Here is a 115343-nt window from a genome sequence, read left to right as displayed (position 1 = left end):
TTATACGAGGCATATACCCTATATCACTTACTTTAAGTATTCCTGTCTTTGAACCTGAGTATTTTTCATTAGAAAGTTTTGATTGTAAAGCCTTTATTTGAGCCTGAATCGCCTTTGCTTCCCTTTCTTCCTCTGATAGAAGTCTTTCAAGCTCTTTCTGATTTTTTTCAAGCTCCTCATAATAGTTTTTCTTATCCTCATTAGCCTTATTAAGCTCTTTCTTTTTTTCTATTGAATCATTTTGAAGGCTTATAAGGCTTGTTTTAACATTTTCAAGGGCTATCTTTTTAGATTCAATGTTATCCTGCTGCTGCTTCATTTTTGATAAAAGCTTTGTATCAAATTCTATTATTTTTTTCACATTGTTTAACCTTGAAATAAAATCTGAAAAATCTTCTGATGCCAAAAGCACTCCAATATAACCCGAACTGCCATTCATATAAAGTACTCTCAGTCTCTCATAATATAAATCCTTTTCATTGTTATAATCTTCGATTGCCCTTTCAAGTTCACTTTCTGCTCTTTTTATATCTTCCTTTGTCAAGCTTATTTTGTTATCTATAGCGTATATTTCGTTTTCTTTTTTATTTATTTCATCTTCAATTTTTTTTATCTGGTTTTTAACATCTTTTTTTTCGTCTTTAACATCTTCAATTTTATTCTTTATATTATTAATATTACCATTTACCTTATTTAACTGATTTTTCTTGTTTGTAAGTTCATCCGCAGTTACATTTAGAGTAAATGCAAATATCAAAATTATAATTGCAGCTAATATTTTCTTTTTCATCTCGACCCCCCCATTAGAAAATTATAAAACAAGAAATTTTCTTATTGAAATAAGGCTTCCAAAACCTCCTATAAACATACCTACAAGCAAAAACTGCCATAAAATACTCTGAAAAATAGTTTTAAGAGGTACAAAAGAAAAGAATAATATATTTGGTGAGACCATTTTCATCCCATAAGAATAACCAGCTGATAGGAATCCTATTGCAATAAGAGCTCCTAAAAGTCCAAGCATTATTCCTTCGAGTAAAAAAGGCCATTTTACAAACCAGTCTGTTGCACCTATATATTTCATAATGCTTATTTCTCTCTTCCTTGCATATACTGTAAGCTTTATAGTATTAGAGATTAAAGAAATTCCGATAACACTTAAAATAATCATTAAAATCAAACTAAATAATTTAATAAAGTTTGTGATTTTAATAATCTGATTTACTATCTCCTGTGCATCGTTTATCTTTTCAAAATCCTGTATTTTTGAAAGTTCCTTAGAAACATAGGATACATCCGATGGTTTATTAACTTTAATTATAAAAGATGCTGGGAAAGGGTTGTCCTCTTCAAGTCCTTCAGTTAAATCCTTATTTTCTCCAAGCTGCTCTGAAACCTTTTTCAAAGCTTCATCTTTTGATTCATAAGTAACGTTCTTTACCCCTGATATAGCCTTTATTTCTTTTTCAATATCTCTAACCTTTAAACTTGAAATATCATCCTTTAAAAAAGCTTTAATTTCAACTTTGTTTTCAACAGTATCAACCAAACTGTTTACATTTGATATTATTATCATAAACACACCAAAAATAAAGAGTGCTGCTGCAACAGTAGTAACTGATGCAAAGCTCATTACCCTGTTTCTTTTTATGCTTTTAAAGCTTTCCTTAAAAAAATAATTAAAAGTTCTAATCTTCATATCCGTAAACACCTCTTTGCTGATCTCTAACTATTACTCCCTTTTCAATAGCAACTACCCTCTTTTTCATCCTATCTACAATATCCTTAGCATGGGTTGCCATTAAAATGGTTGTACCTGATTTGTTAATGTCATTTAAAAGATCCATTATTCCCCATGCTGTTTCTGGGTCAAGATTTCCTGTCGGTTCGTCGCATATAAGTATCCCTGGATTGTTTGAAAGTGCTCTTGCAAGTACAACCCTTTGCTGCTCTCCTCCAGAGAGCTGATGAGGATACATATTAGCTTTACTTGACAAGCCCACAAGAGAGAGCATCTGAGGAACCTTCCTTTTAATATCTTTATGGCCTGCTTCAACCACCTGCATCGCAAAGGCAACATTTTCAAATACAGTCATTTCCTGAAGAAGCCTGAAATCCTGAAATACTATACCTATATTTCTTCTATAATAGGGTACTTCTTTTCTTTTGAGCTTTTTAATATTAACTCCATTTACTGTTATATCACCGCTTGTCGGCTCAATTTCCTTAAGTAAAAGCTTGATAAATGTTGATTTGCCTGCACCGCTTGGCCCAACTAAGAACACAAATTCACCTTTGTTAATTGATAATGAAATATTTGATAAAGCAATATGATTATTTTTATAAACCTTTGAAATATTTTTAAATTCTATCATTATGAACAACTCCTTAAAAGATGACTTTTGACAAGATTTAAAGAAATAAACTTTTAAGTTTTTATAATCGACTTACTATTCTATATAATAACATAAAATTTAACTTATAGGCAATTTTTTTAAAAAATAAAAAGCCTGAAACTTATTCCATTTCAGACCTTTAACGTTTCTTTTTTATTATATTAAAATTCATCTATTCCCTTAAACCCTTCTCCTAAAACTTCATGAACATTATTTACAGAAATAAAAGCTCTATTATCAACATCTTTTATGTATTCCCTAAGCCTTATAAATTCTCTTCTGCTTATTATTGTCATTAATACTTCCTTTTTCTCCATTGTATAAGCCCCTTTGGCTTCATACAAAGTTACTCCTCTTTTTAGTTCATGCATAATATAGTCTTTTATCTCTTCTCCCTTTTCGCTTATTATTGTAACCTGTTTGCATATAGTTACGCCCTGTATAACTTCATCAATTACAAAGCCATTTATGATAACTCCAAGGAGAGCATACATACCAACCTTAAAACCAAATGTAAATCCTGCCGCCAACGTAATTAAAAAATCTGATAATAAAAGGGATTTACCTATATCTATGTGAAAGAACTTATTTATAATCTTAGCTATTATATCTGTTCCTCCTGTGGAAGCATTTTGGTTAAACACAATCCCCATTCCTATTCCGCCAATAAGTATACCGAATATAAGGTTTAGGAGCATATCATCGGTAACAGGGCTTTTTACAGGATAAAATCTTTCGAAAAACCAAATAACACCTGAAAGCCCTAAGCTCGAATAAATAGTTTTAGCACCAAAATTAGAACCTATTACAATAAATGCAATTATAAAAAGTATTATGTTCATAAAGAGCATTAAAAGTCCAACTGGAATTGATGGTATAAATTTATTTATTACTATTGCAAGTCCACTCACTCCACCAGCTGCAAGATTATTAGGCACAAGAAAATAATATACTCCTGCTCCTACAAGAATTATTCCTATTGTTATCAGCATATACTCTTTAACTTTTTTTTTCATGATATCACCTGCTAAATTCAAACTTTTATGCATAATGGCTGCATATATACATATATCATAAAAAACACTTTATTACAAGGGATACGGAGTTAAACACAAATAAAAAGACGGTTAAAACTTTAAATTATACTTAACAGCTCACGACTAAGCAATAGCCGCAACGCCGGAATGAAAAAAAATGCTGCTTTAATCTTTTTTCTATTTAAAGCAGCATTAAATTAATTTTTAATTTTATACTCTTTTTTTCTTTTCAAATACAGCTTTTGCAGCCTCAGCTACATTTTCAGCTGTAAGTCCATACTCTTCTAAAAGTTCAGCGGGTTTTCCGGATTCTCCGAACATATCCATAACGCCTACTCTTTTTACAGGTACAGGATAATATTCTGAAAGAACTTCGCAAACAGCGCTTCCAAGACCGCCTATTACATTATGCTCTTCACAAGTAACTACCGCTCCTGTTTTTTGAGCAGCATTTATAACTGCCTCTTCATCTATTGGTTTTATTGTATGTATGTTGATAACCTGTGCGCTTATTCCCTGTTCCTTAAGCATTTCAGAAGCTTTTAGTGCTTCATTAACCATTATTCCTGTTGCAAATATTGTAACATCTTCTCCGTCCTTTAAAGTAACAGCCTTTCCGATTTCAAATTTATAGTCAGTTTCGCTGTTTAAAGTAGGAACTGCTGAACGTCCAAGCCTTATGTATACCGGCCCTTTCATAGCAGCTGCTTCTTTTATTGCAGCCATCGTTTCAACATCATCGCAGGGACAGATAACTGTCATATTAGGAATAGCTCTCATTATTGCCAAGTCTTCTATAGATTGATGGGATGCTCCATCTTCTCCAACTGTCAGTCCAGCATGAGTTGCTGCAATTTTTACATTAAGCTCAGGGTAGCAGATAGAATTTCTAATCTGCTCAAAAGCTCTTCCCGATGCAAATACAGCAAAGGTGCTGGCAAAAGGAATTTTTCCACAGGTTGAAAGACCTGCTGCTGTTGCCATAAGGTCACCTTCTGCAATACCTATATTGAAAAATCTATCTGGAAAAGCCTTTGCAAAATCAGCTGTTTTTGTTGATTTTGAAAGATCTGCATCTAAAACAACTATATCTTTGTTTTCTTTTCCAAGTTCAACTAAAGCCTTACCATATGCCTCTCTGGTTGCAAGATTAGCCATTAATAGCACCTCCCAATTCTTCTAAAGCTTTTTGTGCCTGCTCTTTGCTTGGTGCATTTCCATGCCAAGAAGCTAAATTTTCCATAAAACTAACGCCCTTACCCTTTACTGTCTTTGCTACAACTACGGTTGGCTTGCCCTTAGTATTTTTAGCTTCATCTATAGCACTAAAAATCTGTTCAAAGTCATGTCCATCAATTTCAATTACATGCCATCCGAAGGCTTTAAATTTTTCTCCAATTGGAGTTGGATTCATAACTTCACTTACAGGACCATCTATTTGAAGTCCATTATTATCAACAAAAGCCATTAAATTATCAAGCTTATAGTGGGCTGAAGTCATAGCTGCCTCCCAAACCTGCCCCTCTTCTAATTCACCATCTCCAAGAAGCACATAAACCCTGTAATCTTTTTTATCAAGCTTTCCAGCAAGTGCCATACCGTTTGCAACGGAAAGTCCCTGTCCTAATGAACCAGTTGACATATCAACTCCTGGAGTATCATTCATATTTGGGTGGCCTTGAAGTATGGAACCTATTTTTCTTAAAGTTAAAAGATGTTTCTTTTCAAAATAACCTCTTTCTGCAAGAGCTGCATAAAGCACAGGCGCTCCATGTCCCTTTGAAAGCACAAATCTATCCCTGTCATCCCATCTTGGGTTTTTGGGATCAATATTCATCTCTTCAAAATAAAGCGCTGTTAATATTTCAACAGCAGAAAGTGAACCCCCTGGATGTCCTGATGCTGATTCAGCAAGCATTTTGATAATATCCTGCCTTATTATATTAGCAGTCTTTTTCAGATTTTGTATATCCCTTGCCATATTGAACCTCCTTTGTATACAATATTTTTTCCAAAACCATTTATATTATAGCAGTAAAATCATTATTATTAAAGTTTTACCATCTTAATATTTTAAATTTTTATAAAAAGTTTATTATAAACACAAATTAAGTCTTGAAAACCTTGGAAGGCCATTTTCAGTTGGAATGTTCACTTCTCCAGCTATTAATGGCTTTAAATATTCTATTCCTTCTTCAGTTATATTATTTCCGTCTTTTGTTATCCAGCTTATTGGAAACTTTTTTTCCTTATTAGCAACCTCAGATACGTCGATAAGCCCATTCTCGCTTATATAAGGGCTGCTGTTTATTCTATTTATGCAGACCATTTTTCCGCTTTCTCCCATTAAAGCATAATTTACTGCATCCCTTCCGCATCTGTATGCTTCTTCAACATCGGTTTTTGAGGCAAAATGCATTGCACATCTTTGAAGTACATTGAATTCAATTACCTTTACTCTTTTGCATATTTTATCCTTAACAACCTTACCAAGAATTCTTCCTACTCCGCCCATTTGAGAATGTCCGAATTTATCATGGGCTTTATTATTTTTATCTTCAAAAACAAAGCTCCCATCGCTGTATCTTATCCCTTCTGATACTGCAACTATAATTTTTTTGTGTTTTTCATAGGCTGAGCTAACATCCTGAAGAAATTTATCCATATCAAAGGCAATTTCCGGCAAATATATTAGCTGCTTGCAAACACCATCATATCCTGCAAGGGCACTGGAAGCTGCTAAAAATCCTGCATTTCTGCCCATAATCTCAACTATATTAATTATTCCTTTATCATATACAGCAGCATCTCTTGAGAGTTCCATAATGCTTGTTGCTACATATTTTGCAGCAGAACCAAAACCAGGAGTATGATCAGTTCCAAAAAGGTCGTTGTCTATAGTTTTAGGAACTCCAATTATTTTTATATCATATCCTTTTATTTTGGCATATCTGCTAAGCTTATCAACTGTATCCATAGAATCGTTGCCGCCAATATAGAAGAAATATCTTATATTATATTTCTCAAAGTTTAAAAATATATTCCTATAATCACTCTCATCCTCATTAAAGTCCTTCAGTTTGTATCTGCATGAACCAAGGGCAGATGATGGTGTATACTTTAATAGTTCAATTTCCTTTATATCCTCTTTATTAAAATCAAATATTTTTTCCTTTAAAAATCCTTCAATACCATATATTGAACCGTATACCCTATCAATTTTTTCTGACTCTAAAGCAGTTTTTACAACGCCTAAAAGCGTAGAATTAATAACAGCAGTTGGTCCTCCTGATTGAGCTACAAGACAGTTTTTCATATATATTCCCCCATATATCATTATTTGTGCATAACATATAGCACATTTAATACCCTACCCTACAAATAATATCACATATTTACAATTTCTCAATACCTTTTATCGATATTTTTATTATATATATGATTATTTTATATTAAATTTGAGTTTTTATATTAATATTTTATATACTATATAGCAAAATATATAATAATAAAAACTTTAAAAGTCCTGCAAAAGGGTTTAACCTTTGCAGGACTTTCTATCAACTTCTATAGGAGCCGTTTATTTTTACATAATCATAAGTAAGGTCACATCCCCACGCTGTTGAAGAGCAGTTTCCATCGTTTAAATCAATTAATATTTTAACATAATCCTCATCTAATATTTTCTTTGCTAAATTTTCGTCAAAAATCGTTCCCATGCCGTACTTTACTATTTCAACTTCATCTATACTTCCTTTAAATCCTATAGAAACATTTTCAGGATTAAATTCTGCACCTGAATACCCAAGGGCGCAAAGTATTCTACCCCAGTTAGCGTCACTTCCGAATACAGCCGTTTTTACAAGATTAGAATTTATAACTGACTTTGATAGAATTTTAGCATCTTCTATAGTTTTTGCCCCTTTTACATTTACTTCAATAAGTTTTGTAGCACCTTCTCCATCCTTTGCAATCTGTTTAGCAAGCTCACAGTTTAAATAGTGAAGAGCTTCTTTAAATTTGCAGTAATTTTCATCTTCTATTATTATTTCATTATTTTCAGCCCTGCCATTAGCAAGAATTAAAACCATGTCGTTGGTACTTGTGTCCCCATCTACAGAAATCATATTATAAGAATCCACGACGCTTTCTTTAAGGGCTTTTGACAGCATATCTTTGCTTATGTTTGCATTTGTAACTATGAAGGAGAGCATAGTTGCCATATTAGGGTGTATCATCCCAGAACCCTTTGCAATACCGCTGAGCATTATCTTTTTACTATCAAGTTCTATTTCTACGCTGCATTTTTTTATAAAAGTATCAGTAGTCATAATAGCCTGAGCCGCCTCTATTCCTCCATCTTTTGAAAGATTTTTACAGGCATTTTCAATTCCTAAAGATATTTTATCCATAGGAAGGGGAACTCCAATAACCCCAGTTGATGCAACTAATACTTCACTGCTTTGAATTTTAAGATTGTCAGCAGCTATTTTAGTCATTTTATATGCATCTTTAATCCCTCCATCTCCAGTACAGGCATTAGCAATACCGCTGTTTACAACAATTGCTCTTATATTCTCTGATTTAATATGCTGCATATTTACAATAACAGGAGCTGCCTTTACCTTATTTGTTGTAAATGCTGCAGCTGCCCTGCATGGATATTTGCTGTATATTACGCACAAATCCTTTTTTGTACTTTTTTTAATTCCACAATGAACTCCTGCTGCTAAAAAGCCTTCTACATCTGTTATTATAGAATCCTTTAATATTTTCATATAAATCATCCTTTCACAAAATTATGGTATCATCGATGGAAATTTTAATCCTGAAGCTTCATCAATTCCAAACATCAGATTCATATTCTGAACTGCCTGACCAGCAGCTCCCTTTATAAGATTATCAATTGCAGAAATTATAATTAAACTCCCTGTTCTTTTATCAACCCTTAAAGAAATATCACAGATATTAGAACCCTTAACATATCTTGTTTCAGGAAGATAAGGAACAACTCTTACGAAGGGTTCATTACTATAATAGCTTTTATATATCTTATATATCATCTCCTCATCAATATCCTTTTTTAGTCTTAAGTAGCAGACCGAAAGTATTCCTCTTATCATAGGAACAAGGTGAGGAGTAAATATAATATTAATTTCCTCTCCTGAAATATTCGAAAGTTCCTGCTCTATCTCTGGTATGTGCCTGTGCTCACAAACACCATAGGCTTTAATCGACTCACTGCATTCACAAAAAAGAGTTCCTATATTAGCTGCACGTCCTGCTCCGGAAACGCCGGATTTTGAATCAATTATTATTGAAGTTTTATCTATTAAATCTTCTTTTAGAGCAGGCATTAGTGCTAATAAACATGAAGTCGGGTAGCATCCAGGGTTAGCAACTATTCGTGAAGATTTGATTTTTTCTCTATTAATCTCAGGAAGACCATAAATCGCTTCATTTAAGTACTTTTGTGCTTCATGTTTAACCTTATACCATTTTTCGTAAGTTAAAACATCTTTAATTCTAAAATCCGAACCTATATCAATTACCTTAACATTCTTTTCAAGGGCAAATTTTACTATATCAAAACTTTTTCCATGGGGAAGAGCAGTAAAAATTACATCTACAGAATTAATCTTATATTTAACATCATCCTCCTTTATGCATACATCACTTATAAATCCTTTGTAATTTTTATACACATCCGAATAGTCCATGTCCGCATAATTATGTGAAGTTATGAATTCTATACAAGCCTTGGAATGTATATGCAAAAGATAGAACAAACTTTGACCAGCATAGCCCGTAGCTCCTATTATACCAACCTTAATCATTTCATCACCTCTATTATAAATATAAATGAATTATATATAATTATTCATAAAATTTCAAGATTTTTATTGAATATTTTTTCATATTATTTTATAATTATAACATCAAAATTTAAGGAGTGATGAATATGATCTGTGAAAATGAAAAAAGTTCAATTGATGAAATCTTGCCTCTTAAAAAATACAAAAACAAATTGTTTGTAATAAAATACGGTGGAAGTATAATGCAAAATCCTGAAACAATAGAAACCTTTCTTCAGGATATTGCATTTTTAAAAAATATAGGAATTGATATTATAATTGTTCACGGCGGTGGGCCTGAGATATCAAATATGCTGAAAAAGTTAAATATTGAAAGCAAATTTATAAATGGTCTCAGATACACAACCAAAGAGGTTTTAGATGTTGCAGAGATGGTTCTTTCAGGAATAATAAACAAAAGAATTACCATGAATCTATGCAAAAAAGGAGTAAAAGCCGTAGGAATCAGCGGAAAAGATGCAAGATTAATTAAAGCAAAGAAAAAGTATTTAAAAATTGATGATGAAAAAATAGACATAGGATATGTTGGAGAAATAACTAAAATAAACAAAGGTTTCTTATTAGATTTAATAAGTAAAGACTATATACCTGTCATTTCTCCTATTGGATGTGATGAAGAAGGAAACACCTACAATATAAACGCTGACTACGCAGCATCTTTTATAAGTTCATGCCTATGTGCTGAAAAATTGATTCTACTTACTGATGTTGATGGAATATATTCTGATTTTGAAGATAAAAGCACCCTAATATCGAAAATTTCAAAAAATCATATTATGGATTTAATAAACGACGGAAAGATAAATGGAGGAATGATTCCTAAGGTTGAATGCGGAATATATTCTATTGAAGGCGGAACCAAAAGTGTCCATATTTTAAACGGCAAATATGAACATTCTGTAATAAAAGGAATTATAAACAATTATGGTACAAATATAGTTAAGGAGGAGTATATATGCCAGAATGCAATATAATGAATACCTACAACAGATTTGCTGTTATATTTACAAAGGGATACGGCTCAAGAGTTTTTGATATTAATGGAAAAGAATATATAGACTTCGTTTCAGGGGTTGCAGTAAACTGCCTTGGGCATTGCCACCCTGCAATTACTAGTGCACTTAACTATCAAAGTCAAAATTTGATTCACGTCTCAAACCTTTATTATACAGACAAACAAATAGAGCTATCAGAAAAATTAATAAATCTGAGCCATCATAAAAGCGTTTTTTTCTGTAACAGCGGAACAGAAGCAAATGAAGCTGCATTAAAACTCTCAAGAAAATACGGTAAATTAAAGAAAGAAACAAAAAGTAAAATTATATACATGAAAAACTCCTTTCACGGAAGAACAATGGGCGCTCTTTCTGTTACAGGACAAATAAAATATCAAACTGATTTTTCACCGCTTATACCTAACGTTGAAGCTGTAACCTTTAACGACATAGATGAAATTAAAAAAGCTATTGATGATAATACATGCGGCGTTATATTAGAGCCTATACAAGGAGAAGGAGGAATAATCTGCGCAGAAAAAGATTATCTTTTAGAAGTCAGGAGACTTTGCGATACTTTCGACTGTCTATTAATATTCGATGAGGTTCAGTGCGGAATAGGAAGAACAGGAAAATTTTTTGCCTATGAAAATTTTGGAGTAATACCTGATGTTGTATGCCTTGCAAAGGGTCTTGGGGGAGGATTCCCAATAGGAGCAATACTTGCAAATGAAAAAGCTGATGCGGCTTTTACAAAGGGAGATCACGGAAGCACCTTCGGAGGCAACCCCCTTGCCTGTGCCGTAGCATCATCAGTTTTAGATGAAATAATAAACAAAAATATTTTAAATAATGTAATTGATATCAGCCTATATATAAAAGATAAGCTTAATCATTTTAAAGAAAAGTATAATGTTATAGATGAAATAAAAGGATTAGGCCTTCTTCTTGGCATAAACTTAAAAATAGATTCTAAGGGATTTATAAAAAAATGTTTTGATAAGGGGCTCTTATTAGTTGGTGCAGGTTCAAACACCGTAAGGCTTCTTCCACCCCTTAATTTAAATTACAAAGATGCCGATGCTGCACTAAGTATTATTGAGGAAGTTATAAAAGAATATTAAACAACGATATCAACACTCCTTTAAGCAGAAATAAGATAATTTTAAAGCTCCTATTAGTTATTTTTTCCTTTAAAACCATCTCTTTATAGGCTAAAATATAATTAATCATAAGACATTTATTTTTAAAGGGGGCTTATAATTATGTTCGCCGCAGCAGTTATTGATTTTAACAAAATAAAAGTAGTACTGCCAAAAGGTACAAAGATAAATAAGAAGGATTTAATAATAAAAAATCGAGAAAGAATTTTAAATATAGAAGAAATAATAATTGATGCTGATAGTATTTATGTTTTACTTAAAGATGAAATAAATATAAAGCATTATTGTTTTATATCATATAAAAACACAACTGTTAAAGCCGTTTATACAGAAATATTTAATTCTAAAAATTTCAATGAAAGGTATTATACCGAATTACCCTTAGGCTGTATTTTTAATAAGAGCAGCTGTCTTTTTAGGGTTTGGTCTCCTGCCGCCACTTCAGTTAATCTTCTCTTATATAAAAATGGTGATTCGCAAATCAACGAAGTACCAAGAAGACTTAAGATGTATGAAGAAAAGGGCCTTTGGAGCTTAAATATTGAAGAAAATTTGGAAGGCCTTTTCTATACCTATGAAGTGGAAGTCTACGGTATTATAAACGAAGCCGTAGATCCCTATGCTAAAGCTGTTTCTATAAATGGACTTAGAGGAGCAATAATAGATTTAAGCAAAACTAATCCCGATGGTTTTTTAAAAGAAGAATTTTTACAGCTAAAAAACTTTACAGAGGCAATAATTTATGAAATATCAATCAGAGATATATCCATGCATCCTGACAGTGGTATAAAAAATAAGGGTAAGTTTTTAGGCCTCACAGAGGAAAATACTAAATCTTCTAAAGGAATATCAACAGGCTTAAGTCATATATTAGAACTCGGTGTAACTCATGTGCAGCTGATGCCAATATATGATTTCAGCTATACAATAACTGATGAAAAAAATCCTGTAAACTATAACTGGGGATATGATCCTCAAAACTACAACGTTCCTGAAGGAAGTTATTCAATCGATGCTTATAATCCAGAAGTTAGAATATTTGAGCTTAAAACTCTTATTCATTCTTTACATAAGAATGGATTAGGAGTAAATATGGATGTTGTTTTTAATCATGTATATGATTTAAAAACTGATAACTTAGAAAAAATATTCCCAGGCTATTATTTTAGATTTTCAGAAGATGGCACTCCTTCAAACGGCAGTGCCTGCTCAAATGACACAGCATCAGAAAGAATGATGATGAGGCGTTTTATAATAGATTCAGTATATTATTTTGCAAAGGAATATCATATAGATGGTTTCCGATTTGATTTGATGGGTCTTCATGATGTTACAACGATGAATGCAGTTAGAGAAAAATTAAATACTTTAGGTAGGCCTATTATGCTTTATGGAGAGGGATGGGTTTTAAACACTCTGCTGTCAGAAGATATAAAGGCAAATCAATTAAACTCATGCAAAATGCCTCATATAGGACATTTTAATGATGTTATAAGGGATGCAGTAAGAGGAAGCGTATTTATAAAAGAAGACAAAGGATTTGTCAGCGGCAAAGAAAATATGGAAGATAAAATAAGATACTGTGTTACAGGCTGCGCGGATTATTTTAATACTAAGAAATCCTTATTTCAAACTCCAGACCAATCTATAAATTATGTTTCTGCCCATGACAACAATACTTTATGGGACAAACTAAATCTTTCTAATCCTGAGGATGATATAGAAACATTAAAATCTATGCAGAAACTTTCTAATGCAATAGTCTTAACTTCTCAGGGCATACCTTTCCTTCATTCAGGAGTTGAATTCTGTAGAACAAAATACAACGTAGAAGACAGCGTACATTCAGAGGATTATATTAACTGGATGGATTGGGAAAGAAAGTTTGAATTCTTAGATGTATTCAACTATTATAAAGGTCTTATAAAACTTAGAAAAGAACATAATGCCTTTAAAATGAATTCAGTAGAGCAAATTAAAAATCATTTAGAATTTTTAGATTCTCCCAAAAATACCGTAGCTTTTATACTAAAAGATTATGCAAACAATGATATTTGGAAGGATATAATCGTAATATATAATTCAAATAGAAAAAATGTAACTATTACTATTCCTCAAGGAAATTGGAATATAGTTACCGACAAGAATACTGCAGGTACTGATATTATAAGGACAATAAGCGGAAATTCAATGAAAGCTGAAGAAATTAGCATAATGGTCTTATATAGGTAAAATTTTATAAATGAGTTACACAAAATTCTGGAAAAAATTATCCACCAGATAGGCTGGTGGATAATTTTTTTATATTTTAGCATTAGAAGCTTCACATATTTAAAATTAAAACTGAGGATAAATATCTATAGTTTGACCTCCTGTTCCTACGAAGTTACTTCCTGTTGACCACTGTGAATCATTAATTAATGGTTTAAATTCAAATGTTTGTGCAACAGGAATTCTTTCTATTTCAAATTCCCAAATATCTGAAGCTACATTTCTCATCTTTCTTCCTTGATCCCACCAAAGTGGGTATGAGTTCCCTCTAATGTACATTGTATTCCCATATCCAACATCATAGTGTACTCTTATCTTCGTTACTGTTTTTTCTGGAGGTGTATAACTTGATGGATTTCCGGCTACAAGTATCATTCCTGTTTTCCCTGCTACATTTACAGTTATCTGCTTACCCGTTATTCCACCAGATTGAACCGTTACTTTTTGTGAAGTATCTAAAAGATTAGTTAAAACCGTTCCAACTGTAATTGAACTCTCTGCTCGCATAGGTATTGTTCTTAATGCACTATCCCATGCATTATTAAGAAGAGTAATAACTTCTTGTCCTGTAGAGTCATTTCTTCTTGAATAACCATAAAATGTATCGTCAATCCACATTTCTCTCTGTTTACCATTTCTTAAAGCTTCATAACTTTTTCTTATCTCTGATAATCTTTTAATACATTTGAATAAATTAGTATTTTCATTAAATGAAGGCATTACTTCTCTATTTTCCTTATTAGCAATTCCTGCCCACTCAGTAGGCTTTCCACCACCATATAATGCTTGTTCAGTACCATAATATACGTCTGGTACCCCTCTTGCTGTAAAAAGAAATGTCATCCCCAGTCGTAATTTGCTGTAATTATCATCTGCCAAACATAAAAATCTGTCTCTATCATGATTATCTAAGAATGTAATCAACATATTTGGATTTTTATACTTGTAATCTTGATCTATAATTTCTTTTATATTGTAAAAGCTTGCATCATGCGCAAATACTTCCCTTACTTTAAAGAATAAAGGGAAATCCAATACCCCAGATTCATAATTTTGATAATCACTAACATAGTTTACATCACCATAAAATATTTCTCCAAATGTTGGAACACCAACAGCAGATTCAAATTCCTTTAAAACTGATTTTGGTATTGATCTTGCTGCATCTACTCTAATTCCATCAAATCCACAATCTTCAACCCAAGTTTTATATACATTAATTATTTCATTTTTAGCCGCAGGGTTTTCATGATTAATATCATCTAAACCTCCAAGATCATAGTTTTCAACTTGATATTGATTATTCCAATCCAATATATCCCCATTATGATGATACCAATCTGGATTATTAAATGGATATTCTGGTTGATATGTTGATGAACTGTAGTTTGTTGCTTTTGGCTCTAAATAATCTGCTGAGTGATTGGGGACTGCATCAAGTATTACCTTTATACCCAGCTCATGAGCCTTATCAACTAATTCTTTTAGTTTTGCTTTTGTACCAAAATGAGGATCTGCACTATAAAAATCTTTAGTAAAGTATCCATGATAGCCTGATTCTTGTCCATCTTTACTAAGCAATTCATTTTTTGAAACAGGCGAAATCCAAATTGCAGTAACGCCCAAATCTTTAATATACTGAAGTTTATTAATTAATCCCTGTCAATCTCCACCTTGTGTATATTTTAACTCTCCTGGCCTGTATTCATTTCCTAAAGTCCCATTGTTACTATAATCTCCATCATAAAATCTATCTGTCAAAACCATATAAACAATATCATTATTGTCAAATGGGGATGTTGTTGCATTAACTTTGCTATAAGTTCCTAATACAACAAAATTACAAGTTATTATACATACAACAAGCAATAAACTTATTAATAGTTTCTTTTTATTAACTTTTTTCATATATACACATCTCCCTATTTAATATTTTTCAATTTCATAACTTAATGGCTCTAAAATTTTCCCTTCAATACAATCCTTCTGAAATCCAAAATTCACAAAAACCTTTATTATAGAATTTTCATAGCATCTTTCAAAGCAAATCATCCTATCCTTTGAAGATACAAATTTTAATTTCCCTCTCCTCAATTCTATGTGTTCTTTTCTAAGCTTTATAAGCTTTTTTATATTATTAAGAATTTCATAATTCCATTTTTCTTTGTCCCATTCCATGCCTCCTCTACAATAAGGATCATTAGAACCCTCCATTCCTATTTCATCGCCATAATATATTAAAGGAATTCCAGGAAGCAAAAAAAGTAATGCAAAAAATAAGTTTATCTTTTTAGTATTCTTACCACATAACGTACTTATTCTTTCCGTATCATGACTTCCTGCAAGATTTATTTGATTATAAATATGCTTTCCATATTGATTTTCAATTATGTTCCATTCGTCAATAAACATAGCTCCATCTAAACACTGATTTGCAACTGCCTTCCTTATCAATTCTCTAAAATAATAATTTGTAACACTATCAAAATATTTTGGAACATATCTACCACCAAGGCCCCATATTTCTCCGATTATAAACAAATCAGTACATTCCCTAATTCTTTTAAGCATTGAAATATGCATCTCAAAAGGAACATCCAACCTCAAACCATCAATGCCATATGATTCCCAATACTTAATAACTTTTATTATATAGTCTTGAACTTCTTTATTTTCTGTATTAAGTTTTGGAAGAAAGGCTGCTCCACCACAAGCTCTATAACTGACTTCTCCCTGCTCATTCACTGGAAAGCTAAATACATCATACCAATTTTTATAACATGAAAACTGCTGTTTTTCCAATAAATCCTTAAAAGCAAAGAATTTAGTTCCCGTATGGTTAAATACCCCATCAATTATAACTTTTATATTTCTCTTATGACATTCTTTAACAAAATTTTTGAACATTTCATTGTCCCCAAAATTTTCATCAATCTTAAAGTAATTTTCAGTATCATATTTATGGTTTGATGGAGATTGAAATATTGGATTTAAATATATAACCGTTGTTCCAAGTTCTTCTAAATAGGACAACTTATCTAATATTCCTTTTAAATCACCGCCGAGGAAAGAATCTCTATCTACATTGTTGTTCCAAGGTTGTACACCTTTGGGATCATTATTTCGGTCACCATTATAAAACCTATCAGGAAAAATTTGATATATAATTTCATCTGTCATTCTTTAATTCCTCCTACTGTCAATCCTTCAATGAATTGCTTCTGTCCAAGTAAGAATATAATAATTACCGGAACTATAGATGTTACTGTTCCCGCCATTAAATAAGGCCAAAGTGTACCATATTTCCCTGAAAAATTAGATATACCAACCTGTACAGTTGTATATTCTGGTCTTGTAGTTACTAACAGAGGCCATAGAAAATCATTCCACCCGAATATAAATGAAAATATGGTAAGCGATGCTAAAGCCGGTTTTGATAAAGGCAATATAATTTTCCAAAATGTATAAAATTTACTTGCACCATCAATTTCCGCTGCCTCATCCAGTTCCTTTGGGATTGTAAGAAAGTACTGTCGTAAAAGAAATATTCCAAAGGGACTGAATAATCTTGGAATTATAAGTGCTCTACGAGTATCCAGCCAACCTATCTTTTCTATGATTTTATATAATGGAATTACTTCAACATAAAATGGTATCATCATTGTCCCAAGAAAAGCGTAAAACCAAAAGTTTTTTCCAGTAAAATTTAGTCTTGCAAAGGGATAGGCTGCCATTGCAGATAATACAACTGTACCAAGAGTAATACATATTGACACGAAAATACTATTTTTATAAAAAGATAAAAAGTCGGCTGACTTCCATGCAGTAATATAATTACTAAATTCAAAACTTTTAGGAAATATATAGGGAGAGTCATAAGTTAATTTTAGTGGTTTTAGCGATGTAGTTATCATCCATAAAAAAGGAAGAACCATAATAAAAGCACCTAAAGCAAGAATTAAATGCATTATTATTTTTTTATATATCTTCAATATACTTCCTCTCCCTTCCTATTTATTTTCAATTGTATTAATGTAGCTGCAAATATAAATGCAAATATTACCCATCCTATGGCTGAGCCATAACCAAGATGCCCCACCTTAAAGCCCTCTCTATACAAATAAAGTCCCAAAACATCACTGGCACCCATAGGTCCACCATTAGTCATTACATAGACCTGATCGAATATCTGAAAAGAATCTATAAAACTCATTATTACAAGGAGCAAAGTTGTAGGCTTTAGCAAAGGAACTGTTATATATCTAAATTTCTGTCCCTTAGTAGCTCCATCTATTTCACAAGCTTCATAATATAAAGGAGAAATACTCTGTAATGCTGAAATATAAATTACCATATTAAAGCCGATTCTTTTCCATACACCAACAAGAGATATAGAGATTATTACCCAAATTGGATGAGAAAGCCAAGGAACTGCTGGCAAATGAATAAAGTTTAAAAATTTATTTATTATACCTTGAGATGAATCAAACATATATTTCCATATAACTCCTGCTGCTGCGGTAGCTGTAATTACTGGTATAAAATACATAGTTCTATATAAACTTCTAAATCTTATATTTTTATTTAACAAATAAGCAAGAATCATTCCTATGATAATACTTAAAGTTGTTACTAAAACTGTATATACTATAGTTATAATAAATGAATGATAAAACTCATTATTCGAAAAAAGAAGCACATAATTATTAAAACCTACAAATTTTTTATTTATACTAAACCCGTTCCACATTATAAAACTAAGATATAAAGAATAAATTATCGGAATTACACTAAAAATTAAAAATAAAACTGTAACCGGCATTAAAAAGAGATAGGCTGTAATATTATCTTTCTTTTTCATAAGCTCTACTCCTTACGTCAAAATAATGTAACCTTTATTAAACGGGAGATTAATATATCTCCCGTTTTGAAATTTTAATCTACTTTCCCAATTCTGCATTAACTGCCTTTTCTGCATTAGCTAATGCCTGTTTTACAGTAACTTTTCCATAATAAGCCTTCTCAATCTCCTTTGCAAAAGCCAATGATGCTGCCGGATATGCTTCAATGCTAGGTCTTGCATGTGCAAATTGCTGCTGCTCAACAAATGGTTGAAGTCTTGGTTCTGTATTTTTAACCCATTCCAAATAATCTTTGTCTTGTGCTACTGTATTGGATATAGGCATAAAAGTAGTTTTCTTATCCCATTCAATTTGTGTTTTCGTATCAACCATATAAGTTATAAATTTTACTGCTGCTTTATTTTCTTCATCACTCTTGGAAAATGCAAATATCTGTTCTCCACCCATATTAGTTGCATTCTTTCCTATTTCCGGTACTGGAATCATAGCTGTTCCAAAATCAAAATTTACTGAATCTTTCCATATTCCAACCATCCATGAACCATCAACTACCATTGCGCATTTACCCTTTGCAAAATCATCCCAAGAACCTACAGGAGCCAACTTTTTATTTATAAGTCCAGTTAAAAAAGTAAGTGCTTTTTCGCCTTCAGGGTTATTAAAAGCTGCTTTTCCATCTTTTATGAAATCTGCACCTGCCTGCCACAAATAAGGCTGTAATTGCCATGTTAACCCTTCTCCACTATCTCCAACCTGTGTATAAAATTCAAAGCCATAAGTTCCTGGAAGTTTCTTGGTTATTTTTTCGCAAAAGCTTTCGAGTTCTTTCCATGTTTTTGGTGGTGTATTAGGATCAAGACCTGCTTTCTTAAATATTTCTTTATTATAAAAAAGTGCAAGATTATTTGTGCTTACTGGTAGTGAATATAGTTTGCCATTTAACCTTCCATATTCAAGAAGAGACGGATAAAAATTTTCTACAGATACATTATTCTCTTTTAAGAGATTATCCAGCTCTAAAAGTTTCCCACTAGCCTTAAGATTTGCCATGCTTGATATATCTGCTGCTGCTACAGCAGGAGTTGTTCCTGATGAAATAGCCGCCTGAAGCTTTGTCATTAGCTCTGCCCCTGGAATAAAAATAGGTTTAACTTCTATGTCGTTATTTTCAGAGTTGAATTTTTTTACAAGTTCTTCAGCTGCTTTACCGTTATTTCCATCCCAATAATGCCAAAACTCAATTACTACCTTTTCACTCTTTTTTGTTTCTGTCTCTGTTGTGGTTGATGTTGGCACATTAGATTTCTTAGCCTCCGACTTTCCACATGCTGCTAAACTACCTAAAAGTACCACGAATACCATAATTGATACTAGTTTTTTAATACTTTTTTTCATTTTTTTCCCCCATTTCCTTTAAATTTTTATATATTAAGGCCTTTACCTTGTAGTTTCTCTAATATTTACAGACACAGGAATTCTTATCCTGTTTACCTCACAGTTTCTATTTCTAAGTTTATTCAACATTTCGCTGCCAGCACATAATCCAAGCTGGAATAGATCAATTTCAATATTGGTTACAGAAGGCTGAAGATATTCTGCTAATGGATAATTATCAAATGTTATTATTCCTATTTCTTCAGGAACTTTTTTATTAATTTTTTTACACCGCTGTAGTATTTTATAAGCATATATATTATCCAAGCATATTACCCCTTCTATATTTTGCAGTAATTCATTCGCTTCCATTACACTAAGCCCTTTACTTCCAATAAACTCTTTATAGCCTTCATACCTCTCTCTGGCAAAAATTTTTTCCAATTCGACTCCTTCGAAAGCAATTTTTTTATATCCTCTTGAATATAAGTATTCTGCTGCCATATAGCCTGCCATATGATTATCAATATCTATCCAACTAATATCATCTCTATTTTCTAACTTTCCAATGGAAACTATAGGAATATTATATTGTTCTATGTTTTTAAAATACTCTGAATCTATTATCTGTTCTTGAAGGATTAAACCATCCACCATTTTTCCTTGTAGTACTCTTTCAACTGCTAATTTCCCATTTTGATAGGTATTTTTCCCTAAGAGCAAAAGATTGTAACCTCCTTCATAAACAGACTTTTCAACCCCTCTAAATACCTCATATATAAATGGATTAGCATAAACTTTATCCATGGTGTTGTCCATTATTACCCCGATAGTATAAGAGTTTTGACTGGCAAGTCCTCTGGCAAAACTACTTGGATGATAATTAAGTTCTTCTATCGCTTTTAAAACCTTTTTTCTTGTTTCTTCTGAAACAAAAGGTTCATTGTTAATAACTCTTGAAACCGTACCTCTACCAACATTAGCTCTCTTTGCTACATCATTTATCGTTGCCATTATTTTCTCCTCTCTTTGTTATTATGTTAGAGTTGGAACCGCTCCCAATCATCTATAATAAATTATCACCATAGGCAAAACATTATTTATAAATTGGGAGCGGTCCCAATTTATTTAAAAAAAACAAAGGGTTATAATTAAATATAATAATACCTTTTTCAAGTATAATTCTAACATTACTGCTATATAATCGCAATATTTATTTTCAAAAATATTTTGACAAATTATGACTATACATTTTATTTTTCGTAATACAAATAATTTATATGCTTGTGATATAAATAGATTATAAGATTTTTTCATCTTTTACTTTTGGGAGTAAAATTAATTATGTCATATAAAAAAAGCCGCCTGAATTGGCGGCTTTTTTATATATCGAGACTTATCCTTAATGATTCATTTACCTTTTGCATAATTTCATCACTTATATGGCCTATTTTATCCTTAAGCCTTCTTTTATCTATAGTACGCAGCTGCTCTAAAAGTATAACCGAGTCTTTGCTAAGTCCATACTCTTCAGAGCTTATCTCAACATGGGTAGGCAGCTTGGCTTTGTTAATTTGAGAAGTGATTGCAGCAATAATAACAGTAGGACTGTACTTATTTCCTACATCGTTTTGTATTATCAGAACTGGTCTTATACCACCCTGTTCAGAACCTATGACTGGGCTTAAATCAGCATAAAATATATCTCCTCTTTTCACCGCCTGTGCCATCTATACTATCACTCTCCGCTAATCCTGCTTCATATTTAGCAAGTTCAACACAATCAGCTGCAATACCAAGTTCACTCAGTTCACAGTTGATTGCGGCCATCTCCTCATAGCCCTTTTTCATAAGTTCCTTCATATTCATTTGCTTGCGCTCTTTAATATATAATATTACAGCTTCCCTTATAAATTGACTCCTATTTTTACCGGATTTACAATTAACAAGCTCGTCAAATTCATCTACTAAATTTTTCGGGAGGCTAACAACTATTTTTTTGCTATCAGTCATTTTTTTACCCCCTAAATTCACCTATGTATTCCGCCTTAACTTGCAGATATATGCCTTACAAAATCGTATCATAATTATACATCAAACTAAAGAAAGGTGCAAATTATTATTACGCTTCATTAATTAAATGACTCCTCTTATAACATTATTTCCATTATACTCAAAAATATGTCTAAACATAATTTTTTACTTTAATTATTTCACCATTTTCAGTATAAACCCTCGGAACCCTCTTTGAAACCATGCATAAAACTTCGTAACTTATAGTTCCAAGCATCTTTGCAATGTCATCTGCGTTATTTCTAATTCCGTCCTTTTGGCCCATAACAATAACCTCATCGCCTACTTTAACATCGCCGCAGTCGGTTACGTCTACCATGCATTGATCCATGCATATTCTTCCAACAATCGGGGCAGCCTTTCCGTTTATAATCACAAAGGCTTTTCCAAAGAGCAGTCTCGTAAATCCATCAGCATAGCCAAAGGGAAGAGTTGCTATTTTGCTTTTCCTATTAGTATAAAACTTTCTTCCATAACTTATTGGAGTATCCTCTGAAACTTCTTTTATATTGACTATATTTGCCTTTAAAGTCATAACTGGTTTTAATATCAGTCTTTCTTTATTAACTTCATCGGAAGGATAATATCCATACAGCATTATTCCAGGTCTTACAGCATCATAATAAGCCTCAGGCAAATCTATTATTGCTGCACTGTTTGATACATGCTTTATTTCAAATTCTATTCCCTTTTCTTTTAACTTGTCTACTACATAAACATATTTTTCAATCTGCTTCTTAGTAAAACTCTTGTCCAACTCATCTGCGCTGGCAAAATGAGTAAATATGCCCTCAAGGTATATGTTATCAAGTTTTGCTATTCTTAATATTTCATTTACTGCATCATCATTAGCAATAAATCCTACTCTGCCCATTCCAGTATCAAGCTTTATATGTATCTTAGCTGTTTTTTCTTGTTTCTTCGCTTCAGCTGATATAGCTTCTGCAAGCTCATAAGAGAATACAGTCTGAGTTATATCGTATTCTACGATTTCCTTTGCAAAGGTAGGGGGTGTAAATCCAAGTATAAGTATTGGCTTTTTATAGCCGTTTTTTCTAAGCTCAATAGCCTCAGTTACAACAGCAACTGCAAAATAGTCTGCTCCTTCCTCATCAAGAACCCTTGCAAGCTCTACAGCTCCATGTCCATATCCATCAGCCTTTATAACGCCAAAGGTTTTCTTCCCCTTTGCAAGTCTCTTTACCTCTCTAAAATTATGTCTGAAATTGTCAAGATTAATTTCTGCATAATAAGGTCTAAAATCATAAAACATAGTTTATCCTCCTTTGTAAAATAATTAATTTAATTTAAATAAAGAATCATCAAAATCTTTATTATACTCAAAATCATTATAATTTACTCTTACCTTAACATTTTGAGAATTATCAATTATCTCCATCATAACAGGATTAAAATTATCTTTATTAAGATATAATACTGCAAATTTACCATATTCACTTTCTTTAGGTATTCTGCAGCTTATCATTATAAAATCTTTATCGTCTTTATTTTCAAATTTATATTTTGAATCACTGCTTACAAACAAATCCTTCTGAATAATTCCAAGATAAACTATTTGGTCTATATTCCTCAGGTTTTCAATCTCAAAGTACTTATCTATAAGAGGATGATATACCTTCCACTTTCCATCATTAAATACAGTTACTTTCCCTTTTAAAAATAAGGGCTCAATAGTTTCAACCCTGAATTTATCTGGAAAAACACAATACTGTTTAACTTCATATTCTCCAATGCCTTTATTTCCGTATACAGTAATATGTGCTGATGTGCTGTAGCTTTTCATATTATTAAGCCTATTCTTTACCTGCGAAAAGCTGTCATAACTTCTTTTATTGCAGCTGCTTAATAAAAGAATTGTAAAAAATATAAATATTAAAAATCTTTTCAAGCTATCACCTTTTGGGAATCTTTCAATAATATTTATTCTGCAAAACTATTATATATTACAGTTTTACATATTTACCAATGAATTTAATAATATCCTTTGAAGTAAGTCCATATCCATAGGTTTCATATGCATCATCCCCAGCACGGCCATGAATATAGGAGCCTAATATACAAGCCTCGTAGGGAGTATAACCCTGGCCTATGAAGGAAGCTATAATTCCTGTTAAAACATCTCCGCTTCCTCCTGTTGCCATTCCCGGATTGCCTGTAGTATTTATATAAATATTATCTTCAAAGGCAACCACTGTGCTTGAACCCTTAAGAAGGGTAATACAGTTATATTCTCTTGAAAAATCAATGGCAATCTTTACTCTGTTTTCATTGATATAGTTTGTTGAAAACCCTGTAAGTCTTGCCATTTCACCAGGGTGAGGAGTTATTACAATTCTTGATTTTGCATTTTTTAATATGTCGTTGTTCCTGCTTAAAATATTAAGTCCATCAGCATCTATAACGAGAGGCTTTGTAGAATTTTCTATTAAGTACTCAATCATATCTATAAGTTTCTCTGAATTTCCAAGACCTATTCCTAATGCTATAACATCAGCCCTTTGAATAATTTCATCAAGCTGCTCCTTTTTTATATCTATAAATCCATCCTTTTCTTCGCATAAAACATAGGTTGCCTCAGGCACTAAAGCTCCAACTCTATCTGCAATTCCCTTTGGTATAACACAGCTTACAAGGCCGCTTCCCGTTCTTAAAGCTGCTTTTGCGCAAAGGCAGACTGCCCCTGACATGTTAAAGCTTCCACCTATTATAAAAAGCCTTCCATAATCTGATTTATTAGTATCGATTCCTCTCTTTTTTAAAAGGCTAAGCGGATATTTATCATAATTTGTTACAGCTTTTATTTTCTCATCCTCAATGCAGCTTTTTGGAATCGATATATTTTCTACATATACCCTTTTGCTGCTGTTTCTTCCTTCATTTAAAATATGGCCATACTTTAAGCACCCAAAGGTAACAGTAATATCTGCCTTTATATGAACTTTTGAAGCCTTTCCCGTATCGCTTTCTATACCAGATGGAATATCAACTGAAATAACATACTTGCCGCTTCTATTTACATTTTCTATTGCATCTTTATATTTCCCTGAAATCTCACCTTTAAAACCAGTTCCCAAAATAGCATCAATTATTAAATCGCAGTTTTCTAATTCACTAATAAATCTTTCTATATCACTTTTAACATCTATATTTAGTTTATTCAATATATCAAAATTAACTTTTGCATCACCTGATATTTTATTATAATCTCCAAAACAGTACACGCTTACATAGTATCCATTTATATGTAAAAGCCTTGCTATTGCAAAACCATCTCCTCCATTGTTTCCGGTTCCGCATAAAACTATTATTCTACTTGCATTATATTTTTTTATATATTTTAAAACTGATGCAGCTGCATTTTCCATAAGAACAATAGAGGGTATTCCATATTCTTCTATAGCCCTTTTATCTATTTCCTTCATCTGTTTTGAACTTGCAACGTACATAATTATCCCTCCGCAACAGCACAGGATACTGCATATTCTTTGCAGTGTGAAATTGAAACATTAATATTTTTAATCCCCATTTTGTTTGCAATATCTAAAGCCTTTCCATGTAGCAAAACTTTAGGGGCAGAATTAACCTTGATTATTTCAATATCAGTAAATTTAATACCGCTAAAACCTGTTCCAAGAGCCTTAGAAATTGCTTCTTTTGCGCAAAAATATCCTGCAGCGCTCTCAGCTTTTTTAATCTTAAGGTATTCCCTCTCCCCTGAGGTGAAAAATTTTTCCATAAACCTCGTATTATTTATGAGTTTTTCTATGCGATTTATTTCTATTATATCTGTCCCAACACCTATTATCATATTTCATCTCCTCCTTTTAATTATACTTCAATCTGTATAAAAGTTCAAAAAAAATAAGAGGTAAAATACCCCTTATACAGCAGCACTAATTTCTCCTCTTTCAAGATATACCTCTATATCAAAATCCCCAACCCATTCATCAGCATATTCTCCAGCAATATCTATAAGATGCAATGGAGAAACCCCATTATCCTTAAGGTAATCGATTAATTTCAACACCTTGCCCAAAAAAGGAGTCAAATAGTTTATAGAATCCTCAAAGGAAGAACACAATTTCCCCTTTTCATACAATTCGCTGATAACATCAATTCCATAGCAGGAAACTGAAAGTTTTTTCCCATCAACATCCATTTCTTTATTCGTTTCAATAACATAATATTTATATATACATTCCTTATCATCATCAAGTCTTGTCTTATATGAAGCTATTTCATTTTTATTATACACTTAAACTCCCCCCAACTATTAAAACTAAAAATAACCTATTTCTTATTTTTAATTTATTCTATCACTACTTTAAAAATATTTTTGTTGTTTCATGACAACAAGCAACAATATTTTTATTCAAATTTTTGACATAATATGATTTAATTTTTATGATATTTGTTATATATTCCCATTAATATAAATTATAGTATTTATATGTGTTTGAATTATGTCTAAATTGGGAAAATATTAGTGTAAAAAGTTTTAAAAAAAGGTATTCATGATTTTTTCAATATTTCATGAATACCTTTAAATCTTACATAATTATTTTTCTATCATTATGCCCCTCCAAAGGCATGTTTTTAAATCCTTCATAACTTTCTGCACTGCTTATTTTTACATTTTTGTCTTCACTCTTGTTTAAATTCTTAAATGCAACGGAGAGCATAAGTTTAATTCTGTTTAGCTGATTAACCTCACTTGCACCAGGATCATAATCAACTGCAACAATATTAGCCATAGGATACCTTCTTCTCATCTCCTTTATCATTCCCTTTCCTGTTACATGGTTTGGCAGGCACGCAAAGGGCTGCATACAAATTATGTTAGGAGCACCGCTTTCAATAAGCTCAATCATCTCAGCAGTTAAAAGCCATCCTTCACCGCACATATTTCCAATCGATAGTATCTGTGAAGCCTTATCTGCAAGCTCCTTAATTTTTCTTGGAGGTTCAAACCTTTTGCTATTTTTTAGAGCCTCTTTCATAACTTTTCTATAATATTCAGCCCCTGAAATTAATGCGTTAAATAAAATCATCTCTTTTCTGCTTCCTGAAAGATATTTGTATTTAAAATTGAAATCATAGGCAGAATACAGAAGAAAATCAATAAGCCCTGGAACTACCGCCTCCGCTCCTTCATTTTCAACTATTTTTACAACTTCATTATTTGCAGTTGGATGGTATTTAACCAGTATTTCTCCAACGATTCCTACTCTTGGCTTTTTAATGTCTTCGATTTCAAGATTATCAAAATCCTTTACAATGGATTTAACATTCTTTGCAAAGGTTATGTGATTCCCTGATATTACATTTTCAATACATCTTTGTGACCACTTTTCAAACAAAAGGTTTGCAGAACCTTTTATTTTTTCATAGGGCCTGACTCTTAATAAAACATTAAGGAATAAATCTCCGTAAACTAATGCAATCATGCTCTTATTTATTAAAGACGGTGTAATTTTAAATCCAGGATTTGTTTCAAGTCCTCCAGGGTTTAATGATACTACAGGAATATGAGAAAAACCTGCATCCTTTAGGGCTTTTCTTAAAAATCCTATATAGTTTGTAGCTCTGCATCCTCCTCCTGTTTGGCTTATCATAACCGAAGTATTGTTTAAATCATATTTTCCAGATTTTAAAGCCTCAATAATTTGCCCAACAACTATAATAGAAGGATAGCATGCATCGTTATTAACATATTTTAACCCTTCTTCAACAGCGCTCTTATCAACTGATGGAAGAATTTCAAGATTGTAGCCGCTTGCTCTAAAGGCATGTACAAGAAAATCAAAATGTATAGGCGACATCTGAGGCGCAATAATTGTATGATTTTTCTTCATTTCCTTTGTAAATATAACTCTTTTAAATGGCTCTCCTATCCTTTCAGGCTTTATATTCTGCCTATCCCTCTCTTCCATCGCAGCCTTTAAAGAGCGCATCCTGATTCTTGCTGCAGCGAGGTTGTTCACCTCGTCTATTTTTAGCAGAGTATATATTTTATTATGCCCTTCAAGAATTTCCTGTACTTGGTCAGTAGTTATAGCATCAAGTCCGCATCCAAAGGAATTAAGCTGAACAAGTTCAAGGTTGTCCTGATTTGCCACAAAGCTCGCTGCTGCATAAAGCCTTGAATGATACATCCATTGATCTACAACCCTTAAAGGTCTTTCTACCTCTCCAAGATGACTAATAGAATCTTCACTTAAAACTGCCATTCCAAGGCTGTTTATCATATCGTGAATACCATGATTTATTTCAGGGTCAATATGATAGGGACGTCCTGCAAGAACTATACCCTTTATGTTGTTTTCCCTTATATATTTTAATGCTTCTTCTCCCTTTTTCCTTACATCTTCCTTTACACATTCCATCTCTTTTAAAGCTTCATCAACTGCAATATTTATATCATCCTTTGAAACTTTAAAATCTTTTAATTCCTCAAATAATCGCAGCTTTAGCTTATCATAATCATCAAGGGATACAAATGGACTTATAAAGTTAATACCCTTTTCCCTTAAAACATCCATGTTATTTCTTATAACTTCCGGATAAGTTGATACTATTGGGCAGTTGTAATGGTTATCGGCAATATGGATTTCTTTATTCTCATAGGGTATACAGGGATAAAATATATTCTTGATTCCCTTATTTATTAAACTCATAATATGCCCATGGCTGATTTTTGCAGGATAACATGTGGATTCAGATGGTATAGTTTCTATGCCAAGTTCATAGATTTTTCTTGTGGAAGCTGGTGAAAGTTCAACCCTGAATCCAAGTTTAGTTAAAAAAGTAAACCAAAAGGGATAATTCTCATAAATATTTAAAACCCTCGGTATTCCTATAACTCCTCTTTTAGCTTCACTTTCACTTAAGGGTTTGTATTTAAATGTTCTATAGTATTTATACCTGAATAGATTTGGAAGAGGGCTGCTTTTAACAGTTTCACCCTTCTCTCCCCTTTCACATCTGTTACCTGAAACGAATTCCCTTCCATCGCTGAATTTATTTATAGTCAGAAGGCAGTTGTTTGTGCAAAGTCCGCACCTTCTCATTGTTATCTCTGATTTAAAATTATCTAAGTCTTCTTTACTAATAAGGGTGCTATTGTATCCTTCCTCAAATCTTTCCCGGGCAATAAGTGCTGCACCAAAGGCTCCCATAAGACCTGCAATATCCGGCCTTATTGCCTGCCTTTCAGATATTAGTTCAAAGGCCCTTAAAACAGCATCGTTATAAAATGTTCCTCCTTGAACTATTATCTTATTTCCCATCATCTTAGGATCTCTTATTTTAATAACTTTCAAAAGAGCATTTTTGATAACTGAATAGGAAAGTCCTGCTGATATATCCCCAACAGTTGCTCCTTCCTTTTGAGCCTGTTTTACCCTCGAATTCATAAATACGGTACATCTTGAGCCAAGATCAACTGGGTTTTCTGCTGAAAGCGCTGCACTTGAAAACTCCTTCGCTGTCATATTTAGAGAATGCGCAAAAGTTTCAATAAAAGAACCGCACCCAGAGGAGCAGGCTTCATTTAGCATTATGCTGTCTATTACTCCATTTTTAACCTTAAGGCACTTCATATCCTGACCGCCTATATCGAGTATAAAATCAACTCCCGGAAGGAAAAACTGCGCTGCTTTATAATGAGCAACCGTTTCTATTTCACCTATATCAACTGATAATGCTGCTTTTATAAGCCCTTCACCATATCCTGTGACAGCTGAATTTGCAATTTTAACTTCCCTTGGTATGATTGTATAAAGCTCTTTTAATATTTTTACTGTTGAACCTAATGGGTTTCCCTCGTTGCTTCCATAGTGGGAGTATAAAAGCTCTCCTTTATCATTTATAAGTACAGCTTTTGTGGTAGTAGAGCCTGCATCTATTCCAAGATAGCAATTTCCCTTTGCACTTTTAAGGTCTGCTCTATTAGCTTTATTCTTTTCATGCCTGTTTCTAAATTCTTCAAGTTCTGCTTCATCCTTAAAAAGAGGTCTTAACCTTTGCACCTCATTCTCTGATACTGTTTGGAGCACATGGAGCCTGTCCTTTAATTCCCTAAAAGATATTGCACTGCTATCAAAGGACGACAGAGCTGCACCTATCGCTACAAATAGCTGGGAGTTTTCTACAAATATAACTTCATTTTCTTTTAAATTTAGTGTTTCTATAAATCTTTTCCTAAGTTCCGATAGAAAATGCAGCGGTCCTCCAAGAAAAGCCACGTTCCCTCTTATAGGTCTACCACAGGCAAGCCCGCTTATTGTCTGATTTACAACCGATTGAAAAATTGAAGCTGCAATATCCTCCTTTGCTGCACCTTCATTTAAAAGGGGCTGTATATCTGTTTTTGCAAATACACCGCACCTTGCAGCAATAGGATAAATTACCTTATATCCTTTAGCAAGTTCATTAAGGCCGCTGGCATCGGTTTGAAGAAGAGCTGCCATCTGATCTATAAATGCACCGGTCCCTCCAGCGCAGGTGCCATTCATCCTCTGTTCAATGTTTCCTCCAAAATATGTTATTTTGGCATCCTCTCCTCCAAGCTCTATTGCAACATCTGTTTTTGGTATGTACCTTTCAACACTTTTTGTTCCTGCAATTACCTCCTGAACAAAGGGAATGCTGAGCCACTTTGAAACAGAAAGGCCTGCAGAACCCGTTACATTAACCGTTATATTATAACCTTTAAAACTTTTATAGGCTTCATTTATAAGCCCGGATATTATATTCTTTATATCTGAAAAATGTCTTTGATATTTGCTGTATAAAATATTACCCCCATCGTCAAGTATTACAAGTTTAACTGTTGTCGACCCTACATCAAGACCTAAATGAATTACGTTTCCCATGATATAATAGCCCTTGGCTATTTCGCCTCCTTATTATGATTTTAATTTTTAGTGTTATATTTTCTATATATATTATATATATGATACTTTGAGTTTAAGTTAAATAATTAAATCTTCGATAAAAAAATGTTCCCTTATAAAAGGAAACAAAATTTTATATTTAGTAAAATTCCTAAGCATCTAATTTGCAAGTATTTTTTTGCATTAATAATATATTATTCCTTTTTATGCATTAATGCAATATATAAATTTAAGTGCTTTTATTAAATTATAGGAATACATTTAAGTTGTATTCTCCAATATAATATTATTGTACTGTTCCTTTAGTTTTCATCGCTCTTAGAGAATTAAAAATAGCAATAAGTGCAACACCTACGTCTCCAAAAACAGCCTCCCACATATTTGCCATACCAAAAGCTCCAAGAACTAATAATACAACTTTTACACCAAGAGCAAATATTATATTCTGCCATACTATGCTCTTTGTTTTCTCTGCTATCTTTAAAGCCGTCAAAATCTTTATTGGATTATCGTCCATTATAACAATATCTGAAGCTTCAATTGCCGCATCAGAGCCTAATGCTCCCATTGCAATTCCTATATCCGCCCTTGCAAGAACCGGAGCATCATTAACTCCATCCCCAACAAATACAACCTTTTTATCCTTATCGATTCTTTCTTTAATTAATTCGAGCTTTTCTATCTTTTCATTTGGAAGAAGCTCAAAATAGCACTCATCTATATCAAGATTTTTCTTTACACTTTCTGCAGCATTCCTGCCATCTCCAGTTAACATAACTGTTTTTATTCCCCTATTTTTTAGAGAAATAATTGTATTTTTAGAATCCTTTTTTTCTTCATCACGAATGATTATATTTCCTATATATCTTCCATCAACTGCAACATAAATAATTGTACCGCTTTTTTCTTCCTTTATATTATTATAATCATTATTATCACCAAAAACATTTTTTAGAAGCTTTATATTCCCAACAAGCACTTCTCTATCAAATATCTTAGATTTAATTCCATAGCCCTGTATTTCCTCAAATTCTTTAATTTGAGTTTTATCAATGTCATCAGCGTAATATTGTAAAATAGACTTAGCTATTGGATGATTTGAATAACTTTCAGCATAGGCTGCATATTTTAAAACCTCGTCTTTACTTGCTTGATTAAATGTATTTATTTTAGTAACCTTAAAGGTACCCTCAGTTAATGTTCCAGTCTTATCAAAAATAATAGTATCTACAAAATTTAAAGCTTCAAGATAGTTGCTTCCTTTTATAAGTACTCCATTTTTAGAGGCTGCACCTATTCCTGCGAAAAAGCTTAATGGAATAGATATTACAAGAGCACAGGGACATGATATTACAAGGAAAATAAGCGCTCTATAAAACCACACCTTAAAATCCATTGATGTTAATAGTGGAGGTAATACTGCCAAAAAAACAGCTGTTATAACTACAATTGGAGTGTAATATCTTGCAAATTTTGTTATAAACATTTCTGTTTTAGCTTTTTTAGAGGCTGCATTTTCTGCCATTTCTAAAATCTTTGAAACCGTCGAATTACTATATTCACTTTCAACTTCTATCATAAGCATCCCATTTTTATTTACAAAACCTGATAATACTCTATCCCCCTCATCAACATTCCTCAAAAGCGACTCTCCTGTAAGAGATGATGTATCAACAAAGGATTTTCCATATACTACTCTTCCATCGAGGGGTATTTTTTCTCCAGGCTTTACAATTATTATCTCTCCGATTTTAACATCATTAGGCGAAACCCTTTCAAGTTTATTATTTCTATTGACATTAGCATAATCTGGTCTAATATCCATAAGGGATGCAATAGACTTTCTTGAACGCTCTACTGCAAGTTCCTGAAAAAATTCTCCTATTTCATATAGAAGCATAACTGCCACACCCTCTGGATACTGTCCTATAGAAAAAGCTCCAATCGTCGCTATAGCCATTAGGAAATTTTCATCAAAAACCTGTCCTCTAAATATATTTTTCACAGCTTTAAGAAGTACTTTACTTCCAATTAATATATAAACGATTAAGTATACAACAAATTGTAAATTTTTATTCCCCTTTAAAGCAAAGGCAGATGCATATATTATAATTGAAAGAAATATTTTAATTAATTCATTTTTATTATCTTTAAACATACTTATTTTGCTTTTTGGGTTTTCAGCTGCTTTATCTAAAACCCTGACATCTGGTTCAATCTCATTTACTATATTTTTTATTTCTCCTATAACTCTATCTGAGCTGCTCTTTTCCTTTATTTTAAAATTGAGCTTTCTGCTGATAAAATCTAAGGAAACCTCTTCAATTCCAGATATTTTTTTAACTTTATCTTCTATCTTTGAAGCACAGTTTGCACAACAGAGCCCCTCAAGTATTAATTCTTTTTTAGTACTCATTTTATCACCCCTTAAATATTTATAAGAAACACTTTAATATATGAATATCTGTTCATATATTAAAGTATACTGCTTTTTATGTTTTTAGTCAATCTAAAAATTATTATTCAATTTGCAAAATATGATTTTCAAAGTAAATATACACTATTATTTCATTAAAAAATTATTTATATCATTATTTTATTGTTATGCAAACAATCTACTAAGTTGCTATAAACTTAAAATATAAGTTACACTTTTATAATTTTAAGGATTAACAATTTAAACAAAAAAGTTGTTTTCAAATAATATATAATTACTTGAAAACAACTTAAAAATTAATTATATCTTGCTATAGCAAACATTATTTTAAAACCCATTGATGAAAATTTAGTTTCATACTCGGTCATAATATTCTCTTTAAAGTCACTATTGTGCAAATCATAGGTTATATACTCTATTTTAAATCCTGCTTCTTCAAAATACTCAATTGAGTCATTAAAAAAATCTTCATCATCAGTTTTAAACCAAATCTCTGAACCTCTTTTTAAAAACGATTTATATTTTTCTAAGAATCTTGTATGTGTCAATCTTCTTTTATTATGCCTTTTTTTAGGCCAAGGAGTACTAAAATTTAAATATATTCTTGAGATTTCATCTTTATCAAACATATCATTTATATATGCAATATCTGCTACCACGAGTCTCACATTATTAACTTCCATATTTTCCTTCTTAAATTTTTCTTCCACCTTTCTTTTAGCGTAAACTATCACCTCATCCTTTATCTCAATACCTATAAAATTTTTGTTCAACTCCTTAAAAGCATGTTCAGATATAAACCTTCCTCTTCCGCATCCCAATTCTAAATATATATCATTGTTGTTTTTAAAAACATCCTTCCATCTGCCTTTAAAATTCTTTGGATTAGTTACTACAAATCTGCAGCTTTCAAGTTCAGGTCTTGCCCAAGGTTTATGTCTTAATCTCATATTTTTCCTCCTGTTTAAGTTAAGGTTTTATATATTAAACTGTTAAACTTACGTTATATGCATTTATTATAAAATATTAATTAATATTTGAAAACTTATTATTAACCTTAAGAATGAATTTATCATTATAAATATTAACTTTAATTAATTCTTAAAATAAAAGAACCTATATATGAACTCTCTTTAATGAGTGCCTATATATAGGTTTCATCTAAATACATTTTTAATTTATGATTGCAACACCTTCAAAAGCCATGGTGTATTTTATTTTAAGTATAGGAATTGCTCCTTTAAGCTGTTTTGTTCTATTCTTTACCCTCCACTTTTAAATACTTTTCCCACACTCTTTGCAAAATTTAGCATTTTCATCATTTAAAGTTCCACAATATTTACACTTAATTTTAATTACTTCCTTATTATTCTTTATTGCAACTTTTTCAATATCCTTTATAACATCTATATTCTCAAGGGTGTCGTTAATCATACCTCCCTTTGCTTTATTAAAGGGTTTTAAGTCTTCTCTTGCCTTCTCAGGATCAAGCAGAATTCCTGATCCTGCTGCTCCCCTTGCTCCAATGCTGGTGAGAACAGCTCCTATCATAATAAAAATCATCCCAATCACTGCATTTTTGAAAAAGGTTGGTGGGCCAAAGGAAAAGCTAGGTTCAAAGCCAATAAAAAATGAGGACATAAAAAGTATTACACCAATTATTATAAAACCTAACCCAATATAATAGGTGATTTTTCTTTCCTTTGATATCTTATCTGTCATTTTTTCACCCCTTAAAAATTATTTTAATCTATCCATTAAACTATCTTTATTAAGTATAAATATTAATCTAATAAATTATATTTTCTACCTCATTACCCTATGATTATAAATTATTTATTATAGGTCGACTAAAATTCCAAAGAATCTTTAAAATTTCTTTTATATATGTTCCTTCCCTCTATATATTATTGCTGTTTTATGTTATAATTGATGAGGCATTTTTTTCTTAGCAATAATAATGTACAAAAAAATAATGGAATGAATTTTGTCACTTGTCAACTATGTGGCACTATCAAGGAGGAAAACCATGTCCCAAGCAGAATATGAGATAAGCTCAAATAAAATTAATTTTTTAATAGATTTTTTAAAAAAGGATATAGTTTTTACTATATCTTTAATTCTTGCATTATCGAGCTGTTTTTTATCCCTTCCAAAGACAAGCTATATTGATTTTAAAGTTTTATCCTCTCTTTTTTGCCTAATGGTAGTTGTAAAAGCCTTTGAAGATTTAAATTTGCTAGACTATATTGCAGTTTATATTTTAAACAAATGCACAAACATTCGAAGGGTTTCTTTAGTTTTAATAATTCTGAGTTTTTTTATGTCTATGTTTGTTACAAACGATATTTCACTTATTACTTTAGTTCCTTTATCACTTATAATAAGTAAAAAATCAAGTATAGACTTAATGTATACAATAATACTTCAAACCATTGCTGCAAACATTGGAAGCAGCTTAACTCCAATGGGAAATCCTCAAAATCTCTATATATTTTCATACTATAATTTAACAGCAAAGGAATTTTTCTCAACAATACTGCTTATTGCAATCTCAGGGCTTTTATTGCTTTATGTTTTAAGCAAGAGAAATCGTGATGAAAAAATAGACATTTCACTTAAAGGTACAAAAATTAAAAGCAATAGTCTTGCATTACTATGGATATCTTTATTTATAATTGTAGTTTTATCGGTTTTTGGAATTTTAGACTACAAGATAACATTTTTTTTAATAATTATTGCAGCTTTGATTTTGAATTCTAAACTCCTTTTTTTAATAGACTATCCTTTGCTTATAACATTTGTATGCTTTTTTATATTTATTGGTAATGTTTCTAATATGCCATTAATAAATAGTTATATGAAAAATCATTTAAACAGCAGCACATCTGTCTACTTTACATCAATAGTTTTAAGCCAGTTTATAAGCAATGTTCCTGCTTGTATTTTTCTCTCTAAATTTACAGATTTCTATAGGCATCTTCTTCTTGGTGTGAATGTAGGAGGATTAGGAACTCTAATAGCATCATTAGCCAGCATCATATCTTATAAACTTTATTTAAGAGAATATCCGCAAAAAAGCAAAGATTATATTGTAAAATTTACATTAAACAATTTATTAGCATTAATTATTTTAACGGTAATTGGAGCTGTTTTTCTTATATAAGAAACTTCAGCAATAAGACAATTTACACCGAAATAAAAAAGCAGTTAAGAAATTAAATTTTCTTTAACTGCTTTTTTTATACTTATTAATTATAATTTAGTTATTTACATTCTTTTTAAGTATTGATATTAATAATGCTGTTACAACTGTACCTGCAGCAATTGCTATAACATATAACCCTAAATTAGTTATAGCATTTGGAATTGCAAGAACGAATATTCCTCCGTGTGGAACAGCAAGTGCAGATTTAAAAATCATACTTAATGCTCCTGTAACTGCTGAACCAACCATTATTGAAGGAATAACTCTTATTGGATCTGCTGCAGCAAATGGTATTGCACCTTCTGTTATAAAGGAAATTCCAAGAGCCCATGCTGTTTTACCAGCTTCTATTTCCTGAGCAGTAAATTTATTCTTTGCTATTATAGTAGCAAGTGCAAGACCAAGGGGAGGAGTCATTCCTGCAGCCATAACTGCTGCCATAACCATTGACGGCTGTCCGCTTGATAACGTTGCAACACCAAAGGTATATGCCGCTTTATTTACAGGGCCTCCCATATCAAATGCCATCATAAGTCCAAGTATAATTCCAAGAAGCACTGAGTTTGTCCCACTAAGATTCTTTAACCATGCAGCCATTCCATTATTGATTGCTGCAACTGGTTTACCAATAATATAAATCATAAAAAGTCCTATGATAAGAGTAGATAATAATGGCAATATTAAAACTGGCATTAAACCTTGAAGAGTTTTTGGAAGTTTAATTGTTTTCTTTAAGAAATCAACAAGATATCCTGCAGCAAAACCTGCAATAATCCCTCCAAGAAAACCCGATCCAGTTGATGATGCAAGCATACCGCCAACCATACCTGGAACAAGACCTGGTCTGTCAGCTATTGAATATGCAATATACCCTGCCAAAATTGGAACCATTAAAGAAAAGGCTGAGCCTCCTCCAATTTGCATCAAAGCCGCTGGAAGAGTTCCTGCTTCTTTAAATGCATTAATACCAAAAGCAAAAGATAGTGCTATTATAATTCCACCTGCTACAACAAACGGAATCATAAATGAAACGCCTGTCATAAGATGCTTATATGGGCCCTTACTTTCTGTCTTTCTTTGTTCTTTAATTTTATTAACTTCATCAACAAGATTTTTTGTATTAACCTTTGCAGTCTTTGCTCTTTCTATTAGAGCTTTAGGATCTTTGATAGCGTCCTGCACACCAACTTCGATTAGAGGTTTCCCAACAAATCTTCCCTTATCTACGTTGGTGTCAGCAGCAATAATTACAGCTGCAGCTTCTTCGATATCCTTATCAGTCAATTGATTTTCAGCTCCTACAGAGCCTTGGGTCTCAACTTTCATTTGAATACCCATTTCCTTTGCAGCCATTTCAAGAGCTTCTGCTGTCATGTAAGTGTGAGCTATACCAGTAGGACAAGAGGTAATAGCTACTAATTTCATAAAAAAATTCCCCCTTCATATTTTTTTACTTTATATTAAATTATTTAAGAGCATCAATAACTTCACTTGGTGTATTTGCTTTAAGAAGTTTTTCTCTAACTTCATTATGCATAAGTTTTCTTGATATCTGGCTTAAAAGCCTTAAATGCTCATCATTAGAATTTTCAGGTACTGCAATAATAAAGAAAAAATTTGAAGGCTTCCCATCCATCGCTCCATAATCTATTCCTTCCAAACTTCTTCCAAAGGCTAGAGCAGGTTCTTTTACTGCGCTGCTTTTTCCATGGGGTATAGCAATACCCATTCCAACACCTGTTGAAAATTCCTCTTCTCTTTTTAAAACTGCTTCAATATATTTTTCCTTGTCATAAAGCTTATCATTTTCATAAAGTAATTCTGCAAGTTCTCTTATAACTGATACCTTATCCTTAGATTCGAGCTGCAACTTTATCATTTTATCATTCATGATTTCTGTTATGTTCATTTTCTTCTCTCCTTTACATATTAATCTCTTCAATCTGAATTTCGTTAATCAGTTCATTTATAACTTCATATTCAGCTGTCTGTGTGCCCTCTGTCATAACGTTTGCTGTACTTGTAGCTGCTGCAAACCTTAAAGCATAATCTAAATCATAATTTCTCTCAATTGAAAGTGCTAAGGCTGCGACCATTGAATCGCCTGCTCCAACAGTACTTTTCACATTTACTTTCAATCCTCTTGCCTTTAAAACTCTATCTTTGCTGACCATTACAGATCCATTCTCGCCAAGAGAAACTACTACATACTTAACCCCCATAGATATTACTTTTCTGCAGGCATCTATTAGTACTAAATCATTTTCTATGCTTATGTTGAATGTCTTTTCAAGCTCATACTTATTGGGTTTTACAAGATAAGGAGATGCTTTAATTCCTTCTATAAAAAGCTCACCTTCTGCATCAAGAATAACTTTAACATTTTTTGATGAAACATATTCAATAATGTCCTTATATGTGCTGTTTCCTAAACCATTTGGTATACTTCCTGATAATACAAGTACAGAATTTTCATCGACAGAATCTAATATCTTTTTCTTGATTTTTTCTAAATCCTTTTGACTAACAATTGGACCTGATTCGTTTATATCTGTAAAAGTATTATTTAAAGTATCTACTATTTTAATATTTGTTCTTGTGTCTTTATTTATCCATAAAAAATCATTTTTAATTTCAACATCATCTAAATATTCTTTTATATATTCTCCACTCTTTCCGCCAATAAAACCAAAAGCTGTACTTTCACCTTTCAGTTCTTTTATTGTTTTAGAAACATTAATTCCTTTTCCTCCTGCATCAACCCTTAAAGATTCCACCCTATTTACATGTCCAATGCTGAAGTTGGAAATAGTAAGGGTTTTATCAACAGCAGGATTTAATGTAACAGTAAAAATCATTTATTTACCTCCAATTCTGATATAATGAATTCAACTCCTGCTTCTTCAAATTGCTTTTTAATTGATTCATCAATACCACTATCAGTAACAACGATATCTATTTCATCAGTATCAACTATTTTTGCAAAACATACTGAATTAAATTTTGAATGATCACAGACAGAAATAACCTGCTGCGAAATACTAATCAAAGTCCTCTTTGTATTTGCCTCAGTTATATTTGGTGTTGTAAGTCCTAACTTTAATGATATTCCATTTGTACCAATAAAAGCCTTGTCCACTCTTATGTTTTTAAGTGCCATATCAGTTAGCGGTCCTACAAAAGCTCTTGTTTCCCATCTAAGTGAGCCTCCTGTAACAATAACCTCAATATCTTTTTTGTTAGAAAGTTCATATGCAATATCAAGAGAATTAGTTACAACAGTTATATTTTTTGCAGTTATGTTTTTTGCAATTTGAAGAGTCGTTGTTCCTGCATCGAGAGCTATAATATCTCCATCTTTTATAAGCTTTGCTGAAGCTTTTCCTATGCTTTCCTTCTCTTGAATATATTTATCTGATTTTTCTGAAAACGTAGGCTCAAATTTTATGCTGCTATTGAGAACTGCACCTCCATGAACCCTTTTTGCAAGTCCTTCTTCTTCTAATTCCTGAAGATCCTTTCTTATAGTAACTTCAGATACATCATATATTTTTGCCAAATCAGCAACCTTAATATTGCCTTTCTCTTTTAGGAGGTTTACTATCTGCATTTTTCTCTCTTCACTAAACATACAAAGCCCCTCCTACTTAATAGTATTAAAAAACTTCCCACATTTTTATTCGTTTATATCGAAATATTAAATCAATTTCATTTATACTTTCGTTTATTTTCATTTAATTTCATTTTATTACGTTTAATTTCGATTGTCAATAATTATTTTACCTTTAAAAGTGCCACCCAATTGACAAGTGACAAACTTTTTCATACATTATTTGTAGCTATTACTTAGTCATGACCTGTTATTTATTATTATAAATTCCCTTAAACCTCATATTTACTTAACCTTAAAACTTCTTTATAATTATCTTTGTCGTTTTATTTTAAGTAAATAGGAGAGAAGCATAGGATGAGTATTTTAACGGTAAAGAATTTAAGCCATGGCTTTGGAGACAGGGCTATATTTGAAGATGTTTCCTTTAGACTTCTTAATGGGGAACACGTAGGACTTATTGGTGCAAATGGTGAAGGCAAATCAACCTTTATGAACATTATAACCGGCAAACTTGAGCCCGATGAAGGTACTATAGAATGGGCAAAAAGAGCCCGTGTAGGGTGCCTTGACCAGCATACAGTGCTGCAAAAGGGACAGAGTATTCGGGATGTTCTTAAATCAGCCTTTGACTATCTATTTAAGCTTGAAGAGGAATATAACCAGATATGTGAAAAACTATCTAATGTCAGCCCTGAAGAAATGGAATCCCTTCTTGAAGATATGGGAACTATTCAGGATATTTTAACTCACAACGACTTTTATATTATTGATGCAAAGGTTGAAGAAGTCGCAAGGGGGCTTGGGCTTTGCGATATTGGACTTGATACAGATGTTAATGATTTAAGCGGGGGGCAAAGGACAAAGGTTCTTCTTTGTAAGCTTCTTCTTGAAAAGCCAGATATACTTTTATTAGATGAGCCTACAAACTATCTTGATGAGCAGCATATTGAGTGGCTTAAAAAGTATCTTTTAGATTATGAAAATGCATTCATACTTATAAGCCATGATATACCTTTTTTAAACAGCGTAATTAATTTAATTTATCATATGGAAAATAAAAAGCTTACAAGATATGTAGGAAATTATGATGACTTTGTAAGAGTGTATGAAGCAAAGAAACAGCAGCTTGAAGCAGCCTATAAAAAGCAGCAGCAGGAAATTGCTGAGCTTAAAGACTTTATAGCAAGAAATAAAGCAAGGGTTGCAACAAGAAATATGGCTATGTCGAGGCAAAAAAAGCTTGAAAAGATGGACATTATTGAGCTTGAGAAGGAAAAACCAAAACCAGAGTTTAACTTTAAAGAAGCAGGTGCATCAGGCAAATTGATATTTGAAACAAGGGATTTAATCATAGGGTATGACTCTCCCCTCTCAAAGCCTTTAAATCTTAAAATGGAAAGAGGTCAAAAGATTGCAATTATAGGTGCAAACGGACTTGGAAAAACAACTCTTTTAAGAAGTATTTTAGGGGAGATTAAGGCTCTATCCGGCGAAGTAGAACTTGGAGATTATTTAAAAATAGGATATTTCGAACAGGAAACTAAAGAAAATAACTATAATACCTGCATAGAAGAGATATGGAGCGAATTCCCGTCCTTTAATCAGTTTGAAGTAAGGCTAAGCCTTGCAAAATGCGGCCTTACAACTAAACACATTGAAAGCAAAGTTATGGTATTAAGTGGAGGAGAGCAGGCGAAGGTAAGATTATGTAAGCTTATCAATAAAGAAACTAATCTTCTTGTCCTCGACGAACCAACAAACCATCTTGATGTGGATGCAAAAGAAGAGCTTAAAAGAGCACTTTTAGAATATAAAGGAAGCATACTTTTAATATGCCACGAGCCAGAATTCTACAGGGACATAGTTACTGATATATGGAATTTAGAAGCATGGACAACAAAAGTAATTTAAATATGTAGATTTAAAAATATATTTTAAAACAAATAAAGCGATTAAGAACTTTTCATAGTTTTCTTAACCGCTTTATTTTTATTATTTTAACTTTTCAACAAATTATTTAGCTGCCTTTGCAGCGTTAACAATTGCAGATATATAACCATAAGTATCTGCTAATGTTGCACCGCTTACTGCATCTGCCATCTTATCCTTTGGTGTTGATGAAAGTGCTGCCTCAAGTTCAGCTATTGTCTTACCTGTTACATATTTTCTTATTGCATCAAAGTTCTTGTCAATTGGAACTGTTGCATTTGCCTTTGTCTTCATGTTTTGTGAATAGTAGTCAGCATTTGTCATCTTTGAGCCTAACACATTTCCTTGTGGATAGTTCTTTCCAAAGTCAGCATCTGAGTTTGGAACTCCCTTTGCAGCATCTTTTGGCATGAACTGGTAATCATCGATGTATGAAGCAACTACCTTATCTCCAACTACTGCTGCAACTGCAACTGTGAAACATTTTGTTCCATGAGCTGCATAATCAACTTTTCCAATCTTAACATTGCTTAATTCTTTTGCATCAACTTGAATTGAAACATCGGATTTAGCAGCTTTAGCAGCTTCAACTATTGCTGAAACATAACCGTAAGTATCTGCTAATGTAGCACCGCTTACTGCATCTGCCATCTTATCCTTTGGAGTCGATGATAGAACAGCTTCTAATTCCTTAATCGTTTTGCCTTTTACATATTGTTCAATAGCTGCAAAATTCTTATCGATTGGAACCGTTGCTTGTGCCTTTGTTTTCATGTTTTGTGAATAGTATTCAGCATTTGTCATCTTTGAGCCTAACACATTTCCCTCTGGATAGTTCTTTCCAAAGTCAGCATCTGAGTTTGGAACTCCCTTTGCAGCATCTTTTGGCATATACTGATAATCATCAATGTATGCAGCAACAATTTTGTCTCCTGAAACGGCTGCTACTGCAACAGTGAAACATTTTGTTCCATGAGCTGCATAGTCAACTTTTCCAATCATAACAGTTGCTTTTTCTTCTTTCGCAATTGGAACTGTTGTCTGCGCTGGTGCTATATTGAATTTTGCAAAAGTTTTAGGTCCAACTACTCCATCAGCTTTAAGACCTTTTTTGATTTGGAAACTCTTTACTGCTGCTAAAGTCTTTGGTCCATATATACCATCAACTTTAAGCTTGTACCCTAATTGGTTTAATAAAGTTTGTAGAAGTTTTACATCTTCTCCATAAGAATGTAAAGCAAGTAAACGAGTAAGTTGTCCTGATGTTTTTGATACAGTTGATGTCTTTGATGTTGTTGGAACCTTTGTAGTTGTTGTTGGAGTCTTTGATGGAGAACTTTCTCCTGTAGTTGCCGCAGAAACAGTATCAGCACCAAAAAATTTAGTGCTTGGTCCAATTGTCCAGGTTGAAAGCACCAATGCTCCTACCAAACCAAAGGCTAATAATTTTACATTTTTCTTCAACTTTATCCCCCCTTAATAAATTTATTTAGGTTTTTGCAGAACATTAATTTTGTTCTTAATTGTTCTGCAATATTTATTGCAAGAATCCCAATAATTTATCAAATTGCTTATTGGGAATTCCTTTGCAATCAAAATATTCTTCACTTTTATTTTAGTTTGTTGTTAAATTTGTGTCAATGTTTGTGAATATTTTGGTCATTTTGGTCATTTATTTATTAAATAACATAATTAACTTTTTTGAATAAATATAAAACGCATGACTATAAGCTAAAGTATTTATAATCATGCGTTAAAATTTAAACCTTAAAGTATCTATTTCCACACGCAAAAGCGCTTTTCAAAAAAATCTATCATTAGAAATAATAAAAAGCCTAATATACCCATTATAATTATCCCTGAATACATTTCTACATAATTAACTCTCATCCAGGAATCCATTATAAAATATCCCATACCATATTCTGTTCCATAGGTTTCAATAAAAAACAATACTGAAACTGCTGTACCAGTACTAACTCTAATCGATGTTAATATATCAGGAAGTGCTGCCGGAAATAGAACGTTTTTTAAAATATCATATTTTGATGCACCAAGGGTATAAAGTGAATAATAGGTTTCCTTTGGAATATTTTTTACTGCATCCCTTGCTGCTACAATAACCTGAAAAACCACTATAAGTATTATCATAATAATCTTTGACAACTCCCCAAGTCCAAAAAAGAGCATTACAACCGGCAAAAGAGCAACTTTAGGAATTGGGTATATAAAATATATAATAGGTGATAGAATATCATCATAGCGATTATTATATCCCATTATTATGCCTAAAGTAATGCCTATAACTATTGATATAAATACACCAAACACAATCCTTCCAAAACTGAATAATAGATGAACAAAAATTATCGAAAAAAAAGATTTTATCATATACAGCAACACTATACTCGGCTGAGGTATTATAGGCTTATTCAATACTGAAGATATTATTTGCCAAAACAGTAAAATCACTAAGATTGCGTATATATTTTTTTTATATCTCTTTTCATTTTTCAATAGACCATCCCTCTTTTATAAATTTTCTTATCTCCAAAGATAAATTGTAAAAATCACTTGAGAGCCTTGGTTCTTTAAGTCCAAACAATGGATTATTAATAATTTTCAATATCCTTCCAGGACTTTTTGAAAGTATTACTATCTTTTTGCCTATACAGATAGCCTCTTCTATGCTATGAGTTACAAAAACAGTAGATACTTTATTATTCATCCATATATTTAAAAAAAGTTCCTGCATTTTTTCTCTTGTTATAGCATCTAATGCTGAAAAGGGTTCATCCATAAGAAGTATCTGAGGTTTTAAAATAAATGAGCGGGCAAGTGCTACTCTCTGCATCTGCCCACCGCTTAAACTATTTGGATATTTATATTTTAAATCCTCTAATCCAAGTTCCTTTATTATATACTCAGAATAAAGTTTGTCTGCTTTCTCTTTGTCTTTAATTTCAATACCAAGAAGAGCATTCTCATATACATTCTTCCATGGAAGAAGACCATAATTTTGCAGAACTGTCCCAATCCTTACATCGCTGTTTTTTATAGGCTTATCGTTTATTAGAACTCTACCTTCAAATTCTTTTATTATCATAGAAAGAGCATAAATAAGAGTTGTCTTTCCACACCCTGAAGGTCCTAATACTGCATATATTTCATCATCACCAATCTCTAAATTTATATTAGAAAGAGCTGTAAAACTTCCATATTTGACTGTAAGGCTTTCAATTTTAATCATATAACTACCTCACAAAATTACCATCAACTAATTCATTGAATTTGTATTCATTTTTAATCAGTTGCTTTTCCTTAAGCCATCTTATAACATCCTCAACATCCTTTTCTGATGGAAGTGAAGCTTTTGTATATTTAGGAAGGATAATTGAGCCCTTTACATCTTCAGGGAATCCAGCTTCCTTAATTAAAACATCTATATAGCTTTCAACAGGCTGTTTTTGAAAAAATTCTACTGCTTTATTATAAGCAGCATAGAAAGCCTTTATCTCCTTTTCTTTTGACTTTATTGAATTTGTATTAAATATGAGTACGCCAGGGTTAATATTTAGTTTATCAGTACTATTTAAAAGAACTGCCCCGTTCTTAACTGCAACAGTTGACAGAGGATCTGGAAGCACTGCTGAATCTATTTTACCGTTTTGGAGCATTTCAAGCCTTACTGGAATTTGAGGTACTACAATCTTTTTAACATCTTCTGAAGAAACATTAGCTTCCTTTAGCATCATATCGCAAGAATACTCAATTATAGTATTCTTTGAAATAGCAATACTCTTTCCTTTTAAATCTTCAATTTTAGAGATTCCTAAGTTTTTATTTATTAGGAGCTTATAACTTCCGTTTGTCATAGATGTTATCTTAACATCAAAGCCCCCCTCCTTTGCAAAGGCAGCTGCAAGTACATCGGATACAGCCCCATCGAGCTTTCCCGCTTGAAAAGCACTATCCCTGTCCTTTGCACTTTTAAAGTGCTGAACGTTAACCTTAATTCCTTCTTTTTCAAAATACCCCTGCTGCTGTGCTATTATAAGAGGTATTGAATCTACATCAGGCAGAACACCAATGGTCAACTCCTGCATTGTTTTCTTTCCAAAACTGCAGGATGAAAGTGAAACAGTTAGAATAAATGCTAATACTAAAGATAAAATTTTTTTCATATTAAGCCCCCCATTTTTTACATAAATTATTTTCAATATTTAAGCTATCAAGTATCCTCGATACAATAAAATTAATCATATCATCAACGCTTTGTGGTTTTATATAAAATCCAGGAGATGCAGGAAGTATTACAGCTCCGCTTTTACTTAACTTCAGCATATTTTCCAAATGAATATTGCTTAATGGTGCTTCCCTTGGAACAAGTATAAGTTTTCTTTTTTCTTTAATACATACATCAGCTGCTCTGTCAAGCAAATTTAAAGAGATTCCATTAGCCATTCTGCCTGCCGCTGACATAGAACATGGTGCAACAACCATCCCTTCAACTTTAAAAGAACCGCTTGCAATCGGCTCGAATAAATCGTTATTATTGCATAAATTAATTTTTCCTATATTCTTAAGTTTCTCTATAATATCACCAACTTCATATCCTGTTTCATAACTCATTACCTTTTTTCCGTTATCAGTTATCGTCAGATAAACCTCATTATTTTGTTTTAGTAATTCTTCAGCAGCACGTATTCCATAAATGCTGCCACTTGCACCAGTAATTCCAACTATGTATTTTTTCACACTATCACCTCAAAAGTAATATATCTGCAGCTGTAAATAAAAAAAGAACTACGCTCACAACTTCATTAATGCTGTACGAAGCAATCTTAACATTTGAAAGATTGTCTGGTGAAACTATTCGATGTTCTATGTATAAAAGTATTGCATCTATTACGACTCCTGATAGGTATAGAAAACCCATGTTCATTATAAAATACAAATATATAAGAAGTAATATTGCTATAATATGAAAAATAGTGGAAATTTGAAGAGCATTTTTAATTCCAAACCTAACAGGTATTGAATAGAGCCCTTCCTTTTTATCAAAATCATAATCCTGTGAACCATATATAATATCAAACCCCGCAACCCATAGCATTACAACAGCACCAAGTACAAGAGAAGGCCACCCTATTTCACCAGTTACTGCAATCCAAGCCCCAACTGGTGCACCTCCACACGCAATTCCAAGTATTATATGGCAAAGATATGTGAACCTTTTTGTATAGGAATAAACTATAAAAATAATTATAGCAAGAGGCAAAAGCTTTACACAAAGAGGATTTAATTTAAATGCTGCAAGAGCCATGAGTGAAAAACTTATAATTGAAAGTATTACAACTTCATAGTTTTTTACAATTCCTTTAGGCAGATGTCTTTTAGCAGTTCTTGGATTTTTTGCATCTATATCCTTATCTATTAAGCGATTTAATGCATTAGCACCTGTTCTTGCACCTACAAATGCAACTAATATCCAAAGTATTACCTTCATCGAAGGAAGTCCTTTAGCAGCCCACATCATAGATATAGCTGCAAAGGGAAGAGAAAATAAAGTATGAGAAAACATAACAAGTTCAGAATATGTTTTCAGCTTTTTAAAAACCATATTCCCTCCACCTCCTATCAACAAGGGACTTTATTTCCTTTGTCATCTCAATATCATCAGGCCATTCTCTTAAATGTCCTTCACTTGTCCATTTTTTTGTTGCATCTATTCCCATCTTATGGCCGTAATGTGGCATGGGCGATGCATGGTCGAGGGCATCGAGAGGCCCTTCTACGATAACCACATCCCTTGCAGCATCAATATTGTTAAAAACTTTCCATGCAACAGTAGATAAGTCATGAGGATTAATATTTTCATCCACTACAATAATCATCTTTGTATACATCATCTGTCCCATTCCCCAGAGAGAGTGCATTACTTTTTTTGCATGCCCTGGATATCTTTTTTTAATTGAAACAATAACGCAGTTATGAAATACTCCCTCAATTGGGAAATTAATATCTATGATTTCAGGACACATTATCTTAAGAAGCGGAAGAAATATTCTTTCAGTTGCTTTTCCGAGATAACAATCCTCCATTGGAGGTTTTCCAACTACTGTTGCAGGATATATAGGATTCTTTTTTCTTGTTATACATTCAACATGAAATACTGGATACATATCCTTTAACGAATAATAACCCGTATGATCTCCAAATGGACCCTCTTCGCGAAGCTCATCAACATCAACATATCCCTCAAGTATAAATTCTGCATTTGCTGGAACAAAAATATCATTTGTTTTACACTTTACTATTTCAAGAGGAGATTTCCTTAAGAATCCCGAAAAAATCATCTCATCTATTTCCTTTGGAAGAGGTGCTGTTGCTGAATAAATAGTTGCTGGATCACACCCTAATGCAACCGATACAGGCATCCTTCCTCCAATTTTTTTATACTTTTCGTATATTTCCCTACCATCCTTATGAAGATGCCAGTGCATTCCTGTAGTATTTTTGTCGTATACCTGAAGCCTGTACATACCCATGTTTTGAAGGCCAGTTTCAGGATCCTTTGTAATTACAAGGGGCAATGTAATAAATCTTCCTCCATCCAATGGCCAGCATTTTAAAATTGGAAGGGTTGAAAGGTCTGCTTCCTCAAAAATCTCCTGACACGGTGCCCTATCGACTTTTTTAGGAAATACCCTCACAAGCCTTGCAAGCTTTGGAATGGATTTTATCTTATCTATCAGCCCTATGTAGTTTGAAACATTCATTAAATCTACTATTACATCTGAAATATCATCTAATTTATTTACTTCAAGGGCAAGATTTAACCTTTCAAAACTTCCAAAAGCATTAATTAAAACTGGGTACTTTGAACCCCTTACTTTTTCAAACAAAAGAGCAGGACCATTTTTTTTTGAAACTCTGTCAGTTATTTCAGTTATTTCAAGTTCACTGTCTACTTCAATTTTAATTTTTTTAAGCAACCCATTACTATCAAGTACATTCATAAAATCCTGAATATCATTGTAAGCCATAAATATCAAAACCTTTCATTATCTAATTCATAAGCTTAAAATTAGGATTTGTTATTTTAAAGATACTTTTAAGTTTAGGTGTAATATACACTTCACGATTTTTAGTAATAAAAATAGCTTCAACTCCTTTTAAACTTTCTGCAATTTTAAGTCCATCTTCAACTCCAGCTGCAAAAATAGTCGTTGATAAGCCATCTCCATTTATGGATTTATCCGCAACAATAGTAGTTCCTGCAAGGTTATTATCAACAGGATAGCCGCTTTTAGTATCAAGAATATGGTGATATCTCTTTCCATCCTGTATAAAATATCTTTCATAAATTCCCGAGGATACAACAGTTTTATCTGATATACTTAAAATCCCTATATAATCTCCTCTTTCACTAAAAGGGTCTTGGACGCCTATATTCCAATTTCTATTTTCCTTTGGATTTACTCCCATTGCAAATACATTCCCACCAAGGTTTATAATTGCATGCTCAACATTGTTTTCTTTTAAAATTCTATAAACCTCATCAGCAGCATATCCTTTAGCTATGCCTCCAAGGTCTATTATCATTCCTTTCCTTTTAAGAAATACTGTCTTGTTTTTATCATCAAGGACTATATCTTCATAGTTTACTAATGGTAATTTTTCCTTTATTTCATCAGGAGAAGGAACCCTCGCATAATCAGTCCCAATATTCCAAAGCTTTACTATAGGACCTATAGTTATATCAAAACGTCCACCTGAAATCTTTCCAAATTCTTTACCAGTTTTTATAACATAATAAACATCATCTGTTACTTTGACAGGTTCAATTCCAGATTTTTCATTAATTTCATCAACTTCGCTTCCCTCTGCATTTATAGTCATTCTGTTTTCAATTTCTTTGAGCCTATCAAAAACCTTATCAAGTAAATTAGATGGCGCTTCATCATAAATCTTAACTGTGCAGACTGTTCCAAGAACAAAATCAGTTTTTTCAATTGGCTCATTTAGAACCTTAACTTTTTTGCCGCATCCTGAAAAAAATAAAGATAAAATAATAATTGAGATAATAAATTTAATAAAAAACTTTTTTTTATTGTATCTCATAATATCCTCCATAAAATATATTTTTTATTGCTAATACTATTATAAAGGCTTTAGAGATTTCTCTAAAGCCGTATTATAAACAATTAATTTGCAAATTATTCTTTATAGTTAACTCTTTATGTAAAATAAATAGCTTTAAAGGTAAATACTATGTCTAAAATACACATATTAAATGTTAAATCTTATTTTTGCTTTTTTGTTTATATTTTAACATTCAAACAAAATCATCGTCAATATATTATCAATTAGCATCGAATTATGTACATTTTGTTCATTTATTTCATTAAAATTCATGGAATTTCAAATGTCGAGCTATATAGACAATTATGAAATTATTATTTAAAATATAAATTGGATTTAATTTTAACAATAAAAGAGAGGCAATATATAATGAAAAAATTTGATATAATAATTATTCTATCATTTATTCTTATATCTATAGTATCTGCTGCATGGTTCTTTTTATCTTCAAACAAGAAATATGAAAATAGATATGCAGAGATATATGTTGAAGGTGTTTTATATAAAAAAATTCCTCTTACAGAAAATATGGAGGATATGACGATTCCAATTGAAACTAAACTTGGCAAAAATATAATCCATATATCAAAAGGGAAAATAAACATGGCAGATGCCGATTGTCACGATAAAGTTTGTGTTAGATCTGGAACTATTGATAAAGTAGGTCAAACCATTGTATGTCTTCCGCATAAAGTTGTTGTGGAGATAAAGGGAGAAGGAAAATCCGAAACAGATGATATTGCATATTAAGGAGGATTTAAATGAAAAAAACACAGAATATGATATTTATATCAATACTCGTTGCGCAAGCCTTAGTACTTTATATAGTTGAAACAATGATACCCGTTCCCTTTATAACCCCAGGTGCAAAGCTTGGTCTTGCAAATATTATTACTGTTGTTTCACTATATTCTTTAAGCCTTGCTGATACATTCCTTGTCGTTATACTAAGAATTATACTTTCAACGCTTTTAGTCGGCTCCCTTTCAAGCTTTTTTTTCAGTTTATCCGGAGGTATTTTAAGCCTTTTAGTAATGTTTATTTTAAAAAAGTTTGGAAAAGAAAATGTAAGTATTATAGGTGTAAGCGTTATGGGCTCTGTATTTCATAACATTGGTCAAATTTTAGTAGCCTCAATTACCGTTCAAAACATAAGAATTATTGCATACCTTCCAGTTCTTATGATAGCAGGTATCGGAACTGGTATTTTTGTTGGAATAACATCTAAGTTTTTATTAGTTCATCTTAAAAAATTACAGTTCACTAAAATAAATTAATCGTACAATGTTACTAAAATATAAAGAGCTCTTTTTATATGTATTTCTTAATTTCTTCTATATCTAATATTTTTGTTTCAATTGAAGCTCTATCAACGTAAGAATTTATGTACATTACAACCTTGAAAGATAGGAACTTTTCATCATTGTCCTCAAAATATCCATTAAGTATCTTATCTAAAATTTCATTATTTTCAATTTCAATCATCGGCACATATACAAAGCATCCAATATTTAATATTATTTTTAATAGTTCTTCATCATCAATGCCTTTATAAAGTCTGAAGATAAGTTCTTCTCGTAATACATATTTTTTCCCTAATACTATTCCTGCAAAACTATTTTTTTCTTCACATTTAGAAGCCCTGTATTTAGCGTTTATATCTTTATTTGCTAAAATATTTCTTAATTTTTTTATTTTATCCTTTGTATCATTCTCATTTAAAAAAGTTAAATTTGAATCAATCTGAATAATAACATCGCTTTCATTAATAACATTTTTTAATAAATTCATGCTCATATCTACAGGCATGCAATTTTTTTTAGGATACTCTACTATATACTTATTAAAAGATTTATTTTTAAAAGTATTTATCTTTATCTTGCTTTTACATAAATCAATCAAAACCATTCAATCCTCCCATCGTATTAAACAACTAATTTTTTTAAGCTTAATTAATAGAAATAAATATATTTCAAACTCATAGTATCATAAATATTCATAAGATTCTATATAGAGGAAAAATAAAAATATATTAAAGATATATAAAGGGAGCAGTAGGAAAATTTTAAACAACTGCTCCCAGAATATTACCTTCTAAACCTTTTCTTTTTTGGGAAAAGGTCTTTTATCTGCTCAAACAAATCAACAACCGTTTGAACCGTTGAAACTATGTTTGAAAAATCGCTTGTTGCTGCCTCTTCATCGGATTTAAAAAATTTATCTATATATTCAATTTTATCCTTTGCTGAAGACGTAACAGCATTAACATTTTTTAAAGTTTCATCTAAATTCTTTTTGTTTTCCTCTAAAAAACTGTTTGCATTTTTCAAAAGTTTATTGAGGTTTATGAGCGTTTTAACAAGATAAATAGTAATCAGAATAATCGCAACTGTTGCAATGAAAAGGATAAAGCCCTCTAAAGTTATTTTTATCTCCATGGCATTACTCCTTATTCATTAGTATTTTCTTCTAAGTTATTCTCTTCTTCATCCTTTTCCTTTTCATTTTCTATTTCCTGATTTTCTATATCTACTGCTTTTTCTTCTTTGTTTTTACAACACTTATTGAATTTATCCTTTACAGCTTCTCCGGTTTTCTTTGTAATATCTTTAACGTTATCAGCAACCTTCTTTGACATATCAACAGCGCTATCCTTTATCTGTTCTCTTGTTTCCTTGCCTGGCTTTGGAGCTAAAAGTATTCCTCCTAATGTACCAATTGCAGCACCTATTGCTGTTCCAACTGCAAGTCCCTTTTTAAGGTTCTTCTTTGCCTTCTTTCCCTTTAAATCTAATTCAAATTTTACATTTTTCAACAAAATCATCCCCTTTCTTATGCTTAATTATAATATCTAATTACATACTTTTCAATATTTTTACATAATTACTATTAAAAATTAACAATTAGTAATTTTATCCTTCAAAAAGCATATTTTCTATAGGCATACCTGGGGGGACTATTGGATATACACTCTCGTCCTTTTCAATATCGCATTGAATAAACAAAGGTTTTGTCAACTTTTCTATTTGATTTATTCTGTTTTTAAGCTCATATAATGTACAGACTCTATACCCTTCAATATTATAAGCGTTAACAAGTTTTATATAATCAACATCCTCAGTAATATCCGTTTCACTGTATCTTTTATTGCTGAACATTCTCTGCCACTGTCTTACCATTCCAAGGGTTTTGTTATTCATAAGAACTATAAGAATAGGTATATTATATTTAGATACAGTAGCAAGTTCGTTGCAGTTCATTCTAAAACTTCCATCACCGGTTATTAAAATCACGTCGCTACTTGGATTTCCCACTTTACATCCTATCGCTGCCCCTAAGCCAAACCCCATAGTTCCAAGACCGCCTGATGTTATAAATCCCCTTTCATTATTAAACTTATAATGCTGCGCAGTCCACATCTGATGCTGTCCAACATCAGTTGCAATAAAGCAGTTATCCTTAAACTTATTATTTAAAGCCTTTATAATATTTTCAGATGTAAAACCGTCTTCATCTTTATTATTTAATACCCCATATCCTTTTATTTCTTCAATATACTTTTTTCTATCCCTTTCCTCTATAAGAGAATAAAGCTTTTCAAGGCTTCTCTTTAAATTACCCATTATAGATATATCTGGTTTTATATTCTTACCGAATTCGCTTTCATCTATATCTATGTGAATTATTTTTGCCTTTCTAGCAAAGGAATCGTTTTTACCTATAACCCTGTCACTAAATCTTGCCCCTATAGCTATTAAAAGATCCGAATTGCAAACAGTAAGGTTAGCCTCTCTAAATCCATGCATACCTACAAGCCCTAAGGATAAATAATCATCTCTTGATATAGTTCCAAGCCCCATAAGAGTATTTACAACCGGTATACATGCCTTTTTAGCAATGTTTTGAAGAATTTGAGCTGCTTTTGCGATTTTTACTCCCCCACCGGCATATATAACCGGCCTTTTTGAATCATTTATAAGCTTTGCCGCACTTTTAATTGCCTCCTCATTAATAAAATCAGCCTCATAATCTTCATTTTCACAATCAGATTTTATATATTCAGTTTTGCTCAAAAACACATCCTTTGTTATATCAATCAAAACTGGTCCAGGTCTTTTGCTCACAGCAACTTTAAAAGCTTCCCTGAGAGTCGGTGCAAGTAATTCAATGTTTTTTACAAGGTAGTTATTCTTAGTAATTGGAATAGTAACTCCCGTTATATCAATCTCCTGAAATGAATCTCTTCCTAATAAATTGCTTGGGACCTGGCCCGTTATAACTATTAGAGGAGTTGAATCCATATATGCTGTTGCAATTCCAGTTATAGTATTGGTAGCCCCCGGACCTGATGTTGCAATACAAACTCCTACCTTTCCTGTACTTCTCGCATAACCATCAGCTCCATGAACAGCTCCCTGCTCATGGGCAGTTCTTATGTGCTTAAAATTATTTCTTTCATCATAAAGTGCATCATATAAAGGAATAACTGCACCTCCAGGATATCCAAACAGTACATCTACCTTATGTTCTTTTAAACATTCTAAAACGATTTGAGCTCCTGTTAAATACATTACTGCACCTCCATTTAAGTCTATTATTTACATACTGCTCCTTGGGAAGCTGATGTTACCATCCTCATATATCTCCCAATGTATCCACCGTACTCTTTATATTTTGGAGTAAAATTCTTTTTACGCTCTTTTAGTTCTTTTTCATCTACTAAAAGTTCTATTTTCCCTTCTTCAATATCTATTTCAATAATATCCCCATCTTTAACAAGGGCTATTATACCTCCTTCACAGGCTTCTGGGGATACATGCCCTATTGCAGCCCCCCTTGTTCCACCTGAAAATCTTCCATCAGTTATAAGAGCCACATGCTTATCAAGATTCATACCTGAAAGGGCTGATGTTGGAGTAAGCATTTCCCTCATTCCAGGGCCTCCCTTAGGGCCCTCATATCTTATAACTACAGCCTCGCCTTTATTTATTAATCCATTTAATATAGCCTGAGTTGCGCTTTCCTCTCCATCAAAAACCCTCGCCTTCAGTTTAGCCTTCATCATCTCATCATCGACAGCAGACTTTTTAACAACCGCTCCCTCTAATGCAAGGTTTCCCTTTAATATCTTTATCCCCCCGGTTGTACTATAGGGTTTTTCAACCGGTGCAATCACTTTTTCATTTTTATTTTCGGCATTCTCAATAACTTTTTCTAATTTAACATTTGCAGCAGTAATGCAATTAAGATTTAAAAGATTCTTTTTAGATAGTTCCTTCATAACCGCAGGTATTCCTCCAGCTTCATTTAAATCCTGAATATGGTATGGACCTGCAGGACTCAGCCTGCAAAGGTTAGGAGTTTTGCTGCTTATCTCATTTATTTTATCAAGGTCTATATCTATGTTAAGTTCCTTTGCAACAGCAGTAAGATGAAGAACTGTATTGGTTGAGCATCCAAGTGCCATATCTACTGCAAGTGCATTTTCAAAGGCTTCTTTTGTTAATATCATTGAAGGCGTTATGTTTTCCTTAACAAGTTCCATTATTTTTATTCCAGTTTCCTTTGCAAGCCTCTTTCTATTTGAAAAAACTGCCGGTATTGTTCCATTGCCTGAAAGTGCCATCCCAAGAGCTTCCGTCATACAATTCATTGAATTTGCAGTAAACATACCTGAACATGAACCGCAGGTTGGACATGCACAATCTTCAAGATTCTTAATTTCATCAAGGCTTTTAGTACCTGCAGAAACTTTTCCAACGGCTTCAAAAACTGTAGTTAAATCTACATCTTTTCCTTCATATCTTCCAGAAAGCATCGCCCCTCCGCTTACAACTATTGCTGGTATATTAAGCCTTGCAGCAGCCATAAGCATTCCCGGAACAACTTTATCACAATTAGGTATTAGAACTATTCCATCGAGCCTATGGGCTAAAACCATAGTTTCAATGCTGTCTGCTATAAGCTCCCTGCTTGCGAGGGAGTATTTCATTCCTTCATGATTCATGGCGATTCCATCACAAACTGCTATTGTTGAAAATTCAAAGGGAGTTCCTCCTGCCATGCTTATTCCCTTTTTAACAGCTTCAGCTATTTCTCTTAAATTAGTATGACCAGGTACAAGCTCATTAAAGGAATTTACAACTCCAATAAATGGTTTATTTATTTCATCATCGGTAAGACCGAGAGCTTTAAGCAGAGATCTGTGTGGAGCCCTGCTTAAGCCTGACTTTACATCATCACTTCTCATTTAAATCACTCCTGTATCCATGACATCATTTTTCTTAAGTTCTTTCCTACTTCAACTATAGGATGTTCAAGCTCTCTTTTCTTCATTGCATTAAAAACAGGCCTGTTAATCTGGTTCTCAAGAATCCATTCCCTCGCAAACTCTCCATTTTGAATTTCTTCAAGAACTTTCTTCATCTCATGTCTTGTATCTTCGTTAATTATTCTTCTTCCAACCATATAGTCTCCATATTCTGCGGTATCGCTGACGCTGTATCTCATCCTTTCAAATCCGCCTTCGTATAAAAGATCAACTATCAGCTTCATCTCATGAAGGCATTCAAAATATGCTATTTCCTTTTGATAGCCTGCTCCAACGAGGGTATCAAATCCTGCTTTTATAAGCTCTGTAACCCCACCACAAAGAACAGCCTGCTCTCCAAACAAATCCGTTTCAGTTTCTTCTTTGAAGGTTGTTTCAATTACTCCTGCCCTCGTAGCTCCAATGCCCTTTGCATAGGCAAGGGCAAGTTCCTTAGCCTTTTTAGAGTAATCCTGATATACTGCAATCAGGGATGGTACTCCCTTTCCTTCGAGATAAACCCTTCTTACAAGATGCCCTGGTCCCTTTGGAGCAACCATAAAAACATCCACGCAGTTATCAGGAACTATCTGATTAAAATGAATATTAAATCCATGGGCAAAACATAGAGCATTTCCTTCCTTAAGAAAAGGTTTTACATCTCTCTCGTAAACCTCCTTTTGGCTTGTATCAGGAATTAACATCATAACTACATCGCTTTCCTTTACCGCATCGCTTACCTTTAATACTCTAAGCCCGTCATTTTCAGCTTTTTCCCATGATTTACTTCCTTCATACAAACCTACAACAACGTCAACTCCGCTATCCTTAAGGTTTAATGCATGGGCGTGCCCTTGGCTCCCGTACCCTAAAATTGCAACCCTTTTACCCTCAAGTAATTTTAAATCCGCATCCTGATTATAATACATCTTTGTCATTTAACATTCCTCCTCTAATTCTTTTATTTCATATACTCCAACTACTTTTTTAACCTGAAGCATAGCTTCATACAATCCAAGATTCATATTCTCATTAATAGTAATAGTAAGGCTTCCCCTTTGTGAATCAAGCTCTTTAAAGTTAACACTCTCGATGTCAAAGCCCTTTTTCCTCAAAGCAGAAACTATCCTTAAAAAGGGGTCAATGCTTGGAATTAATGATACATAGAAAGTTTTTGACACAAATATCCCTCCCATTTTTATACAATGTTCAATCAACTATGTAATGCTGAGAATAATTTATCTTTAGCAGCTGCAAACTCAATAAAAAAGTCCTTCATCCCATGGATATAACTATCCATTGGGACGAAGGACTTATCCTCCGTGGTACCACCCATCTTTACGAATAAATATATCCTAAAATTAGATATACTTATTCGCCTCGTTAAATCAGGTCGGAATATCTTATTGCAAAGTGCAATAATCAATCATAACCATATAGCTATATATCGGTAGCTCCCGTCCTCATCTACTCACATTAAAGCTTTCGACTTGGCAGCTCCGGAGTGATCATTACATACCCATTGAACACTAACTTTCACCAAACGTTAGCTCTCTGAAGTTCAATTAAAGGTATCTTTGTCTCCATCTCAGCCTTTTTATATGTTGATAAAACATTTATTTTTTAGAATTATATGACATTTGAAATTATTTGTCAATATTTTTCAAAAAAATATTGATTTATTTAGATTGTTTTACTTACTATGCCTTATATTATTTTTACAAATGAATTTTGCAGCTTCATTTGCTGCTATCATACCGCTTTGAAGAGCCCCCTGCATCCAAACGTGTTTTTGCGAAACATGCTCCCCTGCAAAGAATACCCTGTTATCCATCTCTGGTCTTGTAATTTCATAGGAGAATAAAGTTTTCTGACCAGAGAAGGGAAGGCACCCTCCACCCCATATATATTCAATATTTGCCCATGATATGCTCTGCCATGATAAAAGATTTCTATAAATATACCCCCTATAAAGTTTATGAACCTTCTCAACGCTTTCAACTACATCATCTAATCTAAGGCAGCAATTTTCATTTCCAAGCCTTAGTGCATTGTTTCCCCAATTGTAGGATGCAAGCAGAACGCCGGGCTTTTTTGAAGGCAAAACACCTTTAAACGTCCATCCATTATATACTCCTTCAATAGGTACTGAATTATCTGAAGGATAGAATATCGAAATTGGAATTAAATCTGTAAGGGAACTTCCTCCAACTATTCTTTTATCCTCCCCTCCATATTCCCAAAACCTTTCTTTTAGAAACAGCAGAGTTTTTTGGGCATATCCATAGTTTAGTTCCGCTATTGCCTGAGACTTTAAAACGCTAAAGGGTGGAACTACAGTAACTCTTCTAAGGCTTGAAAATGGTATTGCACAAATTACTACATCAAAGGCTTTAAAATATTTGTTTTTACAACCTTCTCTAATTTCAAGTATTATTTTTCCTCTGTCATCTTTATATATTCCATCAACAATACTATTAAATCTAAAGGCTACCCTGCCAATATTTTGATTATTCAATTCCATATAAAATTTTTCTGCAAGTTTAATCATACCTCCATCAATATAGTAAGTAAATCCAAAATCCGCAGTATATGCCTCCTGAAGTATTTCAGTAAGACCTATATTTAAAAAACTCTCTTCAAAGGCTGAAAGAAAGCCTATCATAGAAATTGCATCCTGACTCAATCTAAGATTTTCATATGCCTTTCTTAAGGTTATACTATCTATATTTTTAATAGGCTCTGAATAATTTTTTTTAATCTCAATAAACTCTCGTCTAATCTTTGGCGAAAGACTATTCAAATACTTGTTTACTATTTTTTCCGATAATTTTTGCCATGGAGTTTTTCTCTCTTCTTCAGTTAAATTATATTTTGGATATATATTTTCTTTAACACTTTTTCCCTGTGAATCATTCCTTGCATAACTTCCTCTTATATAAAATAGACCATTTATATTTTTTGATGCGAAGGGTCTTGTTTTAAGCTTAAAATGATTTATATAATGCCATGTTGTCTCATGGGATACTCCTATTCTCATTGCTCCAACTTCACCAAAATACTGCTTTTCTCTATCGAAATATATTGTATTAACCCTGCCTCCTATTCTATTTGAAGCCTCAAATATAGTAATATCGCATCCTATCTTTCTAAGTTCATAGGCAGTACAAAGTCCCGAAAGCCCTGCCCCAATTACAGCAACAGAAACACCATTTCCACATCCTTTAGGTACAATAGTTTCAATATTCTTTGGAGGACTTAACAATTCTATTATATTGCAAAAATCTTCTTCCCTTCCCGACTGATTCAAAAGATACTTTAACTGCAAAAATCTTTCTTCATCTGTAGGATTATCCCTCTGATAGGGTACAATATTTTTATTCATACACTATCCCCATTAAATATCTTTAATAAAAAATATGATACACAGGGACGGTTAATGAATATTTATCAAACAAAAACATTTAAATTTAAGAAGGGTGTCATAAACAGAAGATGAATTCTGTTTATGACACCCTTCTTTTATAAAGAATAACATCTGAAATTGTATTAACTGGACATATCGTGCACCATGTTCTTGGCTTAAATAAAAATCCAAGAATCAAACCTATAGTAGTTGTTGTAAACATCATCGAATAAATTCTATAGGATAGATGCACAGCCCATCTTGAAATACCTTCAATTTTAATAAGCTGCGGTATTTTCCATGGCAATTGGAAAATCATCATGAATCTGATTCTTTCCATTCCACTGTTCTTTCCTTTAAATACCATTATTGTCGAAAGAATCAAGACTGTTAAATTAATACAAAAATAAAATAAGAAAATCAATTTAAATTTTCCTTGTGTCAACCATCTTGGTACTGCTTTACCAGTTAAAGATCTGCCTTTAAAAAGAAAATTAAAAAGGCTTGCTCTTGGGCAGTACCCCTGGCACCAAGTTTTTTTTCTGTTTTTTAATAACAAAGCAAAAGGGATTATCATACATAAAAATCCAAGCCATGCAAATAGAATATTAAAAAATCCAAGTGCGAAAAAAAGTATTGTCACTAAGTATAAAAAATCTGTCCATCTCTTTTTCATTCTTATACCCCCATATCGATAATTATTTTTTAATCACAACAATGTGCACATAACGCAGTCACAATTATACCATACAGGGGTATATTCGTGCAAATGTAATTTCATAGAAAGTCAGGTTAAAATAAAATAACACTACTTGCAATTTTAATTTAAATTATATCTGTAGCAGACTGCTCCCTCAACCTGTTTAAGCCCTTCGCTAATATATAAAGATTTAGCTCTTTCGTTTTCTCCGTTTATAATTTAATGCTTCAAGTCTCATATCATTCACATCCTTTCTTACTATAAGTATAAAACACTTTTATTAAATTTTCATTACCGTATCGATATTTACTCTGTTTGTATTATCTGATAAAATTTCAATATGCAGAACTGAGATTGGAGGAATACCCATATTATGGTGTTTATAGTAACTGCTTTAATGTTAGAAGCTGCTCCTTTAATCGAGCATTACAAATTAAAAAAAGACATGAATATAAATAACTATCCGGTTTACAAAAATGATGATATAACCCTTATAGTTAGCGGCATTGGAAAAATAAAATCTGCTATGGCAGCTGTATATATTTTATCAACCTTTAAATGTAAAAAAGAAGATATACTTATAAACATAGGATTTTGCGGTGCGACAAGCTTTAAATATAATCTCGGAGAGCCTATTATTATAAACAAAGTTAAAGATATGGACACAGGAAGGGATTATTATCCCGACGTATATTGTGGAAAAAATATTAAAAAGGGTACATTATACTGCTCATCAAAACCTATGTTTAAAGAAGATTATATTGATAATAATGACACTTTCATTGATATGGAATCATCGGGCATAATGGAGGCCAGTCAAAAGTTTTTATATGCTCACAATACCGTAATATTAAAAATAATATCTGATTTTTTAAATCCAGAGGATTTAGATAAGGAAATCCTTAAAAGTTATATAAAAAGAAATTTAACCTCAATAGATGAAATAATAGATGAACTTAAAAATCTGAATCATTCATTAAGAAATCCTTTTGAAGATGAAGAAAAAGCAGTAAATATTCTCTGTGAAAAACTAAACTTTACAGAGGCGATGAAAAAAATGCTCTTTAAAGAGGTCAGAAAATCAAAGCTTAAAGGTTTAGAACCTCTTAGCATACTAAATGAGTTCTGCAATATAGAAGTTAAAATTAAAAAAGAAGGGAAGAGAGTTTTTGAGCAGATTATCGAAAGACTCAAATAAATATTTTTTTGATTCTATTTATATAGAAGAGGATGCTCTAAATTATCCTATAACAAAGAATATAATAGAAAAATATAATGCTTCTAATTTTATTGTTATAAAGCACTATAAGGACGTTTTTAACCGATTAAATCAAAATTTTTCTGTTCAAAAACAAAACCAGTCCCTAATACTTGCTGTAAAAAATAAGCCCTTTATATATAGGGGGCCTGATGTTTGCCAAAACTTTGGATATTCTAATTTTTACTACACTTCATTTTTACTAAACTGTATTTTTGACTGCGAATACTGCTATCTTCAGGGCATGTACCCCTCTTCTAATATTGTTGCCTTTGTAAACATAGAAGATTTTAAATCAGAAATTAAACATACAGTTTCAAAGGAAACTGCTTTTCTTGCCGCCTCCTATGATACTGATTTAATAGCCTTTCACAGCATAATACCTTATATGGACTACTTTTACGATTTTTTTAAAGATTTGCCAAATCTTTTAGTGGAGGTCAGAACTAAAAGCGCTAATGATATTTTTTATAAAACACATAAACCCATAGACAACATTATTATAGCCTTTACCCTATCCCCTCATGAAATAATAAAAAAGTATGAAAAACACACTCCATCTTTAGATGTTAGAATAAAGGCAGTAAAAGCTGCTATATCACGAGGCTTTAAAGTTCGAATATGCCTTGACCCTATTTTTATAGGAGATGATGTTGATTCTTTCTATGAGCCTTTTTATAATTATTTATTCTCTCAAATAAACCCCGATGATATTTTAGATATAGGCTACGGATTTTTCAGAATGTCTAAGGATTTTTTTAAGAGGATAGAAAAAATAAGATTCGATTCCCTCCTTTTTTGTGAAAATTACAGCCTTAAGGATGACGTTTTATCCTACCCTGATAATCTTCAAGAGAAAATTATGGAAAAACACTATAAAATCCTCACTAAGTATGTAGATAGAAATAAAATATTTTCTTTATAAAATTTAGATTTAGTTCGATATATATATGGGGTGAATTTTATGAGGATAAATCAGGCAGTCTTTTCAATTATAAAAAAAGGATTTTTAAGAGGATACGACTTTGATGTTTTAAAAGCATCAAATAATATAGATAAAATAGATATAAAGGAAATTAAAGATATTTTAAAACCAATTATTGCAATTCTAAAAACCAAAGAAAAAAACGAAAGCAAAAATATAGTTTCTTTTTTCAGGCTTAGCAGTGGTAATTTTTGTATGTTAAAATGCAATATAAATGATATTAACAGCAGCTTTGCTCATGCTTTAATTTTTAACGAGATGCTAAGTTTTCATCCGGTAAAGCTTATAAACTCTGATGCATTTATAGAAAACCTTGAGGATTTAGATGACAAGTCCTTGATAGATTTAGATAATATAAATCCTTCAAATGTTATTTCAAAGGATACAATTAAAGATTTTTTATTGAAAAACAGACAGTCAAATTTTAAAAATCTTTTAAATGCTTTAATATACTGCAGTGAAAATAAAAGTTCAATATACATAAATGGTAGTGATGATAACTTAATTTTTTTAATAGCTGCCCTTTCAATGTGCCTTCCTATAGCCCTCTCACACAGCATAACTTTTTCAACGGATATGCTTTTGCCTATTGAATGCATGATATATGGTGTAGATTCATACTGTGAAAATAAAGAATTATTATTTGATTTTAAAGACCAAAATATTCCTTCAACTGCTGATTACGAATTTTCAAATTATGCATTAAACTATTATTTAGGATCAAACATTGATTTTGGAGATTTTAATAACTTTACGGAGGACTGCAATTATACTTTATTAGACAGTAAAATAGACAACTGCCTATGTCTTTATGAAATAATAAAAAGAAACAAAAATTTAAAGGATGAGGAAAAGAATGTAGATATTTCCTATATAAAGCCAGCCTTTGAATTTGCATCAGAAAATATACCCGATGATTTTATATTAAACATATATAACGCCCTTGAACCTTCGCTTCAGGTTATTTCAAGAAGCATTGAATTAAATTCTATAAAACCTTTTTCCAAATTTATATTTAAAGTAGCACAAAAGGAAAAAATACCTTCATTTATAGACAAAAACTGCTACTACTTTTATGCTGCAATAGATATTATTGCTATAAAAAACTATGATGCTATAAGAAAACTTTTAGATTTTTTTGAGGAAATAGCTAAGGATTTTGAAGATATATCCTACGCAATTTTTAAAAATGCAGTTTCAAAGGAAAGAATAGAATTTTTAAACGTTTTATTGTCAAGAGAGGAACTAAAGAACAGAGGAGCATTTTATCTTTATATTGTTGTAAAAAGTCTTATAAGCCTCGGGTACAGTTATAGCCAATCCCTTAAAACAGAAGGTTTAGAAATCTTTTTAAATAAATGCTTAAGCGTTTTATATAAAGAGGCAGAATATATTCCAAGAATACTAAAAACTTGTGAGGAAGATATAGAATACTTCATAAATATAACAGAGCTTATATATAAGAATATGGAAGGTACTATTCTACCTCATTTATTCATTAAGCAGTTTATAAGCTCAATAGATACATTCAATGAAAAGGATATATTCATTATAAGAAAAAAAATAATAGAAAGCGATTATGAAAGCATAATATATGAGGAGTGCGTCGAAAGACTGAAAACTTCAAAGGATGCGGTTCAAAGCTTTTCAAGCATTGAAAAGGATATTCTCTCTGAGTTTCCTAATTTTACAGCAAAATTTATGAATGACATCATTAAAAATTATTTTGAATTAATACCTATTGAAAAACTTTTTGAGCAATGCAAAAACATACTTTTAAAAGCAGAAAGCGGAATATATAACTTAGATGATATTATTTTAAAAATTCTTTTTAACTGTTTCGAAAGCGGTATTGATTTCAATAACCTTAACGAAGAATTAAAAGATTATATATACAAATTTAAAAAGCTTAAAAACTTTAGAAATATAAAAACTTCTCCTGATATTACTGAAATGCTCTATTTAATATATTCTGCTGTGGAAAACATGGATAAGGACTATGAATTAGATGATATAATTTCACTGCCAATTGAAACGGGAAAGCTTGAAATTGATAGATACTTAAGCTTTATAAACTTAAGCCTGCCTATAATGCTTTGTTCAATAAAATCCTTCAATGACCACAGAAAAGTTATAAGATACTTTGATGTTTTTGATATGGGCGAGAAATTTTTAAATCTTTATATTGATAAAATTGACAATTTATTTGAAAAAAACAAAGAAAAAGCATACACCGCCCTTCTTCATTTTATTATTTATTTCTTCTACTGCCTTGAACCAAAGTACAAGCTCTCAGGGGAGGAAAATACCATTGAATCAATAAGGGAAAAAATAAAGCATACTATAAAAACCCTTCCAAAAAACTTATTTATAAGGCTAAAGGAAGATGTCCCCATTGAGTTTGAAGCAATCGGCGTAAGCCTACCTTTGCAGTGGCAGGACATGGTGAAAGAATTTTAATTGACGGTTAGTGTGAAAATATAACTTTACAAAAAAGGAAAAAAGTACAAGGTTAGTGACGGTTACTTATTTCATACACAATATATGCAAAATTAGGGGGACATGCATAAAATATTATGTCTATTATTTTATATAATAAGTAACCGTCCCTCCTGTTACCTTTGATAAGCCTAAAACTTTTTCATTCTATCGTTGTGGCTACTTTTAGTCATGCCCTGTTACTTATTATATATAAAACTTTTATTTTCTTATGGCAAAAAAGTACGGTTAAAAATTTTATAAATTATTCTTAACCGTACTTTTCACTGTAAAGCATATTAATAAGGCTATAATTATTTTATATCAACCTTTACTTCTTGCATTATTCCCTTACATGCTCTTTCAATTTTTATCTTTAATAGTTTTGTATTAGGGTAAAGATTTTTTATGATAATATTTTGACTCTCCTTATCATTAACTCTTGCATATCCATAAGAAGCGACATTGCATTTTTTCCCATTCTCATCATAAACATCACCTAAATCTATTCCTCCAACATAATTATATCTTTTCATATTATTATTAATTTCTTCATCAGTAATTTCAAACCCCAAGTTGAGCTCATTATTTCCCTTATTTATATATTTTAGTCCTATTCCATAGTTAGAACTATCTATAAGTTTATTATTTTCAATATCAACAGTGATATAATCATCCCTGTTAGGGATAAAATATATTCCATCAAAGCTTAGCTTCAGGTGATTTGATTTTGAAAAAAACGGGCTTTCAAATATATATTTGTTTTCACATTCATTTTTATCAGATAAAGTTGAAAGATAGTTTTTATAAACCGTACCCCTTTCATCTATAATACGGGCATTTACTAATCTGAAAGCCTTATATTTATCACTATTAAAAGAAACATTAATCTCACATGTTGTAGGAGAAATCTTCACTTCTCCAATTTTAACTTTAATATCACCAATTAATAATTCTCTATTAATTGAGTAGTTATTTGATTGGCTGCCTGAATAATCAGGGATTTTAATCTCAACCTTCCAGCTTCCTTCAATACTTGTATAATTATCACCATCATTATGTTTTATGTCTATCATATCAGAACTTAAATATATAATTGGAGGGATTTGTTTATTTTCTATAAAATGAACATCTATGCTGCCTTTAAATAAATTATGATTATCATTTGGAGATAACATGCCATAACTTAATGTACATCCTTCTATTCTTTTTCCCTTTTCATCCGCTAATTCTATTCTTCTCATATATATATCATTATATGGTTCTTGTGTTTCAATGGAATAAAGTATAACAAGCCTCTTATTGTCAAATATAATATTGTCTACGGTAACTTTTATCCCCTTATCCTCTGCTGATTTATCAATGGTATTTATATAGCCTTCTTTTACTGCGTTTTCAAGGCCCTTATCAAAACTTACAAGCTCTACAATATTTTTTATTATAGGTATTCTCATCATCGACTGGGCAAAAACTGAAGAAGTATTTACCGCCAAAGTGAACACTGCCAAAACTACTGCTATGGATGTGCTTAAATTCCTTATAAAATTTATTCTTCTTCTTTTTTTTGCTCTTTTTAAGGATTTCTCAATAGTATCATCTAATTTATCAGGAATTTTAATATTTTCAAAATCCATTTTTATATTATCCATAACCTATTCCTCCTTTAATTGAATTCTTAAAAACTCTAAGGCTTTGTGAAGGTTATTTTTAACAGAGCTGTCGGATATGCTTAATATTTCTGCTATCTCTTTTATTGTAAAATCATAAAAATATTTCAATATTATAATGGTCTTTTGAATACCAGTTAATAAATTTATTCCATTATATAAGTCCACATATTCTTTTTCTTCTATTTTAATGTCAGCCTCATCTATACTGCCGCATATTTTCTTTTTATCTCTTAAATAATCAATAGCACAGTTAATCAGTATTTTTGTTATCCATGTTTTAAAATGCTCACTTTTCCTCAACTTTTTATAAGATAAATAAGCTTTAAAGACTGTTTCATCTATTATTTCAAGTGCACTATTCTCATCTTTTACATACAAAAATGCCATTTTATAAAGATACTGCTTATAATCAGTTATTTTTTCTATAAACTCTTTTTCACTTATAGACAAATCCTGCACCTCCAAGTCAAATTTTCCATTTCATATATTAGACTCTATTATTTGAATTTTGTTTTTTGTAATTTTGAAAATTTGGGGACGGTTACTTATTATAGCCAATTCTTGTCTTAAACATTTATTTTTCAAATTCGAATTTATACGCTACATGCTACCCCTTAAAATATTTCAATTAAATATAAAATAATAAGTAACTGTGCATGACTAAAAAATAGCCACAACGACGGAATGTAAAAGTTTGTCACTTGTCAACTGGGTGGCACTATTTCCGGTGCTTGGCATCCGATATGTAATATTTATCCAAATATGGGAATGCTACATTTTCACACTAACCGTCCCTTAGGTTGTCTATTTAACCTAAAAAGCCTCTTTCTTTTCATAGAAAGAGGCTTTTTAAAATTATCTTCTATTTCGTTTTTCAAAATCTTCATCAATGCGTCTTTTCCAGTCTTTTGATATTTTATGGTTTGTACGAAAACAGCTTATGGTCTCGCTTATTACTTCATAATTAAGTAGTGTTCCTTTACTATCAGCATTATAATTTGCTGCTTTATCCCTGCTTATTCCAAAACGCTCTGCTGCAGAAATTGCATCTATATTAGCACCAAGGAAGATAAATTCCCATCCATATTTGCTTTTTTCATGCTCTATCATCTGCCTGACTTTTTCATAGCTAAATTCAATGCTTGCATTTTCCATACCATCTGTAATTATAACAAACATTACATGCTCTGCTCTCTCTTGTTCTTGTAAACTTTTCTGCTCATTAACTATTTTATTTATAGTTTTTCCTATTGCATCTAAAAGTGCAGTAGTTCCTCGAACATAATACTCTTTTTCTGTAAGAGGCATAATATTTTTAATATCAATACGATAATGCAAAAGCTCATATTTATCATCAAAAAGTACAGTAGTAACTAAAGCCTGTCCCTCCTCTTTTTTCTGCTTTTCAAGCATTGAATTAAATCCTCCGATAGTATCGCTTTCAAGCCCGCTCATAGATCCACTTCTATCAAGTATAAATACAAGTTCAGTTAAACCTTTTTTCATAGTGCTCTCCTCCAATACTTTATTTTAATTTAAGGATAGCACTATATATTTTGAGATATGTCGTCTTTCAAGCGACATTTTTAATAATATAATCCAAAAAAATTATTTTATTTTTTTAAAGCTTTTATTTTATACACCAAGCAGATTTTGTTCAAAGGCAAACAAGGCTTCATTTATTTCAAAAACATTATAATTTTCTTCTTTAATGAAATACTCAATAATTATATCGAATTTGTTGCTGTGAGATAGTGCATAACCAGCCTTAGATAGTAAATCCTTTGTCTCATCAAGGTTTAAATGAAGTGCTATTGCAAAAGCTATTGCAGTTGACTTGCTTGGTTTATAATTTATATCGCTTCGTATTTTTGAGAATAGTCTTCTATCAACGTTTGCTCTTTTATAAACCTGTGCATCTGTTAGTCCCTTTTCATCAATAAGTCTTAAAAGCATCTGCGTAAAAGTCTCATCAAGCTCATTTACTACATCCTCAAGACTTCGTTTTTTCTTAGTTGAAGGCACAGCAGTCTCTGCAAATAGGTTTATTTGCTCTTTATTATATATAATATCCTTTTCAATGATATTATATCTTTCAATTATATGCTCTTTTACATATCTATCATCTATATATTGCCTTATTGATGAAAATAGCTTTTCTGAAATTTTAAATGCATCCTTATTGTAAACTACTAAATAAACCTTAATGTCATTATTTAAAAGGAAATCCCCTATTACAGATATTGCAACTTTTAATCCTTTATCTACTGGATAACCGTAAGCACCTGTGGAAATTAGAGGGAAAGCTATGCTTTCAAGATTATACTCTTTTGCTATTTTAAGTGAATTTTTGTAGCAGTCTGATAGAAGCTTTTCTTCATTATAGTTTCCTCCCCTCCATATAGGTCCTACTGTGTGGATTACATATTTTGCAGGAAGATTATATCCTTTTGTAATTTTAGCCTGTCCAACTTCACACCCATTTAATGTTCGGCACTCTTCAAGAAGCTGTGGCCCTGCTGTATACACATAAAAAACTCATGTCAAACCCTCACTCCCCTTAAACCCTTGTCCCATCTATCCTTAACCCTATTTATCTAATTCTTTCCATATAAAAAAGTCATGTCAAAAATCACCCATTTTCCTTGCTCCTATCTCCTATTTTCTTCCTATTTTTAGCCTCATTTTAGATAAAAAAGTCGTGTCAGAAATAGGGATAAGGTTCAAGGGAAAAGGGGAAAGTTTTAATCAATATCTTTCATCAATACTTCCTTCAAATCCAATAAAATCAATACTTTTCGCCTTATCCCTTACCCCTTAATCCTGTAAACTTAATAAGGTTTTCCACCCTATTTTCACCATGATTCTTAACACAACTTTTTTATTTTTGATACGACTTTTTTATTCGTGACACGAGTTTTTTTGGGTTATACATAGTAGGGATATAGTAATAAGGAATAAGGAGCAAGGATTTAATTTATCGATTCCAAATCCATTTCAAAAAATTCAGAGTTACTCACTTTTAGTGCATAGATAGGTATATCAAGACCCTTCAATTTTTCTTTTACAGAATGCACTTTATTTTTATCAAAATTCACACCTAAATAAATAGCAGTAGGCTTTAAAGGACAATCTTCTAATCCACTTTTAAATGCTTTTTCTTCTGGTAATCTCATTTTAATAATCCGCCATTCTTTTTCATATGACCAACTACTATGTTTTAGATTCATTAGGAAGTAGAGCAGTTTTACTCTAGGGTCATAAGGCTCACTAAATGTTATTTTAAATAAGTTAGTTATATCATAGCGGTGACTTTCATATCCAACTGGGAATAAATATTTTGTCAAATCATTCTCATAACTTAATCGGGTAAAATCATATTCTATACAAAATCCTTTGTGATTATTGGCATAATGGCTCCACATAGGCATACTAAAAAGTTCTTCAGAAAAACATGTAATTTTAATATTATTTCTTAACGAAGCAATTGCTCCATCAACAATACTGTCTATTGAGCCAAACTCTTTTATTTTATCTCTTGGTACTCTTGTCTTTAAAAACTCTTCTATTTCATCGGTATTCCAACATACACCTCTACTGTCAAATGGGTCATTCATATCTTTGGGAACGGTAAACCACAGTTTATAGTTTATGACAGTCGATATTCTATTTTCTTCAAAGGGCTGATATTTATACAATTTTGAGGGTATATTTCTATATTTAAATTTGTAGGCTTCTTCAATATCTAATCTAAAATATAATCTAAAGAATTCCTTTAACCACTCTATTTTTCATCCTCTCCTTTGTGCCTTTATTAAGATTCCTATTAATTTATCAACTTAGCCTTTCTATTTCATACAATATATCTCTTAGTTCAAATTCAAGTTCAATAACTGCCTGTTTAATTTTAATGAGACTTACATTTGTGCTTACATTAATATTAACATATGGCTCCATTATCAAAGAATAGTACATAGCCTTACCATATTCACTTATCTTTTCTAATTCTTTTTGCGTGCTATATACATGATAATCTTCTTTTAAACCATCTTTTAGTTCCTTGTATTTTAACTGTGCCATTTCTTTATCATTTTTATCTATGTGTAAATATATCTGATTTATTAATGCCAAATAATTATTTAACCGAGCAATATAAAACTGCTTTTCGCTTTCTATTACTTTCATTTTCCCACCTCATTTCTCTTTTTTATTTGGCTGACTATAAAACTCGTCAATACTCATTTCCACTGTTGCATATTCAGAAACCATATAGTTTAAAGTATTTTCATTACTTATGATACTGTCCATTATTCTTTTTGCCCCCTGATAATAATCAATGCAACAGTTCTTAAACTTTTTTCCACTTCCACAAAGGCACCTGTCATTTCTTCTAAGGCCACTGTATTTTGTCCAAATAATGGAAGTGAAAAATTCCCATATTTTCTTATCTTTTTCATAAAAGAATACTTCTTTTTTTAACGTGGCACCCATTGTTGCTCCTGATTCAAACCCTGCATATATTGCTGATGGTGACTCAAATTTGAATTTTAGTAAAGCCTTGTCCAATGCATTTCTACTATATCCAATGCATTTAACATATGAATTATTAATAATTACACTATTTATTTCATTTATCTGTTCTTCATTTAATGTATTTACACAATCTCTATTAATGTAATCTGGAATTCTTCCATTGTAATAAACAGCGTAGTATTTACTTGAAATAGGAATTAATATTATTACATTCTTAAACCCAATTTGTCTATTTGTTATATTAGCAAATCTATTCTTTATTCCTAATGCAGCCGTTGAAATAAACTGGTCGCTTAAAATAAAATCATTGTTTTCACTTTTTATTATAGCAAATTCATAATAATTAATAACTGTCTTGCTTAATAACCTTATATACCTGGAATTTAGCAATTTGCCTAACATAACTAATACTCTGTCTTCTTTATTTTTTCTATCAAAGGAAAACTCATGGAGAAGGGCACCGCTCCTATAATAGAATATAATAAATTCTCTCATATACCGCTCTATTAAATGCCGTATATCAGTAAAATCACATTCACCTTTTTCATGCTTCTCTATAATACTTATAATATTCTTCATTGCAGGTCCAATATAGGATTCGATTCTTCCAAAATATTTTTCTACAGAGTTTACTTCTATAATGGAATGTTCATATGTATACCTTTCACACATGGAATTTCTATAATTTGTTGGATATACCTTCTTTTCATCTACTAGTGCTTCATATACTTGGCTTCCATTATTTTTAAAATTTGCCAAAATGCATTGAGGTACATAGTGTTGATTTATCACTACCTGTTCTCCCATGCTCCTCATCTCCATCTTTTTAATAAATCTCATTTGCTGTGCTTAATAGAATCGGCTAAGCAAATTACTTTTCTTCTCTTTTACCCAATGTGCCACTGCTGAAATAGCAAACAATACTATACCATAGTATGAACCAGCAAAAATATACAATTTATAAGTACCATAAATTATTAACGACCATACGCTCAACTCTCCACCATATTTACTACAAGAACGAATAAACATATAATTTTCAAATAGTGTATGAGTAACCAATATCACTATTATTGATGCAAAAAATAATAAAATCGTTAACCCTATCCAAATAATTTCATATTTTTGTAGGAAGTCTAAAATTGATTGATTGTATTCTAAAATTCCGTTTATACTCGTTATATTAAATGTCATACCATCTATTATTGATATAAAATCCAGTAAAGAATTCAATACAAAATAGTAAATTGCAATTACCCATAATAATTGCAATATTATATACTGATTTAGTTTAGAAAAAGTATTCTTAATATAGTCTGTAAGAACAGTAAATACCCCCATTGCTTTACCTTACCTTTTTCATAATTATTTAATTACCTTCTATATTAATGCTATTCTCTATATTTTCTAATCTTTTTAACAAACTTTCATAATTTGTCTTATATAATTCTAATTCATTTGATAATCTGTTAATCTCCACTTGCAACTTTTCATTATCTAAATTATTAATGTTATTACTAATTTGTTCTAATGTCTTATTCATAATATCTAATCTGCCTTGAATATCTTTTAATTCAACTTGATTTTCTATTTTTACTGTTGTAACAGCATCAGAAGTTTTAAAATAGCCCCCAATACCTGTAATAAATCCAATTGTACTAACAATCAAAGCCAGCGCCAAGATATATCTTGCTGCTTTTAAAATATCAGCGGTATTGTCTCCAATATTTTGATTATAGATTGCGGAATTTAATAGTTTCTTTGATATAACCTTTTTATCGAAATTATCCTTAGGAACATCTGATTCGAAATCAAATACATCTGGTACAAAAAATGACTTCCTTCCTTTTACATTAACACATCTAAAGGAAATCAACATTGATAATACTAGCAGCACCATTGATATTGCCAATATTAATTTTGTAAGGATAATTGAAGTATTTATAAATGCGAAAGATATAAATGCAAAGAGAGCCGAAACATAAGACAATAACTTTATCGCTTTTTCTTCTAATTTATCAATTCTCTCATTAGCATCATTATAAAATTTTCTGCAAACACTATATACCATATCAGTATCTTCAGATGTAAAGTCAGGTAATTCTTCATTAGGTTCTTTAGGTGGCTCGTGAAAAGATATCGAATGTATAAACAGGAAAGTAAAATCATCTACTAACTTTTTAACCTTTTTCAAACTAAACTTTTCTCTTTCTATCAAAGGGCATAAGTATTTATCTTGCCAGTTATCCATTATCTCAGCCCCCTTTCAGTGCAGTAATTCACTTATAATTGCATTGCTAATTGGCAAGTTAAGTTCCCGCTCCAGCCATACCCATTCTCCAGCAGGGTTAGTTTCGAGAAAATAATATTCTCCTTCAGGAGTTAATATAAAGTCGAATGCCGAATATACTAAATCTAATTTTTTATGCAGTTCAAAGATTAAAGCCTGTAAGTCATCAGGTAATTTATGCTCTTTGTAATCTTTTATTAGATTAGGCTTTCTCCAATCAGATTTATCTATATCATTAGTTTCTATTTCGACTGCAAATATTTGTTTGCCAATAACAGTTGCCCTAATATCACAATATTTCTCTATTTTATTTTGTATAAGAACTGGAGATTCGAAAATTGCATCCTGTTCCAACCAGCCTATATCTTTAATTTCAGAAGTATAAATTGAGTATGCTCCATTCTTTGTAATCTGTAATCCATGACAAATTGGTTTAATAATGCAGTTGCTATTATTTTTGATAAAATTAGTTATCTGCTTAGGGTCATTTGATAAAATGGTATTGGGTATCTTAAATCCTATTTCCTTGGCTACAGATAACTGATATATTTTTCTTTCCGCTTTATATGTAGAGAATAATGGATTAATCCATTTACAATTTAATGCTAAGTATAGGCCCTCTAAAAAATCCCTTCTTTCTCCATTAATAAAATTAGTGTCATCTAAGTTTTGACAATTCGGAAATACTGTTGGTGCCCTTCTAAAGTAAACTGAATGTATGTCCCTAAAGTTATACTTATAATCGTTATATAACACAATAATATCATCAGCAAAATTGTAGGTTATGCTGTATTCTACAATATCTTCCGAATTTAATCTCAAATATGGTATTTTTCTATCCTTAAATTTGTATATTAAATAATCTATTGCTAAATCATCTTTATTCGTTACAAATAACACCTTAGGGTATATTAACATTATGATTTTTCACTCCTGTCTATAGACTCCCTAGTAAAAGTGGCTATAGTTTGAAAAACCAAATTGTCGTCATTGCTTGACCTTTCAGACCTATCTACTCCTTCTCTTGTTCTTGTTATCAATGTTTCACCAAATGCATTCATTTCATTTTCTTGCATATTTGCATCGTACCCGTAGCCTTTCTCTGACCTGTCTATTCCTTCCCTAGTCTCAGTAATTAAAGTTTTATCAGCGAAGGAGAGATTGTTTTCAATGCCTCTTGACCTTTCTGACCTATCAATACCTTCCCGTGTCTTTGTAATCAATGTTTCTGTTCTCCCACTAAGACTTGATGATTCAATATATTTTCTAATTAACGGCTCTCCTGATTCATCAACCCATAACCCCGATACAAAGTCATAACTTTTATTTGGTAACTCAGCAGTTTCATTACAGTCACATTCTATCCTATATTTTAACAATGGACTTTTTTGGTTCATGTTTTAACTTCCTTTCTATAAATAATCTTTATACTATATATTTCGTCAAAAATACAAAATTTCCTTTATATTACATATCAAAATATCAATATTTCAAACACTTCAACTATATAAAAAGGCTGAGCGTTTTATGTAAATAAGCATCCAGCCTTTATCTAAAGTATTTATTCTGACCAATTAAATTCTCTAATTCTATTTCTATATTTTCTTGATACTCCTTCCTAATTCCAGCCTTCCTAAGTATTTTCCATTCTTTTAACTCCTGCCCCTCTTTTTCTATCTCTTGGATAGCCCACTTTATCCTCCTAATCCTGAAATCTCTGTCGCTTTCTTTTACTGAATCCAAGTAAGCCCTCGTTCTCGGAAGTTTGTCTAAGTGTTTTTCTAATAAAGCCCTAATTCCTAATTTACTCCCTATCCTACTTATACTTATTCGCTCAGGCTTCTTTTTTGAATCTAATATATTTTTTACTAAATCTTCCACCTTGGCTAGTATCTCTTTATCTCTACTATCCCAATCTACTCGCATATACCCATTATTTACTCTCTTTTTAACAGGGGAATTGTTGTTGAGCCATTCCCTGTCATTCCTGTAGAGCCATGTAAATAAAGCCTTATTCATTTGCCGCAATTCTGTTTTTCCCTTGTCAGGATTTTTCTTTTGCAAATTTATCCATTCATCTCTGTAGATATCTCTTTTATTATAATCGCTACCAGAAGCCTCTTCAGCATGATTAGTTTCATTTTCATTATCTTCACTGCTTCTTTTCTCCCAATAAGTAACCAAGCCAAGTTTCTTAGCATATTTTTTAACCGTATTGGGGTCTACTCCTAATAACCTGGCTGTCTCACGCAGTGTTAAATTTTCTTCTACCAGTTCTTTAAGCCTTGATTCCCATACTGAACCAAAAGCCTTTATTCTACCAATAGTAAATCTTGCATCCTCCGTCAAGTCAGGTCCACTCCTTGTGTAAACAAATCCGCAGGAACATTTAAAGGTTCCAATAGGTCTTTTAACATCAGCCCTATAGGTTACTTTCATATCAGTAACCACGGCCTGCAAGTAATGGTCTGAGGCTTTATTCAGACAAGGCCACGGTCCATCTCCAAAAGGCTTATATTCAAGTCTCTTATTAAACAAATTATCAATTGAAATCCCAAGAAATCTGGCCAGTAGTATGTGCCTAATAGGGTGGTTTGTCTTATTTTTCTTCCTTAGCATATCAATAAGCCAGTTAGTGTCACTTTCTGCGTCAACCTCTGACTGCACAAGGCGTAAAAACTCATCGCCATAATAATCTATAAAACTCTTTATAAATTCCTTTTGAGAAATACTTTTGTTTATAGTGGCAAATCCCATTTCCATCAATTTGGCAAGATATTGTTCCTTAAACCACTCTATCTCTTTCTTCTCAAAACTACTGTTAAGCAGAACTTCGGCATCCTGTGCAATATTAATCATCTTTTCAATTATATTATCGGGATAATTGATAACATCATAAACCTTACAGTTATCTTCATTGGCACTTTTATATTCATGCTTGTTATAACCCCTCACAGGTACCTGACTATCATATATAGGAATATAATGCTTAGGACATACAAAAATACCTGGTATTTGATGTATCCGATGCCAATAGAATTCTCCATATCTCTGCTTATCTTCCTCTATGCAAGCAGGACAAAATTTAAAATATTGATTTAGTGTAATAGAACTTGCCATGATGCCAATCCGAGTATATATGCCGCCACCTCTGTCCATCTTCATAGAATCTAAAACTTCTTTTGCGCGACCAGGAGGCAAAAAAGCAGCATAAAAAGGATAAAGAGTATGATTATATATAAAATATTCTGCTGTATACTTACTTCCTAATGGCAAGTTTTCAATAAGTTTATTTAAGTTTGATGGTAAATCCATTACCGCAGTAATTTTGGTCGAACCAAAAAGGTCATTAATGGTGGATTTAAAACTTGTGTTTCCGCTTCTTATATGATATCGTGCAAAAACACTGTACAGAATTTCATCTTCATATGGAACTGGAAAAAAAGTCAGCATAGAATCTACCCCACCTGGAAAAAGTCATTTTCTATGGTCTTTATAATTCCTTTTGCTCTTAATGCATCATAAGCAGACATTTGCTTCGTCTTTCCTTCCTCCACTATAACCCTTAAATCATTTTCATCCCTGAATTCTATCCTATTTTTCTTTACTGATGTTTTCTTCCCTGCTGTTCCTGTAAGTATCTGAACAGCCTTTATTACTACCTCTGAAACACTAATACTCTGTTCTTCTTGGTTAATAATTTCTTCGACTACCTTTTGGGCTTTTTGAGGTTCTATATCCAAGTCAAGTAGTTTAAGAATAGCCCTTTCTTTCAATGAAAGGGTATCAGCATTCTCCTTCTGTTTCTTTTTAACCAGCAACTCTTGTATTTTATCTTCAGAACTATATTTAGGCCTTTCTGAACTTATGAATTCATTAAAATCAATGGTTGAAATGTCCTCAAACTGAGATATTCTTCTCATATCCCCTGATTTCAATGCCTCTAACATAGGCTGAACTAACTTTAAATTTTCTCGTGCTACCTGCTTGATTAATCCTGCATCTACTTCCTCTATCCCAGAATAAATTGCCCTTATCTGAGCCATAGCATATAATTTTACCGCTATATCAATAATTCCCTGACTTTCCGTATACATTACATCACTAATTTCTGTAGTAAAAGGAACTTTTTTTTTAGTCCACTGATAATCCCATAAAGCCCCCATTAATAAATCCCAGTTGCTATCTTTTTGCAATCTCTCCCATACCATATCCCCTTGACCTGAACCTCTTCTTGCCTGTCTAAACTCTGATTGTAATACAGACATGGCTTTTGTAGTACCAATTAATACAGTTGGAACTCCAATTGTATTAACCAATGTAACAAAGAAGTTCAGCATCTTTTCACTTCCACCACTTTTTGCCTGCCTCAGATGCTGAATCTCATCAATAACAAGCATACCAAGGCCTGTATGTCTTGCCACTTGAGACATTATAGAGAGCATTGAATCCACCGTATGCCTTCCTGTAACATGTTTTTTATAATAATCGGTCCCCAGTAGACTGTCTACTTTACTGAAAAACTCCATGCACAGCCCTTTAATTGAACCATCGTATGGGCAGTCAACTTTTAACCATACCAATTGGCACATGCTGAATTTAACTCCTTTGTACTCGGAATGGACGATAATCTGAGGCATAGTTGCAAGGATTCTATTTACAGCCGTAGTTTTCCCCATACCACTTACACCGATGATAGTAAATCCTGCTGCCGTTGTGCGAAACCTTTTGTTGCTGCACAAGTCGAGATTCAGGTTCTGTATCATTCTGTACCCGTCTTGAAGACTTGCAGCATATTCTGGTCTAAAGGGATTTCTTGCAAGATATCCTTGTCGTATTACTCTTGATATCCTGCTTTCAAGGTCTAAATGAACTTGAAGTGGCTGAAAGCATTGAAACAATCTTTGTACCATATGCACCCTTAGATGACTGTCGAGCATCCTTTCCTTACTATTGTAATTTGGATATACAACCAATTTATCTACGACTTCATCCTTTGAGTAAATAGGAGGTAAAGCCTCTATGAACGGATTTCCCTTATATTCTTCTAGCATTTGCTCCTTATACTCAGCCTCAACTGCCTCTCCACCATTTGGGATAAAAATATACTTACTCATAGATTTTCTTTAATGCCTCCTTCTGCTTTCTTTTTAGAAGTTCCATATCGCTGTCTATAGGAATAACTTCTCCTCCCTTTTTATCTGTTTGCTTAGATAATTCAAATGCTTCATTTTCTCTATTTAATACCTTTTCAATTCTTCTGTTTCGCCTGATACCCTGTACCTTTTTTGAGTCACTTTCTTGGAAAATTCGCTCTTTCTTAGACTCCAAATCTGCTTTTGCTACAATACTTTCTATTTCAGCCATAATGTCTACTTTTTTCTGCAATTCATCGTCTGCCATCTTCTTCATATCAAGTTTCTCTTTTTCTTGCAAATACTCAATTTCTTCATAATATTTATCGAAGTAACTTTTCTGATAGTCCAACATATAACATTTTTCAAAATCACTATGGTCTGGGCTTATTATGTAAATATATTTCATGTTTCTCGGGTCATAAGATATTTTTATTTTCCAGGAACCTTTGTTTCTTGCCTTTTCAAACCAGTTTTCCTTTAATGTCATTTTAGAACTATAATACAGGTTCTTAAACTTAATTCCCTTTCCTGTTACCGTAGCAGTAGCCGTTGGCATAAGGCTTAATTTAACAATATCAGCATCCACACTTTTTAACTTCCCTGAACGGTTTGCAATGCCCCAATTCCATAATTCCAAGGGGATACATTTTACATCATCCTCTATCATCATTTCTTCCCTATTATAATTTCTTAAGAGATGCTGGTTATTATGGTAAAGTACCGATTTTATCATGATTTGGGTAAATTCATATAAATTTAGTTTTGCATCGAGTCTATAGTCTTTATCGCCCCTCTCCCTCAAATCTGTATTCACAACTCCTGGCATAAAGGGCTTTACTCTATCACTTGTAGTTTTGAAATTCTGCTCAATGATTCCTTTCCAGTCGCCCCTGTAAGGTGGGGTATTCATTATCTTTATACCTAATGCGTTAATTAAATTTTCAGCATTCTTGCCTTCTAACTCTCCTCTATCTGCCAAAATGGAATCAGGTAAATGACAAGCAGGCCATTCTTCTGCACTAATCTCAATACCATAATTTTTACAAAATTCCATTTTGTCCATTACTGCATTTGCCAGTGCCATCATTGCTCCCACCCAACTGGGTCCCTCAAGCCCTATATAGATACCTGTAACCAGCCTTGAAAAGACATCTATAACCCCATAAACCACAGGCCGTCCGATTATCCAGTTCCGATTAAACTGGGATACCAGGTACACATCTGCTACAGTAGCATCAATTTGATAGATAGAACCAGGACCTAATGCCTCAGTGGTAGAATTTCCCATAATAGGCCTGTTTTCCTGCTCATACTTCTTAGCACTTCTACGCAATGAAATTTCTTTTTTCAAATTTCTTTCCTTTTCAAACCAATATTTAAATTGGGCATATGATGGAACTTCGCTGCTTGGCTTTACTATAGGTATTTCTATACCGTTTTCCATTTTAACTTCACTACTGAAAAATTCCTTGCGCATCAATTCATAGGTAAGCATAAGGGAATTCTGAGCGCTGGTGTGATAATATTTGTTAACTGCAACTCTAAACGCCCTTTTTATATTATCATCAACATTTATTCCTTCTCCAAAGATTTCGGTATTCTTCCTGGGCCTGCCTCTCTTTAATATTCCTGCGGACTTTTCTTTTCCTTTACCTCCACACTGGTAATAATCGGGCAGCAAAGCATTTTTGGTCTTGCCCCTTTTCCAATATTTCTTCAGATATTTTACAACTGTATTTTCATGAACGTTATGAAGTGTAGAAACCTTTTTAATAAGATTTCTTCTCTCCTTTGGGATAAAAATCAAAGGCTCAAGACAGACAATTTCACTTATTATCTCCCATGCCTTATCCCTCGCTTCTTTATCCTTTTCTGATATATCTTCTTCATTTATAATTCGACCAAAAGCATCATCAGGTTCTATAAAGGCTATTCCCTGTTTGATACTTTCCTCGATATCACTTAATAGCCTTGAAAATGGGAAAGCATTTAAATTCACATCTATCATATAAGTTATATTTGACTGTGGCTCAATCCAAAGGATTCTTTCAACTTTCTTATTATTATCATCCGTTTTCCAGGAAATAAGGGTATTAATAGTTAACAATGATATCCTCTCCCATTTTTTCCTTTTTAATATCAATAACGAGATTTTCCAAACTTTCATTTAACTTTATCTCTTTATTCATGTCTAACTTAATTCTCTTTGTTGCAATAAGGTGCTTAAATACAAAGAGTCCCGTTCCCGTTTTAAGTTTATATTCCTTATCAAAATCGGCAGTGATTTTCCTGATTGTTTGACTGCTTTCTGTCATTTTTTCAAGAAGAACATCACACAAATAAATCATCTCTTCTTTTTCTAATCCTCTTTCATCTGTAAAATGTAAGGAAGAGTGCACCCATTCTATGTTTTTAGCCTTTATAGTGGGAATATCTCTTTGTGTCACGATACCCCAGTCGATATGCTTGTTTAGCCAGTATCTTCTTTCAATCTCCAGTCTTTCAATGCTCCTATTCCTTTGAAGTTCGTAGTCTGCTTTCAAACTTCGGGCTATGCATCTTTTTTGACCATCTGCGCCTTTTATGGTAATAAGGAAGGAAGTATATATTATATAGGGTAAACCACTATTTTTATCTTGAAATAGGTTAAAATTTAAATCATCCTTTTCTTTTACAACTTCCTCTAAATCCAGCAGGGGAAAATGTTCTCTAATGTCTACTACTGCGTCCTCCCATTCCAATAAATAGAAATATCTCGTTTCACTGTCGGTAAATAGATGGTGAATTCTATCGGTTTTCCATCCCAACACTCGGCTGCACCTTCCTTTGGAAGGAAAGTCCTGCACGGTCACCCAAGGTTTATAATTCTGTCCTTCTCCCTGTCCTCTTCCTTCCCTTAGAAATCGCTTTAATTTATTTTCATCCCATTGCAGGTTATGTTTTGCCATAACTATCACCTCCGAAAATCAGCCATATTAGCAAACTCACGCTTATAGTCATCAATCTCTATTGCAATTCTCATATTCCACATATTAATGCAAAAATGCCATTGACATCAGTTGGACACCTCTACGGGTGACTGTGTCAATGGCATTTGGTCCATTTCATTAGCCCTATTTCTACTCTAATTATAACCTGGGACGACTTTATTTTAAACATCAAATTTCTATTTGAATTAAGTTATAGAAATTAGATAAAATTCTATATAACTTTAGATGTAAGGAGGTATTAAGATAATATGCAAAGAAGTGTTTTTAGAACTATAAAGTTGCTTATATTTATAAACATATTCCTGATTCCATTTACAATCGTAGTTCAAAATATTTTTATTCGTTTTACATTAGGCCTATTCACATGTTTTTCATTTATTGTATTGCTGTCATTCAGTAGTAAAATGCAAAATTTATATGAAAAAAATAAATAATGAAGAAAGGCATTGGCAGGGTTTACCTATCAATGCCTTTTCATTAATTTACTGAAGCATACCACCTTCAATTTGATAATTTTTTATAAAATCCCAGTATGCCTTTACTTCATCTACTTCTAACATTTCAAAAATGCCCTGAATATAATCATAAAAATCCTTGTATGTCTTGCGGATGGAAGGTCGCAATTCTTCTCTGAGATGTGGTAAAGAGTAATTGCAAAATACCAAATCCCTTAAAACCAGGAATTCTGCAATACTTATTTCAAAGATAACATCTTTTTTATGATAAGGTTCGGCTATAAGAATATATAGTTTAACCATTAGCATCTCGGCATTGCCTATATATTCATATATTGCAATGTTATTTACTACCTCTTCTTCATTACCTAATACTTCACGAAGTCTATCTACCTGCTGCAATAAAGTGAATAGTAATTTTTGGGGAATTATAATTTGTATATTTTCCTCATTGAATTTCGAATAAATTCCTTCAGGTTTTAAAAGCATAAAATAAGCCCTCCTTATATCTATTAAATTCCTATTTGTAAACTGCGTATAATATAAAGAGGGCTACACATTCTTATCAAGTTTGATAATTAATTTAAATAAATACTAATACATTTTCTCTTAATTAATAACTTTTATTATTATTTTTACTGTTCTTGTTGTTAACCTAATAATTTCTACTTTTAAAATATGGTCACCTTGAATATACTCAAATATTTCTTCTGAATATTCAACAGGAATATAGCCAATTTTTTCTCCTTTAAGAGTTCTAACTTCGATAGCGAATTCATCATATAAGTTTTGAGACTCATGATTAAGTATCAATTGTGTATCCTTATTTATTCTCTTATTTTTGTATAAATCAAAGTAGTCATAAAACTGTAATCCTCTTACATCACATATAATTTTACCTGTATCTCTTAAAAATGAAGTTCTGTTTCTCAATTTAGTTCTAACCTTTGCAATTTGCCTTATAGAAATATCATCTATTCCTTTTATGCTTTTTTCTAATTCGTAAAATCTTTTTTCTAAAATCCACTTATCTATAGCCCATTCAGGGTCTTTGAATGAATCGTTCTCGTATAGCACTGCCAATGTATTGGCCAATTCTCGGGATTCAATACCTAATGTACATAATTTAACTGCTTCCAAATTCTCCACACCATATTTTATTTTAGCGGGTAAATCCTTTAAGATAAAATCAGCAAACATTAAACTATCTTTGGCTAAAGCATATAGAGAACTAAAAGCCCAAGGTAGTTTATATAAAAACATATCATTGATATAATTGACACAAGTCTGGGTTCTGTTTGAGATATTATTGTCTTCATAGAATATAGAGTCCCGGATTTTGAGAAAACTATCTCCACTAACCCAACTCATAAAAGCCTTATAATGGTCGATATTATAATTAACTTTTTTATTGCCTACTTTATAATAATATTGTTTAGGGCTAATTTCCTTTAATTCAATTATCTTTTCAAATATTTCTGGAGTTATAATTGTTTGTAAACGAAAATCGAATCCACTTTCATTTTTTGAAATCTCGTCAATAATTTCTAACAAGATGCGATTAGACCTAAAACTAAGTCCCGTCCTATTAAATTTTTCTATAATGCTTTTATCTAATTCCTTAATAAAGTCATAATACTTAATACATATTTTATCAAACTTATCTAATGCTTTATCATCCGCTTGTTTGGCAAATAGTGAATTCATTAATAGTTCATATAAATCATCATAACTATTTATATAGTTTATATGCTCTTCATATAAACTAAAAATAAATACCTGTAACCTATCAATAAAATCTAATAGGGATTTCTCCACATCCTGTATGGATATTTCTATTACTTCCTCTAACTGGTCGATAATTGAGTATATTTTATCAAATTCTTTAATCATTGAACTTGAAATATTAGTATCCTGAGATTCACATAATAATAATTGTCTGAAGTGACTTTCTTTATCATTATTAAAATAATACTCTGGATGAAGAATTAAAAATATCTTTCCTTCAGTATCAATATAGGCTCTTCCAGCCCTACCTACTATATTTTTGAAATCTGCAATAGATAATTTATGTTCTCCTTCATAGGATGTAAAAGAACCTAAAACGAAATTTTTTATTGGTAAATTAACTCCATCAGACAATGTTGTGGTACATGCTAAGACATCTATTATATCTGATTTATATGCTTTTTCTATTTCTTTTCTCACTTCAAGGGGTAAATCCCCATGATGATAGGCAACTCCATATAATATGCTATTGACAAGAGGGTGTTCTCTTCCCAATCGGCTCTCTAAAAATGCTTTTAGATTATTTATTCTCACATCTTTTTTTAAAGGCAGATATTTACCTGAATACTCAATAAAGCGCTCTAGGTCTATTTTTGTAAAAAAATAAACCAATACCTTACCGTTATTCAATGTTTTTATGAACTTAAAACAACGGTCATATTTTGTATCATATTTATTATTGCTTTTTATCCAACGTCCATTTGAATTTCTCTGTTCAACTACATCTGTAATTACGTCTTCTATAGCCCTTCCTCTTTCATGATATTTATAAATTAGACGATAAGGAGTTAGCATTTGCCTTTTTTTATTACTAATTCTTATGTATTTAGTACGCTGGTAATCAGGGGTTAACACTCCATATACTCTTCTGCTAGGAGTCCATTCAGACAATACAGGCTTAAACTCATCATTTCCAAGCCAAACATTCACTTCTTCACTATTGCTAACAATAGCCGACATTAGAATAATTTTAAAACTATATTGCTGCTGCTTAATCATGAACCATGTAATTAGTGTTTCTAACAACCAACCCCTACTGTTATCAGCCACTTTGTGAAACTCATCGAAAATAATCAAATTTATTCTTTCAATAAATTCTTTATGTCTCCGTAACAATAAATCTAGTTTTTCTGGTGTTACTACAAGAACATTAGCATGATTTAATAAATCATTCTCATATTCATTCTCATCAGTGTCAAGAACTGATGTAACATTGTATCCAACTTTTCTTAACCTATAGAACAAATTACTTTCAATCTCCGACATAAGTGCCCGTGTTGGGGTTACATATATACATACCCTATCTTCCGCTAACTGTAGTGACTTTACTATCGCTAATTCTGCAACAAAACTTTTTCCTGCACTTGTAGGCATAGAAATAAGTACTCTTTTTATGTTTTCGCTTAGATAATTAAATCCTTTATTATTGCACCTCAAAGCATCTAACTGTGATTTCCATAATTCATATACATTTTTACTATCATACTTTGTTAGCACTTTTATATATTCGTTTGTAAAGCCTTCCCGTGGAAGTATTGTCCACACACTTTTACTGTGCATTTTGTGTAATACTTCACTCAATAATGAAATATAAAATAAAGTCTCTATATCATCCTGTTGTATTAAAAAGTTCTTTAGTTCCTCCATATTTTCAAATATAATTTTATTATCAAATCCGTCAACAAATGAACAAGCATTTAGGATTAAAATTCTATTCAAAAAATCCCATATAGTATTTTTAGATAGTTTAATTGATAAATCCAATTGATTTCTATCTTTATAAATTGTTTTAAATTCTCTACCCAAAGTAAGACAAATATATATCCAGGATTTTTTAACGTCAATATCCAAACTGGGAAGTTTGTCATTTTCAATAATAGACTTCAATCTTCTACCTATGACTGCTGCACTTGCTTCTTTATCTGCTAAACTGTATGAAACTGAGGAATAAAATAAGTACTGATGCTTTTTTTCAAAGTCTTCAAATTCTGTATCAGCAAGCAATTCAAATATAAGTCCAGCAATATTTAATCCTTCAACATAAAAGCCTTGAATATATTTTTTCATTTCTTCACTTGTTACGTTAGTTAACAGTGAAAGTAAATACATTGAAATACTTTCCATCGGAATTTGGTCGATAGTATCTGCTTCATTTCTATTGAGTAAGATTTTTTGTATGTAAAAGTGAAGTTCAATAATGATTTCTCTAATTTTTTCCACTTCTTCTCTATTGCTTATGATATCCTTTAAGCAAAGATATAACTTATTAATATCTATAAGTTTTTCCATATTACTTCCAGCACTCTTTCTTTAATATTTTGGATTCCTTTGATACCAATTAATTTTACTCTCCTACACTCACTACTATCATACAAATGAGTTGCACATTTAGTGCGAAAGTTTTGAAATACAGTCTGCTGTGGAGGAGAGTTCCTCCCATAATTAATTACTCCTGCAAATCTTTTATGTGTTGTAGGATTCTTACTCATAAAGTATATTGGCATCTTACTAATAAAATTCTTTAAATCCTCAGGTCCACTATACTTGGTCCTTTCTTTAAAGGCATTTATTTCTTGGTGTATTAGGTGTACAGGCCTGTTTATCAAAAAATCAATGATTTCATCAGGATAACTCCCAATTGTTTTGTCAGTAGTTTTTATTTCTCCTATAATAAAATAATAATCATCTTCATTTTTCCTTATTTCTACATAATCCAAACCTGGTTGTTTTGAGTTTGTTTTAGGACGACTTGGCTCTATCATAATCTTCTCATCTTCAAGGCACTGTTCTCTTATAATATAAAATAAGACTTCACCAAAATATCCATTAAATAAATCTCTATCTATCGACTCAATATAATCTTTTGTTTCATTATACTTAGTTTGACTAATAATTCCATCAAAAAAAATATATTTAGCGAGATACTCCTTTTCTTCTTCCTCTAATTCAACTCCATTATCAATTGCTTGCTGAAACTTATAACATAAATCTTCACCATTATCTTCAAATATCAATTCACCATTACACCGTAATCTACAAATCAACTTCGCAAATTCAACTACAAAACGCTGTATATCATCTTCTTCTAAATCATCCTTCCACAGCAGTGTAATTGTTCTGCATTTATTATGCTCATAGTATTCACTTATATCAAACCAGTTACGCAAATCAGGAAACTGTCTCATAATAGCCTAACCCCACAAAATCTATTTATAGTTTATATTAATTATAGGACAAGTTTCATAATTTTTCCACAAAATTTGTCAACAAAACTATCTTGTATATTCTTTATAATACTGCTACTGACACAACACTACAAAGAACTATAATTAAGAACTCTATATGGTTAAATTATTATTATTTATTTTTATGGTATAATTTAATAAAAATCATATATAGCGAGGTAATAACTCTAATGAAAAAATCAAAAAAGAAAATTATTGAGCAATCGACTAAAAACAATCAAAAAGAAATCGAAAATCTCAAAGAAATTGAAAATCTCATGGACGCTGTAATCAATGAAAATATAGAGGCTTTTAAAGAATTAGCAAAGCAAGATTGATTTTTACGCCTGTTTTTAAATAGTATTATTCACGAATTAAGTGTTAAGTTTAATAAGCCCAGAAAGTTCTCGGGAATAACTGCTATAAGGAGAAATAATAAGAACCTAACTATTGGTTGTGGGGTCTTATTAATTCTCCTTTTGATAAGCACCTAATTTAATGAAGAAGTCTGTAGCCTTCAATACTCAAAATTATATAAAGCGTACTCAAGTTAAACTCGATTGGAAATAAAACTTGTCAACAAAAACTAAATTCTTTTTCCAATTTTCCTTAAAACTAAATAAAAACTCCCCAATAATCGCCCATTATCTCCTGAAAAATTGGAAACAAAACTTTAACGCTAACTTGAAACCTCTATCCAATATCCTTTATAGTATTAAAAACTATATGGAAGGATGTTGGTTATGAGAGATAATAAGGAATTAACTGAAAGCAAATTGTATCTTGATGAATTTTCTGCTTATCTAATGAGCATAGACAAGTCTGACTCTACAATTAAGACCTACATTGAACACATACAGGCATTTGCGAAATGGTTTGAAGAAACCAATGGTATAGACTTTAATCCTGCTACTGTAACTGAAATTGATATCAGGGATATGCGTTCATATCTGCAAGGGACAAGACATTTAAAGGAGGCAACCATTAACCTTAGGCTGGCCAGTTTAAAATGCTACTTCTCTTTTTTAGAATCAGAAAAATATATTAAACATAATCCTGCACGAAATATTAAAAAAATAAAGATGCAATCACCTAATATAGCAAAATCTCTTGATGAACAGACTTACCGTGCTTTACGCCGTCATATATATCGTGGAGGTAACAAGGCTCACATCGCTATGTTTGAAATTTTCACCAGGTGCGGGGTTAGAAATTTTGAACTTATCAATATCCGTATTGCTGACATTGATATAACTGAGCGAAAAGGGAATTTAAAAGTAATAGGAAAGCAAAATAAAGTACGTCATATCCCTCTGCATAAGGATGTTCGCGCTGCTATTAATGCTTGGATGGAAATTAGAAAGAACATTAAAACAGAATATGATAATCTGTTTATTTCTGAGCGCAAGACCCCTTACACCAGGTCAGGAATCTGGAAGATTTTTAAAAAATACTGTGAACAAATCGGGATTACAGATGTAACAATTCATTCTTTTAGGCACTACTTCTGTAGAACATTGCTCAAAAACGGGGTTGATATTTCTGTAGTTGCCAAGTTAGCAGGTCACGCTTCAGGTTTTGTTACGGCTCAAGTATATACTATCCCACGGCAGGAAGAATTGGAGAAAGCAATAGAAACTTTAGTTTAAGATTAAAAAACAGGCTTCATTTTGCCTGTTTTTTGCTATCTATAATACTTACTATTTTCTTTTCATAATACCTATTATTGCAGCAATAGTTACTATTGTGATGCACACTATTATACTTACTACTACGTATTTCAAATTCTCAACCCACTTTCTGTAGCCTTTACCCTATATGTAAAGGATTTAGGGATAAGGGGTAAGTTTTATACTTATCTCCTTATTCACTTTTCTCCTTATCCCTTTATGCCCTTACTCCTAATTCCCTACCCCTGCTGCTTTATCATCCTCCACTCTTTTCTATTATCTAAAATAACAAACCCTGTGACTATTAGAAACGGTATTATTCCCAGCCATCTGTATTCGAAAAATGTTTTTTCGAATAAATAGTAAAGCAAGAAAAATACTATATATGCAACTGCGGTTGGTATTACTATATTAAGCATAATATTTATTTTCTTTTTCATCGATAATCATCCTCTCTGTAATATAAATTTATAAGGTAATTGTAGCGCGCACAAAAAAATTTGTCAGGTCCAAATTTATAAAATTTCATGTATTTGTAATAAAGTCTGCTATAATTTTTGTCGTCTTAAAACACTTTCAATTCCTTGAAACATATGCCTTTCCCAATCTTAACTAATATACATAATATTATAGGGGTTTAGGAAATAGGAGGTTTAAGGACAATAAGGATAAAGGAGGATTTATTCCTTTATTCTATTTCTACTAAACACCATTTTCTTTAGTTCGTCTATGGTATTGATGCCTGAAACCTTCCTAAGCCACTCCATTAAAATATTCTCATTTTGTTGATTTGTAATAGCAAAGTATAGATTGTCAGGTAAAGAATCAAATTTATGCAGAAGGATTATTAACAACGAGTTCCGCATTCCCTCCTTAACCCCTGCATCTTTTATCCTTAATCCTACCTCCGTATCCATGAGATATTCCTTCACAACATCAATCCCTTTGTTTCCAGTAAATCTTGATACAACTTCGGTTATTACTGTCAAGTAAGCCAGTCGTTCTTCCTCTTCATTTAATGCTTCTATAAGTAATAAAACCTTTGATAATGCTTCTCCTAATAGCAATGAATGATACATAAATGGCAAAAATATAAGTTTCAATTTATCTATATCACTGAGCATACTACCTGAATGAATTTTTCCCTCAATTTCACTATATATTTCTTGCCCATTAAATTCTGAAAGACATATGATTTGAGCCTCATAATGTATTGAACCACTATCTATCTTCAATTTTTCCTTTTGTTCGCTTCCAGAATATAAAATAACGGTAGTCACTTGAATACCATACTTTATGCGGATATATACGTCATATATCATCATACTTTCAATATTGGGTTTAATTTTATCATTCATAAATTCAATATGAAGTATTGTTTCATCTTCGAGCAGAAGCATGAGCAACGGCTTTTTATAATTTTCTATCTGTTCCACTTCCACTATTTTCTTAACCCTTGCTAACTTTAACCCAATCCCTTCAAACGATAAACCCTTAAAGATTCTATTAAAGCATCCTTCGTCAAAACTTTCTTGTTTAAAATCTGCTCTCATAACTTTCACCTCTTGCCTTAAACTTATCTTTCAAAAATTTTCTTGCAAAAAATAAAAAAAGCACATTCTCCTTAATTACTGCCAAAACGAATTTGGCTGTATAAAGAGAATATGCTCTCCGCCTGTGTCGCTAACGCTATTGTAGCGCATATTAAAGAAGAACACAATTACATTCTAACAATCACTACTTCCATCTAACCTTATCCCTTTAACCCATATTTCTGTCTTCATATGCCTAAATATCCTTTCCAACCGTTTCTCTCAAACCTTATTAGGGCTTTTTTATACTGCTCTTCAAATGTATCCTTAGTTGGATGAGTCAATTTGCTATTAATTTCATCAAAAATATTATCTGCTTCGTTTTTTGTAATCTCTCCAAAATATGCACATAAAGCCAAAATACTATTGTGTGTAAGGGTAATGAACTCATCCAGCCACTTAAATTCAGTGTAATTATCTGATATTATTATTGGAATTCTCAACGCCTGGGCATATCCTGCGCATTCACTTTCTCCCGGACCGATTACCTTTTTCTTATCTTCGATGATATCTCTAGCAAGTATGTTTATAGATATGTCTTTCTTCCTATCTGCAATCTTGAATATACTCCCGTCTTTATGAAGGGCTTCGTTAATTATACCATAATATCTTCCTGCATTTTTCTTTATTTCAATGTCATATACAAATTGAGGAATGATGATTTCTTTAAATAAAAGTTCTAAAATGTCCAATCTGTTAACCCTGGCTAAATTAATCAGGATATCAGCATCAGATATGGCCCCGATATATCTCATGTTAATAGTCCTCTTCCTGGGGATACTCATATCCGAATTGTTCAGGAGCCAGTCCGATAAATTCAAGGCTGGTTTTCATATTCTTGTATGAGATATTCCCTCTTTCGTAGTTGGTTTTTATAAACTCGATATATTCTTTTGGCACATATGTTTCTTTTGATGGAGTTATCAAGTCTATACTGTAGCCTTCCCGTCTGGTTAAAGATTGGAGTTGTTCCATATTTTCCAGTGAACAGATGTCTACTAGTTCCTCATATTTGTCAATAGAACATAAATTAAGTTGGATAAGCCTTTTTAACATAGCCTTATAACTTACTTTAAAATAATTGTGCATTCTAATGATATGCCTTGGTAAAACACTGTCTTTATCTGCATTGACAATTTTATAAAATACTTCTTTTACATAGTCTTCAGGCATTAAAAATTCGGAAGCAAATACATCCGCTTTCGCATCTTCCTCTTTATGCTTTTGGTCATCCAAAAGGATTTTTTCTTTTCTCAGGATGTCAGCATTATAAATAATATGGTATAGTTCATGGGCACCAGTATAGCGCTCATGTCCCAAAGTAAAATTGCTGTTTAAGTAGACAATAAACTGTCCATCAAAATAGGTGCTAAATCCTGATAATTCATCTGTATCCAATGGTTTTCTTATTAGAAATGCAGCCTCTGATAGAATATCAAATATATCAGAAAGCCCTTTCCTCGCAAATTTTATTCTCACATCTTCTGCTAAATCTTTGATTTGCAGTCTGAAGGATTCCTCTGGGAGATTCAAATTATTCTTTGGCAATTTTAACACTCCTCCCATAGTGGCTTTTTCTTTTGTGGTTTAAACTCTCCATTGTATATTTTCTTTTGGTAAATGAACATCTTTATCATATCCTGGAGTTTCTCAACTTCCTCAACGGTTTTTTCCGAAAAATTATTCTTCCTGAATAGTGTAACTAAATCATCGTCTTCATCCTCTTCAAAAAGAATGTTTATATCTATATTCAGAACTTTGCATATGGCATTTAACTCCACAGCCGATACAGTCCTGTTGCCGTTTTCTATTTTACTCAATGTTTCCCTGCTCATGTTAATACCCTTTTCAGCAAGTCTTTCTACTGCCTCAATCTGGCTTAATCCCCTGGCCTCTCTAATAGCCTTTATTTTTAATCCAATAGGAATATCCTTTGACATCTTTAATCCCTCCTTTTTGTAATATTATATTACATCAATATTAGTTTTGTGTCAATATCTTATGCGTTTATGTAATATTTTATTACTATAATATTGAGTTACATCTCCTGAATTATTTTATTGATTTTAAAACTTTTACCTCAAATAATTTGATTTCTTGTGTACCTATGTCTATAATGTTTCAAACTTTCGTAAAGGAGTGGTCGAAATGATAAATTTGGAAGTTCTTAGAATAGAACTAAATTACCTGCAACAGGTTATAAAGGGTATTATAGGAGATAAGGCTTCAAGGGAAATAGGTGAAGCAATTAAATTATTAGTACTATGCTTCCTTAATCCTAAAAACTATAGCACTTTTTGCCTATTAAATCTCCAAATGATTGAACAGTATCTTAATCAAATTCATCAGAAAATGGAATCTAATGAATACAAACTCCTGATGAACAATATCCCCACCATAAGGATTTTCATGGAAAAAGTAAAAAGTGAAATACCCAAATGCTAATAAAAATAAGGCCTTGCAGGATAGATACCCCTATCCCAAAGCCTTATTCCTTAATCCCATAAATCTTGTCGCTTTTTTATAAATTTACATAAATCAGTGTTATCCATTTCTTTAAAAGCGATTGCTTTAATTATATTAGTTAAAAACACCTGATTTCCCTTAATTTCTCCAATCAAGGTATACCGAAAATCATCATTGTATGCAGTGATAAAAACCTCTGTTCCTTTATTCACTTTCATAGACTGCAACTGTTTCATGATGCAATCCCTATTTAATTCATATTTATCAATAAGAGTATCGCATTCAATTAAAACTTTATTCATACTTTCATATCTCCTTTTCATATATTACTAGTATAATATACAAATTTAAAATATCTCAACTCAAACTTTTTACTCAAACAAAATAGGAAATAAATCACCGTAAGTATCAATAAATAATACTTAACCCTTATTCCTATACTTCCTTAATATAAATATACTTTTCAAACAGATGCAATATCAAACTTCCCGTCCTTATACTGATACACTTTATCCGAAATCACATTCGGGTCTTTATCTATCATAATCAATGATTCTATAATTTTTATATATTCAGAACGATATCTAGACACAATTAATGTAGTTGAAGAGGGAATAGCAAAAAGATATTCCCGCCCTATCTTTTTGCATATCTGATTCTGTAGTGCAGTACTTAACAACAGGGTCGAGTTATAGTCTGTAGAATACTTCAGGCAAAATATATCAAGTGTCTTATCCAACTTTACCAATGGATTGGCCATCTTATTCAGATTTTCCCATGCTGCCCTTTTCATTTTGTCAAAATCTACATCATCGGTTTGCAAAATAAATCTAAAAGTTTCTCCCATGTCTGAAACATAAAGTACATCTATATCTTTAAAAGCCTGTTCCCTGTAAAATTGAATATCATTTTCCCCTTTCCCGAAATCCATGCCTTTTAGGAATGGATACACACTGTAGTAGTCAATCTTAAACTTATACTGATTTAAAATATTATAGATAATGTCAACATATATCTTTAAAGTCTTTCCATAATCCTTAACTTGCTGATATTCCCTATACATAGAACTAATAGGTATAGACATACTCGCAGGACCAGACTTTACTATTATAAAGTTACCTTCTAAAATGGCTTCTGAAAAACGTTTATTTAAATCTGATATTATTTTATTAGTAAAATCATCAAAAGTATGCATTTCCTACCTCCTCAATAACTATTTAAAACACAAAAAGCATACTCTCTTAACTTATTCCAGCATCTGCTGGCTGTGTAAGAGAATATGCTCTCCATCTGTATACTTATATTTTACGTTATACTATTAGTAAGCACAATATATGTTTTTGATTAAATATTGCCTTGTATCGCCTTTTACCCTTTACTCCTTAAATCTTATTCCTTATGAACTTGATTCTCCTTTCAATCTCATCCTTTGACATAAACTCAAGCGTTCCACCCAGAGCATCTCCACAAGCAACACCAAAAAGCCCTCCGAGTATTCGTTCATATCTGTGCATAAAATACACTTCCTTAATTAGGATTTTACAATTTCTATTTTCATCATGTTATCTTCAACTATTTGCTTATTAAAATTGAACAATAAATTCTTAACTTAAATACAATTATAGCATAACATGCAACGATAAAAGGAATCTGTTTCAAATTAACAGATTCTTTTATCGTTAGATAATTTTACCTTTAAGTTGTATTCTTTTGCCTTTACCGCCAGATGGGTATGTCCATCGGAACGGAGTTCCGAAATGTCCATCATTAATTGTTAAGATATCCTCTATGTACTCTTCTAATTTGTGAATTTTAAATTCAGATGTTTCATTTTGATATGTTATTATATAATCAGCCCACTGCGTTTCAGGATTTCCATCCCCGCCAACACCACCATATACCCATAATGATAATCTCCTATTATATTTTGGTAATTCTTTTTCTAAATATTGGGTAAGTTCTTTGCCGAGTGCTTTCAATCCTCCAAGTTCTTGGAACAGTTCTAATGTCTGTATTAACTTTTTATCCGTAATTTTTAATACATCAATAAATTTGTCAACAGGATATTCATGTACACTTACCCAATCACTGCTCGTTCTTTTACAACTAAAAGTATAATTTTTAGTGCTTCCATCATTAAATGTTACTATAAGTAACACATCTGTTTTAGGCTTTCCTCCAGAAGGTAACAACTCAATATCTCTGGTAGCACTTATTTGTTTTATAATAACAGGGTTAGTAATATTAATACTATCCATTATTTGTTTAAAATACGGATAAAATAACCCTGTTTCAAGTTCATCGATATTAGCCCATTTTGCAAAGTTTTTCTGGCTGTTTAGAATTACTTCTATCTGTTCTTCAAAATTAAGTCCCTGCAATGCTTTTTGTTGTCCTGTTATTCTATCAGCAAGATACTTCTTTTCAATCATTGCATATAATTCTGATTGACTTACTACATCATCTATGGCAGAATAAATTTGGTTATTTAATATTCTATTATAGTAAGATATTGCATTGTTGCGTTCTGAATCAGAAATATCGTCAGGATATACGATGATTGATTTTATTATTTCATCTTTTACTTTTTTAATATGATATGCGTTCCATTGTTGGATATTAATTCTGTCTGTCCGTATTGATGTAGTAGAATGTACTATCCATTTTTCCCCATCATCAAATTCAATTAAAAACTGAAAATAAAATTGCTCAGGATTGATATTCTGATATCCAGCCCTTATGGGAGTCTGGTATTCTGCTATATAACCCTTTTTCTTTAATAAATCTATTAATTCATTCAGGCTCATCTTGCCGAAATTTCCATGAATTGTTTTAGACGGATTATTGTCACTCATTTTTACACCACCTTTAAATTATTTATATCATTAAAATTTTATCAAATAAGTATAAAAAAAGAAACCCTTAGTCATTAAACTAAAGGTTTCTTTTTTTATTTCTTACTTTATTAGTTATTTTTAACATTTCATCTATTGAATTTCTTAAATCTTTATCTTGTTTATCCCACCATTCCCAGAATGCATCCTCAAGAATCTGATTTTGGTTTTTATGAAGAATTGTACTAAGATATGACAATGTATCCGCTAATTCGTCAGTAAAAGTAAGTGTAATTTTCTTTTTCATACTACACCTTCATCCTGTATGGGTCTGTCTGGGAATATGGAATTAAGAGTCTTCACAATTTCCTTTGCTATATTATAAGCAAGTAGCGGTGGGATAGCGTCTCCTATCTGTTCATACCTGTCCTGTTGCGGGTCACTATGGAATTTTACATATGGCCCCATAAAAATATACCAGTCAGGGAAACTTTGTAATCTTGCGACTTCCCGTGGAGTCAAAGCCCTGTTTAAACAGGGGTGTATCATTTCATCAAGACAGTGAGACGTTACTGTAAAACTTGGTTCATCTTCCTTTAATCTTCGATTTCTTGCAGCATAAAGTTTCTTTGGAAAATACTTTTTTATTAAATCTTCTTGATTGTTCTCCTTTAATCTTTTATATGCAGATTGCATATCTTCTCCCTGTTTTATCAGAGACATACGCATTCTCATGCTTTCTTTATGATTTACTGCTTTATGGCTGCTAATAGCCCCAATATTATAATTTAAATGAGCAGGAGCAGGTTTACTGATACCATGCATGATTTTTAAAAATTCTAACCTTGTCGGATTTGTAACAGTATTGATATCAAAATCGTAGACTTCAGTTTCTTCACCTGAATCTATTTGAGGTAAATCCAAAATTGCATCTGCAACTGTTACATATGAATTTCCTGTACCTGGGCCATGAGTAGGAGCAGGATAATTAAACCGTGCGTTCTTAAATTTTTCATTTATAGCAACAAGAAATAACCGCTCACGGTTTTGTGGTACTCCATAGTCAACTGCTTTTAAAAGGACTGTATCTTTATCCCTGCTTACTAATCTATATTTAGGAGCATTCTCTAATCTTCTTTCAAATTCATCACATATTGCCTCATACATTTTTCCAGGAATTCCATCCAATTTTTTTGAAAATAATCCTTTCACATTTTCAAATAAAATCATCGCCGAATCAACTTCTCTTGCGATTCTTAATATATTCATGAACAGATAATTCCTGTCATCATCTTCTTTTCTGTCTCCAGCCATTGAAAAAGATTCACATGGAGCACCACCTGTAACGATATCCACAGTATTAACACCAAAGCGTTTATTTAAAATCTTTTTAATTAAACTGCCTTCAACCTTATTAATATCACCATGAATCAATAAGGTTCTGTCATTAGGCTTAAAATAAGTTTCGGCATCTTCAAGAGTCCCGTTTAAATATTTTTCCAAATCAAAAATATCAGCCCCATGAGTTACTGCATAAGTCTGAACTGTCCAATCACTCCATTCAACCGCAATAAGCGGCTTTATTCCAGCCCATTTAAAACCTGTACAGAGTCCACCTGGGCCACTGAACAAATCTATAGATGTGTACATATTGAAGTCCTCCTATGTTATGTAATATTTAAGATAAATTCTACAACAAATATTTATTCTTGTCAATAAATACATATTACTTAATTATGTATTTCTGTATTTCTGTGCTTAAATAAAAACTTAACTTTTTCTTATAAAAGTAGTATAATGATGAAAATGGAGGAATGATACATGGATGTTTTAACCCCTGAACAAAGAAGAAAAAATATGCAGGCTATAAAAGGCAAAGATACAAAAATCGAAATAATGCTTAGACAAAAATTATGGGAAAAGGGATATAGATATAGGAAAAATTATAAAAACCTACCTGGTAGACCAGACATAGTATTTTTAAGACTTAAAATTGCCATCTTTTGTGATAGTGAATTTTGGCATGGATATAATTGGGAAGATAAGAAAAAGCGCTTAGGTACAAACAGGGAATTCTGGATTAAAAAGATTGAAACCAACATGGAAAGAGATAAAAAAGTTAATGAAAAATTGATTTCTGATGGATGGATAGTATTAAGATTTTGGGAAACGGAAATTAAAAAGAATCCCGATAATTGTATTAAAATAATAGAAGAAGCAATACAACAAAGAAAAAAATAATGAATAAAACCTCTGTTTGAAGTGATTTTATTCATTATTTTAAAAATTAGAATTAAAATGTTTTCTAAATTAACATATAATAAGATTATTATATTGTTTTATTTAATGTATATTTGTTTTCAATGAGATTTTAGGCACTATACTTTTATAAATACTGATGTAAAACACAAATTCCTTTATGTATTTTATGTTATCTCCTCTGGTTTTCTCATCAGAAACTATTAGTAATAAGATTTATTACTTTAATCTCTATAGAAAAAGCATATATCGCTATGAAATACGCTTCATTTTAATCCCATATCTTTGATAAATAAACTATTTCTAGTTGGTTGTTGTCCAGTGCATTAAAATAATCCAAAATAGTCTCAAAGTCTGTATCTTTTATTCTCACAACGTCTCTAAACCAATTTAAGTTATCACGATAAAAATAATCTTTTTTAGAGTTTTTATGCATCTACATCTCATTCTGTAAAATAAAGACATAGGCTAATTGCTGTCAAACACATTTGCAATTCTCCCAAAAGAGAATTGTGATACGGCTATTCCCCTTTGAGAGAAAAGATGATTTTAACTTCGAACCTCTTTAATTTGTCCTAACTTACAAGGCTTGTATCGGTAAATCGATTATTATTTTGTGCAAATATTCTAATACCTGCTGTAACTGAATTATTGTTGATAAAAAGAATATCCAGTTTCTTTTTCCTCACTATATTAATTGTCTTATAGAAAAGCGCATGGGAACAATATGCAGTATTAAAATATATTCTCTCAGCGTTTTCAAGTACTTTAGTGTCATAGTTCAATTCATGCGCTTCTATGAATTTGTAGTGCGGGACAATTGATTTCATATTCTGCTGCCACTGAGGGCTGCCCCCTATAATTACTCCTTTTGTCACTTTTGGTATATCATTTATTATTTGTTCTTCATTAGCATAATGATTGCCTTGTAGCAAATCTTCTATAACTGCCTTTAACGCTTCATTTTCTTCTTTATATCTTTCTATCGTGCCTGCCATTTCTTGGATACTCGATTCATATTGTCGCTTAATCTTTATAATCTCTTGTGCTTCATGTTTATTTTGCTCTTCTTTCATTTTTCTTAGTTCTTCTTTCAATTGTTGGTTTTCAGATATAAGTTTTTCATTAATTTTCTCTTGCCGCTCAATTTTATTGCTTAAATTAATCCAGTCAATTAAATCATTTTTATATAATTCAATATAGGCTTTATATAGCACTCTATATTTTTTTATCATTCCCTGAAGAAATCTGGCAGATATTATAAAATCTATCATTTCTCTTTTCCTAACATCATCATCTAAAATTTCATCAAATAGATATTTGGAACTGATTGCATATATATTTAATAGTTCTTTATCCTCATCATTTAAATTCATTGATGCAGAATATTCTCCTAATTCATCATTTAAACTAATATTATAGGTTTCAAGTAAACCGAACAGGGCATTAAACATATTTCTATTTTTATCTACAATAAGTCTTTCTTCTAAGATTTTCTCTTCGTTTATTTGGTTTATAATTCTTGTGCAACTTTCGTCAAGAATTGTGTTAAATTCGGTTAAAACAGGGTCATCATCAATTATCGAAGAACGCCATTTATAGAATTCTCGTGCGAAACTTCTACCTTCATTTGTTTCATATGAAACTTTCTTATTGTGCAAAAATCCTAATAAAACAACAATATAAAATGCATACATTTCAAAAGATTCTGCTACATATTCTTTAATTTTAGCAACATCCTCATATATAATTTTATTACAGTCCCTGATATAAGAATAAAGTTGTGGCCATCCTTCTTGTAAAATTTTGTCATAAAAGTATTCCCCATTATTAGATAATAGCAAAGCCGTGAGTTTTATCCCGTAATTTAACATTGACTCAGGAATCATGTTAAATCTTTTATTTTTAAAGATTTTATTTTTTAATATCACTTCATCATAATCAGTTTTACTTGCATTGTATTCTTCATCTATTAAACTATAAACCTTAGTGTTTCTTAAAATACTTACAATAATTATAGGATAATCGTTTGAATTGATAATATGTGAAATATTTGTCATTGACATTCTCCTTTCCTTTTCTTACTAAAGTGCCATACCAAATTTTCCTATAATAAAATTTTCTATTACTGCTTTGACTCTGTTTTTGATTGAATACCTTTATTAGGGACAGTATCAGACTTTTAAAGCCTGATACAACCCTGTTTGCATTATGATATCATTCACCTTACTATTTAATTAATGTTTTTTACTTTTTCCTTTTTTTATTGTATAATCTGTTATAGGTAGTTTTATAAAGTACATATTTTATTTACAGAAGGAGCATTTTGCCGAATGCTGCCTTCTATTTTTTAAGATTCCTATTTTATTTTCCATGTAACCTTTCCCTCCACTAATGATTAAGTATATTTTCTATTAGTCTAAACGCTGCGCGGAAATGTAAACTGCACCTGCAAGTTCTTCTCCCAACACATTTACAAAATATCTTTCAATCGCTTCGGTATGCGCAATTCTCTCTAACCAGTTACATACATCGCATGGCTCTAACGGAATAATATCTTCATGTTCCTCATATTCTGTATATTTTCCGCCTGTATAATATAAAAACATGTCTCCATTCTCAGTCTTATAAAGCCTTTCAAGATGATAAAAGTCATCGTCTTTTTCACGGCCATTCCAATATTCTCTTATCAATTGAGCAGTTTCAGTATTATACACTTTGTTGTTGATAAACTTTTTCATATTCATCTCTCCTCTAATTTTGATATTGATTAATAAATTTTTTTATTTGATTTCCTATATCAAAGGTGTATTTGCAAAATGCCTCTCATTTTTTCTTTATTAGGTGCTCTAATATCAATCACAAAACCACCTCCCTTGTAACCTAATATAATTAGAGCAAAATGTATTTCTAAAAACAGAGAGGTGCAAATTTTTAAATTTTATTTGAACCATTTAACCCCTACATTATAAGCATAGCACATACAATTTTTGGTTATTTTTATAAGCATTTTCACCCCTCTATTGATAGTTTAACATATAAGAAAATTGAGATTTTTTTTAACCATATCTCCCTTCACTACTAAGCATAACATATAAAAAATAGGTAACCTCAATTTTATATAGGTCTATAGTCCTATTTTTATATTACTTTTTTCCTAATTTATCTATTTGTCTAGAAAATTCTATGGAAGTATGTGGCAATATGTTATTTTGAATTTTATATTAAAAAACTGCCTACTTTTTTATCAGTAGACAGTTTAATAAAAGAGGCATTAATGATGAAGCCCTTACTTTGCTGAAGCATTTTATATATAATTAATTATTCATGTCAAGTATATTTTTTCTCTAAAATTTATCTTAATCTCCTACCTCTTACCCCTAATCCCAATCATTTAACCCTATAAATATATGTATATTAGTGAGTCAGGGTAAAGGATTATGGATTAAGGGTTTGATAGATTTTTTATGCGATAAAATATAATCATGCATTAAATATCAACCTTATAACTAATTCCTTAAACCTTTCCCCTCTCTGACCAAAAAGGCTGACAGGTTAGTATACTACAACTACCCGACAGCCTGGTTAAAAAATGTAAATTATTCAGTCTTTTCGTTTAATAGTTTTTTAAACATTCTTTCTATCTTGCTTTTAAACTTCTCCCTGCTTTCACTGGTATTAATAATAGAATAACCTCTTTCCTTTCCTCTTTTAATAACATCTCCGTACCACTGCTTAGAGCCTTTTGATAAATCTAGTTCATTAACTAATGGTAAATATTCTTTCCAATTCTCCTTTTCCCTTATAACCTTGCTTATCGCCACATATCCATAGAACATAAAATTTTCGCCTATCAGCGATGTCTCTTTGCTCTGTACCCTCTTTTCGTAGTTGTAAAGTTCAGGAATAAGGTTTATCAATTCATTGAAAAACTCTGTAAGGTATTTAGATAATTCCATCGCCTGAACCCTTGTCTCTAAATCCTTGTAAACTATCTCTATAGCATTTACAAGGGTAGCAAAGGTTACGATATGTCGTTCATCGTTTTTCGGTATGGAATTCCTTACCACTTCCACCCTACCAGCCAGGTCGCTGTTTTTCATAAGTTCCTTGACAATAATGTTGGCAAGGCCTGTCTGATTAAAGTATTCTGAACGGCTGGAACTTATTTTAAGCCCTTGGGAGAACTGATGGAACTGCTGCTGGGCAGTCTGCACATCATAATTAGTGATTTTTACAGGGAATTTAAGTTCAGTTAAATCAAAGGCTGTATTCTCTTTGTCATTTGATTCTAAAATCATTGCTAATGCTCTTATCCTGTGTTGTCCATCGGAGATATTGATTTCTCCGTTTACATTAAGATTTCCCTCGTCATCAAGTTCAATCTTTTCACTGCCGTCCGCAAGTATATTCAGGGTAATCATATCGGTAAAATACTGCCCACTTAACATGGATTCATAAATTTTTTTCACATTTGCTTTGCTGTACACAGCAACCTCTACTTCACTATTATCCTTTCCCCTTTTAACCTTTGTTCCTCTTTGTATCTCTGGATTGTAGGTTATTATCCCGTCCCTCCACATCTCTGCTAATTCCTGTCCATCAATTACTGTCTGGTATTCCTTTTCGCCTATCTGACTCACATTCCTGAATACGTATTCTGACATATGCACTTTTCCTCCCTTATTTCTGCATTTATAATAATACAGTAAACTTTTCCAATACTAAAATTATGGACAATATTTTCTGGTTGTATTCTATCAGATATAGGTCAAAGGCACAAGAGAAAAGTTAATAGTCAGTTCTTTATAGATTTCGGTAATATATAATTGGTACGTCATTCCACTTTCATTCAATCCATATAATTTAAAGCATATTTTTGCTGCATTATCAACAAATCATGTGGATATTTTGTGGATATCTTGTGAATAAAAACAGGCTGATACTATGATAGGTATCAGCCATAAGTTCAATAAATATTGCATCCTTTAATTATTATTTTGCTTTTCCTTTTCTGGATATAATCTTAATCATTTTTATCAATCTCAATGCTTTTTAAATAATAATCCCGTATAAGCACATCTAATTGCTGGCTTATTTCAAAAGTTCTCTTATCTGCTTTTAAGCCTTCACCGACCAATTTATTAAGTTTTTCCCTCATGACTTCTATTGAATTATTAATTTCCATTAATTCCTGTCTGATATTATTTGATTTTAGCGATGTCCTTTTGTAAGACATATTACCATCCCCTTTCTTAAACAAAAAACATCAAAAAAAGACACACCTTCCCTATACGCATAAGTTCCAGGCACTAAGCCTGGCAGTATAGGGAGGCATGTCCTCCCGTCCGTATATTCTTATATTACCATAATTTCTATTTTTCTACAATAACAACTGCTATTTTATTTTTTCTTTGCAACTATAGACCAGCGTATGGCAGTTTTTTGTACCATTTTGTCATTATCCTGCACATCCACTTCCGTATAATACGGGCGCAGATTAAACTTATAGCCTTCTTTTACCAGATACTCTGTTGCCGATATTATCGCTCTTACGGCTGTGTAAGTTGCCTTTACTCCTATGCAGTCCACATGCACTATTCCATCGCTCACAGCATATTGGATTATTTTGTCCGAAACAGCGTTAACGCTGCTGTTTCCAGCAACTTTTAAAACCTGTATATTCATACCTTATTATGCCTCCTTAGTTTGTATTTATCAGCATAATAAGGATTGATTGTTAATAGTTTCAAGTGTTTTATACTTCCCCTTTAATACTTCATTTCAAAACAAATCTTTAATAATCAACTAAGACAAAAATACTTCCTGCATTTTTCAAAGTATCTAAACAGGCTATTAATGCACTTTCACCTTTGATGGGATTATTGTTCATCTTTTGAATAATTTTTAATCATCTGTTCCAGTTTTATATTTACTTCCATCAGTTCTTTGTCAACCGACCCGTTTGGTTTCCAGATAACTTTATTTTTTAATTCATCCCTCACTGCTTCTATTTTCTGCTTTAATTCCATTAGTTCATCTGTTATTTGCCTTGCTTTAATCTTTTTCCCAGCCTTCTCTTTATACATTTTATTATCCGCTATAGTTATTACCTTTTCCATCTCGCAGGTACAATCTGAACAGGCCGTCCCTGCACTTATTTCAATGTGAATGTTTTCTTTTTTCCCTCTTTTTCTTATATTTTCCTTAATCCTGTTTATCACCTTTTCTACTATAACCTTTTTCGTATTCGCAAGAAGTATAAAAAATTCATCTCCCCCGTACCGTATGGCAATATCCTGTTTACGGATACTTTCTCTAATAGACTGTCCGACAATCCGTATAGCCTTGTCCCCTGCCAGATGCCCCCTGCTGTCGTTAAGGCTTTTCAGGTTATCCACATCAATAACAATTAAAGTAAACCTTTTGGGTATGGGGCGGTGCAGTATACCTGATATCAACTGCTCCCAGTAGTTTCTGTTGTATAAACCTGTAAATGAGTCCCTGTAAGCATATTTATATAAATTGCCCTGCGGTTGAATAAGAATTAAATAGTATTCTGCTTCATCTAAACCAACCTTATCAACGGTGATACCATAATATCCAACGTTGTAATTGATAGTATAATCAGCAGGCAAATGGTCAAAGATATGGATATCTTCCAGGTACTTTCCAGCAGCATCCTTATCGATATTGCTGTAGTAAATCCTGCCTTGCTGGTTTATCAATATGCATATTATTTTGTCTGCTTTTAAAAACTTTTCCATAGCACATTCTCCTGTAAAACAATGTTATGTGCTTTATTGGAACATAAAAATTTAGATGTTCGGTTAAACTTAAAATGTTCTAATAAAACACAAAGGTGGTAAATATGAAATTGGTACTCGACAATGATAACCGTAATATCATCGGGCCTCGTCTGAAAACTGCAAGGTTAAAAAGCAATCTAACCCAACAGCAGTTATCCGCTAAACTGGAGACTATGGCGGTGTACATAGACAGAGCAAGTATCAGCAAAATCGAGCAGCAGAAACGGATTGTGACAGACTACGAATTGCTCGCCCTGTGCCAAATCCTTAAAGTTAGTCCCAGTTGGTTATTGGGGTTAGAAAAATAATTTTTGTTCTAATAAAGAACATTATAATATATGTCCTTGTCTTTGTAAATCCTACAACCCTTTTTCTTCCCTTACACCCTAAACCTTATATGCGTCTATATGCACTGTCTTTTTTATTATTTTTTTATATATTTATCCTTATCACTTATACTATAAACAAAAAACACACCTCCCCTATGCTTAATGCAGCATTAGAAAGGTGTGTCTCTTTATGCCTTGCTATTACTATATTTGGATTGTTAATGCAAGAATTATATTATTTCTTCACAATCAATGTCCAGCGGATAGCAGTCTTAGCGATAGTATCATGTTCTTCCGTGAGTGTATCTACTTTTATATAATAAGGTCTTAGATTGAATTTATAACCCATTTTTACTAATTTGTCTGTTACTTCAATTAAAACCTTCACCGTTTGGTAACCAGCCTTTACGCCTATGCAGTCTATATTCACTACCATATTTTGCTTTATCTCTTCAATTGCTACATCTGCAACAACGCTAACATTACTAGTTCCTGAAACCTTTAAAACCTTTATACCCATGTCTCACATACCTCCATAAAGAATTATCTGAGGTATGATACAAAGCACTTTAATAATATTTCAAGTTTTTATATTGCTTTGTCTGTTTTTTATTGTAAATCTAATATCCCATAATAAATCACAATTCTACTAAAAGGTATGAACAATAAAAGGAGGTATTATATTCAGGATATTATTGTTCATACCTTTTAATATTTTCATGAGAACATTGAAATAGAATGCTTTTACTACTTGTTGAACGTGTAATATCTAAAATATTATTAAAAAAATCTACGTAATAATTTGCATATCATCATTCCCGTCGTTATAATACGGAAAAATCTACGGAGTTACTAACATTACGGGGAACAACAGCAATTGTAACGGGAAATTTAATTATTACGTGAAACTTTTATTTAGCGGAAAATATCAAGTTTAGTGACTCCTCTTAAGGAGGAGTTAAAATGGATATTTTCGCCCAAATTGACCTGCATACCCGTACAACACTAAACATTACAGATTATGATTTTTTAAGAGCCTTTAAGAACGAGGGGGAAAGAACATTCTTTAGACTCATTCAGGAACAAAAGGGGATTGTCAAAAGTGAAGATTGCATACTTACGGACAAGGATAATGATGAATATCCTTTTTTGCAGGAAGTTTTTCAGCGTTACCAAAGAAAAGGGTATGCCGTATATTTTGTTGTAAACAGCGGTGGTACAAAACAAGAAACCATTACAAGAATAAATGCTCATTTTCTAGATTTTGATTATGGGAAAATATCTAAGTATGATGGTAATGGCAAAATAATCAAAGAAGGAAAAAAGACAGTTTATGAATATAGGACTGCTGCCGAGATTGAGAACTATAAAATAGAGTGCTTAAAGACCCTGAAAAATTTTACACTACCTCCTAATATCATTGTCGAAACCAAAAACGGATTTCATATATACTGGCTTATTGACCAGCAGAGTAAAAAGGATTTACTTATTTTCACACCACTGCAGGTAGAACTTATGAATTATTTCAAGCAATACGAAAGTTATCCAGAACATGTGGATGCAAGTGCGAAATCTATTGAACGGGTTTTAAGAATACCGAACTATTATCACCTTAAAGACCCAAATGAACCATTTCTAGTGAAATGCATACACTTTGATACAAGTAGAAGATATATCCAAGAAGAACTTGCATCGGCTATAGGCATTAGTATTGCTGACTTAGAAAACTACTTAACTGCTGAAAAACAAAGAAAAAATATTAAAAATCCTACAAAAGGCCATCCTATTAGTCAAATAGAAATTGTACCTAATGCTATCAGCCACAAGAAAGCGCCAATAGGTTATACGGATATTATCACTATATTTAGAAGTATTGATATGAGGCATTACTTAGGTATTAATTGTGAATTAAACCAGAATTTCAAATGTATATTTCACGATGATAAGCATCCAAGTGCCCAAATCAATTTAAAGGGTAATAGTTATAAATACTTCTGCTATTCCTCTAACTGTTTATGCAATACCAATAAAGGAATGGACATTATTGATATTGTAATGATGCAAAAGAATTGCAGTACATCAGATGCGATAAAACATCTTATTGAATACTATAATCTTTCTGTATCATTTTTGGACATTGGCTGGGCGCAGAAGCAAAAAGAAAAATATCATAAAAACATTAATATTATTAATAGTCTGCAAAAGTATAGAGAAAAATATCCTTATTTAAATCGAGTACTTCGATATGCATATCCATACATACAAACTATTCTGTCCATTGCCCTTGATAATATTATTAGCAATCTTTTTAAAGTAGGCGGTGAAGCCCTGTTCTTTTTCTCTAACCGTTATTTAGCAAAGAAGTCTAAAAAAACGCTTGATAGAACAAACAAATACATTAATTTATTGTGTGTACTCGGATTGTTAGTTAAAGTTCCATATAACAATATAAATAAAAAGATTGTGGAAAAAACCAAAGAAATATCTAAAAAGAATAAAGAAGAGGGTATCTGCTTTTATACCATACCAGACTATGCTTTAGTCCTTGATATTGCTGAGGAACGGGCTAAAACTTTAATCACATATCGCTTTTCCATTAAAGGAATGAGTAGGACTTACATTGCAAATGTATTCGGGCAGGACTTTGCAGACCAAATTTATCATGTTCGCATAAAAAAATCAAACAAAAATCATTTTGTGCAAGAATATATTGAACATTTCATACTTAAACAAATTCATCAGTTCGGATATTGTACAAAAGATATGGTTATAAACCAGCCTATAATAATAAATGGAGTTTACATTAAAAAGTATACTAAAGATTTTGAGTTTAGACGCATACTTCCAGACATCTTACAAAAATACTGCCTTGTTTATATAAAGGCAAATAAAGAGATTAATAAAAAGTTAGGTATAGATACTTACAAGTATATTATTGTTAAAGAAGAACTGATTTCTATGTTAAGGCAAAAGGTATGAACAATAAAAACCTCCCCTTACTTCAGGATATTATTGTTCATACCTTTATCCTTCTCTATCTGTCTAAGATTTCCTGGATATATAAAACAAAAAAGTTCCTATTAGTTCTAAAAAATACTTGATTTTTAAATACTTATTTTATTAATATGCATAAAACAATCAACGGAGGTGGTTTGTCATGCTTTCAGTAAATATCTCTAAATTTAATGCTATTTCTTTAGAAAGCGCTTTAAACTACACACTATACTCCCAAAAACTCGAAAAGACTGTTGCTGCAATAGCAAGATATGCAATTAAATGTCTTAATGAAAAGATAAAGAAAGAAAATATGTCTGAAGATAAGGTTGTTGAATTCTACCTTGCCAAATGTCTTCTTAGCATATCTGCAAACCCCATTTGGATTCAAAGTTCGAATAAATATAAACTGGATGAAGATTACTTGTATATCATGCTAAAAAAATATTTCTATCAATATACTAATAATTTTTGCCTTTAAAAGAATTGGAGGTGCTATTATGAAAAATTCACATCTTAGACAAGAAATTAACAGGATGTTATCCATTGTAAAGCAAACCTTTGGGAAGAATTCAAGGGAATATAAAAACCTTGAATATCTTCTTGACATCTTAGAATCCACGTATCGTTACAATTTTGATGGAGAAAGAGATTTGCTGGATGAGTTAAATAAATTATTGATTAAACTATCAAATACTATTCCTGAACTGAATGTAGAAAAATTAAGTTGTAATTATCCTAATATTAGTACGATGCTTAAATACTTAGATGAATGGCTGTCTTAATAATATACTACTGGCTTTTCAGTTTTTGCTGGAAAGCCTTTTTCTATAGATTTTAATAAGATAAAGGGTAAGAAAATTGATAACTTTTAATTACTACACTCATACTATGTAGTTCCTCATTCCATGCCACCTGTCCCCTAACCTATAATCCTCAATCACTTGATTTTTTCAATTTTAGAATCACTTTTTTACCCATAAACCCTTTAAACCATTTCTAAACCTTTTACATATCCAAAACCTACGCATTTGCCCCGTTTCTCATGCAAAAAGAATGAATTCTAAATAACTATCTTATCAGTTTTCTATATAAGGAAACCATTTCTAAAATCGAGTTTTACGCTTCTATTACCCTTAAAAAGTAAAGTTATTTTATATGAAAACAAAATAGGAGAAGAAAATGCAACAAAGCAATTGCTCCCCCTATTTTGCCCGTTTATCAACTACATTCCCTAGAATGCATTTTAAATATAGCATATCCTAGAATTATTTGTAAAGAAGTATGTCTTTAATTTTAATTATCCTCAAATTATTATAGTTCCTTTTAGTTCCTAACTTTTTATTCCAGTTCGTTTGGGAACCTCCTGTTAGGACATAGAGGATAAGGGGCGAGGAGAAAAGGGTAAAAACAACCTAAGGAAATTTGTAACCTATTACCTATTTATTACATATATATTATCCAAGAAAAAAAGCAGGAAGTCTTAAACTTCACTGCTTATAAAGGTTAAAGGCTATAGATTATTAAACATATTAAATATATCGTCAGGCAATTCATGTTGTACGCAACTATCATTCTCTTTTCCCTTGTTTTCTATGGTAATTCCTCCACATTCCGCTATCGCTTCTTTCACAGCCTGTTTGACTATTTCCTTATCAAAATCCTTATCCCTTTCCTCTATATAACTTAACACTGCCTTAATTACATAATCTGTTTTATATTTCTGTTCAGAAAGTATTCTATATACCTTTAAGTCATCCTCTCTATTCATAGAAAATGAGAGGTTTATTCTTTTTGTTGCCATAAAATCACCTTCTTAGTTCTTGTTCAAGTAGAATCTTGTACCCACGTGCATTGGCAAACTGGTCAAGAAAGTCTGTGTACTTTACTCTATTTGACTTTTCAATGTAATTCTGAAGCATTATGCTCCCTCCACCTGTAAAAATAGTAGGATTGTGAAACTCAAATCCATATTCCTGGATTTTCACTAATAAATTTTCTACATACTCTTCTGACATCACTTCAATCATTTCCTTAATGTCAGCCTCGAAAAGAACAGGTTCTTTTCCTGCTATAATATCCTGTATCTGAGTTTCCGTAAGTCTGATATTTGTTTTAAGAAGTTCCTGCTGCATATTGGCAATTAATGTAATGATTCCGTTGGGAAGTGAGTAACATGATGAAATATCAATTATTCCATTCTCCACCTTAAAGAAATCAATTGTATATCCACCAATATCAATAACATTGCATAGAAGATTTCTGTAACTGTTAAACACCGTTATCAGTGCGGAATACCCTTGAGGATAAGTACGGCAATCAATAATATTTATTTTATAATCATTTTTGTTAAAATTGAATTCTATGCCCCATCTTAAGAAGTATTCCCGAAACTTTTTCTTAAGAGTTCCATAACTGACAATCGGGAGCCCTACTCCCATAATTACATCTACCTCACCTTCCACTCCTGCTTTATTTATCGCATCTGCAATTGCAGGCAACGACAAGATGAAAGCATCCTGATTGACTGTCTTATCCATTTGAACACTTAATCTGCTGCTCCCGATACTGTAAAACTTACCTTCATAAATTAACAAGTTGCTTGTTGAGATTGGTTCATTATTAGATTTTATGAATCCCGCCTCGCTGATGTAACCTTCACTTGTTTTTATGCATTTGTTACCATTGTCTAAACCTAATAAAATCCTATTGTTCATACAAATTCCTCCATTCTTCAATATATTTTAAGTTCGTTATAGTTCTTTTAATAAATCATTCTTTAAAAATTCAAGTCTGTTTTATAAAAAAATTGCTTACCTGAATTGGTAAGCATACAAATATATAGTAACGGAGGTATTCAATTCTGATTTAGTAAAATACCTTTTTATTAATGGGCGATTATTTTATATTAAATCATCAAATACATTTTCAAGTGTTTTTTATCATCTTTTCCTTAAATCCTTTTCCCCTTTCCACTTTACCCTTCCATATATAATTATGTATTTAGTAAATTCCCCAAAACCCTTGATATTACTGTACCTATATTAGGTAAAAGGTTCATTGGATTAAGGAACAAGTATATATATAGCCCTTTAACACAGCCCCTTAACCCTTTTACCTTTCAATGATTCTTTACAAAATTTATTCTATTAAAATTTGACTTACCCCTATCCTTCTCTATAATGTAGAAAATCAAATTTGAAAGGATGAACTTTATGAATGAAAGTTTAGTAGTAAAGGATTTTAAGACGCTTAAGGTTTGGCAGAAAGCAAATAGTCTTGAGCAGGAGATAGGGGAATTGGTTAAAGGCTTCCCAAGTTATGAACAATATAGGCTTACAGACCAATTAATTAGAGCCAGTCGCAGTATTGGGGCAAATATTGCTGAGGGAAATACCCAATTATTCGTAAAAAGGGAACTCTTCCACGCCAACAACGCTCTTGGTAGTGCAGGAGAATGTAGAAATCATCTTCTTACTGCCTATCAAAATGGCTATATACACAGGGAACAATACGATGCTTTAGATAAAAAGTTGATTGAAATTATCAAAATGTTATTTGGTTACATAAAAGGGCTAAAATCTAACTCAGATAATGAATCTGATGCTGCTGCTAATTGGTAGAATTAAAATGTCTTTACTTTTTCCTAATCCCTTTAACCTTTAATCCTTTAACCCCTTGTATCATCTCTATAGAATATCGTAAAATGTTATTGGAAAGGAAGTGAAGATGTGACTCCTGAAACGGAAATAGTAAGCCTTGAAAGGTTTTTAGAAATGGACAAGGGAAAAGATAGACTTGAATATTTTAATGGTGAAGTAATCTATCTTCCTCCCCCATCAATAGACCATCAGCGAGTTTTATTAAATATGGGAGCAGAACTTAGGGATTATTTTAAAGGCAAACCTTATGAAGCATTCATCTCCCCTTTAGACTTATGGCTAATAAATAAAGAAAAGGCCTTGAATGTCAAAGTTCAGCCTGATTTGATGGTAATCTGTGATAAGGCAGGATTAAGGGAAAACTCATATTATGGCGCACCTGCTTTAATTATTGAAGTAATTTCCTCATTAAATGAAACCCACGACAGAGTAAGAAAATACAGTACTTATATGGAATTTGGCATAAAAGAATATTGGATGATAAATCCCAGACTCAAAACAATTGAGGTATATCTACTAGAAGAAGATGAGTACAAACAGGCTGCTATTTATAAAGGTGATGATTGTGCAGTATCACAAATTTTTGGTGGACTTAAGATTCACTTAGAAGAAGTTTTTTCAAACGAATAAGACTTAACTTATACAGACTGTTAAGAAAAAATGCCTTGGAAAGACCGCTAAATCTCCAAAGCACTCAAAAAATCCTAATAGCCCTATTTATTAAAAGGTTCTAGGGTCGAGGTGTCGATGCACTTCAGTTTTCACTTTTATTTAAATATTATAGTACATTCTATGCTTACTTTTCGTAACTATATTATAAATGCCTTAGCCCCGTAATGTACCTTGAATGCCTATAACGTACCTAAATTTCCCGTAACGTACCCTAAACCCTTTAACCTAAATTCGTTTAATCAACCCAAATCCCTAATCGTTTCCAAGTCCTCTGTTTTGCAATAGTTATTCGGTCATATTTATTATTCTTAGGAATTTTTACAGGGTCAGCCTTAATAATGCCTTTTTCTTTTGCAAGAGTAGCCACTCTCTTGAGTTCATCCCATGTCAATTTCTTTTCCATATCGCATCACACACTTTTCAATTGATGTTTTAGTCCCATATGTATTCCATTGTAGTTCAATTTTGTTGGTATCCTGCGACTACTTAAAATCTCTCATAAGTATTAGCGGTTCATAATAATCATCTATAGCAACACCAATCTTCTTGACTTCCCATTTTAATGCTTCTTGTCTTGTACATTCTTTTTCTGCTAAATATATTGCTTCTTTTTCCGAAGCAGAAATAACTATATATCTGATTGATGGCTCTGAAATCTTTTCTTCAACTTGGTATATGTACAACTTTGGATTTACATATTTTTTAGTGCCTATTATTCTCTCTATCTTATTTTCAAATGCTGTCAGGCTATCATCTATCAAAATATGTCCATAATAGTGGTCAATTTCTTTAGTTTCACCATTAGAATACTTTACTGTGGTGATGCAAGAAGGACAGTCCGTAATAAACTCATAACCTGGCTCATATATAAAAGACTTAAACCCAAAATCCTCAATCAAGTCATTTAACTGATTTACTTTTTTCCCTGATATCTTCCAATGATGTTCCCCGCTCTTATATACAAACATCTCTCCATAATAATTTACATTGCCCTTATTATCCACCATAACACTATAGACAGGACAAGTCCCAAAACACATTGTTCTTTGCAATTTTATGTATTCAAACATGATAATCCCCCGATTTACCGTATATAGTATTAAAATATAGTACAAAACGGAATTGTATCTTATTTCATGGATAACCCCTTATCTATAGCCTCCTGAATTATCTTGTGGCAGCACTTTCCTAACGGGTTATTCTTTTCACATTGGCTGTTTTTCATCGCCCCTGTGATTTCTATAATATCCATAACTGTTTTTGCACCATCTTTTATTACGGCATCTATTACTTGTTCCTCTGTAACCTTGCTGCAGTAGCAGGCATATTTGGGATTAGCATCTTTTTTAAACCATATTGGTACTTTCACTTGCTGTTTATCAAACTTAACGCCTGATTCTGGATTATAATAAACAATATCACATTCTTCATTTACGCATATATAATAATCCATATCTCCGACCAATTCTGTTAATGTATCAATTACCAAATGCCTGACTGTAATATTTTTTACTTTGACTCCTGATGTTTTACACACAGGACATGTGTTAGCATTTTCTACTTTATTAGGTGATTCTGTTTCTCCACAGCAACAGCAGTTATTTACTTTTTCATTTATCATTTTATCATTGCCTCCGATTACCTATATTATAATATTTCTATCATAGCATTTTTAAATGATTAATCAAATTATCATATATTCTCAATAACGCTTTATGATTTTATATAGGCATATCCTTCATTTTGCTTTTTAACAAGTTCTAAAACCCCAGTTGGAACAACATCTACAAATTCAATGATGTTTTCTTTTTTTATATCATGGGCTGATAGTGCATTATTGCAGGCAACAAATTTTACACCTTTTTTATATAAATTTCCCATTGTCTCAATATCAGTATTCAAATATTGACTGATATCATAATACTTAACTGCCTCTGAATTAGCCAAAACTTCAATATGAACTTTCTCAATATCTATAGCCTTTAATAAATTGCTAACATTTTTTAGTAATAGATTCCACTTGTTATTTTCATCAATATGAAATATTACCTTATATTCTGCCATAAAAAATACCTTCTTTCTATATATATTATCTTTTCTTTTATTATAAACTTTATATGATTCAAAACAAATCACATATTTTAAATGTGGTAATGTTTCCCTAAAAGCAAATAATATAATTTCACCCTTATTCTTATATCAAGAAATATAAATCGAAGAACTTTATTTTCTTTTAATACAATTTTAGCCTTTATAAAAGGACTTTTCTGTTTCTTTAATTTTTAACTATTAGGTATTCAACTGTTTGACACAACTTTATTATCTATTTGACACGACTTTATTATTTTTAACACAAGTTTTTTATCTCTGACACAACTTTTTTATTCTCAACCCTTATCCCTTAACCCTTTTTAGAATAAAACTTAATCCTAACTATGTATACACATAAAAAACTCATGTCAAACCCTCACTCCCCTTAAACCCTTGTCCCATCTATCCTTAACCCTATTTATCTAATTCTTTCCATATAA

General features: G+C 31.8%; 109 protein-coding genes, 1 pseudogene and 1 other annotated feature (1 of these 111 running past the window's edge). Of the genes and pseudogenes, 20 read left to right on the top strand and 90 right to left on the bottom strand.

Annotation, left to right across the window (positions count from 1 at the left end):
* From B5D15_RS07020 to argC, 9 genes are all read right to left on the bottom strand, one after another.
* On the bottom strand, nucleotides 1-790 hold the 5' portion of the coding sequence (locus tag B5D15_RS07020; RefSeq protein ID WP_078696415.1) for a murein hydrolase activator EnvC family protein. The gene continues 359 nt to the left of window position 1, outside the view; 790 of the gene's 1149 nt are visible here — the first part of the coding sequence; its start codon is at nucleotides 788-790; its stop codon lies beyond the left edge, outside the window.
* 21 nt (nucleotides 791-811) lie between these two features.
* Nucleotides 812-1699 carry a permease-like cell division protein FtsX gene (gene ftsX, locus B5D15_RS07015; RefSeq protein WP_078696414.1) on the bottom strand — a complete coding sequence of 296 codons (888 nt, stop codon included), beginning with the start codon at nucleotides 1697-1699 and terminating at the stop codon, nucleotides 812-814.
* Entirely contained in the window at nucleotides 1689-2375 is a 687-nt protein-coding gene (gene ftsE, locus B5D15_RS07010; RefSeq protein ID WP_078696413.1) for a cell division ATP-binding protein FtsE, read from the bottom strand. The genes ftsX and ftsE overlap by 11 nt, the downstream gene beginning before the upstream one ends.
* A gap of 182 nt (nucleotides 2376-2557) precedes the next feature.
* A complete protein-coding gene (locus tag B5D15_RS07005) occupies nucleotides 2558-3412 on the bottom strand; it encodes a YitT family protein (RefSeq protein ID WP_143287224.1) in 855 nt (284 codons plus the stop codon).
* A gap of 231 nt (nucleotides 3413-3643) precedes the next feature.
* A complete protein-coding gene (locus tag B5D15_RS07000) occupies nucleotides 3644-4591 on the bottom strand; it encodes a transketolase family protein (protein ID WP_078696411.1) in 948 nt (315 codons plus the stop codon).
* Nucleotides 4584-5414: a transketolase gene (locus B5D15_RS06995; protein ID WP_078696410.1), complete on the bottom strand. Its 831-nt coding sequence runs from the start codon at nucleotides 5412-5414 to the stop codon at nucleotides 4584-4586. The genes B5D15_RS07000 and B5D15_RS06995 overlap by 8 nt, the downstream gene beginning before the upstream one ends.
* A gap of 114 nt (nucleotides 5415-5528) precedes the next feature.
* Nucleotides 5529-6749, bottom strand: a complete 1221-nt coding sequence (locus tag B5D15_RS06990) for a 6-phosphofructokinase (RefSeq protein WP_078696408.1) — start codon at nucleotides 6747-6749, stop codon at nucleotides 5529-5531.
* Between the two features lie 244 nt (nucleotides 6750-6993).
* Entirely contained in the window at nucleotides 6994-8220 is a 1227-nt protein-coding gene (gene argJ / locus B5D15_RS06985; RefSeq protein WP_078696407.1) for a bifunctional glutamate N-acetyltransferase/amino-acid acetyltransferase ArgJ, read from the bottom strand.
* 12 nt (nucleotides 8221-8232) lie between these two features.
* Entirely contained in the window at nucleotides 8233-9270 is a 1038-nt protein-coding gene (gene argC, locus B5D15_RS06980) for an N-acetyl-gamma-glutamyl-phosphate reductase (RefSeq protein WP_078696406.1), read from the bottom strand.
* A 125-nt stretch (nucleotides 9271-9395) separates the two neighbouring features.
* On the opposite strand from argC, the gene argB reads away from it, so the two are divergent.
* The 3 genes from argB to pulA all read left to right on the top strand — a co-directional run bounded on the left by argB (nucleotide 9396) and on the right by pulA (nucleotide 13699).
* The gene (gene argB, locus B5D15_RS06975) at nucleotides 9396-10283 is read left to right on the top strand and encodes an acetylglutamate kinase (RefSeq protein WP_078696404.1); all 888 of its coding nucleotides are present in this window, start codon (nucleotides 9396-9398) and stop codon (nucleotides 10281-10283) included.
* Nucleotides 10265-11428, top strand: a complete 1164-nt coding sequence (locus tag B5D15_RS06970) for an aspartate aminotransferase family protein (RefSeq protein ID WP_078696403.1) — start codon at nucleotides 10265-10267, stop codon at nucleotides 11426-11428. Before argB ends, B5D15_RS06970 begins: the two co-directional genes overlap by 19 nt.
* Before the next feature lie 141 nt (nucleotides 11429-11569).
* The gene (gene pulA, locus B5D15_RS06965) at nucleotides 11570-13699 is read left to right on the top strand and encodes a type I pullulanase (protein ID WP_242948711.1); all 2130 of its coding nucleotides are present in this window, start codon (nucleotides 11570-11572) and stop codon (nucleotides 13697-13699) included.
* A gap of 105 nt (nucleotides 13700-13804) precedes the next feature.
* Here pulA and B5D15_RS06960 read toward each other — a convergent pair whose 3' ends face one another.
* The 18 genes from B5D15_RS06960 to B5D15_RS06880 form a co-directional block, all read right to left on the bottom strand.
* Nucleotides 13805-15391 (bottom strand): alpha-amylase family glycosyl hydrolase, encoded by a 1587-nt coding sequence (locus tag B5D15_RS06960; protein WP_278305609.1) that lies wholly within the window; start codon nucleotides 15389-15391, stop codon nucleotides 13805-13807.
* Nucleotides 15392-15400: 9 nt separating this feature from the next.
* The gene (locus B5D15_RS15620; RefSeq protein ID WP_207651454.1) at nucleotides 15401-15646 is read right to left on the bottom strand and encodes a hypothetical protein; all 246 of its coding nucleotides are present in this window, start codon (nucleotides 15644-15646) and stop codon (nucleotides 15401-15403) included.
* Nucleotides 15647-15664: 18 nt separating this feature from the next.
* A complete protein-coding gene (locus B5D15_RS06955; protein ID WP_078696401.1) occupies nucleotides 15665-16918 on the bottom strand; it encodes a glycoside hydrolase family 13 protein in 1254 nt (417 codons plus the stop codon).
* Complete coding sequence (locus B5D15_RS06950) at nucleotides 16915-17730, bottom strand: carbohydrate ABC transporter permease (protein WP_207651453.1); 816 nt, start codon at nucleotides 17728-17730, stop codon at nucleotides 16915-16917. The genes B5D15_RS06955 and B5D15_RS06950 overlap by 4 nt, the downstream gene beginning before the upstream one ends.
* Complete coding sequence (locus B5D15_RS06945; protein ID WP_179122220.1) at nucleotides 17727-18599, bottom strand: carbohydrate ABC transporter permease; 873 nt, start codon at nucleotides 18597-18599, stop codon at nucleotides 17727-17729. Before B5D15_RS06945 ends, B5D15_RS06950 begins: the two co-directional genes overlap by 4 nt.
* Before the next feature lie 79 nt (nucleotides 18600-18678).
* Complete coding sequence (locus tag B5D15_RS06940; protein WP_078696400.1) at nucleotides 18679-19995, bottom strand: ABC transporter substrate-binding protein; 1317 nt, start codon at nucleotides 19993-19995, stop codon at nucleotides 18679-18681.
* A gap of 42 nt (nucleotides 19996-20037) precedes the next feature.
* Nucleotides 20038-20988, bottom strand: a complete 951-nt coding sequence (locus tag B5D15_RS06935; protein ID WP_078696399.1) for a LacI family DNA-binding transcriptional regulator — start codon at nucleotides 20986-20988, stop codon at nucleotides 20038-20040.
* 368 nt (nucleotides 20989-21356) lie between these two features.
* The gene (locus tag B5D15_RS06930) at nucleotides 21357-21704 is read right to left on the bottom strand and encodes a type II toxin-antitoxin system PemK/MazF family toxin (protein ID WP_078696398.1); all 348 of its coding nucleotides are present in this window, start codon (nucleotides 21702-21704) and stop codon (nucleotides 21357-21359) included.
* Nucleotides 21664-21987 (bottom strand): CopG family ribbon-helix-helix protein, encoded by a 324-nt coding sequence (locus tag B5D15_RS06925; RefSeq protein WP_078696397.1) that lies wholly within the window; start codon nucleotides 21985-21987, stop codon nucleotides 21664-21666. Before B5D15_RS06925 ends, B5D15_RS06930 begins: the two co-directional genes overlap by 41 nt.
* A gap of 172 nt (nucleotides 21988-22159) precedes the next feature.
* Nucleotides 22160-23320, bottom strand: coding sequence for an alanine racemase (alr, locus tag B5D15_RS06920; protein ID WP_078696396.1), 1161 nt, complete (start codon nucleotides 23318-23320; stop codon nucleotides 22160-22162).
* A gap of 24 nt (nucleotides 23321-23344) precedes the next feature.
* The gene (locus B5D15_RS06915; protein ID WP_078696395.1) at nucleotides 23345-23956 is read right to left on the bottom strand and encodes an outer membrane lipoprotein carrier protein LolA; all 612 of its coding nucleotides are present in this window, start codon (nucleotides 23954-23956) and stop codon (nucleotides 23345-23347) included.
* 55 nt (nucleotides 23957-24011) lie between these two features.
* Nucleotides 24012-25514 (bottom strand): NAD(P)H-hydrate dehydratase, encoded by a 1503-nt coding sequence (locus tag B5D15_RS06910; RefSeq protein ID WP_078696394.1) that lies wholly within the window; start codon nucleotides 25512-25514, stop codon nucleotides 24012-24014.
* A 2-nt stretch (nucleotides 25515-25516) separates the two neighbouring features.
* Nucleotides 25517-25876, bottom strand: coding sequence for a holo-ACP synthase (gene acpS / locus B5D15_RS06905; RefSeq protein WP_078696393.1), 360 nt, complete (start codon nucleotides 25874-25876; stop codon nucleotides 25517-25519).
* 72 nt (nucleotides 25877-25948) lie between these two features.
* The gene (locus B5D15_RS06900) at nucleotides 25949-26323 is read right to left on the bottom strand and encodes a DUF6514 family protein (protein WP_078696392.1); all 375 of its coding nucleotides are present in this window, start codon (nucleotides 26321-26323) and stop codon (nucleotides 25949-25951) included.
* Between the two features lie 295 nt (nucleotides 26324-26618).
* Entirely contained in the window at nucleotides 26619-30944 is a 4326-nt protein-coding gene (locus B5D15_RS06895; protein WP_078696391.1) for a 2-hydroxyacyl-CoA dehydratase, read from the bottom strand.
* Between the two features lie 307 nt (nucleotides 30945-31251).
* Complete coding sequence (locus B5D15_RS06890) at nucleotides 31252-33381, bottom strand: heavy metal translocating P-type ATPase (protein WP_078696390.1); 2130 nt, start codon at nucleotides 33379-33381, stop codon at nucleotides 31252-31254.
* Between the two features lie 317 nt (nucleotides 33382-33698).
* The gene (gene trmB / locus B5D15_RS06885) at nucleotides 33699-34352 is read right to left on the bottom strand and encodes a tRNA (guanosine(46)-N7)-methyltransferase TrmB (RefSeq protein WP_078696389.1); all 654 of its coding nucleotides are present in this window, start codon (nucleotides 34350-34352) and stop codon (nucleotides 33699-33701) included.
* 325 nt (nucleotides 34353-34677) lie between these two features.
* Nucleotides 34678-35124, bottom strand: a complete 447-nt coding sequence (locus tag B5D15_RS06880; protein WP_078696388.1) for a zinc ribbon domain-containing protein — start codon at nucleotides 35122-35124, stop codon at nucleotides 34678-34680.
* Nucleotides 35125-35431: 307 nt separating this feature from the next.
* Between B5D15_RS06880 and B5D15_RS06875 the strand changes: the two genes are divergently transcribed.
* Nucleotides 35432-36568: an SLC13 family permease gene (locus B5D15_RS06875; protein ID WP_078696387.1), complete on the top strand. Its 1137-nt coding sequence runs from the start codon at nucleotides 35432-35434 to the stop codon at nucleotides 36566-36568.
* Between the two features lie 96 nt (nucleotides 36569-36664).
* Here the strand turns inward: B5D15_RS06875 and B5D15_RS06870 are convergent, their stop codons facing one another.
* The 4 genes from B5D15_RS06870 to B5D15_RS06855 are packed head-to-tail and all read right to left on the bottom strand — an operon-like array spanning nucleotide 36665 to nucleotide 40241.
* Nucleotides 36665-38035: a PTS fructose transporter subunit IIC gene (locus B5D15_RS06870; RefSeq protein ID WP_078696386.1), complete on the bottom strand. Its 1371-nt coding sequence runs from the start codon at nucleotides 38033-38035 to the stop codon at nucleotides 36665-36667.
* Nucleotides 38036-38075: 40 nt separating this feature from the next.
* Entirely contained in the window at nucleotides 38076-38519 is a 444-nt protein-coding gene (locus B5D15_RS06865; RefSeq protein ID WP_078696385.1) for a PTS sugar transporter subunit IIA, read from the bottom strand.
* 13 nt (nucleotides 38520-38532) lie between these two features.
* The gene (gene pfkB, locus B5D15_RS06860) at nucleotides 38533-39468 is read right to left on the bottom strand and encodes a 1-phosphofructokinase (RefSeq protein WP_078696384.1); all 936 of its coding nucleotides are present in this window, start codon (nucleotides 39466-39468) and stop codon (nucleotides 38533-38535) included.
* On the bottom strand, nucleotides 39465-40241 hold the full coding sequence (locus B5D15_RS06855; RefSeq protein WP_078696383.1) for a DeoR/GlpR family DNA-binding transcription regulator: 777 nt from the start codon (nucleotides 40239-40241) through the stop codon (nucleotides 39465-39467). Before B5D15_RS06855 ends, pfkB begins: the two co-directional genes overlap by 4 nt.
* Nucleotides 40242-40577: 336 nt before the next feature.
* Between B5D15_RS06855 and abc-f the strand changes: the two genes are divergently transcribed.
* Complete coding sequence (gene abc-f, locus B5D15_RS06850; protein WP_078696382.1) at nucleotides 40578-42134, top strand: ribosomal protection-like ABC-F family protein; 1557 nt, start codon at nucleotides 40578-40580, stop codon at nucleotides 42132-42134.
* 102 nt (nucleotides 42135-42236) lie between these two features.
* Here abc-f and B5D15_RS15760 read toward each other — a convergent pair whose 3' ends face one another.
* The 8 genes from B5D15_RS15760 to B5D15_RS06810 all read right to left on the bottom strand — a co-directional run bounded on the left by B5D15_RS15760 (nucleotide 42237) and on the right by B5D15_RS06810 (nucleotide 50279).
* Nucleotides 42237-43616 carry a peptidoglycan-binding domain-containing protein gene (locus B5D15_RS15760; protein WP_078696381.1) on the bottom strand — a complete coding sequence of 460 codons (1380 nt, stop codon included), beginning with the start codon at nucleotides 43614-43616 and terminating at the stop codon, nucleotides 42237-42239.
* A gap of 312 nt (nucleotides 43617-43928) precedes the next feature.
* Nucleotides 43929-44669 (bottom strand): ABC transporter permease, encoded by a 741-nt coding sequence (locus tag B5D15_RS06840; RefSeq protein ID WP_078696380.1) that lies wholly within the window; start codon nucleotides 44667-44669, stop codon nucleotides 43929-43931.
* The gene (locus B5D15_RS06835) at nucleotides 44659-45402 is read right to left on the bottom strand and encodes an ABC transporter ATP-binding protein (protein ID WP_078696379.1); all 744 of its coding nucleotides are present in this window, start codon (nucleotides 45400-45402) and stop codon (nucleotides 44659-44661) included. The genes B5D15_RS06840 and B5D15_RS06835 overlap by 11 nt, the downstream gene beginning before the upstream one ends.
* Nucleotides 45403-45406: 4 nt before the next feature.
* Entirely contained in the window at nucleotides 45407-46336 is a 930-nt protein-coding gene (locus B5D15_RS06830; protein WP_078696378.1) for an ABC transporter substrate-binding protein, read from the bottom strand.
* A 1-nt stretch (nucleotide 46337) separates the two neighbouring features.
* Nucleotides 46338-46910, bottom strand: a complete 573-nt coding sequence (locus B5D15_RS06825; RefSeq protein ID WP_078696377.1) for a UbiX family flavin prenyltransferase — start codon at nucleotides 46908-46910, stop codon at nucleotides 46338-46340.
* A 4-nt stretch (nucleotides 46911-46914) separates the two neighbouring features.
* A complete protein-coding gene (locus tag B5D15_RS06820) occupies nucleotides 46915-47775 on the bottom strand; it encodes a UbiA-like polyprenyltransferase (protein ID WP_078696376.1) in 861 nt (286 codons plus the stop codon).
* A complete protein-coding gene (locus B5D15_RS06815) occupies nucleotides 47765-49201 on the bottom strand; it encodes a menaquinone biosynthesis decarboxylase (RefSeq protein ID WP_078696375.1) in 1437 nt (478 codons plus the stop codon). Before B5D15_RS06815 ends, B5D15_RS06820 begins: the two co-directional genes overlap by 11 nt.
* Before the next feature lie 22 nt (nucleotides 49202-49223).
* Nucleotides 49224-50279 carry an FAD:protein FMN transferase gene (locus B5D15_RS06810; protein ID WP_078696374.1) on the bottom strand — a complete coding sequence of 352 codons (1056 nt, stop codon included), beginning with the start codon at nucleotides 50277-50279 and terminating at the stop codon, nucleotides 49224-49226.
* A gap of 390 nt (nucleotides 50280-50669) precedes the next feature.
* Between B5D15_RS06810 and B5D15_RS06805 the strand changes: the two genes are divergently transcribed.
* Nucleotides 50670-51050 carry a NusG domain II-containing protein gene (locus B5D15_RS06805; RefSeq protein WP_242948710.1) on the top strand — a complete coding sequence of 127 codons (381 nt, stop codon included), beginning with the start codon at nucleotides 50670-50672 and terminating at the stop codon, nucleotides 51048-51050.
* 11 nt (nucleotides 51051-51061) lie between these two features.
* On the top strand, nucleotides 51062-51577 hold the full coding sequence (locus B5D15_RS06800; protein WP_078696373.1) for a Gx transporter family protein: 516 nt from the start codon (nucleotides 51062-51064) through the stop codon (nucleotides 51575-51577).
* 34 nt (nucleotides 51578-51611) lie between these two features.
* Here the strand turns inward: B5D15_RS06800 and B5D15_RS06795 are convergent, their stop codons facing one another.
* The 9 genes from B5D15_RS06795 to B5D15_RS06755 form a co-directional block, all read right to left on the bottom strand.
* Complete coding sequence (locus tag B5D15_RS06795) at nucleotides 51612-52208, bottom strand: hypothetical protein (RefSeq protein WP_078696372.1); 597 nt, start codon at nucleotides 52206-52208, stop codon at nucleotides 51612-51614.
* Between the two features lie 179 nt (nucleotides 52209-52387).
* On the bottom strand, nucleotides 52388-52738 hold the full coding sequence (locus B5D15_RS06790; protein ID WP_078696371.1) for a DUF948 domain-containing protein: 351 nt from the start codon (nucleotides 52736-52738) through the stop codon (nucleotides 52388-52390).
* Nucleotides 52739-52749: 11 nt separating this feature from the next.
* Nucleotides 52750-53115: a YtxH domain-containing protein gene (locus B5D15_RS06785; RefSeq protein ID WP_179122219.1), complete on the bottom strand. Its 366-nt coding sequence runs from the start codon at nucleotides 53113-53115 to the stop codon at nucleotides 52750-52752.
* A gap of 97 nt (nucleotides 53116-53212) precedes the next feature.
* Nucleotides 53213-54871: a biosynthetic-type acetolactate synthase large subunit gene (ilvB, locus tag B5D15_RS06780; protein WP_078696369.1), complete on the bottom strand. Its 1659-nt coding sequence runs from the start codon at nucleotides 54869-54871 to the stop codon at nucleotides 53213-53215.
* Nucleotides 54872-54894: 23 nt separating this feature from the next.
* Nucleotides 54895-56550: a dihydroxy-acid dehydratase gene (gene ilvD, locus B5D15_RS06775; RefSeq protein WP_078696368.1), complete on the bottom strand. Its 1656-nt coding sequence runs from the start codon at nucleotides 56548-56550 to the stop codon at nucleotides 54895-54897.
* A gap of 5 nt (nucleotides 56551-56555) precedes the next feature.
* On the bottom strand, nucleotides 56556-57548 hold the full coding sequence (gene ilvC, locus B5D15_RS06770; protein WP_078696367.1) for a ketol-acid reductoisomerase: 993 nt from the start codon (nucleotides 57546-57548) through the stop codon (nucleotides 56556-56558).
* Nucleotides 57549-57791 (bottom strand): hypothetical protein, encoded by a 243-nt coding sequence (locus B5D15_RS06765; protein ID WP_078696366.1) that lies wholly within the window; start codon nucleotides 57789-57791, stop codon nucleotides 57549-57551.
* Nucleotides 57792-57907: 116 nt separating this feature from the next.
* Nucleotides 57908-58209 (bottom strand) — a binding site (T-box leader).
* A gap of 94 nt (nucleotides 58210-58303) precedes the next feature.
* Nucleotides 58304-59995, bottom strand: a complete 1692-nt coding sequence (locus B5D15_RS06760) for a flavin monoamine oxidase family protein (RefSeq protein ID WP_078696365.1) — start codon at nucleotides 59993-59995, stop codon at nucleotides 58304-58306.
* A 121-nt stretch (nucleotides 59996-60116) separates the two neighbouring features.
* Nucleotides 60117-60692 (bottom strand): 4Fe-4S binding protein, encoded by a 576-nt coding sequence (locus tag B5D15_RS06755; protein ID WP_078696364.1) that lies wholly within the window; start codon nucleotides 60690-60692, stop codon nucleotides 60117-60119.
* Between the two features lie 397 nt (nucleotides 60693-61089).
* Here B5D15_RS06755 and B5D15_RS06750 point away from each other — a divergent pair, with 397 nt between their 5' ends.
* From B5D15_RS06750 to B5D15_RS06740, 3 genes are read left to right on the top strand one after another with little or no spacing between them, the layout of a single operon-like run.
* Nucleotides 61090-61914 carry a 5'-methylthioadenosine/S-adenosylhomocysteine nucleosidase family protein gene (locus tag B5D15_RS06750; protein ID WP_078696363.1) on the top strand — a complete coding sequence of 275 codons (825 nt, stop codon included), beginning with the start codon at nucleotides 61090-61092 and terminating at the stop codon, nucleotides 61912-61914.
* On the top strand, nucleotides 61886-62899 hold the full coding sequence (locus B5D15_RS06745) for an SPL family radical SAM protein (protein ID WP_078696362.1): 1014 nt from the start codon (nucleotides 61886-61888) through the stop codon (nucleotides 62897-62899). The genes B5D15_RS06750 and B5D15_RS06745 overlap by 29 nt, the downstream gene beginning before the upstream one ends.
* 39 nt (nucleotides 62900-62938) lie before the next feature.
* Entirely contained in the window at nucleotides 62939-65419 is a 2481-nt protein-coding gene (locus B5D15_RS06740; RefSeq protein ID WP_078696361.1) for a hypothetical protein, read from the top strand.
* Between the two features lie 332 nt (nucleotides 65420-65751).
* Here the strand turns inward: B5D15_RS06740 and B5D15_RS06735 are convergent, their stop codons facing one another.
* The 18 genes from B5D15_RS06735 to B5D15_RS06650 form a co-directional block, all read right to left on the bottom strand.
* Nucleotides 65752-67086 carry a DUF4179 domain-containing protein gene (locus B5D15_RS06735; protein ID WP_078696360.1) on the bottom strand — a complete coding sequence of 445 codons (1335 nt, stop codon included), beginning with the start codon at nucleotides 67084-67086 and terminating at the stop codon, nucleotides 65752-65754.
* A gap of 3 nt (nucleotides 67087-67089) precedes the next feature.
* Entirely contained in the window at nucleotides 67090-67557 is a 468-nt protein-coding gene (locus B5D15_RS06730; RefSeq protein WP_078696359.1) for a sigma-70 family RNA polymerase sigma factor, read from the bottom strand.
* Between the two features lie 405 nt (nucleotides 67558-67962).
* The gene (locus tag B5D15_RS06725) at nucleotides 67963-68613 is read right to left on the bottom strand and encodes a vWA domain-containing protein (RefSeq protein ID WP_078696358.1); all 651 of its coding nucleotides are present in this window, start codon (nucleotides 68611-68613) and stop codon (nucleotides 67963-67965) included.
* 129 nt (nucleotides 68614-68742) lie between these two features.
* On the bottom strand, nucleotides 68743-69636 hold the full coding sequence (locus B5D15_RS06720) for a macro domain-containing protein (RefSeq protein WP_078696357.1): 894 nt from the start codon (nucleotides 69634-69636) through the stop codon (nucleotides 68743-68745).
* A gap of 443 nt (nucleotides 69637-70079) precedes the next feature.
* A complete protein-coding gene (locus B5D15_RS06715) occupies nucleotides 70080-70724 on the bottom strand; it encodes a DUF2971 domain-containing protein (protein WP_143287220.1) in 645 nt (214 codons plus the stop codon).
* Between the two features lie 217 nt (nucleotides 70725-70941).
* Nucleotides 70942-71292 (bottom strand): hypothetical protein, encoded by a 351-nt coding sequence (locus B5D15_RS06710; protein ID WP_078696355.1) that lies wholly within the window; start codon nucleotides 71290-71292, stop codon nucleotides 70942-70944.
* Nucleotides 71293-71301: 9 nt separating this feature from the next.
* A complete protein-coding gene (locus B5D15_RS06705) occupies nucleotides 71302-72480 on the bottom strand; it encodes a DUF4238 domain-containing protein (RefSeq protein ID WP_242948709.1) in 1179 nt (392 codons plus the stop codon).
* 9 nt (nucleotides 72481-72489) lie between these two features.
* A complete protein-coding gene (locus tag B5D15_RS06700) occupies nucleotides 72490-72981 on the bottom strand; it encodes a hypothetical protein (RefSeq protein ID WP_078696353.1) in 492 nt (163 codons plus the stop codon).
* Nucleotides 72982-73009: 28 nt separating this feature from the next.
* A complete protein-coding gene (locus B5D15_RS06695; protein ID WP_078696352.1) occupies nucleotides 73010-73891 on the bottom strand; it encodes a hypothetical protein in 882 nt (293 codons plus the stop codon).
* A 15-nt stretch (nucleotides 73892-73906) separates the two neighbouring features.
* Entirely contained in the window at nucleotides 73907-74848 is a 942-nt protein-coding gene (locus B5D15_RS06690) for an MvdC/MvdD family ATP grasp protein (RefSeq protein WP_078696351.1), read from the bottom strand.
* Nucleotides 74848-75327, bottom strand: coding sequence for a hypothetical protein (locus tag B5D15_RS06685; RefSeq protein WP_078696350.1), 480 nt, complete (start codon nucleotides 75325-75327; stop codon nucleotides 74848-74850). Before B5D15_RS06685 ends, B5D15_RS06690 begins: the two co-directional genes overlap by 1 nt.
* A gap of 151 nt (nucleotides 75328-75478) precedes the next feature.
* Entirely contained in the window at nucleotides 75479-77383 is a 1905-nt protein-coding gene (locus B5D15_RS06680; protein WP_078696349.1) for a TnsD family Tn7-like transposition protein, read from the bottom strand.
* A gap of 5 nt (nucleotides 77384-77388) precedes the next feature.
* Nucleotides 77389-79047: an ATP-binding protein gene (locus B5D15_RS06675; RefSeq protein WP_078696348.1), complete on the bottom strand. Its 1659-nt coding sequence runs from the start codon at nucleotides 79045-79047 to the stop codon at nucleotides 77389-77391.
* Nucleotides 79040-81235, bottom strand: a complete 2196-nt coding sequence (locus tag B5D15_RS06670) for a Mu transposase C-terminal domain-containing protein (RefSeq protein ID WP_242948708.1) — start codon at nucleotides 81233-81235, stop codon at nucleotides 79040-79042. Before B5D15_RS06670 ends, B5D15_RS06675 begins: the two co-directional genes overlap by 8 nt.
* Nucleotides 81162-82016 carry a TnsA endonuclease C-terminal domain-containing protein gene (locus B5D15_RS06665; protein ID WP_078696346.1) on the bottom strand — a complete coding sequence of 285 codons (855 nt, stop codon included), beginning with the start codon at nucleotides 82014-82016 and terminating at the stop codon, nucleotides 81162-81164. Before B5D15_RS06665 ends, B5D15_RS06670 begins: the two co-directional genes overlap by 74 nt.
* A gap of 524 nt (nucleotides 82017-82540) precedes the next feature.
* The gene (locus B5D15_RS15405; protein WP_179122218.1) at nucleotides 82541-83002 is read right to left on the bottom strand and encodes a hypothetical protein; all 462 of its coding nucleotides are present in this window, start codon (nucleotides 83000-83002) and stop codon (nucleotides 82541-82543) included.
* Between the two features lie 120 nt (nucleotides 83003-83122).
* A complete protein-coding gene (locus B5D15_RS06655; protein ID WP_078696345.1) occupies nucleotides 83123-86590 on the bottom strand; it encodes a DEAD/DEAH box helicase in 3468 nt (1155 codons plus the stop codon).
* A complete protein-coding gene (locus B5D15_RS06650) occupies nucleotides 86575-87486 on the bottom strand; it encodes a Hachiman antiphage defense system protein HamA (protein ID WP_078696344.1) in 912 nt (303 codons plus the stop codon). The genes B5D15_RS06655 and B5D15_RS06650 overlap by 16 nt, the downstream gene beginning before the upstream one ends.
* Nucleotides 87487-87716: 230 nt before the next feature.
* Here B5D15_RS06650 and B5D15_RS15400 point away from each other — a divergent pair, with 230 nt between their 5' ends.
* The gene (locus B5D15_RS15400; protein WP_179122217.1) at nucleotides 87717-87863 is read left to right on the top strand and encodes a hypothetical protein; all 147 of its coding nucleotides are present in this window, start codon (nucleotides 87717-87719) and stop codon (nucleotides 87861-87863) included.
* Nucleotides 87864-88268: 405 nt separating this feature from the next.
* Nucleotides 88269-89174: a tyrosine-type recombinase/integrase gene (locus B5D15_RS06645; RefSeq protein ID WP_078696343.1), complete on the top strand. Its 906-nt coding sequence runs from the start codon at nucleotides 88269-88271 to the stop codon at nucleotides 89172-89174.
* 260 nt (nucleotides 89175-89434) lie between these two features.
* Here the strand turns inward: B5D15_RS06645 and B5D15_RS06640 are convergent, their stop codons facing one another.
* The 5 genes from B5D15_RS06640 to B5D15_RS06620 form a co-directional block, all read right to left on the bottom strand.
* A complete protein-coding gene (locus B5D15_RS06640) occupies nucleotides 89435-89635 on the bottom strand; it encodes a hypothetical protein (protein ID WP_078696342.1) in 201 nt (66 codons plus the stop codon).
* Between the two features lie 240 nt (nucleotides 89636-89875).
* Nucleotides 89876-90748 (bottom strand): hypothetical protein, encoded by an 873-nt coding sequence (locus B5D15_RS06635; RefSeq protein WP_078696341.1) that lies wholly within the window; start codon nucleotides 90746-90748, stop codon nucleotides 89876-89878.
* 227 nt (nucleotides 90749-90975) lie between these two features.
* Complete coding sequence (locus B5D15_RS06630; RefSeq protein ID WP_078696340.1) at nucleotides 90976-91542, bottom strand: PIN domain-containing protein; 567 nt, start codon at nucleotides 91540-91542, stop codon at nucleotides 90976-90978.
* Nucleotide 91543: 1 nt separating this feature from the next.
* On the bottom strand, nucleotides 91544-92335 hold the full coding sequence (locus B5D15_RS06625; protein WP_078696339.1) for an ImmA/IrrE family metallo-endopeptidase: 792 nt from the start codon (nucleotides 92333-92335) through the stop codon (nucleotides 91544-91546).
* A gap of 2 nt (nucleotides 92336-92337) precedes the next feature.
* Nucleotides 92338-92727 (bottom strand): helix-turn-helix domain-containing protein, encoded by a 390-nt coding sequence (locus tag B5D15_RS06620; RefSeq protein WP_078696338.1) that lies wholly within the window; start codon nucleotides 92725-92727, stop codon nucleotides 92338-92340.
* A gap of 208 nt (nucleotides 92728-92935) precedes the next feature.
* Between B5D15_RS06620 and B5D15_RS06615 the strand changes: the two genes are divergently transcribed.
* A complete protein-coding gene (locus B5D15_RS06615; RefSeq protein ID WP_078696337.1) occupies nucleotides 92936-93232 on the top strand; it encodes a hypothetical protein in 297 nt (98 codons plus the stop codon).
* Between the two features lie 50 nt (nucleotides 93233-93282).
* Here B5D15_RS06615 and B5D15_RS06610 read toward each other — a convergent pair whose 3' ends face one another.
* From B5D15_RS06610 to B5D15_RS06590, 6 genes and pseudogenes are all read right to left on the bottom strand, one after another.
* Nucleotides 93283-93555, bottom strand: coding sequence for a hypothetical protein (locus tag B5D15_RS06610; RefSeq protein WP_078696336.1), 273 nt, complete (start codon nucleotides 93553-93555; stop codon nucleotides 93283-93285).
* A 161-nt stretch (nucleotides 93556-93716) separates the two neighbouring features.
* Complete coding sequence (locus B5D15_RS06605; protein WP_078696335.1) at nucleotides 93717-94448, bottom strand: DUF1444 family protein; 732 nt, start codon at nucleotides 94446-94448, stop codon at nucleotides 93717-93719.
* Between the two features lie 217 nt (nucleotides 94449-94665).
* A pseudogene (locus B5D15_RS15255) lies at nucleotides 94666-94767 on the bottom strand (ADP-ribosylglycohydrolase family protein); the annotation flags it as partial.
* Between the two features lie 165 nt (nucleotides 94768-94932).
* Nucleotides 94933-96108, bottom strand: coding sequence for an MspI family type II restriction endonuclease (locus B5D15_RS06600; RefSeq protein WP_078696334.1), 1176 nt, complete (start codon nucleotides 96106-96108; stop codon nucleotides 94933-94935).
* A gap of 79 nt (nucleotides 96109-96187) precedes the next feature.
* On the bottom strand, nucleotides 96188-96394 hold the full coding sequence (locus B5D15_RS06595; RefSeq protein WP_078696333.1) for a hypothetical protein: 207 nt from the start codon (nucleotides 96392-96394) through the stop codon (nucleotides 96188-96190).
* Entirely contained in the window at nucleotides 96391-97737 is a 1347-nt protein-coding gene (locus B5D15_RS06590; RefSeq protein ID WP_078696332.1) for a DNA cytosine methyltransferase, read from the bottom strand. Before B5D15_RS06590 ends, B5D15_RS06595 begins: the two co-directional genes overlap by 4 nt.
* Nucleotides 97738-97908: 171 nt before the next feature.
* Between B5D15_RS06590 and B5D15_RS06585 the strand changes: the two genes are divergently transcribed.
* Nucleotides 97909-98328 carry a very short patch repair endonuclease gene (locus B5D15_RS06585; protein WP_078696331.1) on the top strand — a complete coding sequence of 140 codons (420 nt, stop codon included), beginning with the start codon at nucleotides 97909-97911 and terminating at the stop codon, nucleotides 98326-98328.
* Between the two features lie 593 nt (nucleotides 98329-98921).
* On the opposite strand, the gene B5D15_RS06580 is transcribed toward B5D15_RS06585, so the two are convergent.
* The 6 genes from B5D15_RS06580 to B5D15_RS06555 all read right to left on the bottom strand — a co-directional run bounded on the left by B5D15_RS06580 (nucleotide 98922) and on the right by B5D15_RS06555 (nucleotide 105113).
* Complete coding sequence (locus B5D15_RS06580) at nucleotides 98922-100406, bottom strand: hypothetical protein (RefSeq protein WP_078696330.1); 1485 nt, start codon at nucleotides 100404-100406, stop codon at nucleotides 98922-98924.
* 354 nt (nucleotides 100407-100760) lie between these two features.
* Nucleotides 100761-101087, bottom strand: a complete 327-nt coding sequence (locus B5D15_RS06575) for a hypothetical protein (protein WP_078696329.1) — start codon at nucleotides 101085-101087, stop codon at nucleotides 100761-100763.
* Nucleotides 101088-101945: 858 nt separating this feature from the next.
* Nucleotides 101946-103013 carry a DNA sulfur modification protein DndB gene (locus B5D15_RS06570; protein ID WP_078696328.1) on the bottom strand — a complete coding sequence of 356 codons (1068 nt, stop codon included), beginning with the start codon at nucleotides 103011-103013 and terminating at the stop codon, nucleotides 101946-101948.
* A gap of 359 nt (nucleotides 103014-103372) precedes the next feature.
* Complete coding sequence (locus tag B5D15_RS06565; protein WP_078696327.1) at nucleotides 103373-103585, bottom strand: aspartyl-phosphate phosphatase Spo0E family protein; 213 nt, start codon at nucleotides 103583-103585, stop codon at nucleotides 103373-103375.
* 164 nt (nucleotides 103586-103749) lie between these two features.
* Nucleotides 103750-104034 carry a stage V sporulation protein S gene (locus tag B5D15_RS06560; protein WP_078696326.1) on the bottom strand — a complete coding sequence of 95 codons (285 nt, stop codon included), beginning with the start codon at nucleotides 104032-104034 and terminating at the stop codon, nucleotides 103750-103752.
* A gap of 194 nt (nucleotides 104035-104228) precedes the next feature.
* Nucleotides 104229-105113, bottom strand: coding sequence for a GGDEF domain-containing protein (locus B5D15_RS06555; RefSeq protein WP_078696325.1), 885 nt, complete (start codon nucleotides 105111-105113; stop codon nucleotides 104229-104231).
* Between the two features lie 104 nt (nucleotides 105114-105217).
* Here B5D15_RS06555 and B5D15_RS06550 point away from each other — a divergent pair, with 104 nt between their 5' ends.
* The gene (locus B5D15_RS06550) at nucleotides 105218-105463 is read left to right on the top strand and encodes a helix-turn-helix domain-containing protein (protein WP_078696324.1); all 246 of its coding nucleotides are present in this window, start codon (nucleotides 105218-105220) and stop codon (nucleotides 105461-105463) included.
* 256 nt (nucleotides 105464-105719) lie between these two features.
* Here B5D15_RS06550 and B5D15_RS06545 read toward each other — a convergent pair whose 3' ends face one another.
* Nucleotides 105720-106004 carry a stage V sporulation protein S gene (locus tag B5D15_RS06545; protein ID WP_078696323.1) on the bottom strand — a complete coding sequence of 95 codons (285 nt, stop codon included), beginning with the start codon at nucleotides 106002-106004 and terminating at the stop codon, nucleotides 105720-105722.
* A 443-nt stretch (nucleotides 106005-106447) separates the two neighbouring features.
* On the opposite strand from B5D15_RS06545, the gene B5D15_RS06540 reads away from it, so the two are divergent.
* The 3 genes from B5D15_RS06540 to B5D15_RS06530 all read left to right on the top strand — a co-directional run bounded on the left by B5D15_RS06540 (nucleotide 106448) and on the right by B5D15_RS06530 (nucleotide 109263).
* A complete protein-coding gene (locus B5D15_RS06540) occupies nucleotides 106448-108463 on the top strand; it encodes a hypothetical protein (protein WP_078696322.1) in 2016 nt (671 codons plus the stop codon).
* Nucleotides 108464-108641: 178 nt separating this feature from the next.
* Entirely contained in the window at nucleotides 108642-108959 is a 318-nt protein-coding gene (locus tag B5D15_RS06535) for a hypothetical protein (protein ID WP_078696321.1), read from the top strand.
* 19 nt (nucleotides 108960-108978) lie between these two features.
* Nucleotides 108979-109263 carry a hypothetical protein gene (locus B5D15_RS06530; protein WP_078696320.1) on the top strand — a complete coding sequence of 95 codons (285 nt, stop codon included), beginning with the start codon at nucleotides 108979-108981 and terminating at the stop codon, nucleotides 109261-109263.
* Nucleotides 109264-109991: 728 nt separating this feature from the next.
* Here the strand turns inward: B5D15_RS06530 and B5D15_RS06525 are convergent.
* Both B5D15_RS06525 and B5D15_RS06520 read right to left on the bottom strand, forming a co-directional pair.
* Nucleotides 109992-110282: a hypothetical protein gene (locus B5D15_RS06525; protein ID WP_078696319.1), complete on the bottom strand. Its 291-nt coding sequence runs from the start codon at nucleotides 110280-110282 to the stop codon at nucleotides 109992-109994.
* A gap of 4 nt (nucleotides 110283-110286) precedes the next feature.
* Nucleotides 110287-111195, bottom strand: coding sequence for a ParM/StbA family protein (locus B5D15_RS06520; protein WP_078696318.1), 909 nt, complete (start codon nucleotides 111193-111195; stop codon nucleotides 110287-110289).
* Nucleotides 111196-111693: 498 nt separating this feature from the next.
* On the opposite strand from B5D15_RS06520, the gene B5D15_RS06515 reads away from it, so the two are divergent.
* On the top strand, nucleotides 111694-112101 hold the full coding sequence (locus B5D15_RS06515) for a four helix bundle protein (RefSeq protein WP_078696317.1): 408 nt from the start codon (nucleotides 111694-111696) through the stop codon (nucleotides 112099-112101).
* A gap of 108 nt (nucleotides 112102-112209) precedes the next feature.
* Entirely contained in the window at nucleotides 112210-112770 is a 561-nt protein-coding gene (locus B5D15_RS06510) for a Uma2 family endonuclease (RefSeq protein ID WP_242948707.1), read from the top strand.
* 277 nt (nucleotides 112771-113047) lie between these two features.
* On the opposite strand, the gene B5D15_RS15395 is transcribed toward B5D15_RS06510, so the two are convergent.
* The 4 genes from B5D15_RS15395 to B5D15_RS06495 form a co-directional block, all read right to left on the bottom strand.
* Complete coding sequence (locus B5D15_RS15395; RefSeq protein WP_179122216.1) at nucleotides 113048-113215, bottom strand: hypothetical protein; 168 nt, start codon at nucleotides 113213-113215, stop codon at nucleotides 113048-113050.
* 79 nt (nucleotides 113216-113294) lie between these two features.
* Complete coding sequence (locus tag B5D15_RS06505; protein ID WP_078696316.1) at nucleotides 113295-113882, bottom strand: DUF6438 domain-containing protein; 588 nt, start codon at nucleotides 113880-113882, stop codon at nucleotides 113295-113297.
* Between the two features lie 59 nt (nucleotides 113883-113941).
* Nucleotides 113942-114433, bottom strand: coding sequence for a Csac_0668 family 2Fe-2S cluster-binding (seleno)protein (locus tag B5D15_RS06500; protein WP_078696315.1), 492 nt, complete (start codon nucleotides 114431-114433; stop codon nucleotides 113942-113944).
* A 92-nt stretch (nucleotides 114434-114525) separates the two neighbouring features.
* Nucleotides 114526-114876: a DsrE family protein gene (locus B5D15_RS06495; RefSeq protein WP_078696314.1), complete on the bottom strand. Its 351-nt coding sequence runs from the start codon at nucleotides 114874-114876 to the stop codon at nucleotides 114526-114528.
* Nucleotides 114877-115343 lie beyond the last annotated feature (467 nt).

The sequence above is a fragment of the Caloramator quimbayensis genome (assembly GCF_900167605.1).
Lineage (GTDB): Bacteria > Bacillota > Clostridia > Clostridiales > Caloramatoraceae > Caloramator_B > Caloramator_B quimbayensis.
The sequence above is the reverse complement of the archived record's forward strand: the minus strand, read 5'-3'. Positions and strand labels throughout refer to the sequence as shown.

Coding starts and splice junctions, on each gene's coding strand:
- ftsX (WP_078696414.1), bottom strand. CDS start 1,699: ATGAAGATTAGAACTTTTAATTATTTTTTTAAGGAAAGCTTTAAAAGC.
- ftsE (WP_078696413.1), bottom strand. CDS start 2,375: ATGATAGAATTTAAAAATATTTCAAAGGTTTATAAAAATAATCATATT.
- B5D15_RS07005 (WP_143287224.1), bottom strand. CDS start 3,412: ATGAAAAAAAAAGTTAAAGAGTATATGCTGATAACAATAGGAATAATT.
- B5D15_RS07000 (WP_078696411.1), bottom strand. CDS start 4,591: ATGGCTAATCTTGCAACCAGAGAGGCATATGGTAAGGCTTTAGTTGAA.
- B5D15_RS06995 (WP_078696410.1), bottom strand. CDS start 5,414: ATGGCAAGGGATATACAAAATCTGAAAAAGACTGCTAATATAATAAGG.
- B5D15_RS06990 (WP_078696408.1), bottom strand. CDS start 6,749: ATGAAAAACTGTCTTGTAGCTCAATCAGGAGGACCAACTGCTGTTATT.
- argJ (WP_078696407.1), bottom strand. CDS start 8,220: ATGATTTATATGAAAATATTAAAGGATTCTATAATAACAGATGTAGAA.
- argC (WP_078696406.1), bottom strand. CDS start 9,270: ATGATTAAGGTTGGTATAATAGGAGCTACGGGCTATGCTGGTCAAAGT.
- argB (WP_078696404.1), top strand. CDS start 9,396: ATGATCTGTGAAAATGAAAAAAGTTCAATTGATGAAATCTTGCCTCTT.
- B5D15_RS06970 (WP_078696403.1), top strand. CDS start 10,265: ATGCCAGAATGCAATATAATGAATACCTACAACAGATTTGCTGTTATA.
- pulA (WP_242948711.1), top strand. CDS start 11,570: ATGTTCGCCGCAGCAGTTATTGATTTTAACAAAATAAAAGTAGTACTG.
- B5D15_RS15620 (WP_207651454.1), bottom strand. CDS start 15,646: ATGAAAAAAGTTAATAAAAAGAAACTATTAATAAGTTTATTGCTTGTT.
- B5D15_RS06955 (WP_078696401.1), bottom strand. CDS start 16,918: ATGACAGATGAAATTATATATCAAATTTTTCCTGATAGGTTTTATAAT.
- B5D15_RS06945 (WP_179122220.1), bottom strand. CDS start 18,599: ATGAAAAAGAAAGATAATATTACAGCCTATCTCTTTTTAATGCCGGTT.
- B5D15_RS06940 (WP_078696400.1), bottom strand. CDS start 19,995: ATGAAAAAAAGTATTAAAAAACTAGTATCAATTATGGTATTCGTGGTA.
- B5D15_RS06935 (WP_078696399.1), bottom strand. CDS start 20,988: ATGGCAACGATAAATGATGTAGCAAAGAGAGCTAATGTTGGTAGAGGT.
- B5D15_RS06930 (WP_078696398.1), bottom strand. CDS start 21,704: ATGGCACAGGCGGTGAAAAGAGGAGATATATTTTATGCTGATTTAAGC.
- B5D15_RS06925 (WP_078696397.1), bottom strand. CDS start 21,987: ATGACTGATAGCAAAAAAATAGTTGTTAGCCTCCCGAAAAATTTAGTA.
- alr (WP_078696396.1), bottom strand. CDS start 23,320: ATGTTTTATGATTTTAGACCTTATTATGCAGAAATTAATCTTGACAAT.
- B5D15_RS06910 (WP_078696394.1), bottom strand. CDS start 25,514: ATGTACGTTGCAAGTTCAAAACAGATGAAGGAAATAGATAAAAGGGCT.
- acpS (WP_078696393.1), bottom strand. CDS start 25,876: ATGATAATAGGTGTTGGGACAGATATAATAGAAATAAATCGCATAGAA.
- B5D15_RS06895 (WP_078696391.1), bottom strand. CDS start 30,944: ATGGGAAACGTAATTCATTTAGGTCTTGATGTAGGGTCGACAACAGTT.
- B5D15_RS06890 (WP_078696390.1), bottom strand. CDS start 33,381: ATGAGTACTAAAAAAGAATTAATACTTGAGGGGCTCTGTTGTGCAAAC.
- trmB (WP_078696389.1), bottom strand. CDS start 34,352: ATGAGATTAAGACATAAACCTTGGGCAAGACCTGAACTTGAAAGCTGC.
- B5D15_RS06880 (WP_078696388.1), bottom strand. CDS start 35,124: ATGACAGATAAGATATCAAAGGAAAGAAAAATCACCTATTATATTGGG.
- B5D15_RS06875 (WP_078696387.1), top strand. CDS start 35,432: ATGTCCCAAGCAGAATATGAGATAAGCTCAAATAAAATTAATTTTTTA.
- B5D15_RS06870 (WP_078696386.1), bottom strand. CDS start 38,035: ATGAAATTAGTAGCTATTACCTCTTGTCCTACTGGTATAGCTCACACT.
- B5D15_RS06865 (WP_078696385.1), bottom strand. CDS start 38,519: ATGAACATAACAGAAATCATGAATGATAAAATGATAAAGTTGCAGCTC.
- pfkB (WP_078696384.1), bottom strand. CDS start 39,468: ATGATTTTTACTGTTACATTAAATCCTGCTGTTGATAAAACCCTTACT.
- B5D15_RS06855 (WP_078696383.1), bottom strand. CDS start 40,241: ATGTTTAGTGAAGAGAGAAAAATGCAGATAGTAAACCTCCTAAAAGAG.
- abc-f (WP_078696382.1), top strand. CDS start 40,578: ATGAGTATTTTAACGGTAAAGAATTTAAGCCATGGCTTTGGAGACAGG.
- B5D15_RS06835 (WP_078696379.1), bottom strand. CDS start 45,402: ATGATTAAAATTGAAAGCCTTACAGTCAAATATGGAAGTTTTACAGCT.
- B5D15_RS06830 (WP_078696378.1), bottom strand. CDS start 46,336: ATGAAAAAAATTTTATCTTTAGTATTAGCATTTATTCTAACTGTTTCA.
- B5D15_RS06820 (WP_078696376.1), bottom strand. CDS start 47,775: ATGGTTTTTAAAAAGCTGAAAACATATTCTGAACTTGTTATGTTTTCT.
- B5D15_RS06815 (WP_078696375.1), bottom strand. CDS start 49,201: ATGGCTTACAATGATATTCAGGATTTTATGAATGTACTTGATAGTAAT.
- B5D15_RS06810 (WP_078696374.1), bottom strand. CDS start 50,279: ATGAGATACAATAAAAAAAAGTTTTTTATTAAATTTATTATCTCAATT.
- B5D15_RS06805 (WP_242948710.1), top strand. CDS start 50,670: ATGAAAAAATTTGATATAATAATTATTCTATCATTTATTCTTATATCT.
- B5D15_RS06800 (WP_078696373.1), top strand. CDS start 51,062: ATGAAAAAAACACAGAATATGATATTTATATCAATACTCGTTGCGCAA.
- B5D15_RS06795 (WP_078696372.1), bottom strand. CDS start 52,208: ATGGTTTTGATTGATTTATGTAAAAGCAAGATAAAGATAAATACTTTT.
- B5D15_RS06790 (WP_078696371.1), bottom strand. CDS start 52,738: ATGGAGATAAAAATAACTTTAGAGGGCTTTATCCTTTTCATTGCAACA.
- ilvB (WP_078696369.1), bottom strand. CDS start 54,871: ATGTATTTAACAGGAGCTCAAATCGTTTTAGAATGTTTAAAAGAACAT.
- ilvD (WP_078696368.1), bottom strand. CDS start 56,550: ATGAGAAGTGATGATGTAAAGTCAGGCTTAAGCAGGGCTCCACACAGA.
- ilvC (WP_078696367.1), bottom strand. CDS start 57,548: ATGACAAAGATGTATTATAATCAGGATGCGGATTTAAAATTACTTGAG.
- B5D15_RS06760 (WP_078696365.1), bottom strand. CDS start 59,995: ATGAATAAAAATATTGTACCCTATCAGAGGGATAATCCTACAGATGAA.
- B5D15_RS06755 (WP_078696364.1), bottom strand. CDS start 60,692: ATGAAAAAGAGATGGACAGATTTTTTATACTTAGTGACAATACTTTTT.
- B5D15_RS06750 (WP_078696363.1), top strand. CDS start 61,090: ATGGTGTTTATAGTAACTGCTTTAATGTTAGAAGCTGCTCCTTTAATC.
- B5D15_RS06740 (WP_078696361.1), top strand. CDS start 62,939: ATGAGGATAAATCAGGCAGTCTTTTCAATTATAAAAAAAGGATTTTTA.
- B5D15_RS06735 (WP_078696360.1), bottom strand. CDS start 67,086: ATGGATAATATAAAAATGGATTTTGAAAATATTAAAATTCCTGATAAA.
- B5D15_RS06725 (WP_078696358.1), bottom strand. CDS start 68,613: ATGAAAAAAGGTTTAACTGAACTTGTATTTATACTTGATAGAAGTGGA.
- B5D15_RS06715 (WP_143287220.1), bottom strand. CDS start 70,724: ATGAATGACCCATTTGACAGTAGAGGTGTATGTTGGAATACCGATGAA.
- B5D15_RS06710 (WP_078696355.1), bottom strand. CDS start 71,292: ATGAAAGTAATAGAAAGCGAAAAGCAGTTTTATATTGCTCGGTTAAAT.
- B5D15_RS06705 (WP_242948709.1), bottom strand. CDS start 72,480: ATGAGATTTATTAAAAAGATGGAGATGAGGAGCATGGGAGAACAGGTA.
- B5D15_RS06700 (WP_078696353.1), bottom strand. CDS start 72,981: ATGGGGGTATTTACTGTTCTTACAGACTATATTAAGAATACTTTTTCT.
- B5D15_RS06695 (WP_078696352.1), bottom strand. CDS start 73,891: ATGGATAACTGGCAAGATAAATACTTATGCCCTTTGATAGAAAGAGAA.
- B5D15_RS06690 (WP_078696351.1), bottom strand. CDS start 74,848: ATGTTAATATACCCTAAGGTGTTATTTGTAACGAATAAAGATGATTTA.
- B5D15_RS06685 (WP_078696350.1), bottom strand. CDS start 75,327: ATGAACCAAAAAAGTCCATTGTTAAAATATAGGATAGAATGTGACTGT.
- B5D15_RS06680 (WP_078696349.1), bottom strand. CDS start 77,383: ATGCTGACTTTTTTTCCAGTTCCATATGAAGATGAAATTCTGTACAGT.
- B5D15_RS06675 (WP_078696348.1), bottom strand. CDS start 79,047: ATGAGTAAGTATATTTTTATCCCAAATGGTGGAGAGGCAGTTGAGGCT.
- B5D15_RS06670 (WP_242948708.1), bottom strand. CDS start 81,235: ATGAAAGTTTGGAAAATCTCGTTATTGATATTAAAAAGGAAAAAATGG.
- B5D15_RS06665 (WP_078696346.1), bottom strand. CDS start 82,016: ATGGCAAAACATAACCTGCAATGGGATGAAAATAAATTAAAGCGATTT.
- B5D15_RS15405 (WP_179122218.1), bottom strand. CDS start 83,002: ATGCTTTTAAAACCTGAAGGAATTTATTCGAAATTCAATGAGGAAAAT.
- B5D15_RS06655 (WP_078696345.1), bottom strand. CDS start 86,590: ATGGAAAAACTTATAGATATTAATAAGTTATATCTTTGCTTAAAGGAT.
- B5D15_RS06650 (WP_078696344.1), bottom strand. CDS start 87,486: ATGAGACAGTTTCCTGATTTGCGTAACTGGTTTGATATAAGTGAATAC.
- B5D15_RS15400 (WP_179122217.1), top strand. CDS start 87,717: ATGAAAAAATCAAAAAAGAAAATTATTGAGCAATCGACTAAAAACAAT.
- B5D15_RS06645 (WP_078696343.1), top strand. CDS start 88,269: ATGAGAGATAATAAGGAATTAACTGAAAGCAAATTGTATCTTGATGAA.
- B5D15_RS06640 (WP_078696342.1), bottom strand. CDS start 89,635: ATGAAAAAGAAAATAAATATTATGCTTAATATAGTAATACCAACCGCA.
- B5D15_RS06635 (WP_078696341.1), bottom strand. CDS start 90,748: ATGAGAGCAGATTTTAAACAAGAAAGTTTTGACGAAGGATGCTTTAAT.
- B5D15_RS06630 (WP_078696340.1), bottom strand. CDS start 91,542: ATGAGATATATCGGGGCCATATCTGATGCTGATATCCTGATTAATTTA.
- B5D15_RS06620 (WP_078696338.1), bottom strand. CDS start 92,727: ATGTCAAAGGATATTCCTATTGGATTAAAAATAAAGGCTATTAGAGAG.
- B5D15_RS06615 (WP_078696337.1), top strand. CDS start 92,936: ATGATAAATTTGGAAGTTCTTAGAATAGAACTAAATTACCTGCAACAG.
- B5D15_RS06610 (WP_078696336.1), bottom strand. CDS start 93,555: ATGAATAAAGTTTTAATTGAATGCGATACTCTTATTGATAAATATGAA.
- B5D15_RS06605 (WP_078696335.1), bottom strand. CDS start 94,448: ATGCATACTTTTGATGATTTTACTAATAAAATAATATCAGATTTAAAT.
- B5D15_RS06600 (WP_078696334.1), bottom strand. CDS start 96,108: ATGAGTGACAATAATCCGTCTAAAACAATTCATGGAAATTTCGGCAAG.
- B5D15_RS06595 (WP_078696333.1), bottom strand. CDS start 96,394: ATGAAAAAGAAAATTACACTTACTTTTACTGACGAATTAGCGGATACA.
- B5D15_RS06590 (WP_078696332.1), bottom strand. CDS start 97,737: ATGTACACATCTATAGATTTGTTCAGTGGCCCAGGTGGACTCTGTACA.
- B5D15_RS06585 (WP_078696331.1), top strand. CDS start 97,909: ATGGATGTTTTAACCCCTGAACAAAGAAGAAAAAATATGCAGGCTATA.
- B5D15_RS06580 (WP_078696330.1), bottom strand. CDS start 100,406: ATGACAAATATTTCACATATTATCAATTCAAACGATTATCCTATAATT.
- B5D15_RS06575 (WP_078696329.1), bottom strand. CDS start 101,087: ATGAAAAAGTTTATCAACAACAAAGTGTATAATACTGAAACTGCTCAA.
- B5D15_RS06570 (WP_078696328.1), bottom strand. CDS start 103,013: ATGTCAGAATACGTATTCAGGAATGTGAGTCAGATAGGCGAAAAGGAA.
- B5D15_RS06565 (WP_078696327.1), bottom strand. CDS start 103,585: ATGTCTTACAAAAGGACATCGCTAAAATCAAATAATATCAGACAGGAA.
- B5D15_RS06560 (WP_078696326.1), bottom strand. CDS start 104,034: ATGAATATACAGGTTTTAAAAGTTGCTGGAAACAGCAGCGTTAACGCT.
- B5D15_RS06555 (WP_078696325.1), bottom strand. CDS start 105,113: ATGGAAAAGTTTTTAAAAGCAGACAAAATAATATGCATATTGATAAAC.
- B5D15_RS06550 (WP_078696324.1), top strand. CDS start 105,218: ATGAAATTGGTACTCGACAATGATAACCGTAATATCATCGGGCCTCGT.
- B5D15_RS06545 (WP_078696323.1), bottom strand. CDS start 106,004: ATGGGTATAAAGGTTTTAAAGGTTTCAGGAACTAGTAATGTTAGCGTT.
- B5D15_RS06540 (WP_078696322.1), top strand. CDS start 106,448: ATGGATATTTTCGCCCAAATTGACCTGCATACCCGTACAACACTAAAC.
- B5D15_RS06535 (WP_078696321.1), top strand. CDS start 108,642: ATGCTTTCAGTAAATATCTCTAAATTTAATGCTATTTCTTTAGAAAGC.
- B5D15_RS06530 (WP_078696320.1), top strand. CDS start 108,979: ATGAAAAATTCACATCTTAGACAAGAAATTAACAGGATGTTATCCATT.
- B5D15_RS06525 (WP_078696319.1), bottom strand. CDS start 110,282: ATGGCAACAAAAAGAATAAACCTCTCATTTTCTATGAATAGAGAGGAT.
- B5D15_RS06520 (WP_078696318.1), bottom strand. CDS start 111,195: ATGAACAATAGGATTTTATTAGGTTTAGACAATGGTAACAAATGCATA.
- B5D15_RS06515 (WP_078696317.1), top strand. CDS start 111,694: ATGAATGAAAGTTTAGTAGTAAAGGATTTTAAGACGCTTAAGGTTTGG.
- B5D15_RS15395 (WP_179122216.1), bottom strand. CDS start 113,215: ATGGAAAAGAAATTGACATGGGATGAACTCAAGAGAGTGGCTACTCTT.
- B5D15_RS06505 (WP_078696316.1), bottom strand. CDS start 113,882: ATGTTTGAATACATAAAATTGCAAAGAACAATGTGTTTTGGGACTTGT.
- B5D15_RS06500 (WP_078696315.1), bottom strand. CDS start 114,433: ATGATAAATGAAAAAGTAAATAACTGCTGTTGCTGTGGAGAAACAGAA.
- B5D15_RS06495 (WP_078696314.1), bottom strand. CDS start 114,876: ATGGCAGAATATAAGGTAATATTTCATATTGATGAAAATAACAAGTGG.